The following is a 115,343-nucleotide window of genomic DNA, read 5'->3' as shown; positions in this document are numbered from 1 at the left end:
TCTGAGTCTTCAACAGATGTTTGTCGCTTCAAGACTTGGCTTTCTCGCTGGCTGGCATCTACACCTGCTGCGATCGCTTCCCGTAATCGATCTAAAGTCTCATCCCAGTTTCGCAGTGCGCTAGCAGAGAGACGATCTGCCTGAATTTGCACACTCATTGATAAATCTTCTGCCAATTCTGGGATAGCATTAGCAGATTTTTTCAAAATTTTACGCGTTTCGCGCCCTGTGCGTGGAGCCACGAGTAAACCAGTCAAAGCACCGATTGTAGCTCCCAGCATCAAACCGCCAAAAAATACTCCAGAACGGTTATTAGACATGTTATTGTTTCTCTCCTTACACCCATTTTAGGTGGGTTTTCTCTCCTTGTAAGACTCAACCGATTTTATTCAGTTAATCTATGGTGACAAAATATCAGCCAGAAATGTTGCTTTTATTCATTAATATCAAAACTATTAATTACTTATAATTTAAAACTCCACACCACTTGCGGGATGGAGTTTTTGGGCATGGGGCATGGGGAAGAGTCTTCAATGCCCAATGCCCAATGCCCCAAGCGGCGGGGCGGCTATTCCTCTCCACGCCACTTGCGGGATAGAGTTTCCCGCCGCTTTCAATAAATGTTCGTGTGAATCTGACATAACTCATTTTGCAACTGTTCTTTTCCGAGATATTAACTCTAGCTTCAGAAAATAACGCTGCCAGATTTGCCGTCCTAGCAAAAGTAGACTGATAATTTGCCGCACTTGTTGAATTTGTATTTGTAGTGCTTGATTTCTCTGCCGTAAGTTATAAATATTCTGTTGGCTGAGATAAATATTTTCGGGTGCTTTATTCAGTGCTGCATTAGTACAACTTTCATAGGCGGTTAACCTATCTGCTATATATGCTAACTGCTGCTTAAGTTGCCACACCCGCCAAGCCACATAGAGTAGTACCAGTGAAATCAGGGTGTTAATTATGACAACTAAAATTACCATTGTTTATCTTGACCAATATTAGCTTTGAGGAATTGTTCTATATACTTGATTTCGCTCTTATTTAATGATGAAGAAACTAGAGGATAAAATTGATGGCACAAAGTACATCCTGGATTCTGACAATAAAAAGTAGTTAGATAATGCTCTAAGCGATATTGAAAGACTTGACTACGTGAAAATTAGTCTAACAAAGGCTGATAGCTAAAAAATCGCCAATTTGCCAATTTTGTAACAATGATATGTCTACACCTCGCAAAACCACAGCTACAATTGCCTTAGATTCACAACTCGGTTTGCGAAATCAACCCGTATGCTCCATAAGCCCCATCATTACTACTTCCCACTCCTTAACCTGATAATCCTAGTCAATTTGCGAGCTTTGTGGGATGTAAGCACAATGGTATAGACCCTTCAACAGATGGTGAGAGAACTACACTACACTCCTTGGAGACTCCCCAGCATTGCCTTTATTATTGTGCTCCTACCTTTACCTGTTTTCCAGTCTGTCGTGTGCAGTTAACTAATATTTTGCCTGTAAAAACCTCACTAGTAGATCATCGCCAACCAAAAATTGCTGGGTGTGGACTTGGGAAACAGATAAGTGATAAAGGAGAAAGTCTATTAATTCCTCTTCCCTTAACCTTTACCCCTTTCTTTGCCGAAGGCTTTCCCCTCAGCCCTTAATCTCTTCCCCGCTGAAGACTTTCCTTTGGTATTTTACTAATACTTTACCAATAATGATTATCTTTTTTTATACATCCAGTAGGAGTTGAGGATGTCAAAAAAATCACCATTGAATAATTTCTTCCCAACTATTCTTGCTGCTTTGACAATTGGATTTGTTGGGTGTGGAAATCAAGCTGTAAGAACTACATTCACTCAGACTAACACCCAGATAAATGAGAATCTTCCCCAAGTTGTAGCGACTACAAGCGTACTGTGTGACTTAACCAGGCAGGTTGCTGGAAATACAGTTAACCTCACCTGCTTAATTTCCCCTTCTACCAACCCCCAATTTTATAAACCAAAACCGGAAGATCGTAAAGCCATTGAACAAGCTAATCTTATTCTTTATAATGGTTACAATTTGGAACCAAATCTGATCGAGTTAATTAAAGCGACTAAAAACCCTACACCAAAAATAGCCGTCGCTCAACTGGCAGTACCTAAGCCACAAAAATTTCAGGTAGATGGTAAGAATGTAACCGATCCTCATGTTTGGCACAATACCAAAAATGCTATCAGAATGGTGGAGGTAATTAATAGTAATTTGAGAAAATTACAATCTAGTGATGCAGAGGCTTATAGCAGTAATACTAAAAAAATTACCAATGAACTTACTCAACTAGATAGCTGGATTAAGTCAAGAATTGCCAGTATTCCTACCAAAGAACGTAAGTTGGTTACAACCTCTGATGCACTGAGTTATTACGCCAAAGCATACCGTATTTCATTGACAGGAGGATTGCAAAGTATTAGTACTAAAGAAAAGCTGACAACCGAACGAGTCAATAAGTTAGCTACAAACATCAAACGGGCTAAAGTATCAACAATTTTTGCTGAAGTGGAAATTAATCCTAATTTGATTCAATCTGTAGCCACAGAAGCTGAAGTGAACATTTCTGACAGAAAGCTGTACGCTGAGGGACTTGGTGAACCAGGAAGCGACGCGGACACTTATCAGAAAATGATGATTGCCAATACACGCACAATTGTGGAAGGATTAGGAGGCACGTATTTGATGTTTGAAAGAAAAGCTTCTAGGTAGCCAGAACATCAATTTAGTAATCCGAAAAACTCAGTTTATTAGTAGTAAGTTGGGTTGAACTGCCGTTCAACCCAACCTACATTGATAGATTTTATTATTTAAAATTTAAAATCGTTAGACTGAACCTTACGACAAGTCCAAAATCTAAAATCCAAAATTGACTCACCATCCCCAAGTACCAGGAGCGCCTTTAAATGGCCCAACAATATCACTGGTTATCCAACCGCCATAGAAGTTACCTGGTTGTGGTTGAACCTCTTCGTCATTAACGTAGCATTTATCCATTAAATGAGCATAAAAAGCTACATAGTCCTTGATAGATTCAAAGGCTGGTGTGGGTTTGGGGTAGAACCAAGCAGCATTATGGACTTGTTTATCACCAACTCGGATTGTGTAGTAACCAGCACTTCCTTTCCACTCACAAAAGCTAGATTGCGGAGTCATCTGTAGATATTCCATTTTGATATCCGCTGGGGGAATGTAGTAAGAAGGAGGATGACTGGTTTCTAAAACACGTTTGGCGCTGTGAGTATCTACAATTACTACTCCGTTAAAGATTATTTGGATATGTTTGGTTGTGTCCTCCAAAAGAGGAGGACGGGGATAATCCCAAACTGATTCTTGTCCGGGAGCGGGTTCGATGCGTTGAGAATTAACCATCATCAAGAGTATTGAGTGCTGAGAGAGGAAAAATTACTTAGTACATTAGTACTTAGTAAAGCAGCAACTCTCCTTGTGAAGTCACTGCGATTTTTTAACTTTACCCTCTTCATCGTACCTGTTTAAGAGCATCAACTTGCTTGGTAAACATTTCAGTGAATAAACTAAGCACAGTCCGTTCTTCGCGCACTTTTATATTGGCACTGATAGACATACCTGATTGCAAGTTAACTTTTTTATCCTTAATCACTAGGGATTGTTTGTCTAATGAGACTTTTGCCGGAAACCTGTAAAACTGATGGGTTTGGTCTGGCGGTAATGCGTCTGAAGCTATCTCAGTCACTTTTCCCTTAATATCGCCAAACTCGCTGTAAGGAAAGGAGTCAATTCTGACATCTACTTTCATACCTTTTCGCACAAATCCAATATCTTTGTTAGTGATAAAAACTTCAGCAATATAGTTTTCTTTGGGGACAATTTGCAACAGTTTTGTAGTTGGAGTTGCGACAAATCCGGGATTTTTTGCTTGCAAATCAAAAATTGTTCCAGCTACAGGTGCGCGGAGTTCTTGATATTTAACGTTTAACTGTGATTGAGATATTTTACTATTGACATCTGCCAAACGCTGCTCATTTTCCAGCACAACTTTCATGAATTGGCTATCGATTGTAGCAATCTGCTGTTTGTTCTGGGCTATCTTATCCAAAATGTTTTTATCAGAAACAGCCACCGTATTGCTTAACTCTTGTTGTCCTTTTTCTATATCAAACTGGAGGCGTTTTAGTTCTTCACCTAGTTGCGCTACTTCTGCCGTGCGGTTTTGAACTTCTTGTTGCTGATTGAGATACTGAAGTTGAGAAATTCCACCTTCTTCTGCTAATATCTTCAGCTTATTTAAAATCCCCTCTTGAATGGCTAAACTTGATTTACTATCTTCTAGCTTAATTTGATTTTGAATCAGTTGTTTTTTTGTCTTTTCTACTTCTAATCGCGCTGCGGAAGACCGAGAGTCTAATTCTTGTTTGGCAACTCGTAGAAGTTGTTGTTCATCAATCCCTACTCTAGAATCTTGACCAGAATTTTTTAATTGAGTGCGGAATAATTCATTTTCTGCTACTAATGCTGCCCGACTTTTCAACAGAAAAGCAGTTTCTTGTGGCAAGTTACTGCGCAAATATAACATTTCCGAGCCATTGGCAGTACTTGCATTCATCAATCGCCGATAAATTTGATTTTCTTTCATTAATGCAAGGCGAATTTTATTCAAAGAATTTAATTCGGCAACAGAGGCTATGGAATCAAAAGTTAGCAGTAAATCACCTGGCTTCACTTCTTGTCCATCTTTTACATTAACTGTTTTCACCACTCCACTCACAGGAGCTTGAACTTCTTTGACTGTTCCTTGGGGTTTTAATTGCCCGGTTGCTGGCACTACTTGCTCAATTTTTGCAAAATAAGTCCAACCAATACCAAAGCAGGCTAGCCCCACTAGTGTAATCATGATTGTACGCGACCAAATGGGAGATTGGCGCAAGACAATAGATTGCTCAAATTCCAGATTGTTTAAGCTAGTTAAAGACTCTTGAGCAGCTTTTTGTTGTTTTGTCAGTATCTGTGAATCGTGCTTCACTCCATTTTTGTGATTGCCGTTGAGGTGATTCCCATTAAGTTGAGTCATAACGATTTTGGGTTTTGGATTTTGAATTTTTTGTGGGTTGGGCAATGTTTCCCGATGCCAAAAACCTTTGCCCTCAAGAATGACTAATTACAAGTTTACATCTTGTTGCTGATACAGGTAATAATAATGACCCTTAGTAGCCATTAATTCTTGATGGCTACCTTGTTCTATAACTCTGCTATTATCCATCACAACAATCATATCTGCATTACTGACAGTATTCAGTCGGTGGGTAATAAAAAATACTGTATCGCCCTTGAATGCTTTGGCTAAGTTGAGACATATTTGCCGTTCTGTGGGATAATCTAATGCACTAGTTGCCTCATCTAAAACTAATAATTTTGGTCGTTGTAAAACTGAACGAGCGATCGCAATTCTTTGTCGTTGTCCACCTGAAAGTGCAGAACCCCGTTCTCCCACCCGCGTGTTGTAACCGTTTGGTAAGTTCATGATAAACTCGTGGGCGCACGCAACCTGAGCCGCTTCGATAATTTCTTCGGTTGTGGCATCGGGATTGGTTAGGGCAATATTTTCTTGAACGCTGCCGTCAAACAATAATGTTTCTTGGGGAACTACGCCAATTTGTCGTCGCAACGAATAAAGTTCCACTTTGGCGATATCATAACCATCAATCAAAATTCTGCCGGACTCCGTTTCGTAAAGTCTCAGCAGTAATTTCATCATCGTACTTTTACCAGACCCACTTTGCCCGACAATGCCGATAAATTTACCTGGCTCAAATTCGAGGTTGACATTAGAAAGTTGCAGAGGGCCGCTTGTGCCAAAACGGAAGGAAACATTTTCATATTTCACTGCTCCCTTAATCGTAGGTAAGGGTATATTGTAGCGGTCTGTTTCTCCTTCTTGTGGGGTATCGACAATATCGCTCAAACGCTCTAGAGACAAGGCAGTTTCTTGGAAGCTTTGCCAGAGTTGAGCTAAACGTAATATTGGGCTGGTGACGTAACCCGATATAATCCTAAAGGCAATTAATTCGCCTAAAGTTAATTCTTGTTGCAGTACTAAATAAGCTCCTACCCACAAAACTAGTAAGCTGCTGAGTTTGTTGAGAAAGTTGCTGGTAGAGTTAGCGAGGGTAGAAGTCACAACTGTTTTAAAACCAGCAGCGACAAATCGGGCGTAACGTTCTTGCCAGGAAAAGCGCGATCGCAATTCGATATTTTGCGCTTTTACTGTTTGAATTCCTGACATCACCTCTACTAAATAAGATTGAGTTTCGGCGTTGCGTTCGGCTTTACCACGTAACTGTCTGCTAATGGTGGGAGAAGCAACTAAAGTGATAATCACAAATATTGGAATTGTGCTTAAGCCTACTAAGGTGAGTTGCCAACTGTAAATCAGCATTACACCGATATAGACCAGCGAAAACAAAGCATCTAATCCGACTGTTAAAGCAGTACCAGTCAAGAATTGGCGGATATTTTCTAGTTCGTTAATGCGAGTGGAAAGTTCGCCCACCGGTCGGCGTTCAAAGTAGCGCAGTGGTAAACGTAGTAAGTGGTCAATAATTTGTGACCCTAAACCCATATCGATCCGGTTAGTGGTATCGACAAATAAGTAGGTTCGTAAGGTAGTCAATACTGCTTCAAATAGCCCGACTACTAATAGCAAAACCCCCAAAATATGTAGTGTACCAATACTATTTTGAGTGATAACTTTGTCGATAATTAACTGAACGACTAAAGGATTTGCCAACGCTGCCAACTGCACGAAAAAGGAAGCGATAAAGACCTCTATTAGGACTCGACGGTGCTTTGACAAGTAGGGCAGAAACCACCGTAAACTAAAACGTTCTTGGGGTGTTTGGTTCGTCGCAGTCAGCAGTAATACCCGAACTTTGGGCGGAAAGTCAGTTGGATCGACATCTAATTGTTCAATCAATTGAGCGGGTTTGCAGCGCACAATTCCTTTGGATGGAACACCCACAACCACGGTATTGGCATTTACTTCATATAAAACGGCAAAATTATCACCGTAGCGAATCAGCGCAGGTGTCGGAATGCGCGTGACTGAAGCGACTGGTAACTCTATCAACTGCGCCTTCAGTCCAATTAACTCTGCCAGGTAAGCAGTAACTTGAAACGATATAGTCCCTTGACGTTTGATTTGCTCAGTTAAGATGCGGCGAACCACCTCGCGACGAAACGGCATTTCTAGGTGCTTCGCGATCATTTGGAAGCAGGCGAAGGCTGAATTTAGTTCTCCTTTACCGCCAAAAAATGGGTATTTTTGTTTTGACGCGTTCTTTGAGTTTTGGGGGGCTGGTTGTGGAACTATTTCATCTGATGCGTAGGGAATAATATCTAGGTCGTCAGCGCTATCTCTATCTACTCTAGTTTCAGTTATTGCAAGTTCTATCTCATGACTATCTTCTAAGATCAAATCTGACGGATGTATACCAAGCAACCGTGCGGGGTTTTGACCGATGACCTGAATTTTGTCTCTGTCATCGTCTGGTTCTAGGCGATCGCTAGGTGAGAAATTCGTGACTGTACCACCGCCACTCACAAACCAAACGCTTTTGCTATCCAGTTGGTTAAATGGAGTTTTTCCTGAAGGTAGATAATGTACTTTCGCTTGGGGTAAGGCTTTTTCTGCCAATTCTCTGAAATTTAAAGTGGCGATCGCTTGCTTTTGCCAATAGGAAGCGAGAATATCGAAAACTTCTACCAAATAAATGCGGTTCTTCCGAGCTTCGGCAAAAGCTGGGTATGAAGCTAGGAAGCTAAAATATGCCGATGCACTCAAGGTTAAACATACTACTTCGGTAGAAGCGATCGCTGTTTCACAGGCGACATCGCGTAACAAACCAATTTCACCGATAATTTCCCCCGGTTGTAGTAATTTTAGGGTGATTGGCAATTGCGTCTGGGGATCGTATCCCAACAGCCGCACTTGTCCCTCATAAATGATGGTGATGTTTTCCGGGAGACTTTCTTTACCGATGATTTTCTGGCCTATGCGATAGCGCCAGGCTTGCAGTTGTTCTGATAAATTAGCGATCGCTCCATCTGGCAATTTCTCAAACCCTTCTAGGGTGGTGAGAAATTCGGGAAAAGTGTTCTTAATATAAGTCATATAAAACAAGTTAAAGTGAGGAATTAAGTCGAAAATATTAGGGAGTATCTCTTTTACTAACAGTGGCAGTGTTTGGTTTTATGCCAGCGCTGACAAGACTTCTGTGGAATTCAGGTGTTTAAATGTGTAAAAGCACAGAGGGCAAGTTCGTCTAATTGCAGACCTGTATTTATATCACACGGGGACGATTGTTATGCGTTTTTCAAAATAAAGCATACTATAAATAGATCGAGGACAAGTTATCACTTGGTTAACGCTACATAATTTATACAAATAAAATCAATCTTTATTGCAACTATGCAAGATGGATACTTATCATCAAATCAAAATACATAAACGTGGTTGTTAAATTTAGCGCTGTATATTTCACTTTATGATAGTCAACATGAAAATATCACAGATGCTTTTCTAAGTAAATACCCTAATTAAGAATTATGTAATAAAAAAAACTTTAAATTTCTGAATTATTTTTTACAAATTCTCGAATACAGGGATTGACAATATCATTTATGGCGAAAAAACAGGAGTTTTCCTTGTTAAACATCACCTATACCTAATTATGAAATAATTCTCCATCACTTTTTTGCTAGCTTAATTTAATAAAAATTAACTTGAAAAGTAAAGCGGAAGATTTTTTCACCCTAGAGGAATCAACTATTAAATTTATGAAGGAAAGACAATAACTGCCTTCAGTAAATTTACTAGTTTAATTAATAGTGAGTCCATTTAATCACCATGCATAAAACAACCTTATCCCGGTTGCGGCATGAGGTTGTTTTATTTTTCTAAGTAATTACTCGCCTTCAATACTAGGCAAGATTGGCACTCAAATTGACCTGCACAATCACATCGTTGTAATCTTTGTCACCACCATTTGGTAAATCCTCAAAACCAAAGGTGTTATTTCCCAATAGTCGAATGTGATCTACCCGATCTGAATTAGCACCTAAAAATGTGAAGTAAACATTCTTATTGCTATTGCCATTGAGAATCGCATCGGGTCTGCCATCCACAATAATAAATGGTGCAAACAAAGAATTCGGATCAAAAGTGCCAGTGTAATTTGCACTGCCTTGGTTGCCTACCGTCAAGTCAATGCCTGCAACACGCCCACGCACAGCAGCTTCGGCGTAGCCAGCCTGGCCAACGAGAATATCTGCCGTGCCATCGCCATTGGTGTCAATACCACCATTTTCATCAGCCACCTGATAGAAGCCGACAAAGTTATTGTAAGATGCCTCTCTGTTGACTTGAAACTCAGCTGTTACCGATTGTGTCACACTCCGTAAATCAATCAGTTCGCCTTGATATTCGCCTTGCAGATCAGTACCTAAAGATACCTCTTGATTGGTTGGCTGAATATCCACTACCAAATTCTGAAAATTAAGAGAAAATCCTTGAGCTTCTATGTTGTTATTTGTACCTGAGGAAAAAAGCACACTTGAGAAGAGGGTTTTTCCAGACAGTACAGCTTGAGTAGTACTGTTGGATACCAGATAAAATCTGAGCTTGGTATCAGAGTCGAATTCTAAAATGTTATTCAGGTCGGCGGGATTAAAACCATTAGGCAAATTGGCAAGAGTGGAGAAAACCACCTTTGAACGCAAAAGAGCCGCTTGTGTATAGCCTTCTGCACCAGGGGCTATGCCGTTAATCCTACCTTCTTCATCGTCAACAGTAAATACATTTAGTTCATTCACCTCTTTAGAGGTGTTGTTTTTAATCTTGACTGAGAGTTTTGCTTTATCATCTTTAATGTTCAGCTTAGTCTTGACACTAAAGATATCGCCTGTAATTGTCACTAGAGGAGTATTGTCAGCAACCGTAAGTTGAAACACATCACTGGCTTCCTCTCCAGCAATATCCTTAGCTGTGACTTTGATATTCAAACTACCTACGTCCTCATTCTCAGGAGTACCACTGAAGGTAAAGGTAGTAGGATTGAAGTTCAACCAAGTGGGTAGTAGCTCATCATTTTCCAGGGTTGCAGTGTAGGTGAGGATGTCTCCAGCATCCACATCGCTAAAGGTGTCATTTGGGACGGTAAAGTTAAAGAGTGTGTCTTCAGTGACTTGCTGATCTGCAATTTCTTTTACTAAGACTGGAGGATCGTTGACATTATTAATCGTGATTTTAAACACATCACTGGCTTGCTCTCCTGCAAAATCTTGAGCGGTAACTTTGATGTTTATACTACCTACATCTTCATTTTCAGGAGTGCCACTGAAAGTCCTGGTAGCAGCATCGAACTTCAACCCTGTCGGCAAAGGCGTATCGTCGGGCAGAGTTGCAGTGTAGGTAAGGGTATCTCCGACATTTGGGTCAGTGAAAGTGTCATCTGGTACAGTGAAGGTGAAGAGAATACCTTGAGTGGCTTGTTGGTCTACGATCGCCTTGGACAAGACTGGAGGAGTATCAACAGTGAGTTTAAACACATCACTGGCTGTTTCTCCACCAACATCCTTAGCGGTAACTTTGATGTTTAGACTACCTACGTCCCCATTATCGGGAGTACCACTGAAAGTCTTGGTAGCAGCATCGAACTTCAACCCTGTCGGCAAAGGCGTATCGTTGTCCAGAGTTGCAGTGTAGGTAAGGCTATCTCCGACATCTGGATCGGTGAAAATGTCATCTGGTACAGCGAAGCTGAAGAGAATACCTGGGGTGGCTTTTTGGTCTGCGATCGCCTTGGACAAGAGTGGAGCAGTTAGTACTGAAGCGTAAACTGCCATTACTTCTGGCTGAAATGCCAGAGTTGGAACAATTGTCCCCGTAGAAACTTCCAGTTCCCAGTCACCACCTAATGCAGTACTCCCCGTTAAGTTATCAGACGCCGCTACTACTGCACCTGTCAATTCACTCAGACGTTGTACAAATGCCTTACCTTGCTCTGTTTGCCCGACTTCGCAACCATACAACAGCAGTTGTGCATCTGCACTCAAAACATTTGCCCAGTCCATGAGTTGCCGAGCATAATGGTTAAGGGTTTGGTAGCTGAGTTGACTGTTCCCCAGATAAACTTGCCCTGGTGCACCGTGAGAAACAATGTGTAGGCTGTTGATTTCCCGATGAGTTCCCAGCACTTGGCTAATTTGTTCAATGCCATTCTGGTCAGGGTCTAAGACTACAACAGAGGTGTTCGGCAATACACCTGCTACCAGACTTTGGTAGTTCTCAACCTGTGAGTCGATGAAAACTAAGTGAGTAGCAGGTATTGGCTCATACAAGTCTTGAGTTGGCTCTTTTGCGATCGCCATCGAGATGGTGTCTGACATAATTACTCTTATTAATTAATAGTTTTTTCGTTGCAGCCGTTGTGTGCTATATCCTGGAAATCACGTAGAAGCAGGATTTTTTTGGCATAGCCAAGGAGTCAATTATTAAACTGATATAAGAATCATATTTGATATCTGAACAAGATTTTAGATAAAATCCTGATAAAATCGGCTTTTCAGTCTCAGGATGTTTTCAACAACTAAATTGGAATCCTAATATAAATATAAAAAGCTAATGGTAAACTTCAGTAAATATACTGCCTAAACTTTCGGCTCGATATTACCATATCATCAATAATAATAAATGGCGCAAACAGAAAATCAGCTTTGAAAGTCCCGGTGTAATTAACTGTCTTTTGGTTATTCACCGTCAAAAAATGCCTGTAACACGCTGATGCACAGGTTTAGGAGCAAAGGTTTTATTGGCGATCGCATTTATACATATATGAGTCCATGTAATCGCTATACAGAAAAGAACCTCACCCCGCAACCGGGATGAGGTTGTATTATTTTTCTAAGTAATTACTCGCCTTCGCTCTAGGCAAGATTGACACTCAAATTGAGCTGCACAATCATATCGTTGTAATCTTTATCACCACCATTGGCTAAATCTTCAAAACCAAAGGTGTTATTTCCCAACAGTCGAATGTGATCTAGCTTATCTGAGTTAGCACCCAAAAATGAGAAGTAAATCTTTGGATCGTTATTGGCATTATTATCGAGAAACTTATCCGCTTTACCATTGATAATAATAAAAGGTGCAAATAGCGAATCAGTTCCGAAAGTGCTGGTAGATGTTGCCGAACCTTGATTGCTTACCGTCAAGTCAACGCCTGTAACACGTTTACGCACAGCGGCTTCGGCATAACCTGCTTGTCCAACGAGAATATCTGCTTTACCATCGCTATTGGTGTCAATGCCACCATTCTCATCAGCCACCTGATAAAAACCGACAAAGTTATTCAATGCAGCTTCTCTATAAACCTTAAAGTCAGCCTTTACCGATTGTCCTACACCCCGTAAATCAATCAGTTCGCCTTCCTTTTTGCCTTGCAAATTTGTACCCAAAGATATTTCTTGATTTGTTGCCTGAACCGTTACAGCGAAATCTTGGAAGTTGAGAGAAAACCCTTCCTCTTGTGTGTTGGTATTTGTGGCTGAGGAAAAAACGACACTTGAAAAAGAGGCTTTTCCAGACAGTACAGCCTGAGTAGTACTGTTGGATACGCTATAGAATCGGAGTTTGGTATCAGAGTCAAATTCTAAGACGTTATTCACATCGTCATGCTTGAAACCCTTGGGCATATTAGCAAGGGAGAAGAAAATCACCTTGGAGCGTAAAAGAGCAGCTTTTGTATAGCCTTCTGCACCAGGAGCTATGCCATCAATCTTACCTTCATCATCATCAACATTAAATACACACAGTTCATTCACCTGTTTAAAAGTGCTGGTTTTAATTTTGATGGAGATTTTTGCTTTATTGCCTTTAGTCTTCAGCTTAGTCTTGACACTAAAGATATCGCCTGTAATTAATGTGAATAGAGTAGTAGGAGTATTTTTATCGGCAACTCCAAGTGTAAATATATCACTAGCTTCCTCTCCAGCAATATCTTTAGCAGTGACTTTGATGTTTAGATTACCTACATCCTTTTTTGTCGGAGTCCCACTGAAGGTAAGGGTAGCAGGATCGAACTTTAACCAAGTAGGCAGTAGGTCATCATTTTCTAGAGTTGCAGTGTAAGTCAGGGTATCTTCAACATCTGCATCGCTAAAGGTGTCAACTGGAAAGGTGAAATTGAAGACACTATCTTCGGTGGTTTCTTGGTCAAGAATTTCATTTGCCACCTCTGGCGCATCATTGAAAGGCGTACTAAACAGCGCCACCGCCGAGTCATCATATCCAGCAGTATAAAGGTATTTGCCATCGGAACTGAGAGTTACAGAAGCCGCACCACCAAGTCCATCGACACCATCTGTATCATCTTTTTGAACTTCAACAAAACTTAGTTTGCCTGTGGTTGTATTCCGTTCAAACACAGCTACAGCCGAGTCATCATATCCAGCAGCATAGAGGTATTTTCCATCGGGGCTGACTGTGACAGAATAGATACCACCAAGCCCATCGACACTACTGATACCATCTTTTTGAACTTCCACAAAACTCAGTTTGCCTGTGGTTGTATCCCGCTCAAACACAGCTACAGCAGAGTCATCATATCCAGCAGCATAGAGGTATTTTCCATCGGGGCTGACTGTGAGAGATTTAGCACCAGCAAGTCCATCGACGCCATTTGTATCATCTTTTTGAACTTCTACAAAACTCAGCGCGCCTGTGGTTGTATCTCGCTCAAACACAGCTACAGCCGAGTCATCATATCCAGCAGCATAGAGGAATTTTCCATCGGGGCTGACTGTGAGGGATTCAGCACCACCAAGTCCATCGACACCATTTGTATCATCTTGTTGAACTTCTACAAAACTTAGTGCGCCTGTGGTTGTATCCCGCTCAAACACAGCTACAGCCGAGTCATCATATCCAGCAGCATAGAGGAATTTTCCATCGGGACTGACGGTGAGGGATTCAGCACCAGCAAGTCCATCGACACCATTTGTATTATCTTGTTGAACTTCTACAAAACTTAGTGCGCCTGTGGTTGTATCTCGCTCAAACACAGCTACAGCCGAGTCATCATATCCAGCAGCATAGAGGAATTTTCCATCGGGGCTGACGGTGAGGGATTTAGCACCACCAAGCCCATCAACACCATTTGTATTATCTTTTTGAACTTCCACAAAACTTAGTTTGCCTGTGGTTGTATCCCGCTCAAATACCGCTACAGCCGAGCCACTATATCCAGATGCATAGAGGAATTTTCCATCGGGGCTGACGGTGAGGGATTTAGCACCACCAAGCCCATCGACACCATTTGTATTATCTTTTTGAACTTCTACAAAATTCAAGATTTTCTGCGTCATATTTCCCTTGAGATTGCAAAATAGTTTGTAAAAGTAATATTCTTTTCTAGTAAAAGAGAAGAATGTACTATATAGCTTATTGTCTGATTTTTATTCGAGCGTCAGTAGATATACTAAGTATTTTCCAGATTATGACTGATGTCAGGGCTTGAGTGGCGATTGAATTTATACATATATAGTTAAAGTTATTCCCCACAAATAAAACAACCCCATCCCGGAAGCGAGATGAGGTTGAAAGTTATAACCATTTCTGCAAATTAGATGAATTTTAGATGTCTACAATAGCTCGATCTATACAAGCCCTCATCTTTTCAGCTAGAGTTCGGGCATGGGGTTCTCTAAAAATAGAGTCGTGGTTTCCTGGGACATTTTGAATATCCAAATCTCCTAAGACCATTTCACTCCAACCCATTTTGGGGTCAACCTCCCGTTTTTCCAATGCATTGCGCTCATCTGCTCGGAATACAGTGACTCGACCTGGATAAGCTTTTAGAACGTATTCTCTGGCTGCCTGTTTATTGGCCTCTTCGATTGTTAATTTCCGGTAGTTATAAGGTACAGTCCGCCAGATTCTTAAGGAAAATTTAAAGATAAATTTTCGGAACTTCTCTTGAAGTTTATACTTCAGCCAAGAACTTTTATTCCTTATTTGCTCAAGTACGTAATTAGTCCCAAGTTTTGTCAGGTTGTCCCAATGCTGAGAAACTCGCTTTTCTAATGGCGCTTGTTTAATATAATTTGGGCCAGTGGTATCAAATAAAGCTAACAAAGCTACTTTTTGACCTTGTTTTACGAGTTGTTGAGCCATTTCCCAAGCTACTAGCCCGCCAAAGGAAGAACCACCCAAAAAATAAGGGCCTTCAGGTTGAATAGTTTGTATCTCTTTGATGTAATGAGCCGCCATTTGTGCAAGCTTGGTAAAGGGAGCTTCTTTCCCATTTAATCCTCGTGCTTGTAGCGCATAAAATGGCTGATTTTCACCTAAATGAAGTGATAAATCTCGATAGTAGAGGACACTTAAACCAATTGCATGGATACAAAAGAGAGGAGGCTTAGAACCGTTGGGCTGCATTGGTACTAGTGATGACCAAGGCATCGATTTTTCTGAGTTGTTACTAGTATTACTCTCAACCTGATTATGGCTTTCCGGCAAAAACCCTTGCTGGCGAATAAAATTAGTTAATTGCTCAATAGTTGAAGATTGTAAAAGAATAGCTAAGGGCAGATTTAAACCAAATGTCTTTTCAATCTGAGAAAACAGGTGTACTGCAAGTAGGGAGTTTCCACCCAAATCAAAAAAGTTGTCTTTTATGCCAATAGGATGAATACCTAAAAGATTTTCCCAGATTTTAGTTAACTGAAGTTGTAATGGATCTTCTGCTGTGGCAAATATTTTTTCTATTTTAGAATTAGTTGGATTTAGCTTAGATAAGGCTTGGCGATCGACTTGCCCATTAGCATTCAATGGCAGAGAATCGACGATGAAAAAGCCAGAAGGCAACAAATGTTCAGGTAACTTTTGCTGGAGAAAACTCCGCAGTTGCTCACTTCCAAAAGTCTCTCCTTGTTTGGGGACAACATAAGCAACTAAAATTTTATCCCCAAGAACATCTTCTTTAGCAATCACTACAGTTTTTTGTACACCTGGATATTGACCCAAAATTGTTTCAATTTCAGCCAACTCAATGCGAAAGCCGCGAATTTTTACCTGATTGTCTAAGCGGCCTAAAAACTCAATATTGCCGTCACTTAAGTAGCGTCCTAAATCACCAGTTCTGTAAAGGTATGCTCCAGATTCGCTGCTAAAGGGATTGGGGATAAATTTCTCAGATGTTAATTCGGGACGCTTAAAGTAGCCTTGGGTAACACCGATACTGCTGATATAGATTTCACCAGTTACACCAATAGGGAGGAGTTGCGATCGCCGATCGAGGATGTAGATTTGGGTATTGGCGATCGCTTTTCCTATGGGAATTTCTGACCGAGTGTTACTGGCTTCAGTTGCAGTTTCTGGATCGTAAACCGTGGCAGTTAAAGTTGTTTCTAGCGATCCATAAGCATTCAGCCAGCGTACTTGCTTGCCAACTTTTTCTACCCAAGTTAGATAAGCTTGCCGTGAGACTTTTTCACCACCAACTATGACTAAGCGCAAGTTGGCTGGTAAGCTTTGGGGAGACACAGATAGCTCCTTGACTAACTCATACCAAAAAGACGTGGCTAGATTAACAACAGTAATTTGTTGTTGAGCAATGAATGGGAAAAACTGCGTCGTCGATTGCATCTCCTGAGATTGGAGAATTGCAGTAGCACCAGTAATCCAAGTGGGAAAGAGTGATTCAATGAAAGTATCGCAACTGATATTAGGTATGAGTAGTAGGCGATCGCTCTGGGTCAACTCGCAAGTTTCGCTAATTGCCAAGCTGTGGCTGACAAGATTATCGTGGGTAATAGCTATACCGTTGGGTTTTCCATTGGAGCCGGACACATACATTACACACGCGAGAGTCCGATCTGTGCCATAACTTTCTGGATTTTCAGTCACGTGTACGGCAATAACTTCCCAATCACTATCCAAACAGATAGCTTGTGCCTGATGCTTAGAGAACTTCTCAACTAATGAGCTTTGGGTTAACACCAAAGATATTTGGGCATCTTCTAAAATGACAGCCAGACCATCTTGCCCAGATGTCGGAGCGATGGGTACGTAAGTTCCACCGACTTTCAAAATACCCAACAGCCCCACAATCATCTCCAGGGAAGGCTCTAGATAAAGACCGATGAGTACCCCCGATTCTACCCCTAAAGTTTGCAAATAGTAGGCTAGTTGATTTGCCCGCTGGTTAAGTTCTTGATAAGTTAATTGCTGATTTTTAAAACTGACTGCAATATTATTTGGAGTTCTTTTAGCTTGAGTTTCAAACCACTGATGTATACAAGTATGCTGGGGATAATCAACTTGTTTGCTATTCCACTCAACTAACAATTGATGTTGTTCGGGTGCTGTCAACAGGGGTAATTCAGCAATCGGGCGATCGGGATTAGCAACAATACCTTCGAGTAAAGTTTTGAAGTGTCCCAACATCCGCTCTATGGTACTGGCATCAAACATCTCGGCATTGTAATCAAATACCATGCCTAGACCATTATCCTGTTCCCGCAAGACCAACGTCAGATCGTATTTGGTTTTGCCATGATAGATGTAGCCAAATAAAGAAGTGATAGTCAAATCAGGTAGTTGCACTGATGCCATGCCACGACCATTCGACCAAGGAGGATTGAGGGAAAATTTTACCTGGAACAGGGGTGAAGTATTGCGACTTCGCTGTTCTGGTTTAAGTTCTTCAATTAGCTTTTCAAAGGGTAGGTCTTGATGGGTATAAGCTTCTAAACAATCCTTACGCACTCGGTCTAATAATTCTCGGAAAGTTGGGTTTCCTGCAAAGTTACTCCGCAGTACAAGAGTATTAGAAAAAAATCCAATCAGCCCCTCGGTTTCAACTTGTCCTCGACCTGCACTTGCAAAGTTAATTAGTAGGTCTTCTTGTCCAGAATAACGGTAGAGCAATAGCTCGAATGCTGCCAGTAGAGTCATGAACAGGGTGACACCCCATTTTTGACTCATGTCTGTTAGGGCATGGTTCAGCGCCTTTGATAGCAGGAGAGCCGCGCGATCGCCTCGATAGGTTTGCACTCCTTGAGGACGGGGGCGATCGTAAGGTAACTCAACGATCGGTAAATTGCCTTCTAGCTTTTGCTTCCAGTAGTTTACCTGTGACTCTAAAACCTCTCCTTGGAGCCATTGATATTGCCAATTGGTAAAGTCAGCATACTGTACTGGTAAAGGAGTTAAAGGAGAAACCTGACCTGCTGATAATGCTTTATAGATGGTAATGAGGTCTTGATAGAACAGATCGGATGAAGCACCATCACAAACTATGCAGTGCATATTCCAAATTAGCAGATGTTCGCGATCGCTTAATCGCAGCAGTAACACCCGCAAAATTGGCCCATTGCCTAAATCAAAAGGTTGATGAGCTTCTTTAGTTGCCAGTAGATGAGCTTCCGCTTCTCGTTGTTCATCTGGTACTTGCCGCAAGTCAATTATTGGCAATGTCAAGGAAACATCGGTGGCGATGACTTGAGTGGGCTTGCCATTCACTGCTGGAAAAGTTGTCCGCAGAACTTCATGGCGACGGACGACTTCTCTTAAACTTTCCTCTAAGACAGCAACATTAAGGTTCCCCGTAAAACGCACGACAACTGGCATATTATTTGAGGAACTATCAGGTTCAAACTGATGGAGGAACCATATCCGTTGCTGACCAAAGGAAAGCGGCAAGTTGCCATTCCGTTCACAAGCGACAATTGGGGGAATTTGTGAACTGGCGGCTGTGTTAATTTGTCGGAGAAAGTTGATGATTTCGGCTTTTTGAGTTTTTAACTCGGTTAGCAATTCTGGTGTGAGACTATCTTTGGCGGCCCGATAGCATAAGCGTTCGCCCTCTAGCCAAAGTTTGACATCGCGCTGACGTAGCTCAGATAGTAGTTCATCTAATGTTTTCATAGCTCGCCTTCCTCGTAATCATCAGCTGTTTCACTCTCAGCAGCTTGAACACCTTGGGCTGCCCACCGCAGAGTCTCCACTCGTTCAGCCAAATCTGCTACCGTTGGTAATTCAAATAAATTGGACATCAAAATTTCTGCTTGCAACGCTTGGCGCATTCGAGAAATCACTTGAATTCCTAGTAGAGAATATCCACCTAATTCAAAAAAGTTGTCGTTAATCCCAACCTGCTTGACATTAAGAACTTGTGCCCAGATATCTGCAATCTGCTGTTCAATGGGAGTGCGAGGCGCTACATAATTTGCCTCCAGTTCCGGGCGGGAAGCATCAGGCTGTGGCAATGCCTTGCGATCGACTTTGCCATTGGGGGTTAACGGCATTGCTTCTAGTGCCATAAAGATTGTTGGCACCATAAAGTCAGGAAGTTGTTGTTTCAAGAATCGACGCAATTGCGAAATCACTTCTAAGCTATCTTGACCAGTTTCGGCAACAATATAACCGACTAAACTAGTCTCATTAGGAATGTCTTCTCGAACAATTACAACAGCTTCTTTTACGCTTGGATGTTGCAGGAGTGCGGTTTCAATTTCACCCAATTCTATGCGGAAGCCACGCAATTTTACCTGATAGTCGATACGACCCAAGTATTCAATATGTCCATCTGGTAAATAGCGAGCTAAATCCCCAGTTTTGTATAAGCGCGATTCAGGGTTTGGGCTGAAGGGATTAGAAATAAATCTTTCAGCAGTCAGTTCGGGGCGATTTAGATATCCCCTTGCTAGTCCTTCGCCACCAATATACAACTCACCTGATATACCAATGGGAACGGGTTGTAAATGGGAGTCTAAGATGTAGATTTGCGTATTAGCTAGAGGGCGACCAATGCCTATTGGTTTATTTGCCGTTGTCACCTTGTAGCCTGTTGACCAAATCGTTGTTTCTGTTGGCCCGTACAGGTTCCACAGACAAGCTCCCTTCGGTAATAATTGATTGGCGAGGTCTTTAGGCAAGGCTTCACCTGTGGAAATCATCTGGAGTTGAGGACTACCTTCCCATCCGGCTGCTAGTAATAGCCGCCAAGTAACTGGTGTCGGTTGCATAAAGGTTGCCCCGGAAGTGGTTAGGGCTTTTAACAGTTGAGTACCATCAGCCGCAACTTCACGGCTTACCAATACCAACTTCGCACCTACAGACAGGGGTAGAAAAATTTCTGAAACGGCAATATCAAAGGATAGGCTAGTAACAGAGAGGAGAGTATCCTCAGCAGTTAAACCGGGTTCTTTAGCGATCGCCTGAAGGAGATTAACAGCACTTTGATGTTGAATTTGAACGCCTTTCGGTTGACCTGTCGAGCCAGATGTATAGATGACGTAGGCTAAGTTATTGGAAGTGACGTTATGTGTTGGGTTATCTAACCCGTAATCTATGGATTGCCAGTTGCTATCAAGGCAAACAATCTTTGCTTGATGATTGGGTAGCCCCGACTTTAGCTTCTCTTGCGTTAGTAGCACTGACACCTGAGCATCTTGCAGCATGAAAGCTAAACGTTCTTGAGGATAAGCATAATCTAATGGTACGTATGCTCCCCCGGCTTTGAGAATGCCTAAAACTCCTATAACCATTTCCAAGCTGCGCTCGACACACAGACCAACCAGAACTTCTGATCCGACTCCTAAGCTTTGGAGGTAATGCGCTAGCTGATTGGCTCGCTGATTCAGTTCGCGGTAGCTAATTTGTTCATTTTCAAAAACTACAGCGATCGCATCTGGAGTCTTTTTCACTTGAGTTTCAAACAGCTGGTGAATGCAGATATCTTGAGGATAAGCTGTTTGAGTATTGTTCCATGTTGCTAATAACTGTTGCTCAACTGCTGGCAAAATTGGCAATTTAGCAATAATTTGATTAGGGTTAGCAACTATACCCAATAACAAAGTTTCAAACTCTGCCATCCGGCGGCGGATAGTATCAGCGTCAAATAAATTAGTGTTGTACTGGCATTCCAGAATAAGTTCACCATGCGATTCCGTAGCATTGATAAACAGTTCAAAATTCTCGAATGCGCGGGGATTGGAGAAAAATTCTACCTCTAAATCGATAAAGGGAAGTCGAGCGCTGTCTAAGGCTTGATCGACATTAAATATAATTGGTACTAAAGGAATGCGGCTGGAATCCCGTGGCAATACTAATTTTTTGACCAGACTGCCAAAGGTAAATTGTTGATGGTCATAAGCATCTAAAACAGCCGAACGCCGCGTTTGCAAGTAGTTGCTGAACGATTTTTCGCCATTAATCTGGCTACGCAAGGGTAATAAATTTACACAGTGACCTACGAGATTATATTGCCCTAAAGCAGCTTGTCCGGCGGCTGGAATACCTACAACTAAATCGTTTTGTCCTGTTAGACGGTGCAGCCAGACCTCGAATCCTCCCAGGATTGTAGTCATAAAGCTACAACCGAGTTTTGTTCCTAGTTGTTTCAGGTTGGCAACTAGTTCGGGACTTAAATGCCAATCTTCGCGGGCGGCGTTAAAGGTTCTGAGTGGGGAACGGGGGCGATCGCTAGGGAAATCCAGTACAGGTACAGAGTCAGCGAATTGTTGTAACCAGTATTGTTCTGTGGCGATCGCTTCTGGACTATCCGCCTCTTCTTCCTGCAAAATCGCATATTCACTTAAGTAGTCTGGTTCTTCTAATTCAGGAACAATACCCTGTTGCAAGCCAGAATAAAATTTACCCAAATCTGGCATCAGCACAGCCCAAGACCAACCATCACAAATAATATGATGGGCTGTCAAAATAGCTAGATGCTCCTGCGGCTGCAATTTGACAATTTTTGCCCGAAAGAGAGGCCCATGTTCCAAATCAAAAGGTTGCTCTACCTCTTGTCGCAAGATACTAGCTAATTTTTCCTGTTTTTCCTGTGCTTCTAGGTTAGACAGTTCAATAATAGGGATTTCAATTTGCCGAGAAGCAACAATGCAGAGTGTATTGCCATCGGTACTAAAAGTTGTCCGTAGTGCTTCATGACGTTGCACTAACTTTTCCACCGCAGATTGGAAAAGTTTGACATCAAGGTTGCCTTTGAGTCGCAGAGATTGAGACTCATTATAAGCACAATTAGCAGCATCGCCCATTTGCACAGAAGCCCAAATTTCTTTTTGTGATTCTGTGGCAGGGGCAGTTAGAAGTAATTCTCCATCTGCAAATGGATCAAAATCAACGGCAGTTAATGTCGATTGGTAATCTACAGGTGATAAGGTCATAAAACTCTATTATTTTCTCAGTTTATTGAATGTGGATAAATCTCAATCTTTTTTAAATTACTGACTTTAAATACATTGTTTAGTCAAGATTGTAGACTTTAAATAATTACGTGCTGGGACTTCTACAAATCTATATGTCAATGATGCAGCCAATAAGACAATCATAAGAAATACTCCTAAAGATGTCAACGATTGATATTCTGTGAATTCTTTGCCAAAGACATCGTGAAATTTATAAAACCAGAAAAGTTTTAATAATTCCTGAACAAACCAATGAACCATATAAGTTGAGTAAGAAATAGTCCCAATATATATCATTAACTGTGAATTGAGAAACTTCGATATAACACTTTTATTGTTGATAGATACAGATAAAATCAGTAGAGAAAAAGCTGGTAAAATTAGCCAATCATGAATGTTACGAAAATTATGCCAGTAGTAATGCATAATCAAAATTATCCAAGTTATAGCTATAATTGCCAGGAAATTAAGATTAAAATGCTTTTTATAATTACCTCTATGATAAATTTTGTAAGTTATAATACCAAGGATGCATTCTAGCCCACATCTAGCTATTGAAGGTATGCCAATAATAGTATCTAAATTTCCACGGGTAAAGGTGATTAGTAGTAATATGCAAAAGAGAGTGGAACTATAAATTATCAAATCAGTTTTGAATTTATTTTTTAATAAAATTAATAATAAAATTGGAAATATGCAGTAAATAAAAAACTCTACACTTATTGACCAAGCTGGCTCATTCCAATAAGTATTACACCATAATAAAGGTGGGCACTTTATATCAAATGCTTGGAGAAGAAAAATATTGGAAAAAAGAGCCGTTAAGTTAAATTTACCAGTAAAAGCAGAAGTGTTTAGGAAAAATAATTTTACAACCTCTAATCCAACAAATAGAAAAATAATAAATATATGCAGAGGATAAATTCTCGCAAAACGCGAGAATAAATATGAACGATAGTTCTTTAAACTGACTTTTAAACAAAAAGTTTCTGCATAAACGTGGGTCATGATAAAACCACTCAAAATAAAGAAAAAGTCAACCCATAAATATCCATTTTTAAAAAAATTAGTATAGGCTGACAAAGTTGAACCTGTTTTCGGTAAACCGTAGTAAGAAAAATGGTGTATAACAATAACCAAGGCTGCAATACCACGTAAAGAAGTGAGCGATTTGATGTGTTTATACATTGAGATTTTTGGTTTTAGTTTCTATCTATAGCAATTCTATTTAAATTGTAAATTCTTTTTTCAAAACTAGACGCTTAGTTGATTTATTTCGGCTACATAGAGGATGTAAAAAGCGCTGATATGGTATAAAAATGAGATACGCAAAGCATCTAAAAGAGAAGATTTCACAAATTATTTAGAATTGCTATAAAACCCCAATTCAGTATTCAGGCTAATTAATAATTAGTCATTTGAGAAAATTAGATTTTTCCCCAATCTTTTTGATAAATTGCTTTAACTTTCCCTCAATAGATTTTAGTTTTAATACACCAGAGCGTAGGATCATAAATTTACTTTTCGGTTGGCGATCGGATAGAAGACCGAGAGCAAAAATTTTGAGCCGATCTTTCAAAGCAGATTGATCTGGTGGAGTGGGTTTTAATCCCAGTCTACGTAAGTAGCTGTTGACTTGATATATTCTGGCTTTGAGATCGTAAGGTCGCAGATAAAAGAGGATACTCAAAGCTACAGAGACATTATTACCATTTTTAGCCCAATGGGGTGCCAATATCGGATGATGGAGTCCCTTGCCTGGTTGCAAGTGGTAAACTCTTGCTTTACTCTGATTCTCCTCTTTATAATTTGCTACGTTCAGGTCGCCTACATAAAATTTTTCAATTTCCTCTTCGCTCAGTACAGAACGATCGCTTTGATTGAAGAGGCTCATATCTTTCTTGCCCTGAATTTGAAACAGGAAATTCAACTCACTATCGATATGATAAGGTGTAATAGAATTTGGGGAACCAATAAAGATGTAAGCACCTAGCCATGTCATCTGCTGCCGAAGGGGTTTACCTGTAAGAGTTTCGAGTTCAGTTATAATCTGGTTGACCAAGGCAGCATATTCTGGATCTACTTGAACATCTTCAAGCATGACCCAAGAATCCGATTCTTCAATATGTGCGATCGCCTCGTTAATTTGCTTGATTCCAGGTCGCTGATTCCACTTTTGCTCAACAGGAACTTTGCTGATATAAGACTGGATTTTATTTGTTCTACCCTGACTGAGCATGGTATTTGCAAGCTCAACTAAGCGGGGGATCTCAAATAAAGGATGTCCTGCAAGGTTGTGCGAAAACATGAAGTGAGAAGAGTTGAAGTTTTCCCGGAAGTTTGAAACATCAGTTTCAATGATTTGTTCGGGAATTTTCAGATCGGACTTAATAGAACTCGGTTCAAGTAGATTATCAACTGACATACAAAACCTGGATGGATGAGTATTTACTATTTGCAAAAATTACTGACGCTTACTACACTTTCTACACACTTGATTTTTTAAAGCACTTCAGAAAACACTTGCGACTTGTAAATATTTCCCAGGACGCTCGGTATCGGGGATATACCAAGCGGGGTTTCCTTGGGGATCTCGTCCTAATTTGGCATCAGGTTGCGGAGGACGATTACGTAAACTGTTATTGGTTTCGCGGTTTGTTACTTCTATAGGCGGTGCAGACAAGAAGCCAGCAGACTGCATTTCGGCAATACTTTCTTTAAAGGCTGCCATTACGAAAGCCAGATCGGCTTCGGAATGTGCTGTTGTCAAGAAGCAAGGACGGTGATCCCAAGTATGCACTCCCTTATCCCGCAGCAAGTAAAACAGTAAATCTCCGTAGGGAAACTCTGGTAAAGACTTCACCATGAACAAGGAGCCGAAATTATAAGCTGTAAATGGAGCCTGAACTTGCTGGAAATAGCCCATGAGTTCCGCTACAAACTTATCGGTTCTAGCATTGAGATTTTGCTGCAAGCTGGGGCCACTCTGTTTTAAATGTTGAAGTACTGCTTTGGCGGCTGCTAGTGCTAAAGGATGGCGAACAAAAGTACCCGCAAAGTAAGTCACACCTACCTCTGGAACAGAGTCATCGCCAAACTGCCAAAACCCTCCATCCAAAGCATCCATATATTGTGATTTACCAGCAATGACTCCAATTGGTAGCCCACCACCCACAATCTTACCGTAGGTTGCTATGTCCGCCTTGATACCGAAATGCGCTTGAGCGCCACCTGGATGAATTCTAAATCCGGTAACGATTTCATCAAAAATCAGGGCAATACCAGCTTCTTGTGTGAAATCACGCAATTGCTGGAGGAATTCTTTAGGCTGGTATTCAGGGCGACGACTTTGCACAGATTCAACCATTACTGCTGCTAACTCATCAGCCCGACTTCTGAGGATTTCTAGAGACTCAGGCGAATCATAGTCCACCACCAAAATGTTCTCTACCATTTCGGGTGGGATACCAGGAGCAGCAGGAATTGACCGGAGTTTTTTTATACCCCGAACAATTACTTCATCCAAAATACCGTGATAAGCTCCAGAAAATATAGCGATTAAGTTACGTCCTGTAATGGTGCGTGCCATCCGCATCGCTCCCAGAACCGCTTCCGAACCAGTGTTGCAAAAGGCTGCTCGGTCAAAGTTGGTCAACTCACACATCAGCTTTGCCACTTCTCCAACTAAGGGAGTTTGCGGCCCAATTTCCATACCGAGTTTGAGTTGTGCTTCAATTGCTTCGGTAATGAAAGGTGGCGACCAACCAAACAAATTCAAGCCAAAGCCATTGCTTAAATCGACATATTCATTACCATCAACATCCCAAAGTTTAGAACCTGAAGAACGAGACGCCACGATGGGGTAAACCATCTCTTTCATCATCGGGTTAAACCCGGAAACAGTTCTGGGATCTGCTAAGTAAGGGCGATGAGTTTGAGTATATTCTTTTGATTTTTGAGTCCGTTTTGTATATCTTTGGATAATTTTGTCTAGATGAGTGCGTTGTTGGGCTGTCAGAGTTTTAGTTTGGGTCTTTTCAATTCGAGCAGCCGCACCAAATGTCTTTTTCGTACCATTTGACTCTGTTTCTACTGATGCTGATTCTTTGCTGGTTGGGGTGATAGATACAGCGTTTTGTGGCTTGACACCATTATTTTGAGATGTCGCCGCAGGTACAACTGGGACTGTTAAAGATTGACTGCTATTACCCAATAGCGCCAATTGCTGGCTCATAATTTGTAGCTGCTGATTAATCACACTTTCTAGGACGTTACTAGATGCAGCAGGTTGTAGGGAAATCTTAGGTGCAAATCCATTTGATCCATTTGTATGAACTTCATGCACTACCAAAGTGGGTGATGTGGTTGCAGGCGGAGGTTCTGGCAATGGGGCTTCTGGAATTGGGTCTGTAACGGTTTCTATTAATCCTAGTGCAGATAAAGTTTCGGGAGACAAGGCTTGATTGATCGAGTCAGCCAACGTTACTAAGTTCGGGCAAATTTCTAGTAACTGCCTAAGTGTCACCTTGACTTTAAATTTTTTCTTCAAAGCTAACCCGACTTGCGTTAGAGATAAGGAATCTAATCCCATTTCTAAAAATGTTGTCGAGTCGTCAACACTAGCAATTTCCAATCCTGATGTCTCTTCGATAACTTCTTTGAGCAGAGGAATAAGCTTTTGCTGAGGGTATGTTGTCATAGTTTGGGTCTTTTCTAATAACTGGGGATTTAAAAGTTTGGAAGTTGTTGCGCGATTGGGATGAGGTGGAGGATCAATCCAGAAGCGTTGGCGTTCAAAGGGATAGGTAGGCAGAGGAATTCGTTGTCGCGTTTCCCTTTGATAAAAGTTGCTCCAGTCAATAGATACTCCTGCTAGCCACAGTTGTCCTACTGCCTTGAGTAATGCCGTCCATTCGGCTTCGTTCTCAGCGTTATCACCCAGAGAAGGAATCGCTATCTGTTGTTTAATATCTTTTGCTTGTTGGCGGGCTAAGGTCGTAGTTGTGATTCGCGGCCCTATCTCTAACAGTAGGCGTTCTGGCTGCTGCCATAAGGTTTGTACGCCCTCCGCAAATCGCACAGTCTGACGCAGATGTGTAGCCCAATACATCGGATCGGTTGCTTGCTGGGCTGTAATCCAGTCGGCGGTAACTGTGGATACAAAGGGAATTTGGGGTGGCGACAATTTAACTTTCCCAACTACCTCAGCAAAGGGGGCAATGATGCTATCCATCATTGGGGAGTGGAAAGCGTGGGAAGTGTGTAAATGGCGACAGACAATTTCTTCGCTTTCTAGTTGTTTTTGCAGAGCCGCGATCGCCTCTGTGGGCCCAGAAACTACACACAGGGAAGGGCCGTTAATTGCAGCGATCGCTAATTCTGCACTCAATCGCGGCTCTACCTCTTTAGCTGGTAGGCGGACTGAGAGCATAGCCCCTTCGGGTAATTCCCACATTAAGCTACCGCGAGTTGCAACCAACATCAGCGCATCTTCTAAACTGAATACACCCGCAATACAGGCGGCGACAAATTCGCCAATACTGTGACCAATCATGGCTTGGGGCTTGACTCCCCAACTTTGCCACAGTTGCGCTAAAGCGTATTCAATGACAAATAACGCTGGTTGGGTAAAGCAAGTTTGCCGTAAGGAGATAGCCGCAGTTTCGCGTAGGCGTAGCCCGCCGTAGGCATCGCTCGGTGCAGGATAGATGATTTCTCGTAAATCCCTGCCCAACAAAGGTTTAAGGATTTCAGCACATTCATCTACTGCTTCCTGAAATACAGGTTCGCAGTTGTAGAGATTCAGTCCCATGTTCACATATTGCGATCCTTGTCCGGGGAACATGAAAACAACGGCTGGATTGCGGATTTCTGTATGACGGGTGTTTACTTGATTTGGATCTAAAGATTGTAGGGCTGCGATCGCATCTGTTATATCGTGACAAACTATACTGCGTCGGTAGTTAAAAGCTTTGCGCCCTCGCTGTAGGGTATAAGCTACATCAGCTAAGTTAATTTCGGCATTATACTGTAAATGCTGCTGTAAATTTGCGGTTGCAGCGTCTAAAGCGTGACTAGTTTTTGCCGAGAGTAACAATAACTGCTGTGGGCGAGAAAATGCTGAACTTTGGGTTTGTGGCGCTTCTTCCAGCACAATATGAGCATTAGTCCCGCCGACACCAAAAGAACTCACACCTGCTCGTCGCGGAGTTTCACCCTCCGACCATTCAGCTAGTTTGGTATTTACATAGAAGGGGCTGTTGGCAAAGTCAATCTTGGGATTGGGAGCCTCAAAATTTAAACTAGGTGGAATCTTTTTATAATGCAGGGCGAGAGCAGTTTTAATTAACCCTGCTACTCCGGCCGCCGCAACTAAATGTCCGACATTGCTTTTAAGAGAGCCGATCGCACAAAATTGTTTAGCATCTGTATGTACCCGAAATGCTTGCGTCAGCGCTTCAATTTCAATCGGGTCGCCTAAAGGTGTAGCTGTACCGTGAGCTTCAATATAAGAGATGGTTTCTGGATGGAAGTTGGCATAAGCTTGCGCCATTGCAATCGCCTCTGCTTGTCCGTCTACGCTGGGAGCGGTAAAGCTCACCTTATCAGCGCCGTCATTATTGATACCAGAACCTCGAATTACGGCATAGATGCGATCGCCATCATTGAGTGCATCTTCTAAACGCTTGAGGACAACTACTCCTGCGCCATTGTTGAACATTGTGCCCTGAGCGCTGGCATCAAAGGGACGACAATGCCCATCTCCAGAGAGCATACTGCCTTCTTGTGCCACATAACCGCTGTTTTGGGGTGTAGTCATAGATACACCACCAGACAAAGCCAAATCGCACTGATAGCTGGTTAAGGCTTGACAAGCCTGAATGACTGCTACCAAAGAAGTGGAACAGGCTGTATTGACGCTGACGGCTGGGCCTTTAAGGTTGAGTTTGTAAGCCGCACGGGTTGTCAAAAAGTCTTTTTCATTGGCTAGCATCGTCTGGAACTCACCGATGCGATCGACAATTTCCATACGGCCAGCAATATGGTTAGCAAAATAAGTATTTTGACCACAACCAGCGTATAAACCAATCAAACCCTCAAAAGACTCTGATTCATAACCAGCATTTTCTAGGGCTTCATAAACCAACTCTAGGAATACTCTAGCCTGTGGGTCCATAACCACAGCTTCAAGTGGATTAATGCCAAAGAAAGCGGCATCAAAGGTTTCTCCCCCAGGAATTATCCCTCTAGCTTTTACATAGCTAGGATCTTTGCAAAGGTTCGGATCGATACTAGGATCTAGCTCCTCATCTTCAAAGAAAGTCGTTGATTCTAATCCCTCACACAGATTGCGCCAAAATTCATCGACATTTCCAGCGCCAGGAAATCTTCCTACCATGCCAATAATGGCAACACCATCACTAGAATCTTGATTATCGGATGCTTGCATATTTACCATTGCTTAAACACCTTGTTGATGATTACGGCGACGAGCACGAGCTGCTTGTTGGCGTTGGGCGCGATTTTGCAGCTTGTCAGAAGACGGTTGGCTGTTCTGGTTTGAATCCAAATAGTTTGCTAAAGAGCCAATTGTTGAATACTGAAATAGCTTCACAGCAGGTAGCTCAATACCAAGTTCCTGTTTTATTCGCGCAGCAACTTGGAGAATTGAGATTGAAGTTGCTCCCAAATCAAAGAAATTATCATCAATCCCGACGCGATCGATTTTCAGCAGTTCGGATAAAATACCTGCAAGCAGACGTTCTAAATCGGTTTGCGCAGCAATGTACGCTTGTTCCAGTTGCGGACGTTCTCTACTTGGTGCTGGCAATTTATGTCTATCTACTTTGCCATTTGCAGTCAAAGGCAGTGATTCTAACATCACAAATGCTGATGGCACCATATAATTAGGTAGTCGCTGTTGTAAGAAACTACGTAATTTATTGTGCGTATATCCACTGTTATAGTGAGGAACAATATAAGCCGTTAACTGTTTTTCACCTGCTTCATCTTGACGAGCTAAGACGACAATTTCCCGAACGTCAGGATGTTGTGCAATTTCTCGCTCAATTTCCCCTAGTTCAATTCGGAAACCGCGAATTTTTACCTGATTGTCAATACGACCTAAAAACTCGATATTGCCATCTGGAAGATAACGAGCCAAATCTCCAGTTTTATAAAGGCGCGTTGCCAAATTGCAATCAAATGAGTGAGAAATGAATTTTTCGGCAGTTAGGTCTGGGCGGTTTAAATAGCCTCTAGCTAATCCATCACCACCAATGTACAATTCACCAGCTTCTCCAATTGATACTGATTGGAGGTTTTTATCTAATATATAAACTTGGGTGTTAGCAATTGGACGACCAATAGAAATCGAAACATCTGGTTGTAGTGGCGCTGTTATCGGATGGCAGCAGGTAAAAGTTGTATTCTCAGTTGGCCCGTAACCATTAATTAGTTGACAGTTCTCTACTGTTTGCAGAAACTTCTGCACATGGGGAACAGATAAGACATCACCACCTGCTAAAAGTTGGCGCAAAGATTTTAAAGCATCAATTTTTTCATCTACTATCAGGTGAAATAAGCCGGCTGTCAGCCAAAGAGTAGTAACTTGGTATTGCTGAATAATCTGCCCTAATTCTTCTAAAGATGGTGTATTAGGAGGGTAAATTACTAATCGCCCACCATTAAGTAAACAACCCCAAATTTCAAAAGTAGAAGCATCGAAGGAAATAGGAGCAAGTTGCAGAATTACTTCTTCAGGTGTGAGTTGAGCATAATTAGTTTCTTTGACTAACCTAACTACACCACGATGGATAACGCTAACACCTTTGGGTGTACCTGTAGAACCTGATGTATACATGACATAAGCCAAGTTATCAGCAGTGACAATAGTGCTTAAGTTATCTTTGCTATTCTGGGCGATTGTGTTCCAATCTGCATCTAGGCAAATTACAAATGCTGTGTGAGTAGGTAATTTGGTAACTAGTTCTTTTTGAGTTAATAGTACAGATACCTGGGTATCTGACAGCATGAAAGCTAAACGTTCTTGTGGGTACCCTGGATCTAATGGTACATAAGCTCCACCTGCTTTAAGGATAGCTAAGAGTGCTACAACCATTTCTAAGGAGCGCTCTATGCAGATTCCTACAAGAATTTCTGTTCCTACCCCTAGCGATCGTAGATGTTTTGCTAGTTGATTAGCACGATTATTCAAATCTCTATAAGTAAGATACTGATTATTAAAAATTAGTGCTACAGCATCAGGTGTTTTCTCAACTTGTGCTTCAAACAACTGATGAATAGACGCTTGTTGAGGATAATCAGTTTGAGTATGATTCCACTCTATTAGTAAGTTATATTCAGATTCTTTCAAAATAGGTAATGTTAAATTATCTCGTTCTAAGTTGTTTTCTGATGATGAAGCTTGACCATTATTCATCAGTAATTCATTTGTATTTTGAGCCAATGAATTAGTTATTAGTTTCATTTCTAACTTAAAGCAAAAATATTTATATCAATGAGTAACAAGGAATTGTGTGTATTTAAATTTAAAATGAGATGTTTATTTTCCGTATTTACATAAACAGATAAAATAAATAGTGTGAAAGCGTTTTTATATGTTTGAACATTAGTGTTTTCACGTAGGACTTATGGTTAGATTGTTAGCTTTAAATTTATATCAGAAGACTAATTTGACAAAAAATTATGCCGCAATCCTACAATATTTGTGTGAAAGGGCACTGACTCTAAGATTTAGTTCTCTCATTCTGACCTATTTACTCCAAATCGCAGTTATTTCCAGTACATCTTCATTGAAAATTAAAACTTTAGGGATGTTTGCAATGGGAATATTAACTGTACGCAGGCTTCTTTTGAGATAACAAGAAGAATTAATACCTTGAAGAACAAGAAATACTGCGATTTTAGCAACTGATAAGTAATGTAAACTCTTCGAGGTAGGTTGGACTCCAGCGAAACGAAAATAGGGTGAGCATTACAATACCCACCCCACAATAACCAATTATTTGCTGTAGTTTACGTCATTGAAAACCGCTGTTTCAACTGATAGTTATTTCTGCCGTGCTGCATTAGGTCAACAGACTAAGCCACAACACTAGCAGAGAAAACGAAGTCATTTGCTGTCAGGTTAGTTGAGGTAATTTGTAGTAATGAAGCCAACTCTGTATTTCCGAGTTTTACGATAGTGTCAGCACCCTGTTGCAATAGGGTTAGAGCACTAAATTGAGTGACACCAATCCCGCCCAGCCCGATTTTATCAATACCGATCGCAAAATCAGCCACAATATTCTTACTAGATGGCAGACTGGCATTAGCAATCCAGAACTGGTCAGCACCAGCACTACCAGCAAGGCTATTACCACCCTGCTGACCAGCAAATAGCACATCATCACCATCACCACCAAATAGTGAATCATTTACACTGGAGAATAATTTGTCATCTCCAGAGCCACCATAGAGACGGTTATTGCTACCATTACTGGTGAGAGTGTCGTTACCTGAGCCACCGAAGGATAATTGACGAGTACCTTCAACTACCGTCAAAGTGTCAGCACCTGCGCCTCCAAACAAATTATTATTACCACTAGCTTCGACTACGGTAACTTCATCATTACCATTGCCACCATCAGCACTAGTATTGTTAGCAGGGCTATTTGCGCCAATTGAGACTCGATCGTTACCATCCCCAGTGGACACAGAGGAGTTACTACCAACTACTACCGTGTCATCACCCTTTCCAGTCAGAATTTTGTTACCTTTAATACCCTCTACAAAGTCTACACCGTCACCTGTAAATAAGGTTTGATTTGGCTTAAGGGTGACATCATCGCTACTGGTAGAACCAAATTGAAGGTCTAGTGTTGTTAGTCCAACAGTACGACCATCAAACCCTGCGGCTGTAAAGTACTGAGTATTTCCTATACTTTGAGAATCAAGAATTGTTGCTTGACCATTAGTTGTTTTTTCTGAAGTCAATACTTCTTTGGTGGAGGGAACTACATCCGGGCCTCCCACCAATGCTTCTGTAATAGCACGACCTTTTAAATCGCCGTTACTGGGAATGTTTAACCCCAGAATCCGAGCAAGGGTAGGCGTTACATCAGCATTACTGACGGGCGCATAGTCCACATAGCCTTGTTTAAAGTCAGGGCCAATAGCCTCCATGTTATTGAAGGTATCACCTCGACCAAAGCTGCCATGCATCCCCTGCCCTTGCTGCAAAGTTGTGTCAGCAATTTCTACCTGAGCTTGAGGGTTGTTTGGGTTATTTGGGTCGGTGCTAAAGGTTTTGAAGTTGATAACTATAGATGGAACCGGTGTTTTAGCATCACCTTTTAGCCCGATCGCACTCAGAGGTAAAGCACCTGGAATAGTTCCATAGGCATCGTCTACAAAAATACCACTGATGTAGTCCTTTTGCGAGAGCAAATTCACTACCTGTTTAGCTAAGTCAGCATTGCCATTGGGCAGATAAATCAAGTCTGAACCACCGTTAGCAGCTACAACTATCTTTGTACCTGGGTCAAGTTGGCCATTAATTACTTCACCTGTTCCACCAATTACACCATTCCCAGAAATAGGACGTTGACCTTGTGTAGCATCAACAGTCGTGTATTGGATGTGGTTGAGGTCTGGGGGGAGAGTTGTAGGGTTAGGATCGTATAAGGGTAGACCGAGATCGTGAGCCAAATCAATAGCCACAAAGCCTGCTGGTAAAAATCCCGGATTTACGCCTGCATAAGTTTGGGTGGCAGCATAACTTGTAGTTTTTGTGCCTTGGCTATCAATAGCTTGTTTGCTGATGGTAGAAAAACCGTGGTCGGAAGTAACAAAGACATCAGTAGTCTTGTCCAAGCCTGTACTCTTGAGATAGTCAAGAAGCTGCTTTAAATTATCATCAGCATTTTTGACCCCAGCTTTTGAAGTAGGGCCATTGATACCTGGTATCAAGGTGTTTAAACTATCACCCTGATTGTGTTGACTACCATCAGGATCTCTTGACCAGTAAACTAATGCGAATGGTTTACCATCTTCTTGAAACTTGGGTAAAACTACTTTGGTAGTGGCATCTGCAAAGTATTGTTGTTGAGCAACATTGGCATTTAAGGTTCCAGGAGTTGTGTTGGTACCAGCTGGCTGGACTCGCGTTGTCGGTTTTACATCTAAACCAGCAGCTTGTAAGCGATTGACAATATCTGGATCGAGCGGAACAGCAGAAGGCGAATCGGCGGCTGTAGGCGGCGGGGTTGCACCATTTGTAGTGTCATCAATAATAATTGTATCGGGAGTAGGAATAGTACCTGTAGTATCACCTTCTCGGTTAACTTGGGTAACATCTTGGATTGCAACAGGCCCTAATTTACCAACTGCTGCGGTGTTGAAACCCTGCGATCGCGCGTAAGCTAAGAGTGACTCTTCATCTAAAAAGTTGTTACCGGGGAATTTTTCATCAATATCCCCCAAAACCGCATCATTTTCGATGAATGGCGTCACACTACCATTGGCATTAGGACTAGGAAAACCAGTGTAGATAGTGTTGCTAAAATCACCTGTATCACCAAGATAATGCCCCGTGGCGATCGCAGAAGCATTCGGTGTAGTAAATGTTGGAAACAGCGAATGACTATTGGCGAAACTAACTCCCTGCTGACGGATACTATATAAAGTTGGGGTATCAATTGGGTTTACAGAACCGTTACGCAATCCATCTGCAACAAAAATGATGACATTTCTACTGTTGCCATTTGTATCAGTCATGCCGACTACTCCTTAAGTATTGTGACCTACTATTAATCGCAGCAATTGTGTGTCTATAGATTGAGTGATGAATTACACTCAACTCAAGCAAAAATTCTTGGCTACAAAAACCTAAGTAGTATTTGGCTACAAAATGCTTGGTGTCTACACAAATTAGCGCAGACAATTAAATGAACTTAACTTTGATTACTTACTGTTTCAAAAGATAGTTGTTCAATGTTTAAGGAAAGTTATAAACAAGTTAAGGTTTTGCACAAAAAGGAATAAAAAGATCCCCGACTTCTCAAGAAATCGGGGATCTGAGCAAATGACAGAATGTTGAATCTAAGCTGTAATTATCTTTTGGTTAAACGACACTAGCAGAAAAAACGAAATCATTTGCTGTGAGGCTAGTTGCTGCAATTCCCAGCAATGAAACCAACTCTGTATTTCCGGTTTTCACGATAGTGTCACTACCCTGTTGCAACAGTGTTAAAGCACTAAATTGAGTGATACCAACACCGCCAAGCCCGATTTTATCAATGGCGATCGCAAAATCAGTCACAATATTTTTGCTAGTTGGCAGACTGGCGTTAGCAATCCAGAATTGATCGACACCAGTACCACCACTGAGGCGATTACCGCCCTGTTGACCAGCAAATAGCACATCATCGCCAGCGCCACCAGACAGGGAATCATTGAAATTGGAGAAGAGTTTATCATCGCCAGAACCACCGTTGAGACGGTTATTGCTACCGCTACTGCTAAGGGTATCGTTACCTGAGCCACCAAATAATGATTGACGAGAACCTTCAACTACAGAGAGAGTATCATCACCTGCCGCCCCAAGTAAATTATTACTTCCACTGGCTTCCACTACGGTAATAACATCATTACCATTGCCACCATCAGCAGTAATATTTTGAACCGGGCCGTTTTGACCAATTAATATCCGATCGTTACCCTCTCCTGTGGATACTGAAGAGTCACTGCCGACTAACACCGTATCTTCACCGTTTCCAGTCTGAATTGTGTTACCTTTAGTACCCTCTACAAAGTCTGCTCCGTCACCTGTGAATAAGGTTTGATTTGGCTCAACGGTAATATCATCGCTGGTAGTGGAGCCAAAATTAATTTCTTCAGCTTGAGGTTGACCTAAGCCAGGAGCAAGATTAAGGGGCTTCTCCAGTTTCAGTTGTAGAATCTCATTGTTGTCTATAACTGGATTTTGAGGATCGTTTCCAGGACGACCTGTAGAGAAGGGATAATTGTTATCATTAGCTACCAAAATGGTATTTTTGTCAACAACTAGAACATTTTCAATGGTTTGGAATGGGAAGTCGAAGCTGGTCTTACCATCCCCATTCAGGTCTTTGGGGTCTTGGATATTTAACAAGTCTGCAACTTCTTCTTTAGCGACATAGCCATTAGAATCTGTTTTAGACAAGTCTATTTTGTAGATCCTCTTAAATTTAGCCGCAGCCCCTTGATTGTTATCCCGTTCAATGACTAGGTATTCATTATCATTAATGACTGCTAAATCCCCAATGGAATTTGATGGATTATCCAATCTGTAGTAGCGTGGTTGGTCGCTGTATTTGTGGCTGGCTAAATCAAATTCGTTAATCCGCAAAGCACCAGGGGTATCGCCCTGAACTGTACCTTCTAAGAGGAAATAAAGCTTGGTTTTGCTGGCGTTAATTGCTCCACCTTCAAAACCTTTAGAACTAGCCAAGTTAGCAAAGGCATCACCTGAAAGCACGTCGGGGTTTTGTGGCGATCGCACTACATTATACTGAGGATCGTCTCTAAGTTTATCCCGTACTTTATCGGCAATATCTGGGAAATCTGAGAAGAGTGCATCTACCCCTAATTGATAGAACTGCTGAATTTCAGACTCTAGCTTGCCTTTATAATCTGCTGCTAAGAATTGATCTTCGGCACGGAAGGTGTAAGGATGAACCTGCAACCCAGCGTTGTGAGCATCTTGAATTAAGGTAGAAGGAGGCAATGTTGTCTTATCAGCATCATTGACTGTGCCATCCCCATTCACATCATCAGCTTTGCCATCACCATTAGCATCAGTACCTTTGACACTAACAATCATCCGTTTCCAAGGGCCAATGCCATCAGCATAAGTGGCAACTTCAGCCAAGCCTTCTGGAGTTCGCAAGTCCCCGTAGGTGCGAGTGTCACCACTTACCTTCAGATCATAAGGCTGACTTTCAATAATTTTACCGTTGATGTCAATATCACTGGCATCTAGAAGTTGGATCAGTGGAATATCTACGCCTGCCGCAGGCATAATGCGATCGTGCAGTTCTTTTAGGTTACTTACTTCAAAGGACTGGATGAAAATCCGACTGGGGTCAGTAAAGTTATTTGCTTTGAGCGTATCGATTAATAACTGACTGATGTTTCTGTGTATTTTGTCGGTGGTGCCGACATAAGTGGCTTCATCAGATAAATAGGTTGGATGCTTAGTTTCAGGGTAGATGCCAATCTTTTTACCTGTTGTCGCTTCTACATCCTTAACTAAATTGATGATTTCCGTGAAGGTAGGAATCTCAAATTTATCGTCAAAGGAGTGATCTCGGAAAGGTAAACGTTCTTCTGCGCGTAAAGTCTTGATTTCAGCTAAAGTGAAGTCTTCAGCAAACCAACCTGTGATTGTGTTTCCATCTAAACTTACTGTTTTTTTGCGATCGGCAAACTCTGGATGCTTGTAAACATCTGTGGTTGTATTGTTAAAATTGACAGTACCATCAGCATTCAAAACTGCTAAAGCTGGCTCATGGCGAGCAATTAGCACACCATCTTTTGTCACGACCAAATCAGGCTCAATAAAGTCAGCGCCGCGCTCAATTGCTTGCTTATAAGACTCTAAGGTGTGTTCTGGACGGTAGCCACTTGCACCTCTGTGACCAATAACTTTAGGTGCTTCTCCATTTAAAGTTTTGAATTGGTCGGGTGTAGCAATGGGAGCCTCTAATAACTTACCAGTGGCATCAAAATGCAGCAGGTAAGGGCCAAACTCGTCTCCAACCCAGATTGTCCCATCTTTATCAAAGACGAATGACTCTACATCAAAGTCTGCACCAGTCAGTAATCTTCCAGTAGTTCCCTCATTAACTATTTCAAAAGGAACTTTATTGTTAGGGTCAGACAATTGAATGTAGTCTAAAACTTTAACCCTGCCATCTCCATTTTCTGTTCCCTTAAAATTTGGGTCTAGACGATTGATTCGCAGTAGGAAATCTGCACTATTGTCTTTGCTACCGTAACCATTGTCTGACAGGAAGTAGAAAGAGTTGGTGTTAGCAAATTGAACACCGCTAAAGCCTTGAATTGGCTGTCCTGGGAAAGGCCCGGTTCTACCATTGGCTGAAATTTCTGCACCAGAAGCTGGCCCATCACTAAAGGTATCAGCAGGTAATGAAGCAAAACCCACTAACTCAACTTTTGGCACTATTGAAGCAAACATCGTTTGGTAGATGTGGGTTTGATCGTTTAAACCCGCAATTCCTGGAATCTCAGAACCGTAGGCGTTATAACCTTTACCTACTAAGCTATTTAACACTTCAGAACCAGCACCTTGGTAGTAAACAGGTACGGGACGGTTGGTGTGAGTTCCCCAACCATACTTGACATTGGGATCTGACCCCCAGTAATGTCCAACTTCTGCTGGAGTATCCAAATTGGTTAATGCTTCAGCACCTTGATTTTTTACTAAAGTCGGAAAATTACCGTCGAGAGTCAGGTAGTGATCGTGGTCAGCAGTAACGATTAGTAAGTTTTCATCCCAACCACCATTGTTATCGATCCAGTTAATCGTAGATCCAACTGCTTTATCGAAGTCCAAGGTGGTGCCGATCAAGTTGTCTATATTGTTATCATGGGCAGACCAATCGATATCGCCACCTTCAACCATTAACCAGAAACCATCAGGATCTTTACCCAATACATCTAATGCAGCACTTGTCAAGTCTTTGAGAGTTGGGTTTTCGTTAACCTCTTTGGCGATGAAAGATGCATCCGTCTCTCCGGGAAGCAGTGGACGTGTGGTGTCCACTTTGGTGTTATCACCTTGGTTAGTGAAAACGCTGAACATATCTAAACCAGTGGTGCTGTAGTCGCCGTTGGCAGAGCTTACAGGTAAGTTACCATTTTGACCGCGCGCACCGTATAAACCGAAGAGGCGATCGCCTTTTTCTGGATCGATTGTCGCCGCAGTTTCAGCCAGTTTCTGGGCAGCATTTTCACCCCGCTCTAAAAAGGTGTAATCGTAAATGTTATTAGTTGGTTTAGTGCTAAGTTCTGTGTAGGTTGATTGACGAATGAATTCATTGCTCGTATTCGGCTCAACCCCGTTTGGTAGTAAATCTCCAGGAGCAGAGAGTGGGTGTCCACCACCAAGTAATACTGTTGGTTGATAGACACGGAGTTGCTGTTGCAGGATGTTGTCTAATGCTGGATAGTCAGCATCATACTTGCTGCGACGGTTAACGTTGGCAGCAGCAGCAGCAGGTGTGGCGTGGTCAATGGGAACTGAAGTTACCAAACCAGTAGATTTACCAACTTCGTTTGCAGTTTTGAGAATTGTTTCTAGAGGATTCTCGAAAATATCAACGCCAACAGCGTTGTTGTAGCTTTTAACGCCAGTGTACAGAGTTGTAGCGGTGTTTGCAGAGTCAGGATAGCTGTACTTAATATATTCAGGATCGTTACCGGGAGTCCAAGGATTAACACCACCTTTGGTAGGGTCATAACCTACTAGGTTTCCAACAGCACCATCACTGACTTTTGCACCACCTGTTGGGGTATTACCTGGGTTAAAAGTTGGATCGAAGGTGAAACCAGGGCGAACCTGGCTCTCTCCTGTGATCGGATTAGTCCCGTCAAGGGCGGAATTACCAGTACTAAAAACTCCATCACTATCAGCGATCGTTGTCCCATAGGTGGTTGCCAAACCGTAGCCTTGGAGTGTTTGAAAGTTGAGTCCTTGCCCCTTACCTTGTGTATAAAAATCACTGAGATTAGCACCTGTCTTACCATTTTGAATCTCTTTGTAGATGGACGCAGCACGAGCCATTTGCCAGCCCATACCATCCCCAATCATAATGATGACGTTCTTAGCCATGAAAGAGAATCTCCCTGTGTTTAATTGTTGAGATGGTCTTGGCTCTAGTGGAATCAAAAAAGTAATATGGTGAGTAAAAACTAATAGTTTTAGGCTTCAAAAATGTAATTAACTTGTCAGCTTTTTGAGTCTGAACTATTAAATGTCAACCACTACTACAATTGTCATTTCCCTAGAAGCTTTTAGTATCTTAATTAACAATGTAAATTGCATATTAATTAAGATACATAGCAAAAGTTGTGAATAAATTGTGGACTGGTTAAGAAACCTTGTATTGCAATCTTGTACCTAATATGCAATTAACAATTTTTTGCATATTTTTGGTGATGTTAAAAATTATTTTTTATACATTGAGATGATATCTCTTTTGTAACTTTCGTCAGATAATAAGTTCTTTATAATCCAATACGGTTCGGGCTACTTGTACAAAATCGTGGGTTTTGAGACGCGATAAATCGCCGTCTCTACAAGTGTTTTGGTCTTATCTGAACTGTATTGCTTTATAACCCTTCCCTTTAATTGCTTTTGCAATAATGATTGAGTACAGCTTCATTAACTTTTGCTGTGTAATGAAGCTGTAACAATCACAGTAGGCGAACAAATTAACCTACAACACTGACAGAGAAAACAAAGTCATTTGCTGTGAGCTTAGTTGATGTAATTTCTAGCAATGAAGCTAACTCAGTATTTCCGATTTTCACGATGGTATCATTACCGTGTTGCAATAGTGTTAGGGCATTAAATTGAGTAACACCAATACCGCCCAGCCCGATTTTATCAATGCCAACTGTAAAATCAGTGACAATGTTCTTGCTAGTTGGCAGACTGGCGTTAGTCATCCAGAATTGGTCAGCACCAGTACCACCAGTGATGCTATTACTACCCCCTTGACCAGCAAATAGTACATCATCACCATCGCCACCAAACAGGGAGTCATTGACATTAGAGAAGAGTTTGTCATCTCCAGAACCACCGTAGAGACGGTTATTGCTACCGTTACTCGTCAGGGTGTCGTTACCTGAGCCACCGAATAATGATTGACGAGAACCTTCAATTACTGTGAGATTATCATCACCTGTCGCCCCAAATAAATTATTACTACCACTGGCTTCTACCACAGTAATAACATCATCACCACTGCCACCATCGGCACTAGTATTTTGAGTCGGGCCATTTTGACCAATAAATATGCGATCGCTACCATCTTCCCCGGAAACTGAAGAGTTATTCCCTGCAAGCACTGTATCATCACCCTTTCCAGCCAGAATTGTGTTACCTTCAGCACCTTCTACAAAGTCTGCTCCGTCACCTGCATTAAAGAATTGTCCTGGCTCAAGATTGACAGTATCGCTGTTGCTAGAACCAAAACCGTTGGGAAAAGTAGGTTGTACAGTTGTCAGATTATTGGGTAATTCGAGAATACCAAGTTTTTCAGCAGCCGTATTACCTGTAATGTTAAAGTCGTTATCGTTAATCAAGGCTAGAGTATTGGGTGCTACCAATGCTAGACCTTCTAATTTTTCCACCCCGGTGTAACCCAACTGAGCAGCATTAGCAATCAAACTCTTGCTGACAGGGATAATATTGGCAGTAGCTAACTCCGCAGAGGTCAGTTGTTCAATAGTTTTATCAACTGGCAAGGTAAAGTTAGCAGGGTTGTTGATGTTAGTTGTCCCAGCTAAATCAATTTGGTAAATTAGTTTATTGCCAGCAGATGTACCATTATCATCTCGTTCAACTACTGCAAATTTGCCGTTACCCAAAGAAACTGCATCGCCAATCTTATCGGTTCCCGGTAAACCTTGTAGGCGATATAAATACTCTCCTGTTACCTGCTTGCTGACAATATCAAACTCTAGAATTCGTAGGTTGAGAGAAGCTTTGGAAGTCGCATCATTGGCGACATCTGGATTATCGATCGCACTCTGAATAAAAGCATATAATTTATTACCTTCTATTGCGACAGCTTCAAATCCTCGATTATTGCGGCGTTGGGCATAAACTGCTGGCAATACCTCAGTGCCAAAAGTTCCCGCCGATCGATCTGGGTTGGGTGCTGTGGCAGTTCCTTGAGGGATAAAGCGGTCAATCAGCTTTCCATTAGTGTCAAAGTGGTAAATTGCCGGACGGTACTCATCCACCAACCAGTAATCTCCATTTTCTGCAACTACAATGCCTTCTAAATCAGCACCCAAAGGATCGTTAGCTAGAACATTGTTGTTTAAGTCAACGGCAATTTCATCTGTGTAGGCTAAACCGTTTCCTACAGCTTGCAAGTTAGGTAGTCCCGTTAATGGGGTCGTTCCATCTTGGCGAAATAGTTCTGTTCTGTTGGTAATGCTGATTTCACCTGTGGTGCGGTTGAGTTCAAAGCTGACTATTTCTGGTTGGAAGTCGGGTAATAAAAATGGTCTTTTGACACCATCAGGTTCTCCATTGGGGCCACGATCTGTGTTGGTAACAAATTTCAGGTTGCCATTTGCTGCAAACCCTTGGAAATACAACCCAGAAAAACCACCCAAGAAAATATCTTGATTTTCAGAGGTTGTTCCTAACTTGGGTAAGTTTTCAAATTCATAGATAGTCAGTTTGGGTTGGGCAACAGGATTGCGAGGATCGTAACTAGTGGTATCGATATTTAGAGAATTGGGGAAGGCATTGGCTATATTTTCCCAAGGCACCAGTTTAAAGTTAGAACTGACGTTTTCGCCATCGATTGTCTTGGCAGGTTCATTAGAGCCGTCTTGGGTGACAAATAAACCAAATGGGAAGTTAGGCCCCAGTGGCAGATTAATTACATCAGCGCCATCTGACTCTTGCACGCTGTCAATTGACCCATTGTTACCAATGGCAAAGTTACCCACGTATTCGTTGTTACCTTCACGTGTGTAAGCAACAAAGGTGCTATCGCCTTGGCTGGATGCTAACAAGTAGCCTGTGCCGTTTTTGCCGTAATAAATAGTCAACCCTTCGGCATCATCGGTAAGGTGAGAACCACCCTCAAAACGGACGCGATCGATCAGCTTGCCTGTTGTGCCACCGTCCGGTTCTGCCTGAAATTTCCAGATGCCCACATCTTCTTGGGCTATGTAGAGAAAGCCGGTTTCTTGGTCAACCACCATCCCCTCTGTTTGGGGAGAACGCCCTTCTGTGGTAGGCGAGGGGATGGTAAACTCCCGCACCAGTTCAGCGCCAATTTTGCCATTCCCTTTGTCAATCAATTTGAACTGAGCTATATCTCCAGTTTCTCGCCGACTGGTAAAGACATAGTAATCATTAGTTATGGGGCTACGGTATAAGGTAACTCCGTAAGAACTGCGAGTTGATGCAGAATAGGGAGGTTCAAAAGGTGATGCTTGGAAGATAGTACCAATATTGCTATCGGTGATATCTTCCAAGTATTCTCCGGGGGTGGTGGGGTTGGGGTTGATTTTGAAGATTGCTAGTTTATCATTTTGGCGATCGCTAGCTACGGCAATATCAATAGATTGATTGCCTAATTTAAAACCGTATTGCAGGTCAATGTTGTTGTAGCGAATGCCACCGGGATTAACTGTTTGCAATAAATTACCAGACAAGTCATAAACCCGCAGTCCAGCATTTTTGACTGAGGTTAATACTAGGCTCTCGGAAGCATTTGTGGCATTAACATAGATGGCAGGGTCATCAGCATCAGCATTTTGATCTACAGCAGGCAGTGCTGGATCTTCATCATCAAATAAATCGGGACGAGTTTCTAATCTGGGTGCAGCAGTGGGAACTAAGTCTGCATTCAAAGTGAGGATCTGGGTAAATTGGCTTTGGTTAAAGTTGTTATCACTTACCAGCACAATGGACTGACGACCATCTGCTAGTTTGGGGCCGAAGGCAAGACCTTCTATATTATCCACTCCTGTAATCGGGTGGTTTGCATCAGTAGGCAGATTCAGGTCAGTTAAATTCAACAGCAGTCGTTTTTGGGCGGGTTGGATAGCTGCTAGTTGTTCAGTACTCAGATTGTTGAGAGAATCGTAGAAGCTAATGTCAGTTGCACCTTGCAAAGAAACTTCGTAGATTTTGATTGTGTTACCTACACCTTGGGCAAAGGAACGTTCTAACGCTAGTAATGTGCCACGATTATCTATTGCTAATAAATCCGCTAAACCATTGTCAGCAGAACCTGTGCTGGGATTGGGTGGTTCGGGAATTGCATCAGTAATATAGAGGTATTCTTTTTCTGGCTGTCCAGTAACCAGATTGTATTGCAGAATTCGGGAACGGCTGCCACTGGTGAGTGAAGCTTTTAATCCATCTTGGGACAGCGCGTTTTCAGTGGCGGTGAATAAGGTTTTCTGGTCGGGTGTAATGGTGAGGCTTTCAAAGGCTAAGTTATTGTAAACACCTGATGTCTGCGTATCATCTGCATCGATAATACCGTTACTGTTGGTATCTTCAACTACTGGTAGGAATTTCCTGGGGACAAATAGCGAGCCTATTTCTTGCCCTGTAGTTAGCGAAAACTCTTTAATAAAGGGATTGCTAACGCGACCAGCACCAGGATTAACTTCGCCCTCGGAAGAGATAAAGACTGTACCATTGTTAGTTAAAGCGATACCTTCTGGGTCAAGGCTGTTGGTTGCAAAAAAGTTGCCATTTGTATCTTTCAGGGTGGTGACATTGGTAAAATTCACCCCGGAATCAGCGGCAGTAAAGGTATAAAAGCGGGCAGGGGCAACTTGGGAGCGATCGTCTGAGATTGCATAGTAGCGGTTATTCACAGCATCGTAGGTGACACCAGAAAGTCCGCCTAGTGGAGTTTGTACCCCATTCACCGTTCCCGCTACACCAGCAGGAATAAACCCTGTGGCAAAAGTACTCTGCCCCACAAATCCAACATTGGGAATGGTTTTACCTGGTTCGGTTGCTCCGGTTTGCACATCTGCGAACACCAAGCGATGGTCAGAACTGGGAAAGGGAAAAGTACCTACCAAAGGAAACGTTGAATCAGTATTTAGAGGCCAAAATGCTCCCGAGTTGGCAATTGTCAGGTTAGCTGAGGGCAGCACATAGTCAGTCCGCAGGTTTCCGGGAGTGTTATCAGCAAAGTCTGCGGTGTCAAAGCTAGGATTACCTTTTTGGCTAGCGTTTGCACCAGCTTGTAAATCTGCTTGTTGGCGCGCACCCAGACTGGTAGGGATGACATTAGTATTGATATTGGGATTTTGCAACAGTTGGCGAATAGCGTTGTCAAAACTATCACCATCTAACGGATCTGCATTTTGATCGCCCACAATCACAAAGCTCGATCCAGCAGCAATACCGCCAGTTTTACCCTCATCATCGTAAATGTAATTACCATTACCAGGGGTAATATAGTCTGCCCAAAAGCGGATCTCGTCGTGGTTGCGCTTACCGTTGCGGTCTTCCGCGCCATCAAAAGTTGGCGGTGTGGGGTGGCTGGCGAGGATGTGAATTGTCTCACCGTTTACCTGGATGGGTATATCCCAGTGACTTTTAGAAGAAAGGCGTAGAACTGCCAATTCCTCCTGAGAATACCAATCATTGGGCTGTGGTGTTGTCGGATCTTCAGGAAGCAAAGCATTGGGCATATCCTTCCATAGAAAATTTTGAAAGGTGCGGATGTTGGCAGTGTCGATGGGATATTTGGATAGCAGCAATATCCCGTATTGACCAAAGAAATTCCCAAATCCGAAAGCATCATCGCCATATCCTGATTCGCCTGGGGTTGTAACTGCTGTGCCATTGTTGTTCAAGTCAAACCCAGAGGCAATACCCGTATTGGAAGGAGCGATGTAGAAGTAAGGGTAATCAACGGGTGTTGTACCATTCTGGCTGACGGCTAGGTAATTTTGCCGGAATAGTTGAACTGCCTCCGGGGAGTAGTCAAACTCGTTAATTAGCAACACATCCGGGTTATTACGCTGGATGATTTCTGCAACTGCCTTTGCTTGAGCGTTGTCAGGGGTAGACAAATCGCTGACTAACTGACCTTTGGCATTACGATTTAAAGAAGCGTTGAATTGAGAAAAACGAATTGTATTAGTAGTTACCATGTTTAATTCTGAGATATATTCTAGACATGAGACTGCTTTGAAAATTGGGAGTGGGGAACCGCAGAGGCGCAGAGTACACAGAGAAATCGGAGTTCGATTAAATCTGCGTTAAATAAAGACGAAACGAGTATCTGTTGCCAAATTGGTATTGCGGTTTAACCCGTTTTCCACAACAGCAATTAATTCCGTTCCGTTGTTGGTGAAAATACCTACAGCCGATCTAACTGACCCTAGTGAGTAATTGTTAGCAACTCCCTTAAGCTGAATTAGATCGCTTGCTTGAAAGTTGAGAATATCGGCATAATCATTGTTGCGAGAACTGGTATAGAAAGCTGAAGTGGCATCACCTAAAATGTAAGTATCTGCACCTTGTTCGCCGTTGAGGAGGTCAATTTCGTTTGTGCCACCGCCCCAACCAATCAGGCGGTCATTGCCATTACCCCCAGAAAGTCCGTCGCTGCCAAGTCCACCTAAGATGGTGTCATTGCCATCGCCACCAAGGAGTACATCTATGCCTCCCTTGCCATCCAGGTAATCATTGCCTGCTCCACCGTCGATTAATTCACTGGTATTAGTGCCGATGACGCGATCGCTCCCAGCCAGAGCATTGACTATGTATTTGTTCAAACCAGTAAGTTCGCTGACAAAGATGATGTCGTTGCCAGATGTCGCCTTGTTATTGGCAACAGTCAAGTCAAAGCTATCGCTAACATTACCGCCTTTACGATCGGTAGCGGTAACTGTGACTGCGAAAATGCCGATTTGGGAGATAGTGCCGGATATCACGCCTGTGTTGGCAACGATACTAGAACCAGTGGGTAAACCTGTTGCACTGTAAATCAGGGTGTCACCTGGATCTAGATCAGCAAATTTGTTACTGATATTGAAAGAAAAAGCTTTATTAGTAGAAATGATTTGGTCTTCAATTGGTTGTACTACCGTGGGAGCATTGTTTTTAGGGAGATTAAACCGAGCCACACTAGGGTCATGATCGCTATCCTGATCGGCAAACTCTGAGTTGATGTGAACTACATCATATCCATCCAGGTTGTTGAGCAAGTTGTTACTAACTAAAACGTGGTCAAGGGTTTGGGCGTTACCTTCAAAGTTGTAGGTGTAACGCTCATTTTGCGGCAGAGTTTCAATTAAGGAAGTCAGTCCAGCGCTTTCTAGGGTGTTGACGGGGTTGGAAAATTCAAAGTCATTTAAGTCACCCGCCACTACTACATTGGCATTGGGGGCGATCGCTAAAATATTGCTGACAAAGTTCTTCACCAAAGTAGCTTGTTGCTGGCGTTGGATTTCACTACTGAGAGTTGGTGGTTGATTCGGCCCAAATAATGGCTGGTCGCCACCTTTAGAATTAAAGTGGTTGCCAATTACATAAACAGTTTCACCGTTGAAAGTAAATTCACCAACTAACGGCTTACGACTACTACTAAAGGCGGAGTTGGTGGGGTCGATTAAACCAGGACTATTAGAAACTGTAGGAACACCAGAAACATTGGTAACTGTGGTGCTGGTGGTGGAACTACCACCGGGGCGATCTATAAAGTTGACACGATTGGGATTAAACAAGAATCCTACCCGGATATTTCCACCAGGTTCACCGCCGTTCGTATCGTCTACTGGGTTAATTTGGCGATATTGATACGTCGGGCCACCAGCAGCAGTAACTGCATCAATTAACTTTTGGAAGGTAGTGCTGGCATCAACGACGCTATCATTTGTTGCACCGTTATTGTCCTGAATTTCTTCGAGACTAATGATATCTGGTGATTTGAGATTATTAACAATGCGATTAGCCAGGTTGTTAAATTTGGTTAGATCGTCGCCTGGATCGAGGTTTTCGACGTTGTAGGTAGCGATCGTCAGTTGGTTGGTGGTAGAAGTTAGGCTAGTGATTTCTTTTTGAATGTTACTGTTCTGTACTACTGTGGGAGCAGCCGATACTAAAACTTCATAGTTGTTAAAGCTGTAGTCAACGACACCGACAATATTACTAAGTTGCGTACCAACATTAACTTCAGGCAGTGTTAAGCCATTGTTGAGATCGTCGATCTGAATCCGCTCAGGATTGAAGTCTGAAGCACTAATCAGGCTACCACCGCGAACCGTTCTACCTGTGGCATTTGCGCCATTGTCTGCTAATACCCAAATTTCCTCTGATGTGCCAAAGTTTGCAGTGGGTGAAGTAGTAATTGGGTTATTCACCTGTACCAGCATTCCTTCTAAGCTTTCATAGAAGTCGATGCCATCCTGGGCAGGATCGAAGGTGGTTGTTCCAGTTTCGATATTAGCGATCGTGTCGTTATCGATTACCGTTGTCGGGATAGTTCTGCCACCATTACCAAGGATTGTAGCAGTGGGTAGATCGTTGCCACTAGAAACGGTAACAATTGTAGGAGTGGTGATTTGTGTTTTGGTTAAATTATTAGCATCGTTGCCGGGACGAAACTCTGTAACTGTTCCACTGACTAATACCGAATCGCCGACGGATACGGTTGGTGCTGATGAGGTGAAGACGAAAATACCTTCAGAAGTGCGATTGTCGCTGTCTGGAGTGGGGTCTTGCAAGTAAAAACCGTTACTTGCTTTAACCGTAACAATTCCCGCTACATTGCTGACAGTCTGATTTCTAAAGGATGAGATATGCCCCGTTCCCTGAATGTCGCTAATCCGAACGGATGGAGTTACTTCAAATACCGCAACCGTCTTGCTGACTTCGGCTGTAGTAACTAACAAAGGCTTCCCAGTAGGACTATCAGCCGCCGAGACAAAGGTTAGCCCTTCGATCGCAGTATCTTCAGGAGTATTGATATATTGAACAAAGCTTGGCTTGTTGGGATTGGTCACTTCGTAAACGATGACATCGCCAGTGCGTTCTAAACCAATAAAAGCATAAGTGCGGTTGTTGATGACTCCGATCGCCACGCCTTCGGGTTCAGGCCCTTTGTTATCGCTGCGGGTGTCAAAGGTATCAGCCGCGCCATCTGAGTTAAACAGAGTTGGTACTTTGGTTGCAGTAATTTGTTCAAATTGGTCGCCACTGTCGAATATCTGATTGCCGCTAGCATTCCAAATTGAAAAGGAACGCCCCCCAAATGCTTCGATGCGATCGAAATCTCCGTCTTTGTCGGTGTCTCCTGTGGCATTTGTAACGGTTAACCGTCCCAGGTTGGTATTTTGCTTTAGGGTAGCCGCATTGGGAAAAACTGTTGGATCTAAAACATATCCATTTGCGCCAACCCGGATTTCCTCGCTAAAACCAGTGTAGTCGCGGGAATCTCCTTCATTGGCGGTGATGTAGTAAGTCTGTCCGTTGGCTGTGAAGCTAGCGATCGCATCGGGTTGATATAACCCAACCACCGGCCAATTCTGAATATTAATTTTACCATCGCGATCGCTAGCATCTAATCCGTTACCTGGAAGATTGTAATTCTTCGCACCAAGGGGCAAAATGTTGGTGATGGTGGCGCTGGCAATATCCAGAATGGCGATCGCATTATTTTCTTGCAAGGTAATTCGTGCAGTTTGATTGTCTGGAGATACAGCAATATACTCTGGTTCTAAGTCTTGTGCCACCGTCGAACCGGGGCCAGTAATCCGTACACCTGCGGCTTTGAGTGTGGCGATCTGGCTATTGAAGCTTGTAAACGAGGCTTGGGTAACGGTTGCATTCGCCACGCCATCAGCAATATTAATAATGCTAACTGAACCTTCAGGATCTACCGAATTTGGTTGCCCGTAGCTGTTGGGTTCTCCCTCATTTGCTACTAATACCTTCGTGCCATCGGGCGTAAAGGTGAGCATATCCGGTAATGCGCCCACCGCCACCGAGTTCAAAAAGTTGCCATTGGCGGCATTGTAAAAACTCACCTGTCCTGTCTGCTGGGCGTTTGTGCTGGTGTTTTGAATGGCGTAGGCGACTGCGACAATACCATTTTTCACCGCAACACTGTTGGGAATGGCTTGTGTCCCGACGGCAGGCGTAAATCCTGTTACCAAAGAACCAGTCGAGGTTAGCGTGCCTGTATTGCTGACATGATAAATTTCAACTATGCTGCCAGCAACCACAAATAAGCGATCGCTTCCAGAATCAAAGGCGGATATTTCGGCTCCATTAGTACTGGTGAAGCTGCCAATTTTCTGCAAAATACTGGGGTTATTGTTGGTTGCAATATCGTTATCAGCATTGAAAGAGATAAAAGCAATATCGCCTTGTGTCAAAGCCATTAATAACGTCTCCTTCAATTTATTTTGTATTGTTTGAAAATTACCTGAAAAGCTGATGTTCAGTAATAATTCGCCACCATAATCAAGTCACATTGACAATCGCAATATCACTATTTAAAAAAATTGTTTTGCAGTCAAAAAAACTACAGGCTTTACTAGTATTAATTCATATTCAGCAACCTCAAGTTATCTCAGCAACGTTAAGAAACTGCTAGCAAAAGGTTAAAAGAATAAATAATATACAGCTGGATTTAGATCCTCGACATCTCGAAGAAGTCCAGGAGACAGCAATTTTATGCCCATAAAAAAAGGCGGACAAGATGTCCGCCCCACAATAAGTAGTTGGATATTTTTTATTTGAAAGTCATTTTGTATTAAAAGCCACTCTTGCTTACCGGAATTTACCAGGGCTTAAACGAACACCGTTAGGTTGAGACTGACGACGAATTGCTACTCCACTCCGCAAATTGTTTCCAGTACCACCATCTTGACGATCGAGGAAAGGTTTCAGATTAATCCCACTTCTAGATGAACTAACCCGATTATTGCCACCGCCTAGAAGTGTGCGTCCTAAATTATATAATTCGTTACCTCCACTAGTGCGATCGCCATAAGTGTTAACGGCTATAGTTTGTTGTCCACTGTCAGCAGTAGTCAAGTTCTGAAAAATGCTATTGCGGATAACAACAGGATCTTTTCCACGGGGGACTGTCAGCACAATTCTACAGGTTGGATTAGCTTCAGTTGTGACGCAGACAGTATTTTCGTTATTTTCTACGGATGTCTGAAGTTCTTGTAAACCATCTGGGCGATAAAGTTCCAAGCGACTGGCAATTGCTGTACAACGCCTTTGTGCGTCCCAACCACCACCTAAAGCCGCAGGTGCTGCCCAAGCAAAGAATTGTCCTGGTTGACTTTGTGGCTGGTACATGACAGTATACTGTCCATTATAAGTCTGACAGGTAAACCGAGTTGTACCATCAGCAGAAGGTGAAGGTGGTACACCTGTCGATGTGTCTATTGGAACTGGTGCTGATGTGCCACCTGATGGTACTGTTGGTACTACTACACCATCGCCATTAGAATCATATTGCGCCATTGCTGCCGAATTGCCCAGACACAAAGATAAGCCAAGACTGCCCAAAGATATCAACCGCAGCATTTGTGATGACATAAATCATCCTCCAGGAGAAATAAGTAGGGAATTGATAGTTTAAGTGACGAATAATTCTGGCTTTTGATTCAGCAAAAACCTATTTTTTTCCTCTTGTGCCTTTTTTCCGGCGATTAGCTTTTTCAGCTGTACTTGAATTTCTGTATGATGCCCCACTCCTTAATAGACGTAACGCTTGTAGCACTTATTTGCTTAAACTGAGTCACTCAAATACTTGAAAATTTTATTTGTATAGCACAAGCCTTGGTGGTTAGGACATCAACAGACGATAAAACTTAGACACAAAAAGGCTTTTCACCCAGTCCCCAGTCCCCAGTCCCCAGTCCCCAGTCCCTTGCTATATATGCTAAGGCAAATTATTTGGATCGATACCTTGAGATTGTAGATAGGCAATTAGCCGTTCTTTTTGCTGGCGTTCCTGTTCAATTTGTTCTACTGCCCAAAGTAACAAATTACCTGCTTCATCCCACCAGCGCAACCAGTAACCAGTTCTGGCTTCTTTTGTTCCTTGCCAGGTTCCCAGAAATAAACCCATTGAATCAATCCAATGACGACCATTTTCATCAGGTTGCTTTAACTCGTAGCGCCTGTTTTCGAGTTGGTAAAATTCTAATAAACCACCATTTGGGTCAAAAATTATGTAAATTGGGACTTGAAGAATCTGCTCGTAAAAAAACCATTTTCCTGGTGGATAGGTTCGTTTAAAAGAGTATTCTCCACCTTCAGTGTCAGATAGAAATTCCATCACAATTACTGGAATATCTCCATCTAAATTGGGTGTATAGCTTTTGCGTTCTCCTAAAACCTGATTTACCGATGGCACATAAACCCAGTCGGGTGCTTTAGCTATAAATTGCCCGTTTATCGTCGCACAAAGTCCAAAATTTGAGGCTATTAACATCTGCGGTTGGATGAAACCACTTATCTCAAGGCTTTCGCGCAAAGCACCGGCCAATAGTGGCTGACCTGTATTCTCCACTGGTTCATCCTCTAAGTGAAAATCTGCGGGCAATGCTTCCCAAGATATTACCAGTTCTGTTGAAGATTTAGCTTCACCGAGTTGGGTTGCCATAAACACCCCTTTATTATTGATTTGTCTTTATTTTATGGCTGACCAGTGGTTTGTTGCTGATGGGGCGACAAAATGGGATGGATAAGACACAAAAAACCCCGACTAAATTAGCCGAGGTAAAGTCGAGAAGTGAGATTGACGATGAGATACAGCGATATCGAAATCAAAAAATCTTAGCTAACGCTAAAACCAACCAAAACTAAAGCGGTGACGATTAAAGTTGCAAAAAGACCCTGTAAAACGTATTTACGTTGTTCCCAAATTGCTGGGTACTCAGAGTAGTACATCTTGGGTTCTGCTGCGTAGTTGTTGAGAATGCCGTCTTCGTTGGTGGTGGTGTACATAGTTTTTTCTTTTCTTTCTTTTGTTATCTTATGTAAATAAATATAACAATTTCGTTACAAATAGTCAACATGACTTGACAAAAAAAGACTGATAGTAAACATAAAAATGACTTATCAGCACACCACTACCGTTTGGGATACGTAAAACACAAAAAACCCCGGCGAAACTAACCGGGGTTATAGAGAGAAGTCTGAATGACGATGAGATACAGCGATACTGAAATCAAAAAATCTTAGCTAACGCTAAAACCAACCAAAACTAAAGCGGTGACGATTAAAGTTGCAAAAAGACCCTGTAAAACGTATTTACGTTGTTCCCAAATTGCTGGGTACTCAGAGTAGTACATCTTGGGTTCTGCTGCGTAGTTGTTGAGAATGCCGTCTTCGTTAGTAGTGGTATACATGGTTTTTCTTTTCTTTGTTTTGTTATCTTATGTAACTAAATATAACAATTCCGTTACAAAGCGTCAATAAGACTTGACAAAAAAAGACTGATGGTAGAGATAAAGCTAACTTATCTGCGATCGCGGATTCTGGCGAAGCGGTTCGAGTATGCCAAAGCCGGATGCCTCTCAGTACTTGTCGGTTAAACTGCCGCAATACATGTCTCGTAAATTCACGCCTCTAGTAACTAGCGCTCGCTGATTTTTTTTGTGTTTTTTTAATTACTTTTTGTCTTGCTTGTCAATGCGTAAATTCTAAACCAATGTAATTTTTATTACAATATATTTCTTGCTTAAAAATAAGCGTTATTGTTTATTTAAGTTGAGTTTAAATTTCAATTAAATAGTGACATACAATCATCAATCTCTTTCTTAAGATGTAAGCAATTCATGTTTGAAACAGATTAAATTTATAATAGTTGTTTATTAGAAAGTTATACTATTAGTTAGTAATTAAACATAAGTAATAATATCTAAATAAAATTACTACTATTGAGCAAGTTTCAATCAGTTTTTAATTTGTTTAAATAGGAAGTCAGCGTTTATTTTGGGACATAGTGAGAATTAAATTAATAGTAATGCTTAAACTTTTTTGACAATTAAATTAATAGTAATACATTAAAATAAAATTTTTGAGGGAGTATTGTATTATGTTGTTATCCAAAAGCCTAAAAAGAGTATTGAACAGTTTAATATTGATTATTATAGTTTCAGTTTTGGTAGTTACTCCTTCTATATTAGGAAATAATTTTTATTGGTTTGATGCACCAAGTGTAGAGATTAGCGTTAATGCTCAGACTCCTACTGGAGTAGAAGAAACACAACAGAAAAACAGCGATTTATCTCAGAATACTAAGGAAAAAAATAAAAATAGTCAGGATAAAAGTGCTGAGTCTAAAGGAGAAGAACAGGGAAAATTAGATATTTTTAAAATAGTCACGGGTGCGCTGGCGGGACTGGTACTATTTTTGTATGGTGTGACACGAATGGCCGAGGGACTGGAAGCGATCGCAGGCGATCGTGCCAAAGAACTAATTAGCAAGTTCACTACCAATCGCTACGCTGGAATAGCAACTGGCACGGTAGCGACAACAATATTAGATTCGTCCTCAGTAACAATCATCATTGTGATTGCAATGGTTAGTGCTGGTTTATTGTCATTTGTAGAATCTCTGGGCGTGGTTTTGGGTTCCAATATTGGTACAACTATCGGCGCTCAAATAGTTGCTTTTAACATTAGTGATTATGCCCCCATAGCAATGTTCGTTGGCTTACTATTAATTTTGTTGGGTAAAAAAGAACGTTGGAAGCAAATCGGTTTAATTATTCTTGGCATAGGCTTATTGTTTTTCGGACTTGACACAATTGAAAACGCAATGGAACCTTTCAAGGACTACCAGCCATTTCTCAAATTAATGGAAACCTTGGGTAACAACGCGCTTTTAGGTGCTGGAGTTGGGGCACTATTTACAGTCTTAGTTCAATCTTCCTCTGCCACAGTTGCGATTATTGTGACTTTGGCTAGTCAAGGATTAATTTCATTATCAGCAGGCGTGGCGTTAATGCTGGGTGCTGAAGTTGGCACTTGTGCTGACACATTAGTAGCTACCTTTGGACGCGAACGTCCAGCAGTGCGGACAGGTATCTTTCATTTACTTTTCAATCTGACTACTGCTGCGGTAGGAATTATATTTGTCACTCAATTGGCAGGATTCGCGCAATGGATTTCTCAGTTAATGGGAGCAGGGGATGATGTTGCTCGCCAAATTGCCAATGCACAGTTAATATTCAACTTGCTAGGCGTGGCATTAATTATTGGATTTCTACCCTTAATAGCCCGTGGATTGGAACGGTTACTTCCAGATAAAAAGAATCAAAATCGGCAGGCTGAAGCGGTTAAGAATTAAATCCAGCAAAAAGGCTTTATATTTGGGATTTCCAAAAATTAAATTACTCAATTCCTGCATCCAATACGACCATCAAAATTCTTCTTTCCCTGCTCCCTCTGCTCACCAAAGTAATTGATTATTTTTTTATTTGGAATTCCTTTAATGTATCTATAATCTAAATATCTAACCCAACTACCATTAAGTCGGGCGGATGTTCAACATTAAACTGGTAATATATCTCTCGTCGCTCTTGGGCTGGAAGAGTTAACAGCCATTCTAAAATCCCCATTTCACCAAGTTGAATTTGTGGATTGCTGCGACTGAGGCGTACTTTAATTTGCTCGTTGCGGCTAACTGGCAATTGTTCAGTTAATTTTAGATTTACTTCTTTCTCTAGTAAGTTAGTAACAATCAACCGATAACTATAAGTAATCCGGCGCTGGTTGCTAATTAATCTTTTATCTACCAGGCGCTCAACTAAATCGCGCTCAATTTTTAAACCTTCGTCAATTCCTAAGTTCAGTTTGAATTCTTGCCCTGGTGCAATATTCCCTAATCCAGTAGTACCGACAAAAACGTTGTTGCGGAAAATATTCGCTTTGCCTGGTAACAAAGTCGCACCATTGGGACTATTTTTCACATTCGCTTGTAGATAAGCAAAACTTACCAAGCGCGGCATTGCTACATAATCGAAGCTACAAGGATAATCATCGTTGAAAATCGTAGTTTTATGGGGTGCGCCATCGCTGGGAATATTACCACCGCCATTCAATTTAAAGGTAACTACACTCCCTTCTTTGGATACTTCTGCTGTAACGGTTTCTGCTAAAATCAGACTATCCTCTGCAACTTCGTCTTGTTCTTGCCAATCCACCCTGGCAGCAGAAGCAGGTGGCTCTGGTATGCTAGGCAGTAGTGGTGGCTGGGCAGCAAATCGAGCTCGTCGTTGTCGCGCTATTCGTGGAAGTGGCGCATCAATATACCAGGGTTCAAGTTTGGGTGGAAGCGTACCTAATCCTGGTTTAGCGGTAGAAAGAGTGAGATTTGCACCAATCCAATCTTCGCCAGTGCTTTGAGTGATTTCTGCAAGGTAACTCAAATGTACAATATCGCTAGTAGTGCTAAAGCGTAAGTCATAAAGCGGATTCCAACTAGCGCGATTTACTATGTAAGACACCTCTAATTCAAATTCGCCTTCACCCGCGACTTCAACGGCTACAACTAAGCTAAAACTCTCTTTAGGATGGGGTGTTTGGATTATTTGCAATGAGGTGTGGAGTGCTTGCAGTTGTTTGTCTAATTCCTGCTGTTGGGTTTTGCACTCTCCAGATGCGATCGCATATTCACTATACTGGCTGCCAAGAAAGTTGAGAAAATCTAAAGTTTCGCTGAGGCTGAGATTTTTCCGAGACAAACTTTGTGCAAAGGGTTCTTCTGTTTTTTCGCGTAAGCCAGCGATAAAACTAGATTGCAATGCTAAAGCGTCTACTTGGGCTTGTAGGTGGCGTTTTTCTGCTTCTAATTGCTGAATTTGCCTTGTCAAATGTGCTACTCGTTCTGCTACAGGTTCAGTAGTGTAGAGGCGATCGCTACTAACTCCCATCAAGCGCACCCCTACCGTACCTGTACCGCTAACCCGAACGGACTCACTTTCTAGAGTCATTGGCACTGGGGTAATTACTAATTCCTGTTCAATTCCTGTTAAATCAACTACACCTCGCCGTGTAACCAATGCTCTGTCAGAATACACGGTAACAGCTACAATCTCGCTTTGTACTGTTTTGCGCCAAGATGGTATTTCCGGGTTAACCACTGCCAGTTTTCCCCCATTTTTAATGATTCTGCTGGTTAATTGTCAATGTTTACCGATCTAACAGTCAACCCCTTTCGGGAATTCGTAATTACGAATTACGAATTACGAATTACGAATTCCCGTGAATTGGTTCAAAGGTACTATAAGCAGTATCAGCTTTTTGTTTAACAATATTTTTTGCCGCTGCTAGTAGATACTCATAATAGGCACGAGCGACGATAGATAGCTGCTTGCCAGATGGATAAACCATGTACCAATGCCGCTGAATGGGGAAGTGTTGCACATCTAAAATGCTGAACTCTGAAGCGTCTGATAGTAAGGTATGACGGGATAAAACAGAAATTCCTAAACCACCTGCGATCGCTTGTTTAATAGCTTCGTTACTTCCCAATTCTAGCTTGACTTTTACTACTATCCCTTGTTCTTCAAAGAGCTTTTGAACGGCGCGACGAGTTCCTGAACCTGGTTCCCGCATAATAAAAGGTTCGTTAGACAGGCGTTGTATAGGAATATTTTTTTCTTTAGATAAAGGATGATTAGTCGGTGCAAAGACTATCAAAGGATTTTCCAGAAATGGTTCACAAGTCACATCTATATTGTCTGGAATTTGACTCATAATATATAAGTCATCCAAATTTTGACTCATCCGTTCCAAAATTTGTTCGTGATTTGTTACTTGCAGCGAGATATCAATCCCTGGATAAAGTTCGCAAAATGGCCCTAACAAACGTGGGATAAAATATTTTGCTGTTGTAATCACTGCCAAACGTAATTGTCCCTGTTTTAGCCCTTTTAAATCTGCTACCTTCATTTCATACTGGGCGATATTGTGAAAAATCTGCCGACAAGTAGCAAACAATTCCCGTCCTGCCTCTGTCAGATACAATCGCTTCCCCACTTGCTCAAATAATGGCAAACCTACTGATTTTGTGAGTTGCTTGATCTGCATAGAAACGGTAGGTTGGGTGAGAAACAATTCCTCAGCAGCACGAGTAAAGCTACTGTGCCGTGCCGCCGCCTCGAACACCTTTAACTGGTGCAGCGTCGCTTGGTTCAAGAGTGATTCTCCTATATATAGCGATTAATAGATATAAAACTAGTATTGCTGAACACTGGCAAATGATATTGTGATGCTCACAGAAAGTTACGAGTTTCATCATAGACAAAACTCTATTATTTATATTAAAACAAAAGTATTTACTTATGGATGGAAAAAGCTATTATTCAGAATAGCTAAAGCGTAAGATGCCTTCTATCTAAACGATGAATGCTGAATGGATGATTTGACAAAATTCATCTATCATCATTCATCATTCCATAATTCTTCTTGAACTTTTGTCGGTAGCTTGGTTAAGTCTGGTAATCTTAGTACTTCGATTTCTGCAACTTGTTCTTTAATATTCACTGGCAAGTTTAACGGTTCGCGTTCTTCTATCCAGCAGCTTGCTAATGGCAAAGTTAACTCCATTTCGTCCAGCGGCCGAGGAATTACCATCACTGCATTCAATTCCCCAATGCGTTCTGCTTCAAACATTCCTGCTTCCACTGCTACCGCCACATTTGCTACAGAACCACGAATAATTGCCGTACACAAACCCCCACCAATTTTTTCATAAGCTGCTAAATGAACATCAGCAGCTTTGAGCATCGCATCACACGCTCCTACCATCGCGGGAAATCCTCGGGTTTCTACCAAACCAATTGCTTGGTTACTCAGACGGCTGGAATTGCCCTCTTCCATCAATTTAGTGAAACGGGTTGTGATGGGAAGTACTATATCTAGGTTGGGATAAGGTCGGGGAATCACCAAACTAGAAACTAACTGACCAAACTGTTCAGCCGTTTGCACGCCAGATTCTACCGCCAGACGCACGTCAGCAATTCCACCACGGACGATCGCAGTACAATAACCGCCACCAATTTTTTCATACCCAACCAGGTGAACTCCCGCTGATTTCAGCATCATATCGGCCGTCCCAACGATTGCCGGAAAGCTACGGCAAGAAACTAAACCCAAAGCAGTATCCTGAAAGGTTTCTTGACTACTCGCTCCCTGGATAGTACGAATCGACCGTTGATTATATGTTTCCATGATGAATTCTCCAAAATACGGAAAAAGCCGACAACTTACAATTAACACTTACTCTGACTAATCGTCAGGGTTTGGGTCGTTCAAGGATTGTCTGTGAGGAAACAATGTAGTCAACAGTCTGCTTATGCTCCCTTGTCCATAAATTTGAGTCCCAAAACCATTAGGGGATTCTACAGCAGGCTGACTGGGATCTGAATGATGTTCTGTTGACTCTTGGGATTCCCCCAAGGTGGAGTCAGTATCATTGGTCGGTTCCTCCACAGGAGGAGACTGACTTTCGGGAGTGGCGGGAGATTTAAAATAAGAAATTGACTTGTTTTGTTTGAAATCTACAAAAGCCGAAGCTGAGAAGTTAGTTGAGGAAATTACCTTTTCCTGACCTCCACCTGAGCTATTTTCTTCTTTCGGTGGTGTATTTGTAGTAGAAGTTGGGTTATTTGTAGATGCTTCTAGCTGTTTTGTTGGCTCAATCTGCCGACTGGTGTCTCCTAAAATTGAACCAGGCGGTACTACTTGTTCGGGTTCAACCGAATAGTTAAAAACTGTAGTCGCTGAACCAATACAAGCATTTGCGCCAATTTTGCCTTTGCCAATCATCAAAAAGCCGGCTCCCAGGTTTGCACCTGCTTCTACTTCTAGAGTGCCTTCATGGACTTGGAGAATTGCTCCCATACCAATACAGACCCCTGGCCCAATGACGATCTTGCTGTTTACAGCCGCTTGGAGGATCACCCCAGGTGCAAGTACCGCGCTTGGATGAATAGTCACCTCACCACTAATGTAAGTATCAAAGTTATTGCTGAGGCGCAGTAGCGGCACAGACATGGAAATTTTAACCTCGGAAGCCCTAAGAAGATAGGAGTTAAAAGTGAGGAGTTAGGAGTTAGTTAAAAGTGGGGGAGTTATAAATTTTAAGTTTAGAGTTATCAATTAACAATCTTTTTTAACTCCTAACTTCTAACTCCCAACTCTTGTACAGACGCGATTAATCGCGTCTCTACTCCTAACTCCTTAAGGTCGTTGAATAATCGTTTCTAATACGCGACGCTTGGCTTTGGGGTCAACACCAATTAAGCGTACATATTCCCCTTGGTATTCGCCGAGTTGTCTTTCTACGGCGGCGATCGCTTCTCTTTCTGAGGAGGCTTGAATTTGACCAGTACTAGTCCAGGAACCTGTACGGAACCGTCGTTGATCTACGTGTTCAATGCTAATTTTTGAGCCGCTAGCCAATAATTGCCGGAGTTGGTCTACTACTTCACTACTCAAGCGGGTAGCTGTTGCTGTTGCTGTTGCTGTTGCAGAGGGCGCACTGCTAGTAAATGATTTCTGACCGTCAGAGGAGGCTACTTGACCATTTGGACGTTGGATAATGGTTTCTAATACCCGCCGTTTGGCTTTGGGGTCAACACCAATTAAGCGTACATATTCCCCTTCGTATTCGCCGAGTTGTCCTTCTATGGCGGCGATCGCTTCTCTTTCTGAGGAGGCTTGAATTTGACCGGTACTAGTCCAGGAACCTGTACGGAATCGCCGTTGATCTACGTGTTCAAGGCTAATTTTTGAGCCGCTAGCCAATAAATGCCGGAGTTGGTCTACTACTTCAGAACTTAAACGGTTACTGCTAGCTGTTCCCCTATCATAGGATGCTGCACTACTGCTAGTACTAGTAAATGATTTGTGACTACCAGAGGAAACTGCTTGACCATTTGGACGTTGGATAATGGCTTCTAACACCCGCCGTTTTGCTTTGGTGTCAATACCGATTAAACGTACATACTCACCTTGATGGCTTGCGATACATTCTTCCAAAGCGGAGATGACTTGATTTGTGGAAGTTGCATCAATTGGCGTGCAACTAGTCCAGGAACCAGTACGGAAACGCCGCTCATCTACGTGTTCCATACCAATTTTGTAACCACCTGCCAAGAGTTGGCGAATTTGCTCTAGAGTTTCGCTACTGACTTTGCCACTGCTAGAACCGTTACTATTACCATTATCATAGCTGTTGCTGTAGCTTCTGTAACTGCTATTACCATGACTAGCTGGAGCTTTAAAGCTGCTAGCTGGTTTTGCATCATCATCAGGACGTTGGATGATGGCTTCTAGCACGCGTCGTCTATCTTTGTCAATGCCAAACAGTCGGACATACTCGCCGCTATGCTCTTGTAGACAGCCTTCTAATGCTGCGATCGCTTCACCGAGAGATCTCGGTTCGATTGGTTGGCAACTAGTCCAAGAACCCGTGCGGAAACGTCTTTGGTCTACATGTTCTGTACCAATTTTATACCCTTGCCCCAATAGATACCGCAACTGATCTATTGTTTCTCCACCCAAGCTATTGCTCGACACTTCACTACTCCTTTCCAACTCTAAAACAGTAATACCATTACCTGTATAAGATTTAGCGTTCTCATCCCGAATGGGTGCTATACATTTAGTATCCGCAGCACAGAGATAACCAGCTCGTAATGCCTGATTAATTCCAACCACATGATGAGCAAATTCTTTATCTTGATCTTGCACATCTGGCAAGCGATCGGCTTGCTGCTGGCTGGTAATTATCGCTCCCGAAGGTACATACTTCCCAGAGGGAATCTCTACGTCTTGAATCAAAGCGTGCATCATTACGATGCAACCTGCACCCACCCTGGCATTAAATATCGTAGAGCGAAAGCCAATGAAGGAATTATCACCTACATAAGCTGGCCCGTGAATTAGAGCCATGTGGGTAATGCAAGCGTTTTTACCAATCCATACTGAGTATTTATTTTGGTCATCGCCAATTACTCGGCCTTGCTCCAACCCATGAATGACAACACCATCTTGAATATTGGTGTTTTCACCCAGATAAAAAGGTGTGCCTTCATCCGCTCTAATCGTAGTCCCCGGAGCAACGATTACATTTGCACCTATTCGTACATCCCCAATCAGATTGGAGAATGAATGTACAAAAGCAGTTTCATGGATTTTGGGTTCAGCTAAATTCCTTGACCACGGGGTTGGGGGTGCCGCCGTGCTGCGGACTGCCATCGCGAGATTCCTCCTCTATTATCATTTGTCAGTTGTCATTTGTCAGTTGTCATTTGTCGACAGCTAATGACTAATGACTAATGACCAATGACTATCAATATTGATCTTTTTTGCTGTAAATGAGGCGATCTTCAACGTAAATAGTATCTATGATCGCCACCACTGCTGCATCCAATGGACGCTGTTCATTGCCAACAACTTGACGAGCGGCACTACCACGAGTGATGAGTACCCACTCATCTACTCCTGCTCCCACAATATCTGCTGCTACTTCATACTCTGGTAAGATATTGCCGTTTTCATCTACTAATTGTAACAACAGTAGTTTCACACCTCTAAGAGTTGGCTCTTTTTGGGTGCTAACTACTGTGCCGCGAACTTTGGCAATTTGCATTACAAATTACGGTCTTCTACCGAAAGGACGAATTGCATTCACATTTTCCCGGAACTGCTCTACATCTTCGGTATAACGAATTGGGAGGACGTATTCCAAGTTTTCGTGAGGACGAGCAATGATATGAGTAGACAACACTTGTCCGCCGTTGACCCGCTTTACAGATTCAACCCCAGCAGCTACGGAAGCTTGCACTTCCGAAACGTCACCCCGAACAATTACCGTCACCCGACCACTACCGATTTTTTCATAACCTACTAAAGTGACGCGGGCAGCTTTCACCATTGCATCAGCAGCTTCCACTACTGCTGGAAAGCCCAGCGTTTCAACCATTCCCACTGCAATTGACATTAGTTTTAATCCCTATTTCAAAGTTTTTAGTCTTGGACAAAAGTGATACTCTTTTCAGGCAAAAAGCGTTAATTACTTTGTTTAAACAGCTTTTAAGTACGGAATTGTTCCACCGCTTCTGTGTAACGTATCGGCAAGACGTATTCCAGGTTTTCGTGAGGACGAGCAATGATGTGAGTGGATAACACTTCACCACCAAAGACTCTTTTTGCCGCTTCAACCCCAGCAGCTACAGAAGCTTGCACTTCCGATACATCTCCCCGAACTATCACGGTGACGCGAGCGCTACCAATTTTTTCATACCCTACTAAGGTGACACGGGCGGCTTTCACCATCGCATCAGCAGCTTCCACCACTGCTGGAAAGCCCTTCGTTTCAATCATTCCAACTGCAATTGGCATCGCAGAACTCCTACAAAATTAATGCAATCTGTACTGTCGTTTGAATTTTTTGACGGGGAGAGCCTGATCTTATAGCTAAGAAAACACTTCCAAATTAAGCATAGGAAAGCTTGGCGTTCCTGGCAATATAAATTACTATAATAGTTTATGATAAGAAAGTTTTAAAAAACTTAACAAAAAGTTATCTAGGCTTCTGAGCAATTAAAGTTTACAGATTCCTTGAGCAGGCACTTATGCTTTATAATTTCTTTATCACATTTACAAAACGACATTCATAACCAGGGCTAATCCTATCTGACAAAAGGTAAGCAGCGGCTGTATGTTTTGCTGTATCTATCTTTTATCAAATATTTCTAAGTGCACAAGGACTAAGTGAAATATATATAAGTTTTTCAAATATATTGTATAAATTACTTTGGTTAAAGTAGAAATACAAATGTAAAAAGGTCAGCCATCTTAAGGCAAGTAAATGCTTTTGCTTATGTAAAGTTATATTTTACTTATATTTAATAGGGTAGCGTTAAGTAAAAGTACTTCTGGAAGTTCAGTTAAAATAATAGTAAAAAAACATTGGTAATTTTGGTAAATTAATTTTATTAAATAACATAATTGGTTGAAATTTTTTTAAAATCAAGGCTGAGTCATCAAGGGAAATTTAAATGGAGCAATTTCTATTTTCAACAAGTTGGTTTGTGCCTTTGTATAGCTTATTGGGCGCAATTTTGACATTGCCGTGGGGAATAGGAATAATTCGGCGAACAGGGCCCAGACCTGCGGCATACTTCAACTTGTTGACGACCGTTTTAGCTTTTGTTCATAGCCTGTTTGTATTTAAAAATGTCTGGGATAGAGAACCAGAAACCTTACTAATCAATTGGTTCAAAGCAGCAGATTTAGACTTATCTTTTTCCTTGGAACTATCCCCAGTCAGCATTGGGGCAACAGTTTTAATTACAGGGTTAAGCTTACTGGCACAAGTTTACGCTCTGGGTTATATGGAAAAGGACTGGTCGTTAGCGCGTTTTTTTGGGCTACTGGGATTTTTTGAAGCAGCGCTATGTGGTCTAGCAATCAGTGATTCTTTGTTTCTCAGCTATGCGCTTTTGGAAGTCTTGACGCTTTCAACTTACTTGCTGGTGGGGTTCTGGTACGCTCAACCACTAGTAGTGACGGCGGCGCGGGATGCATTTTGGACTAAACGGGTAGGAGACTTGTTGTTGCTGATGGCTGTAGTGACACTTTCTACCTTAGCTGGGAGTTTGAACATTTCGGATTTATATGAGTGGGCGCAAACAGCTAATTTAAGTCCAATGACATCGACGTTGCTAGGGTTGGCGTTAATTGCTGGGCCTGCTGGTAAATGTGCCCAATTTCCACTGCATCTGTGGTTAGATGAGGCAATGGAAGGGCCCAATCCTGCCTCGGTAATGCGGAACTCTCTAGTCGTAGCTGGTGGTGCTTATTTACTGTATAAACTTCAACCATTATTAGCCCTGTCGCCAGTTGCCTTGAATGCCTTGGTAATCATGGGTACAGTAACGGCGATTGGAGCGACATTAGTATCCATAGCTCAAATTGACATTAAGCGATCGCTATCTCATTCCACCAGTGCATACATGGGGTTAGTGTTTTTGGCAGTGGGGTTGCAGCAAGGAGGTGTAGCCTTGATGTTGCTGTTAGCTCATGCGATCGCCAAAGCATTATTATTTATGAGTTCTGGTTCAGTCATCTTAACTACCCAAAGCCAAGACTTAACAGAAATGGGCGGTTTGTGGTCGCGGATGCCAGCCACCACCACAGCCTTTGTAGTTGGTTCAGCCGGGATGGTGACACTGCTACCCTTGGGAAGCTTCTGGGCAATGCTATCATGGGCTGACGGTTTCGTGAATATTAGCCCTTGGGTAATTGGGGTTTTAATATTAGTCAATGGTTTGACAGCATTGAATTTGACAAGAGTATTTAGATTAGTCTTTTGGGGTAAACCGCAACAAAAAACCCGTCGCACCCCAGAAGTTGGTTGGCAGATGGCCTTCCCAATGGTGTTTCTAACAGTGCTGACTCTGCTTTTACCTCTAATGTTACAGCAATGGTACTTACTACCCGATTGGGAAAGTATTAATTGGTATGTGGTGTTAGCCTTGTTTAGTTCTACCGTAGTGGGGGTAGGTGTAGGGTGTACAGTTTACCTGCACAAAGCTTGGTCAAGATCCAGAATCCTAGCGTGGAGATTTCTGCAAGACCTGTTAGGTTATGATTTTTATATTGACCGAGTTTATTATGTCACCGTGGTAAGTATAGTAGGACTGCTATCTAAAATTTCTGCTTGGAGCGATCGCTACTTGGTTGACGGTTTAGTAAACTTGGTTGGGTTTGCGACCATTTTCGGCGGACAAACCTTAAAGTACAGCATTTCTGGGCAATCTCAGGGCTATATGTTGACCATCCTAGCAGTTGTCAGCGTCTTGGGGTTTTTCATCAGTTGGTCATTGGGTTTACTAGATAAATTGCCTTTTTAGAGAGACGCGATAAATCGCGTCTGTACAAAACGTAGAGACGCGATTTATCGCGGCTGTTATTCATGCCTCATCTCCCCTTACCCGAAGTCTATGCTTAGTGTTTTAATTCTAGTACCGTTGATTGGCGCGGCTTTAATTGGTTTCTCGCCCTCTAGCATCAGTGGAAAATTTGCCCGTAAGGTGGCTTTAGTCTTTGCCATTATCGCTTTCTTGTGGACAATCGTATTAGTAAGTCAGTTCCATCCAGGAGAAATTACTCAACAGTTTGCTGAGTCTCTCCCTTGGGTAGATGCTATAGGGCTGAACTATAACCTTGGAATAGATGGTTTATCTTTGCCGTTGCTGGTTTTAAATGGATTGTTAACTGCCATTGCCATCTACAGCAGTGATGAATCGCTACAGCGCCCTAAATTTTATTACTCTTTGGTACTATTATTAAGCGCTGGGGTGACAGGAGCCTTTCTAGCACAGGATTTACTATTATTTTTCCTGTTTTACGAATTGGAACTAATTCCGCTGTATTTGTTGATCGCCATTTGGGGTGGCGCCAAACGGGGTTATGCTGCGACTAAATTTCTTATTTATACAGCCGTTTCGGGAATCTTGCTTTTAGCAAGTTTCCTCGGTATGGTTTGGCTGAGTGGTTCCTCTAATTTTGCACTAGCAACCTTGAACGCGACAACTCTACCTCTAGCCACACAGCTTTTATTGCTAGCGGGAATTTTGATCGGTTTTGGAATAAAAATTCCCTTGGTTCCCTTCCATACTTGGTTGCCAGATGCTCACGTTGAAGCTTCGACACCGATTTCCGTGCTATTGGCTGGGGTGCTTTTGAAGTTGGGAACTTACGGCTTACTGCGATTTGGCATGAACTTGTTACCAGAAGCTTGGGCTTATGTAGCTCCTTGGTTGGCGACTTGGGCAGTAGTGAGTGTACTCTATGGTTCATCCTGTGCGATCGCCCAAAGCGATATGAAAAAAATGGTAGCATACAGCTCCATTGGACACATGGGTTACGTGCTTTTAGCAGCGGCGGCGGGCACACCTTTAAGTGTATTGGGTGCTGTGATGCAAATGATTAGCCACGGCTTGATTTCGGCAATGCTGTTTTTGCTAGTAGGGGTTGTGTATAAAAAAGCCGGAAGCCGTGATTTAGCAATCATCCAAGGATTACTGAACCCAGAACGGGGTATGCCAGTAATTGGTAGTTTGATGATTGTCGGAGTCATGGCCAGCGCTGGTATACCGGGAATGCTAGGGTTTATTTCCGAATTCGTAGTTTATCGGGGAAGTTTTGCAGTTTTTCCAGTGCAAACTTTGTTATGTATGCTTGGTACTGGTTTAACAGCAGTTTACTTCCTATTACTTGTTAACCGCGCCTTTTTTGGACGTTTATCTTCACCTGTTGTTAATTTACCACGTGTGTATTGGAGCGATCGCATCCCAGCTGCAATTTTAGCTGTGCTGATTGTGATTTTTGGCATTCAACCTAGTTGGTTAGTGCGTTGGACTGAACCAACAATTACAGCAATGATAAATACCCAAAACGTAGTAGCAGTGTCTTTGGATAAAGCAATGGGGAATGGGGACTAGGGACTGGGGACTGGGGACTGGGGAAAAGTTTTCCTAATGCCCAATGCCCAATGCCCAATGCCCAATGCCCAATGCCCAATGCCCAATGCCCAATACCCCAATTCCTAAACTTTTTGGAGAGATGCCAATGGTAACTATTAAAAAAAAAGCTCCTCACAATCCCTTAGCTGAGTATATTGAACGCCTACAAAAAGGAGATGCATTACTCCCTGATAGTCCAGAGAATGTATTAGAAGTTGTTGGTATTCTTAAAAGCTATGGGGTAGTTTTAGATGCTTACTCAATAAATCTTAACTATATTGCCGAGCATCAGTTTTTAGTATTTTTCCCATTTTTTAAATATTTTAATGGAGAGGTTTCTTTTCAGAAATTACTCCGTCACTGGTGGCATGACCGAATCAATTTTGAATATGCCGAATATTGCATGAAAGGCATGATGTGGCATGGTGGCGGCGGACTAGATACGTATTTAGATACACAAGAATTTCAAGAAAGAGCGCAAGCCGTTATTGCCGCAAAATTTAAAAATAATCCCTTGATTCTGGGTATTAACCAACTGTTTCCAGATTTCTTAACAGAACAGTTGCGCGTCTCTGCTTACTACACCGGTTTAGGTCAATTCTGGCGAGTCATGGCTGATATGTTCCTCAACTTATCAGACCGCTATGACCGAGGCGAAATCAAATCGATTTCCCAAGTTGTAGACCACATTAAATCAGGATTAGTGGCAAATGCATCAAACCCAATTACCTACGCTGTCAAAATTCGAGGTAAGGTCTATGAAATCATTCCCAAAAGCGTTGGTTTGACTTTCTTAGCAGATACAGCAATACCTTATGTAGAGGCAGTATTTTTCCGGGGAACTCCTTTCCACGGTACTGTTTCATACAACGCCCAAGCTTATCAAATCTCTCCCGATCAAAGTCGATTTCAATATGGTGCATTGTATGCCGATCCTTTACCCATCGGTGGCGCAGGTATTCCTCCTACCTTGTTGATGCAAGATATGCGTCATTATCTTCCAGAATATTTGCACGAAATTTATCGTCGCAGTCTTCGGGGTGAAGATGATTTGCGAGTTCAAATTTGTATGAGTTTCCAAAAATCGATGTTTTGCGTGACGACAGCAACGATTTTGGGACTGATGCCTCATCCTTTAGATACTAAAGATCCAAATGAGCAAAAAGTTAATCGAGTTTATTTAGAAAAGTGGATGAGTCGGTTACAAACTTCGCGGTTGCTGGATGTGAATAAATGACGGATAATTCCATCATTACTCACGAGGTATTCAAGCAATTTGAGCGCGACAAATTTTCTCTTATAGCTCAAGAATACGATCGCGCGATCGCTGTTGTGACTTCTCAGGTAGATGAAGCCATATTGGATGCTGTGGGAGCTAAGTCTGGTATTCAATTGCTAGATGTGGCTTGCGGCACTGGCTGGCTTAGTGCCGCAGCACTAAAGCGGCAAGCTATAGTCACAGGATTAGACTTTGCAGAGAATATGGTGGCCATTGCCAAAGTGCGATGTCCTCAAGGGTCATTCTATCAAGGGGACGCTGAAAACCTAACTTTCGAGTCGGGCCAGTTTGAAGCGGTGGTTTGTAACTTGGGTATTCTCCATTTTCCAAACCCCGAAAAAGCGATCGCTGAATCCTTTCGCGTACTCAAACCGGGAGGACGCTACGCTTTCACCTGCTGGACACCGCCAACACGCAATCCATTTATGGCTCTGATACTGGGTTCGGTGCAGACTTATGGCAGCATGAATGTGAACATACCTTCTGGGCCACCTTTGTTTCGCTTTGGCGATCGCACTGAATGCGAAATGGTTTTAAGCGCCGAGGGATTCACTCAAGTATCCGTCACCGAACTGCCTATCAAGTGGACTTTCTCTACACCTGAAGACGTGATGCCAAAGATTATTGTAAGTTCGGTGCGTCTGGGGTCGATATTGGCAATGCAAACCGATGAGCAACGGCGCAATATTGAAAACGCAATTATCGAGGGAGCCTCAAAGTATATCACAGAAAATGGTGTGGAAATTCCCGCTTCTGTGATGCTGACTCTCGCTTACAAAGCATAAGCTAGAACAACCTTTGAATTTAGTAATTTTTTAAGTATTTTTCCATGACAAAATTTATCAGCTTTTGCCCTCTACGCTCTACTTCTTGCTTTTTGATAACAATAAATCCCTGACTCTCAAAAAAAGGTTTAGCTGTAATACTAGCTTCGGTAAATAACTTTTCCAATCCTAAAGAATTTGCTTTTAATTCAATCTGTTCTAAGATTTTCTTACCAACACCTTTCCTTTGAAAATCTTTATGGCAATAGAAACGGTCGATATGACCATTAGCCTCTAATTCTCCAAAACCAATAATTTTGTCTTCTTCTGCTACATAAGTAAACTTACTTCCTAAACTTTTAATCCAAACTTCAACATCCATATTTGCTGGTGCCCAAGCATCTACTTGTTCTTGTGTGTAATCGTGAATATTCACTTCATGAATAGTGTCGTAGAACAATTTCATAATTTCTTCGGTATCAGCTATTTCGTATATTCTTAATTTCATAAAGAAAGTAATTAATCACAAATAATCTCTCTTCTAAGAAACAAGGCAGGAGGCAGAAGGGAAGAGGATTTGACTTGTTTCTTCCATCCATAACGGAATGGATGTAAATAAGTAGTTGATTTTTGATCGATATTATGCTTCTGGCTCAATGCCGAGCGATCGCAATTGAGCAATCAGAATCTCATTTCGTTGGCGTTCAAGTTCTGCGCGTTGGCGTTCAAGTTCTGCGCGTTGGCGTTCTTGTTGTGCGCGTTGGCGTTCAAGTTCTGCTCTTTCATCGCCAGTCAACAATAAATTACCTTGCAAATCCCACCAACGTAACCAGGGCAATTCCACGTTTTGATAAACTCCAAGCCTTATGCCTAACTCCACTCCTAAACCAGGTATAGGATAATGTCCTCGTTCATTTGCTGCTAATAACTGGTATTGTCCACCAATCAATTCATACACTTCTATACTGGCTTTATTCACTTCATAAATGCCATAAAACGGAGGACGAATTACTTGCTCATAAATCCAAAATTTGCCCTTCCAAGGGGTTGTATCTCGTTCTTCACTCCCATCACCAGAGACGAATTCTAAGACAATTAATGGAGCGATGTGTTCTCGCCAAAATACATAAGAACGGCGCGTCAATCCATCTAGTAAGGGCGGGACATTTCCTACATAAAACCAATCCGGTGCTGCTGCTCCTTTCTCTGGAGGATCTGTCAACCGCCAGTAAATACCTAAGTCCTGACCTATACAATATTGACCTTCTGGATGTAATTGCTGGAGAATGGGTGTAATTGAATCCGTTAGTAAGATACTTTGGGGATGCTCTTGCCAATTTTTCACAAAGGTGCCGTCAGAGTCTGGTAGCTGCGTGTGGTCAGGAAATGGGGTGAGATCGGTATCGAGGTTGATTGCAGAGGTCATAAGTTACCTTTGCACTAGCTAAAGGTTGTTTTTAGTTTAGCAATAGAGAGAGAAAAAAGCGTAGGCGTAGCCCGCACTTCGGCTCATTTCGGCTACGCTCAATGACCAACGCTCAGTGACCGTTGTAGACATCACACCTGTTCTGCCAAACTAGGCTCAAGTTATTAAGGCTCTCTTGTGTGAGAATTAATCTAAGCATTTTGGGAGTTGCAAAGATGGCTTGGGTAGCTGGCGATCGCTTGCAAGGTGGAAAATACACCATTGAAAGAGAGTTGGGAAGAGGACGCTTTGGCATTACTTATTTGGTGAAAAATCAGAATGGCGATCGCCAAGTCATTAAAACCTTAAATGACGATTTACTAAATTCCCTAAACCAGTTGGAACGCGGACGACTGGAAACAATGTTTTGGCAAGAGGCGGTAAAACTTACTCAATGTAAACACAAACATATTGTGCAGGTTGCAGAACCGTTCAAAGAAGGAGAACACTGGTGTTTAGTAATGGAATATGTGGATGGTGTCAGTTTAGCTGACCGTCGCCAACAAATACTTTCTGAATCAGAGGCTTTACGCTACATTCAACAAATTGGAGAAGCACTGATTAAAGTACATGAAAATCGGTTGATTCATCGAGATGTACATCCAGGAAATATCTTTTTGCGAGTGCGAGAAGGACAGCCGGAAGCGGTGCTAATTGATTTCGGTTTAGCTCTCGATTTCGACCATATCTTAACCACAAGTAGAACAAAGGAAACTTCTGAGGGATTTACACCGCCTGAACTTTATGCTCAACATACTAAACCAACTGGAGCATATAGCGATATTTATTCTCTGGCGGCAACTCTTTATGTGCTTCTGACTGGAAAAACACCAGTCAGTGCGCTCAAACGTAAGGTGGATAACGCTCCTTTAGTGGAACCAAAAAAACATAATCCTCAGATTAGCGATCGCACCAACCGAGCAATTTTAACAGGTATGAAGCTAGATCCGAAACAGCGATCGCAGTCAATGCGAGAATGGCTCGATTCTTTAGGCTTGACTGGGGAAAACTTGCAGCCTTCAGTAATCGAACCATCTAAAACTAACTCAAATTGGGAGCGAAACATCCAGTTTTGGGGAGTGGTGATAGCTGCGATCGCAGCTTTAGGAGGCTTACTTGCAGGGGTGGGTGCTGTGATGGATAAATTAAAACCCCCTGCACCTAATAGTCCACCATCAGTATCTCCTAGTCCGTCATCTAGCAAAACACAGTAGAATTAGCTAAACTCTCATTAAAACGCTGGCATTGAAGTAATTTTTTACTTAGAGGTATTCATGCCCTGGATAGCAGGACAACAATTGCAAAGTGGCAAATATGTAATTGAGCAAGTCTTGGGACAGGGAGGATTCGGGATTACCTACAAGGCTTTGCATGTTGAACTAAACCAGATAGTTGTAATTAAGACACCTAATGAATATCTCAGCCACGATCCGGAATATGAAAAGTATATAGAGAGATTTATCCAAGAAGGGCGGACACTTGCACGCTTATCAGAAGACCCTCATCCTCACATTGTGGGAGTGATTGACTTGTTTCAAGAAGGTGCTACCCACTGTTTAGTGATGGACTTTGTTGAGGGAGAAAATTTATTTGAGGCAGTGAAGCGTAGGGGGGCTTTACCAGAAGCAGAGATTCTACCGTGCATCTGCCAGATTGGGGAAGCTTTGAGCGTAGTGCATCAAGCAGGTTTAGTACATAGAGATGCCCATCCTGGAAACATCATGGTGCGGAGAAATGGCAAAGCCGTTTTAATTGACTTTGGAATCGCCAAAGAACTTTTACCTAAAACTTTGAGTTCAAAGGGTATTGCAGGTAATGAAGGGTTTGCGCCTTACGAGCAGATGAGCAGAGGCAGTCGAGAGCCAACAGTGGATGTTTATTGTTTGGCTGCTACACTTTATTATGCAGTGACAGGTCAACGCCCTACAACTTCTCTAGCTCGCAAGCTTGATAATGCTTCTCTGAAATCACCTAAACAAATTAGTCCAAGCATCAGCGATCAATTAAATAAAGCAATTCTCAAGGGTATGGCGCTGGAGGCAAAAGACCGCCCTCAGTTGATGCAGGCATGGTTGGCAATGCTGGAAGCACCAAAAGCAACGCCTCCACCATCTGTTGCTCCAGTCCATAAAAAAGAAGTTGTTCGTTCCAAAGCCAAGTTATTAGAGCCAATTCCAAGTAAACCAAGTACTAAATCATCTAGAATTATTCTCTGGGGCTGGTTGATTGGTGTATTATTAAGCTACCTATTGATAGGCTACTGGTTAGCAGTATCTAACGCTCCATACATAATTTGGGTTGTCGCTGGGGCTTGGGCTGTAGCTGGGGCTGTGGCTGTGGCTGTGGCTGTGGCTTGGGCTTGGGCTGGGGCTGGGGCTGTGGCTTGGGCTGTGGCTGTGGCTGTGGCTTGGGCTGTGGTTGTAGGTATGCCTCTGGATCTGGTTGTGTTTGTGGCTGTGGCTGTAGCTGTGACTGCGGCTTGGGCTGTGGCTATGGTTCTGGCTGGAAATGAATTACAAAAGTCTTTTAGCAAATTTCATACTTTTCTAATTTTAGCTAGCACTTCTAGTCTAGGCTTGGGTTTGGGATGGTTAGCACATAGAATTTTTGGTACAGGTTCATAGCTTACTCAAGCTCTAGAAGCTAATTAACAAAAGATTTTGTAGCTGTTGTATCGAGTGGAGAAGCGATGTCTAAGTACAAGCCGCTGCGCGTCTACGCACCTTTAACCTCATACCAAAATATTAAATTTCCAGCTCAATACCAAGCGCTGGTTTTAAGAGTGTTGTTATAGAAGATAAGCTAGGTAAATAAACTGATATCTACATTAAAATAGTCCGCCAACGCTTCTGCTTGAGTTTTACTAATGGTGCCGCCATTAACAATTTGCAAGGCAATTTCCAATGAACCAATTACCTCAGCTAATGCTTCGGTTGTAGTATCGCGTGCGTCCATCAGATGCACTAACATCGAATTGGGCGTACCTTGGGGAATTGGGTAATGGGTTTCTTCAAACTGCTCAATTAAAGTCACCAACAGTTGCAACAGCATTTCTTCTTCTGGTGTACGATTGGGACGATGTTCTAAGGTTAATGCGAGTGCGATCGCTTGTTCGTTTTCTGCCTCCGTGGTAATGATTTTTGGCTGATACTCGGCTAGCAATTTACCATAAGATTCTGGATTAAAAGTACGGGTCATTTTTCCATTTATAGCTTCCAGTTCAACGCCGAGCGATGTCTGACGACAACCTGCTATGCGTCTACGCCATATTTCTCTAAAACTCAAGCGATCGCTATTTAAATGTTATCTTTTTTCTATTGGTTCGCCACCTAACCAAGAATCTCCCGAATTCAATTCGGGAGAGTGTCAAAAAACCCAAATGTATTGTCTTTATAAAGCAACAACCTCTTGCTTAGGCTTCCGCACTGGACGCTTGCGTTCGCTGCGACGAACGCCCCCTGCCATTTTGTATTCATCACTATTCTTGCCATACTTTGCAGCTACACTGACTAACACATGTTCTGTTAGTTCCATCAGCAACTTTTCCTCTAATTCAAAGGCTCCCTGAGTTATATCCACAGTGGAGAGGCTGGAGTTATAAACTTCCAATTTGTCCTGTGTTTTTTTGATGGCGGCGGCAAAGGTGTCAATAGTAACTCCATTACCTAAATCTAAGGTGGGACTAATCGATTTCAAAGCCGCAATTCGACGCTGTGCCCTATCAAGTACTTTAGACCCACGTGTTCGACGTGACATAAATAACTTTCCTTCTATCGATCGTGTACTAAGATAAAAACTGACTTCTATCCTGTCTTTACACCATTAGGATAAACAAAATCGTGGCGATCGACACCAGCAATATTCAGTATATGTAAACTATTTAATACAAAAATTAGTATATTTGTTGCGTGAATTTATTGAAACTTATCCGAATTCAATAAACGCTTGCCCGAATTCAATAAACGCTTGCCCGAATTCAATAAACGCTCGAACGAATTCAACAAACGATTGCCCGAATTCAACAAACGATCGCCCGAATTCAACAAACGATCGCCCGAATTCAACAAACGACCGCCCGAATTCAACAAATGACTGCCCGAATTCAATATCGCGCTTCTCGCTTGATTGCAATATCGAACTGCTATTTAACGCTGTGTGCAACTTAATTTTGTTAAACCTTGATTCATTGTGGGGTAGGCATCTTGCCTGCCCAGAAAGGACGGACAAGATGTGCATCCCACAAGAATAAAAAAAGTCGCACATCGCGTTATTTAATTTTTGTGAAGCTCGGTGCGCCTTTATCTCGCTTCGCTAATGAAGATTCCCTGCGATCGCTATGAAAGGGAATTGGAAAGGGGGACGGTTTGGTATTACTTATTTCGTAAAAAACAGGAATAGCGATCGCCAAGTCATTAAAACCTTAAATGATGATTTACTTTTACGCCCCTTGAGCTTTACGCTCAACATACTCTTTACCCCACCCCCAACCCCTCCCCTTACCAAGGGGAGAGGCAGTTTTGGCTTTAGACAAAACCAGGGTGGGGTAATATTATAGTACAAATTTACTAATTAGCTGCTAAAATGCTTTAAAAGTCAGCTAGCCTTGCTTGAGGTAGTATGAAAAAAATTCCAGACACGGACAAAAAGCCTATTTTGCTATTCCAGCCTACATTTGTAACTACTGCTATAGTGCCACTGCAACCCCAAGAAAAAAAAATCATCAGTGAACGGGAGCGTTTTATAATACAAGTCGAACGCATCAATCAGATGGCACAAGAGTTAGAAGCAGCGATATTAGAGTTGAAAGCGATCGCTAACAAAATGAATACTCAAAAACGTTACCCACTCTTGATAAAGGAGATATGCAAAAATATTTGTCAGTATTTTGCAGTTAGCATCCCTTGGGTGAAACAAAAGTCTGACGAATCATTTATTTTGACAACGCGAAAAGTTGATTTATTCCGAGCCGAAAGGGAAGCTGCACTGCTAGCACAGCAACTTCGTCAGCAAACCAAAAAAAGATTAGCATCACAGCGACACAGAAAAAACAAGAATGGGCCTGAAGTTGACACAAAACGCTTCTTCAAAAAGGTATTAGTCAACAAATCTTAAAATTATAGCAAGGTACTGGGGACTGGTGACACTTCGACAAGCTCAGTGCATCGCTGGGGATTGGGTGAAAAGTCTTGTTGTGTCTAAGTTTTATCATCTGTTAATCTCCTAACCACCAAGGCTTGTGCTATATCAACATTCAACGGCAGATCGCCTCTGAGGTTGTAACAGTTATGCTGATTGAAGTGGCAGAAGGAACTCGTTTCTCAAAATTGCTAGATACTACACTGCCATTATTTCTTTGCAATCATAGTTGGTGACAAAGAAACAAAGCCGCCCTAATATTTGCACTTCCGTAAAAACAGAGTGTAACATCAGGGACAATCAATCAGCGCACAGAAGAGGTAAAAAGAAGGTGTTAAAAACACTTTTAGTGATTGCCGTTGGTTTTTTACCGTCCCTGTTTTCCTTGTGGATGATCCGTAGAACCCAGCGATCGCGCTTGCGGATGAGGCAAGCAGCCATGAATTTTCCAGTGGTACAGGGACGGCAAAACCTTAGACCTGTGGAAGGCGATCGCTATTATTTAGAAGGGGTGGGTTATTTAATTGGCGATATCAGCTGCAAGTTTAATGCCCGATCTGGCTATATCCGTTGTGCTATTAATCCTGAAGGCCCGTGTAACGGTTGCCGTCACTACGAACCTAGAGAATTAACTGGTAATGAAAAAAGTACTTAAGATTCTCATTTAATACTTAACCTACCTAAAATTACCTGGTTAACCCAGACGCTATGACGTAGATAGTTTTCTGGCGACTTCATAGCACTAGAACCAGGGAATGATAAAATCATTACTAATTATAATAATTTGTATTTACAAGCACTTTGAATATTTCTCTTTGCATGGTGAAATAAGAATGATTTAATAGAATTCGTGCAAAAGTGTAAATCTGCATCATTTTGTTTGCAGATTATGAACTTTACTATTAACTCTTGCCGAATATCTCATAACTAGATGATTATCCAACGATGAACAACGCGATCGCTCGGACAACAGCATTATTATCAACTTGCGCTTTGCTACTAACAGGCTGTGGTGGTGGCACTAGCACAGTGACAAATTCTTCCACTAATAGTCCAAATACTAGTCCAAATAGTATTCCAAATAGTACCCAAAATAATACTGTAACCAATACCCCAGCAACAACGGGTACATTATCAAGTGCTATTCCTATTGGTATTGGTGTTGCCCAAACTAGCAATGTGGCATTACTTGGTCAAGAGCAAGTCGCTGGAGCCAAACTTGCCCAGAAGTATTTTAATAGTAAAGGTGGTGTTAATGGTACACCAATTAAATTAGTTTTTCAAGATACTAGCGGTGATGAAGCAGGAGCAATTAACGCTTTTCAAACTCTAATTAATAGAGATAAAGTTATTGGAATTGTCGGCCCAACTTTGTCACAGCAAGCCTTTAGTGCCGATCCCATTGGCGAACGGGCAAAAGTACCAATTATTGGCCCATCAAATACTGCTAAAAATATTCCCGAAATTGGTGATTACGTTGCTCGTGTTTCTGCACCAGTTTCCATTGTTGCACCTAATTCGGTGAAAGCGGCACTTAAGCAAAATCCCCAGCTGAAAAAAGTTGCAGTTTTCTATGCTCAAAATGATGCATTTAGCAAGTCAGAAACGGAAATTTTTCAGCAAACAGTTAAGGATCAAGGGCTAGAATTGGTAACAGTGCAAAAATTCCAAACTAGTGACACAGATTTTCAAAGTCAAGCAACCAATGCGATTAATCTCAAACCAGATTTGGTAATTATTTCTGGCTTGGCTGCTGATGGTGGTAATTTAGTTAGGCAATTGCGGGAACTGGGTTATAAAGGCTTAATTGTCGGTGGAAATGGTCTAAATACATCGAATTTATTGCCAGTTTGTAAAGCACTTTGTGATGGGGTATTGATTGCTCAAGCCTACAGTCCAGAACATCCAGGTGAAATTAACGCAGCATTTCGTAAAGCCTATATTGAAGAATATAAAAAAGAACCACCCCAATTTAGCGCCCAAGCTTTTGCAGCAGTGCAGGTTTATGTCGAAGCACTCCAATCTTTAGATAAAAAGAGCAAAGTCAATAAACTACAGCTACCAGAATTACGGACGCAGTTAAATAAACAAATACTTGAAGGAACATACAATACACCATTGGGTGAAATTGGTTTTACTCCTACAGGTGAAGTTGTGCAAAAAGATTTCTATGTTGCCCAAATCAAAATGGAAAAAGATGGAAGTCAAGGTAAATTTACATTTCTAAAATAGTTGCTAAATGAATATTAATATCTTTTTGCAGCAATTATTAAATGGGTTATCCATTGGTAGCGTCTATGCAATTTTCGCCTTGGGATATACCTTGGTTTATTCGATTTTGGGCATTATTAATTTAGCTCATGGCGCGATTTTTACCTTGGGTGCATATTTCACTTATGCACTTATGGGTGGGAACTTTGGATTTAATGGCTTGTTGGCTAATGCAGCCTTGCCAATAAAATTACCATTTGCTATATCCTTAATTTTAGGAAGCACCTTGGCAGGATTGGTAGGGGTAGTGATGGAACGTGTTGCTTTTCAACCTTTGCGCCGTCAAGGCTCCGATCCTTTGCTAACTGTTGTTTCCAGTTTGGGGGTAGCAGTAGTAATTGTGAATTTAATCCAGTATTTAATAGGTGCGGAAAGTTATACATACCCGGCAAATACTTACGGTAGTTTGCCACCTGCGATTAACTTTGGTAGTTCAGAAAACCCAATTCCGATTCGCAGTGTTCAGGTGGTAATTTTTACTGTGTCAGTAGCGATTGTGGCAATTCTTACCTATTTTATCAATCGGACTAAATATGGTAAGGCAATGCAAGCGATCGCAGAAGATCCAACTACAGCTAGTTTGTTAGGAATTAATAGCGATCGCTTTATCATCCTAACCTTTTTCATTAGCAGTTTTTTAGCAGGATTAGCAGGAACTTTAGTTGCCTCTAGTGTTAGTATTGCAGGGCCATATTTTGGCATTGCTTTTGGTTTGCGGGGTTTAGCAGTAATTGTCTTAGGTGGTTTAGGTAGTATTCCTGGTGCAGTGTTGGGAGGTTTGTTAATTGGATTAGTAGAGGCGTTTGTTCCTGCTGATTATTCTGGATATAAAGACGCAGTAGCTTTTGCAATTTTGTTTATCATGCTATTAGTTAGACCCCAAGGTTTGTTAGGGCGGCGGTTTATTCAGAAAGTTTAAAGAGAGTAGCGCTATGAAAACATACACCAAACAAAAATTAACTTTTGACCAATTTTTAGAACAGTCTTCAGAGTCAGGTTTATATGAACTTGTAGATGGAGAAATTGTAGAAGTGCGTGCAACCAGAAATCATGATGATGTCGCTGACTTTACGGCTGACTCTTTCAAAGATGAAATTAAACGTTTAAATCTTAATTACGTAGTAAAAAATACAACAGTCTTTAAAACTATAACTGCTAATGGCATAGAGCAAGGGCGCAAGCCTGATGTAAGTGTCATAGATAAAGATAAATGGCGCTCAAATCGTTCTGCTTATGCTGCACTTGAAGAACCCATTCAATTAGCTGTGGAGGTGACATCAACTAATTGGGAAGATGACTACATTGATAAATTAGATGAATATCAACGCTTAGGTATTACAGAATATTGGATTATAGATTATTTGGCAATTGGGTTAAGAGAATATTTAGGAAATCCAAAAGTTCCGGCTGTATTTGTTTTTCTATTAAATGATGATAGCAAATACCAATGTACACATTTTAGAGGTTCAGAACAAATTGTGTCACGAACTTTTCCTAAACTGACGCTGACAGCAGAAGAAATCTTAACAGCTTAAAAGTTGATAAAAGCGATAGTTTGATTAAACTTAATCAAAATATATTAAATACAATGGCTGATTTTTTCGCTACTTACGCTTCTTTGATTGTCTCTATGGTATTGGGAGCACTATTAGGATTATCGCTTTACTTACCCTTAATGACAGGACAATTGTCTTTAGCTAGTCCAGGATTTTATGCTTTAGGTGGGTATATTGCAGCAATTTTATCCACCAAAGTTTTTATATCTAGCAGTAGTTTATTTTCAATTCCATTGTTGTTATTGGAGATGTTAATTGCGGGTGTAATTTCTGGTTTTTTGGGTATCTTAGTGGGAATTCCAGCATTACGGTTGCGAGGAATTTATTTAGCGATCGCAACTATCGCTTTTGTGGAAGTTCTGCGCGTCATCTCCCTGAATTTAGACATTACAGGCGGTGCTGTTGGAATTTTTGGCATTCCTCAACCTTTCCAAACACAACTCGAATATTTATGGATTGCTCTGCCTTTACTATTAATTAGTATGGTGTTACTTTATCGTTTAGAACGTATCCGCGTCGGCAGGGCTTTTATCGCGATCCGCGAAGATGAATTAGCTGCGGGTGCAATGGGAATCGATCCGACTTATTACAAAGTTTTGGCATTTACATTGGGGGCTATGCTTGCAGGGGTTGTAGGTGCAATTAGCGCTCACTTCCTCAATACCTGGAATGCTCGTCAAGGTACTTTTGATGCCAGCATTATATATTTAACTTTTGTTTTAATTGGTGGTTCGAGAACTTTTTTAGGCCCGGTAATTGGAGGTATGGTATTTACAGCTTTACCAGAGATTCTGCGAAGCCTTGCTGATACTGGTGGTTTACCTAATTGGTTAGCACAGTTTTTGCGAGATGGTAGATTAATTATTTTTGGCTTTTTAATAGTAATAGGTACAATATTTTTCCCTCAAGGGCTAATTACTCCAGATGTTTTTCAAAGAAAAAAAGGAACCGCCTTTCCTCCGGAACGCTAGGTGAACGCGAAGCATCTCGAAGACAAGCGCGCAAAGGGCGCAAAGGAATAAGAGTTTTAAAGAGTTATTGCGTAAGTCTTATTATTCATAATAATATGCAAAAATGGCAAATAGTATTCCAGCAGCTAACAGCAATATTGTCTTAGAAGCAAGAGCATTAACTCGCCGCTTTGGTGGTTTAGTGGCGGTAAATAATGTATCTTTTAGTGTAAATAAACATGAGATTTTTGGACTGATTGGCCCTAATGGTGCTGGTAAAACAACACTGTTTAATTTAATTACTGCTTTTATTCCACCTTCTAGCGGTAAATTAATTTATCAAGATGCAGAAGTTTCTCAACTGCGTCCTCATCAAATTGCGGCTTTAGGTATCGCCCGTACCTTCCAAAATATCCGCTTGTTCGGAGAATTATCGGCATTAGAAAATGTGATAATTGCCCGACATTTACACACCAAAAGTAATATGATTACAGGTGTTTTAGGATTACCACCAGCGCCTCGCGAAGAATTGAAGACTAAGCAAAAAGCTTTCGATTTATTAGATTTGGTGGGATTAAGCGATCGCGCTGACGAAAAAGCCAAAAACTTTGCTTACGGCGATCAGCGTCGGCTAGAAATTGCCCGTGCTTTAGCATTACAACCGCAAATTTTACTTCTCGATGAACCAGCGGCGGGAATGAACCCAAATGAAAAGCAGCAACTCAGTGCATTTATTCGCAGCCTGCGCAATGATTTCAATTTGACGATCGTTCTGATTGAACACCATGTACCATTGGTTATGGGTTTGTGCGATCGCATTGCTGTGCTAGATTTTGGGCAATTGATTGCTTTGAGTGAACCATCTGTAGTCAGAAACGATCCGGCTGTAATTGAAGCTTATTTGGGAAATGATTGATATAGCAAGGGACTGGGGACTGGGGACTGGGGACTGGGTGAAAAGCCTTTTTGTGTCTAAGTTTTATCGTCTGTTGATGTCCTAACCACCAAAGCTTGTGCTATAACTAACTTGAGAATTACAAAATCTGTTGCAATTCCTCAATAGTATTTGCAGTGACAATATTCCGTAAAATTGTCTTTAAACGCTCTAAATCCTGAATCTGGTTAATTTCTGGCATCAATTGTAAGCCGCGATCGCCAAATTTCAACTCTAAATTAATTTCAATCGCAGAAAGTATTCCTTGCAGTTCCCCGCGTGCTTCTCCGCGTGCTTCTCCGCGTGCTTCTCCGCGTGCTTCTCCTTCGCGTAAAATTTCTTGATACCAAGGTGACTCACGTAATACGGTCATATCCCACCTCATGATTTCTTGAACGAGTGTATTCTCTAAAACAAACGTAGCAAAAAAAGCTAGAACTGTTTCTAGTTGGTTGAGTTGTTCATCAGCACGAAGAATTTGCAATGCTTCTCTAATAATAAATTCATTTTCACCACCTTTGAGAATGGGTACAAATGGCAGTAAGGATGGTAAGGGTTGTTGAAAAGCAATATTGACATCAATTTCCCACAGATTAATTACTCGATAATCTTGGATTGCCCGTAATCCGGCAATATTTGATGTAAAGCTTGTGGGTATTTCATTGTTACCAGTTTTAAGAATGTTGATAAGAACGGGGTATGTTGGTAAGTTATATTTTTCTTCTGCAAGCGCAGTATAAGCACGCATCCGACGCGGCATTTGGGATTTATAGCGTAATTGCAATTCGTTAAGAAGCAAAAATTCTCCATGTTGGGGACTACTGACACGGATTAAAACATCACTTTCCCGGCTAATCCACTGAAATTCACTATTTAGAATTTCCCCAGCAACAATATCAGGAATTTGTGTTACCCATCTTGCCCAATTATTGGGTGCGAGGCTGATTAATTTTTTGGTACTGACATCAGCAGGCTTTGTCATCAGGGTGTAGATGCTCTCAATAAGTCAGATTTATCGTAACTTGAAGTGTGGCATTACATTTCACTAATTTCCAACATATTGAGAGATGGTGGGAGATTATTTTTAGTGTTTATACAATGATTAGTTTAAATTCTCCGTGCGTTCGCAAGCCATTAAGAACGGAATTGCGCAAGCATACACAACAAACTTTGCTGCCAATTTTCTAAGCTCGTCCTGCTAGGTTTGCAACGAACAACGCTAATTGATTTGGCTCAACAGGTTTAGTAACGTGCATTTGATGAAACCCAGCCTCAATGCTCAGTTGTTGTTCTGAATCACTTACATAGCCACTCAGCACAATGGCTGGAATTTACCCTCCGGCTTCTGCACTGAGCGATCGCTAAAAAACTCTAATAGGCAAATAGCAATCGTATAAACTTCTTCACCCGTTGAACATCCCGCTACCCAAATCCGAACCGGATTGTCTGCTGATTTGTTTTGACTAATGCTAGGAAAAATTTGGGTTTTCAAGTATTCAATTGAATTCGGGCAGTCGTTGATTGAATTCGGGTTGCCACAAAGGGCTTACGCACCCTTAAACGTGGAATTGTGAAAAATCTAAAGGCGATCGCACCTGTGAAATTTATATAAACAAAATACTCACAAATTCGTCTAAAGAATTCACTGCGATCGCACTATCCATTAAATTTTCTAATTTTTCCACACTTTCACCCTCAAGCCTTGCTTCCACTTCATGAGGAATTTCACCAAAGCGTCGTCGCAATACTCGGATTAACTGCCGTTGTACACCCTGCTGAAGACCTAGCTGAATACCTCTTTGCTCAATTTCTTGATACCAAGGCGATTCTCGCAATACTGCCATATCCCACCTCATGATTTGTTGTACTAAAGGCGTGTCTAAGACAAAGCTAGCAAAAAATGCCAGCAATGATTCTAATTGGTTCAACTGTGCGTCTGCTCGTAGCGCCTGTAATGCGCGTTGCACAACTGATACCTCTCCCCCTCCTCGCAGGATTGGCACAAAGGGTAACAACGATGGTAGTGGTTGCTCAAAGACTATTTCAGCATCGATTTCCCACAAATTGATCGTGCGATAATCTTGGATAGCACGTAATCCTAAAAATTCCTGCTCGTAACTACTGACAATAGTTAAGCTGGATGAAGGCGGTAAAATGTTGATCAGTACTGGGTAAGTTGGCAATCGATAGCGTTCTTGTGCCAAGGCAGCATAAGCTCTCATCCGTAGAGGCATCTGTGTTGTGTAACGCAGTTGTAGTTCATTGAGTACAAGAAAATCTCCGTCAGTGACACTGTATGCTTTCACTAACACATCTGTTTCGCGGCTAATCCAGTGAAACTCAGAGCCGAGAATTTCTCTCGCCACAACTTCAGGACGTTGTGTTACCCACTTTACCCATGCATCGGGAGCTAAATTAATTAGTCCTTTGCTGCCAATATCTGCTACTTTTGCCACTGGACGCTTGATATATTTATCAGTAATTAATGGTACATCATAAAGATTACGGTATTATGGCGTTAGTTTGAAGTTGAAGCAATGTCTTGGCACTGTTTTAAGAAATGTATGATTGATGTATCTTAGATTTTGAATCAACATTTCTGGATGTAAACCGCCCATGAAAGCCGATAGTAAGCCAAACTATACAATTTTAGAAGTTCAAGAACTTGATGTAAATTATGGCGGTATCCAAGCTTTAAAAAAGATTAATTTAATTATTCAAAAAGGCGAGGTAGTTACTCTAATTGGAGCTAATGGTGCTGGAAAAACAACTACACTCCGTGCCATATCTAAAGTAGTTAATCCTAAGAGTGGCGTAATTATCTATAATGGACATAATATTACTCGTCGCCAAACTCACGAAGTTGTACAACTTGGTATTGCCCATTGTCCTGAAGGACGTAGAGTATTAGCGCGGCAAACTGTATTTGATAATTTACTTTTAGGTGCTTATATTCGTTCCAATCAAGCCGAGATCAAAGCAGATATTGGGCGCCAATTTGAGCTATTTCCACGCTTGTCACAAAGACGCAATCAACTAGCAGGAACACTCAGTGGTGGCGAACAACAAATGTTAGCGATCGCTCGCGCTGTCATGAGTAAACCACAACTGTTGCTTTTAGACGAGCCTAGCTTAGGTTTAGCACCTGCGATCGTCCGGGAAATCTTTTCTATTATTGAAAATCTCCGGGCTACAGGCGTGACTATTTTGTTAGTTGAACAAAACGCGAATTTGGCGCTGCAAATTGCCGATCGCGGTTATGTTTTAGAAGCTGGTTCTATTACCTTAACAGGAGCAGCATCAGAATTGATTAGTGATGAACGAGTTAAAAAAGCTTATTTAGGGTAAATATTATTCTAACTTCTGAATTCTTTTTCAATTCCCGACAACTCTATTGTTGTAACACCGAGAGAGTACCTTCTAGAATTACACTGAGCGGTGCAGTTAGTTCGCGAAGTAGACGTTCATCATTGGCATCAAAGGGGCTACCTCCTAATTTGTTAGTCAACACAACCACTGCAAATACTTGGTTTTTGCTATTGAACATGGGTAAGCAAAGGATATTACAAGTATGATATCCAGTTGCTCGATCGATTTCTCTATAGAACTGAGGATTTTGCTGAACATCAGTTATATTTACACTCTCACCAGTTGTGGCAACATAACCACTAATACTATCATTCATCGGCAGGAAAATTTCTACCGCTTCTTCATTTTCACTCCGGGAAACCTTAGACCAAAGCTGGTTTTTTTCCCGATCGACCACAAAGATAGTTGCTCTATCCGCACCCATAATTTGGGCAATTTTCCAGGCTAAAGCCCTAATCACTTCCTCAATATTTGCTTTTAGCATTTGCTCGCTGAGAATATTCATTGCTTGCAAAACTTGTTCAAATTCTTCTTTGAGCTTCTGAAGCAAACTCAAAAACTGAGGGATTGTTAATTCTTCGAGCGTGCGGCTCAATTCCTCTTTTTTCGCTTTAACTAATGAGGTTGTGGTACTCTCAATGTCTAAAATTGCTTGCTCTGTCGGCGAGGCTAAACGACCATCTTCTAAATGAACGATGCGATCCGCAATATCTAAAATTCGGTTGTCATGGGTTACTAGCAAAATGGTACAATTTTGCTGCTTTGCCAGTTTTTGCATTAGTTCCACCACATCTCGACCGCTGGCTTTGTCTAGCGCTGCTGTTGGTTCATCTGCCAAAATCAGTTGGGGTCGGTTTACCAAAGCCCGCGCGATCGCCACTCGTTGTTTTTGTCCGCCCGATAACTGGTGTGGATAAGAATGAATCCGCTTTTGCAGTCCCACTTGCTCTAATATTGCTTGCGATCGCTCTTGCGCTTCTTCCATTGCGATCGCATCATTCAACACCAAAGACATTTGCACGTTTTGGTTTGCGGTTAGGGAACCTAACAAATTATGAGCTTGGAAAATGAACCCTATCTGCTTGCGGACATTTTCCAGCAACCGATTGCTGGCTTTGCTTAACTCGTGTCCTAGTATCTGAAGGCTACCTTCTTGAACAGAACGCAATCCCCCAATTAAAGTCAGCAGTGTTGTCTTTCCAGACCCAGAGGGGCCGGACATAATCACAATTTCTCCAGGATAAATTTTCAGGGAAATATCAAATAATATTTGTTTGCGTAATTGACCCTTGCCATAATAATGGTTGAGGTTTTTGATGACAATAATTGGTTCGTTAGACATCGGTTTATATCAATATCTATTCAAAATCTTTGTTAATAAATATCAGCAGGATCTATTTTTTTAAGTTTTCTGCTGGCAATCAGTCCGGAAATCACACACATTAAAATTGTCAAAAATAGCACGAGGCTGATAACGTTAAAATCCATTTCTAATTGCAGCCCTGTAGCCGTAGAAATTAATTTATAAAAAATAGAACTTAAGCAAAAGCCCGGAAAAAAACCAAAAAATGAAAGAATTATAGATTGGAGAAAAACAATACTGACAAGATAAAAATTAGAATGGCCAATGGCTTTCAAAGTACCATATTGAGGTAGATTATCTGTAACATTACTATAGATAATGTTGTAAACTACGACAATACCAACCACAAAACCGATGATTGTTCCTAATCCAAAAATAGCCCCAATTCCAGATGATTGCATCCAATAATCTAGTTCTTTGGCAATAAAATGTTGTTTGGTGTAAACAACTATATCAGATGGTAAAGCTTGATTTAAAAACTTTTCTAGGCGATCGCTATTCGTTCCTGGAGTCACTTTGATTAGACCAATATCAACATCGTTGAGCGATGGACGAAGCTTGGAATCAATGCCAGAAGGTCTAGTTGCAAAGATTCTCAGAAAATTAAGATCGCTGACAATTAAATTGCCATCAGTTACAAAGTCAGCACCCAGTTCAAACGTGCCAATTATTTTGATGTTGACACCAGAAAGCTCAGTCGTCACACCCGGTTGCATAGAACCATAATCTTTGCGGGATCTGCTATCGGTCAATACAGTGTTAGGCATTTTGAGAACAGATTCAGCGGCTTGAATCTCAGGCAAAAGAAAAACAGGATCGTCTAAGTTAAATCCCAGTACTCGGATAGACCTTTCCTCAGCAGTTCCAGAACGTCTCCAACTACCGAGAGTGATATAAAGAGGATAAGCGGCGGCAACGCCCTCAAATTGTCTAGCTTGATATAATCGAGTTCGATTAAAGGTTTCGTCAATAACGGTAACATAGCGTCGCTGACTGAGCATGATTAAATCAGCATTTAATACCTGAATAAATGCAACGTTACTATTCAACATTGCATTCTGAAATCCGAGTTGGGAAAACATCAGAAAAACCGCAAAGGCGATCGCGGCTAATGCTGTGAAAAACTGCGATCGGCGCTGGAGCAGGTTGCGCCAAGCAAGGGAAAACTTAAAAAGGACAACTCGAACCTTTTTTCTAGAAAACATCAGCGGGATCTGCAACTAATACTTTGCGAGCAACAATAAGTCCAGATGCACTACATGTCAGAATCGTCAAGCCAAATACTAATAACATCCGACTAACAGTCATGGCGACTGGTAGTCTTGTGGCAATAAAAATGGCATGGTACATGCCCAAAGCCAGAAGACAACCGGGAATAAACCCCAGCGCCGCCAGCACAACCGCTTCTTGGACAACGACTGTCAGCAAACGCAGATTAGTATATCCAATGGCTTTTAAAGTTGCGTATTCGTGCAAGCGTTCAGTGACATCAGAACTCAGGACTTGATAGACAATGACAGTGCCAACTAAAAAAGCCATGACAACCGCAACACCAATGATATAACCGAGCGAAGAAGATTTAACCCAAAATTCCTGCTCTCTGGCCATGGCTTCCTGGCGATCGAACACCTTAATCGTTGCCGGCATGATTTGGCGTAAGCGTTGTACGACTTCATCAACGTTTACACCCGGCTCAACTTTCAGCAGCCCCAGACTCACATCATTTAGCGATCGCCCCGGATTGAGACGAATAAAATTTCCATCGCTAACAATCACAGTGCCATCAGCACGGATAGTGTTATTTAAGCTAAACAACCCCACAATTTCAACTTGTCGCCTGCTCAGTTCAGTTTTCAGACCTACTTCTCTCGGGCCAAATTCGGAGCGTGAAAAGCGATTCATTAGCAAGGTATCTTGGCGTTGCAGGTCTTGTAAATACGGATAAACTTCTGGCACGCGCAACACAGGATCTCGATAATTAAACCCCAAAACCAAAAGCGCTCGTATTCGCGTCGTTTCTACATTGCGCCACGAGCCAAATGACAGGTATAGCGGTCTAGCAGCAGCAACGCCATTCATCCCTCCCGCCTGATACAAATAACGTCGAGGAAAGGGTGGAACATTGGTAGACTCTGGCGACTTGGATGAAATCAATACAATGTCAAAATCGAGGCTGTCATAGAGGAGCGTCGCTCCCTTCATCACTCCGCCAAAGAGTCCAAGTTGCATAAATATTAAGGAAACCGCAAAGCTGATGGCTGAAACTCCCACGCTTAAGCGAGCTTTACTCTGCATTAAGTTGCGCCATGCCAACGGGGGCCCTTTCCAGTGTTTGCGGTGCTGACGTTTAGTCACATTCTCTGACTCCTAATGATTTAGACATCTGCAAAAATTGTTAAAGTCTAAGTTTCCTATTCCCTGTTCCCTTTTGAAAAACCTTTAGCGAATTAATTTAAATCAATCTCGGTATCTACTTGCAGATTACTGAGATCGGAGACAAGTTTGCTTCGATCTAAGCGGATTTTCACTTCTACCACTCGGACATCTGATTTTGCTGTCGGATCGTCCCCAATAATGTCGTTTTTGAACACCAGTTGACCAATTTTGGCGACAGTGCCAGTCATTTTTTCTTCAAAAACCGGACTGGTAATCGTTGCTCGCTGTCCGACTTTAATCAACTTAACGTCTGTTTCAAAAACCTCTGCCACTACATACATATTACGTGTGTTGCCTAGAGCCAGAAGCCCGCGATCGGAAATCACTTCTCCAGCCTGGGTGTAAATCTTCAGGACTTGGCCGTTTTTGGGCGCACGGATAATAGTTTGCTCTAACTGTGCCTGGGCCAGTTTTAAATTTTGGATGGCTGAAATCAACCCACTATGGCTAGCGACTCGTTTTAAATTCATCTCTGAGCGTTTGAGGTTCTCTTGAGCTACTTTGATATCCTCTGTGCGGGTCGTGGTTAATTGATCTAACTTGGCTCTGGCTTGACTTAAATTCTCCTGGGTTTGTACAACCAGTAACTTCCTAATCTCATAATCTTCTTTAGGAACTGCACCTTCAGCATAAAGTTTTGCATAGCGATCGCGTATGATAATTGCTTGATCCAACTCTGCTTGCGATCGGCGAACAGCAGCCTGTTGAGAGCTAATTTCTTGCAAACGAGGAGTAGAAATCTGACTAATCTGTGCTTGTGCCTGACCAATCTCAATTTTATTGAGGGAGCTATCTGTTTGTATCTGTTTTTGCACCTCCTCTAACTGGCTAGCAACCAAATTTCGTTTAGCCAGCATTTCTTGGTGACTTTTGAGATCAGCCAAAACTTGTCCGGCTTTAACCCAATCACCCTCAGAAACTTTTAATTTATCAATCTGCGCCCCCACTGGAACTGCAACTTTGGTAATCTCCCCTTCTGGTTCCAACCGCCCCAATGCCAGGACTTTTGTTTTTTTAGGCGGCAACGATAACGAAGATGACGAGGCGTTGTTGGCGGGTGACGGGCTAGATACTTTAAACAGGAAAACGTATCCAGCCCCGATACTTAAGGCAAGTAGACCAGCAAAGATACTAAGATTGCGAGCAGTAACAGTAGGGGTCACGTCGATTTTGGATTTTGGATTTACGATAGCGTAGCGTTAGCGACGTAGGAGCGTCTTTTGGATTAATGATTTTTTGAAATATTCTCCATAAATGGAGAGGCTTGAAACCTTTTTTAGATTTCAGATTTTGAGTTTAATCCTTGCATCCTTGCATCTAAAATTGTCTCGATCATCAGTAGTGAAAGTTACCAGTTCTTATTCGTTCTTCAAGTTCAGCCCCGATCGCTGAATTTCGCTTTTAAGTTCGTCTAGAGATTGCTTGAGATTCCGAATTTCTTCAGATGTCTGTTCTTGAACTCCCCGTATTTGTTCTTCGGTGGTCATCACAATCCCAGCTTCTTGTTCTTGGAGCATTTCTTGTAAAAAGATGCTGAGAATTCCTCTAATCGGTTGCCACAACTGATGCCACCGTTTTTTGTCTTCTTGCAGCAGTTGAATGTAGGTATCGAAGCTGTGAGGGAAAGGAACACCTCCCATAAATTCTGCCGCTCCCCCAAAATTCAGAGAGACACCGTGATTTCCCAGTCCGATTACGTGATGAACTTCTCCCACATGTTCGTAATTGCCTAAGTAAAGTTCCCCCAATCTCAAGCCATTGCCAGCAACCATACTTAAAGGGAAAGGAAGGCTAAAGGGTACTAGAGTAAACGGATCGAGTTGATTTTCGACGCGGTAACTAAATCCTTCTCCTAATTGTTCGTTGTAGTAATTGGCAAAATGCCGATTGCCAACTTTCACAGATCCAAAGGTGTATACTTTGACTCGTAAAGCTAACTCTCCTAAAGAACTAAAGCGGCGTTTTAAGAACAGAGCGCCGAGTTGAGCTAAACCACCGCCCAAACTATGACCGCCCACGAAAACCTCAAGGCGGCTGGTATTTTTAGGTATCTTAGATATAGAATTTAAGCTAGCGCCAGCCCTGCGACTATTCGAGAATTCACTCATTTCTCTAGAGATATCTTCAAAGTTCAACAGTTCATCGCGGGCAAAACTCCAGGCTCGATTCAGGTTGCCGATCGCATCATAAGAGAAGACTTCCGAAATTAGTTTTTTTAATCGGCGCTCAAAGGCCAGTCCGAATCGGATTCCTCCAGCCGCAGCAATGGCATGGGCAATAGCAATTTGTTTGCCAGAATTCAAGGTTTGAAATGTCTCAAAATCTTGAGCATTAATTTGACCTAAGAGAACCTGGAAAAAAACAGCAAGTTCGTCTTTGACCGCTTCAAATCCTTCAAAAAATCCCCGTGCAACTTTGACTCGCGTATCTGGTAGAGAACCATAGTTAATTAATGACCAATTGAGATCGGTCAAAATATCCGTTAATTCAATTTGACCGCGATCGGTAACAATCGAGCCTCGAAAAATCACCGCAAATTGATTACTTTCTTCTCGTTTAAAAATGAAACCTCGGATATTATTTTCATTATTTTGCAAGCTATGAACTAATTTCCAGCCCTCATTCTTATACAGAGAGTTATAGATATCTTGGACTTCGGCATCTTCAACAGAGCCTCCTCCGACTTGAAATATTTCATAACTTCGTTTGGAGAACTTAGCCATTAAAATCGCTTCATCAAAGCTAAAACCACTGCGAAGCTTTAAAGGTATACTCATAAGAAGTAGGTTGCTGTGAATATTGATTAGTGGAATCGGGCAGAATATAAAAGGGTTTCAGCCTATTTTATTTTTCTTTACATAGTTTGGTTTTTTGAAGCCGTTCTACTTATTGCTTGATTTTTATCCTCTGAATATAGATGGAGACTTGATAGGATAATATCAGTTAGTGCTGTTTTATAACTATCAGTAATCAAAGCGAACATTTTGGTTATTATTTATTTTTATAAATCTCCTGATAGTATTATCAAGCTAATACAAGCCTCTTAGAAAAGGGAAAATCTACAACACCTCCATCTTTTGAATCTGCGCGCGATCGAGACAAGCTTTTAGCTTTTCGGCAAGTACCTCTACATGGGGCGGGAGAACTAAATTCAGATGGTTTCCCGGAATTTGGTGAATCTCAATTCCTCCCATTGCTAGATCGCCCCAGCCAAGGGTTGCATCTTGGGGATTTTTTCCAGTTTGTTTGCTCGTCCGAAATAGGGTAACTTTACCTGGATAAGGCTGCGGCTTGTATTTGAGGAGGGCTGAGTTGTTAGCTTGTATGACTTGAAATAGCCGTCGCGCAGCTGGTTGGAAAAGCTTACTCAGCCTGGACTGGTGGGCGACAACCTTAGCTATACTTCCTGGCTCAACCAAAAAATCCAATGGCTTCGAGGTCTTAGTTGCAATCTGTTGGGTGAGTTGTCGTTCTTCGACAGCAGTCAGAAAATGGTCTACTGTTTCATCCAGATAAGGGCCAAGATTGCGAAGCACGGAATTCAGGAGAAATTTAGCCATCTGGAAGAAATTCTGAGTGCGATTGTCGCAAAAGGCGGGAGTATCAATCAGTGCAAGTAAAGCAATGGTCTGCCCTGCTTGCTGTAGCTGTTGGGCCATTTCAAATGCCACCAGCGCGCCAAAAGACCAACCTCCTAGACAATAGGGGCCTTCTGACTGCACCTGTTGGATACCGTGGATGTACTCAGCAGCAATGTCTTCTATACAATCTTTTGATTTGCTTTCGCCAGTAATCCCCGCAGATTGTAGCCCATAGAAAGGTTGTTCTTGACCCAATAACTCTGCCAGGTCGGAATAAACGGAAGCGACACCCATCACCGGATGAATGCAGAAAAAGGGTAGCTTTTCGCCTTGCTGCTGAGAATTTACTCCAGTCAATTGTCTGAGAATTTGAGCAGCGAGATTTGCAATGGTCACACCTTCTAGAAACTTGACCACAGGAACATTGACTTCTAAATCGACTTCGATTTGATGTTTAATCTCGATCGCAGTCAAGGAATCGAGGCCTAGCTGATGCAAGGGTTGTTGGGGATGGAGTTTTGCCAAGTCAACTTTTAGTCCCCTGGCTAGTTTTGCTTGAATGTAAGACTCTAAGTGCTGTTGTCTTTCTGGGGGAGCGATCGCTAACAGTTCTGCTGCTGTAAGTTTATATTCGCTATCTGTGCCATCCCATTCGGGCAAGATGTCAGCAGCAATGATGTCTAAACTACCTGTTTGAAATCCATTGCGGCAAGCAGTGCGGGAAATCTTACCACTTGAAGTTTTGGGAATGCTGGCAGTCTTGAGCAGCAACACTGCATAAACTGATAACTCATGAACCTGTGACACCGCTTGCCGAATTGCCGCGATCGCTTCATCTGCATTCAGCTTTCTTAAGTAGGTGCGCTCGATTTCTTGAGCAACGACGATTCTTTCTTCTCCTTCTACCTCGATGGCAAACACTGCTCCACAACCATGTCGGAGAGCTGAATGACTTTCCTGCACCGTCAGTTCAATGTCTTGAGGATAGTAGTTGCGACCTCGAATCACAATTAAATCCTTGAGTCGCCCGGTAACAAATAATTCACCATTATGCAGAAATCCCAGGTCGCCCGTTCGCAGAAACGAACCCTCATCTGTATCGTTTAAACAGGCATAGAATGTTTCTTGCGTCTCTTGGGGTTTCTGCCAGTATCCTTGAGCAATACTCGCTCCTGTAACCCAAATTTCTCCAACTGTACCATCTGGACATCTCTGGAAAGATTGCGGATTGGCGATCGCAATTGTTTGACCTAACCCCGTCTTACCTTGCCCAACAATCTTGATAGTATGCTGCTGTTGCTCTGCACACAGCACAACTTGGTTTTGTTCGAGAGCAGCACTTTCTACATTACACACCGTTGGGTAGCACTCTTTTACCCCTCCAGAAATCAACAATGTGCCTTCAGCCATCCCATAGCAAGGATAAAAAGCTTCCGGGCGAAAGCCGTAAGGCTGAAACTTGGTAGCAAATCGCTCTAGGGTCTGGGCACGAACTGGTTCGGCACCATTGAAAGCAACTTTCCAACTGCTCAGATCAAGACCCACTAATTGTTCTGGCTGAATCTTCTGCACGCACAAGTCATAGGCAAAATTCGGCCCGCCGCTAATCGTCGCTTGATAGCAAGAAATTGCTTCTAACCAACGGTATGGCTTCTGCAAAAACGCAACAGGCGACATCAAAATTATTGAGGAGCCGACGTAAAGGGGTTGGAGGATGCCGCCGATTAAGCCCATATCATGATAAGGGGGCAGCCAGGATACGCCTAATTCGTTAGGAGTGGTTTGGAAAAACTGGTGAATCAGTTCTAAATTGTGCAGTAAGTTGCCATGACTGACCATAACCCCCTTGGGCATCCCGGTTGAGCCAGAGGTGTATTGCAGAAATGCGATCGCGTTTGGATCGAGTACAGGTTCGTGCCAAAACTCTGCTTGCTGATTAGCGATGGTGTCGGTAGTTAAAATCTGTTTTGTGGTCAGGTCTGGATGGTGGTTAAATTGAGTAGCAATGGTTGTGAGCAGGGAAGTTGTAGTCAGGGCAACCCTAGCTTGGGCATCTGCCATAATTGCCATCAGCCTGGAGATCGACTGATTTTGTCGAGGCGGATAAGCAGGAACGGCGATCGTACCAGCGTATAAGCAGCCAAAGAAGGCGGTAATGAAATCAAGACCAGGCGGGTAGAGAAGCAGGACGCGCTCATGCTTGGCACTGACAGTTTGCAGTTGCACCGCGATCGCTCGTGCCGATAGATCCAGTTCTCGATATGTGAGACTAATTACTTCCTTTTCTCCATCCAGCAAAAAGGTGTAGGCGAGGCGATCGGGCTGTTGTTCGGCGCGATAACGCGTCAGTTCTACTAAATTTTTGACTGACAAACTAGATGTTAACAATTCATTCAATACCATATTTAGCCCTCTCCAAAACCCGATCTGCTTTTGCTTGTACTCGTCTCAATACCAAACTGAGGCTAAAGTGTTAACTCCTCTATTTCCTCAACAAAATTAGCAATCTGAATAGTTGGTATCAAATTTTTCAAAATTAATTGTTCGTGGCAAGCTTGAGCTAATTCCGCAATGCTAGGACTAGCAATAAACTGTTCGATTGGCAGTTCAATCTTTAAATTGGTGACAATGTGATTTCTCAGACTCACAGCCATCAGAGAATCGATGCCCATACTATTAAGTGGCTTTTGGACATCAACTTGAACAGGCTCACACTCTAAGGCTTGGACAATTTGTGCTTGAATGTAAGTGCTTAATAAATCGGTGCGTTGGCTATTTATCGCTACTGACCATTGCTTTATAATATCAATCTGTTCGGCAATCTTAGAATCAACCACACTAGAGGCTTGGGCTGTATTAGATTCTCCTAATCTATCTTGCCGTGAGGCTTCTGATTCGTGCCAGTAACGCTGTCGTTGCCACGGATAGGACGGCAAACGTACAAAACAACCACCATGAGGATAAAGAGCATTCCAATCAATTGAATCTTCTAGGGTATAGCGCTCTGCTAAGGAATTCAATATCTGAGCGCGTTCAGTAGCAAAATTTAGAATTTTGAATTGAGGACTTCTCCCCTGCCCCTCTGCTCCCCTGCCCCTCTGCTCCCCCTGTTGCTCTACATAGCCGGAAAACATCGAGGGGCGGCTTTCTTGTGCGAGAAAAGCCATTAAATGCTCGGCGAGTTGTTTTTTGGAATCAACCACCATTGCCAAACGGTAGGAATGATGGCTGCGGCGCAGACTAGTTGTATAGCAAATGTCTGCCAATGAAATTGTCGGGTTATCCTGGGCAGTAAAAAACTCAATATAAGCTTTAGCAAAGGCTTTCAAAGCCTCTGGACTACGAGCTGACATTAAAAACAGTTGTGGTTGGTTAGCGATCGCAGTATCAATTGGCAAGGATTCTACACCTTGCAGAATCACATGAACATTCGTGCCCCCCAGACCAAACCCATTCACACTGACGATTGGTGGTTGATTATCCTTATTTATTAATGGTTCCAGAGATTGTGCCACGCGCAACCGCAGTTCTTGCCAAGGAATTTTGGGATTGGGGGTTTGAAAATGCAGATTGGCTGGAATCTGACGATGGCTAACTGCTAGCGCTGCTTTAATCAGTCCGCCAATGCCGGCAGCCGCTTCCATGTGTCCAATATTTGTTTTCACAGATCCGATGGCGCATTCATTGCCCAAAGCGCGATCGCTGCCGATGACAGCCCCGATCGCTTTGGCTTCAATCTCATCCCCCATCGGCGAACTGGAGCCTTGAGTTTCTACATACTGCACCTGCTGAGGGAGAATTCCTGCCCGCTGATAGGCTTTTTGCATGACTGCCTGCTGCGCCAAAGCTTCGGGGGCTGTAAAACTGCTGCCGCGACCATTCTGGCTGATAGCACTGCTGCGGATCGTTGCATAAATAGCATCACCGTCAGCGAGGGCATGAGATAGCGGCTTTAGAACAACAACCCCCACCCCTTCAGCCCGCACAAAACCATCTGCTGCGGCATCAAAACTCTTGCAACGACCATCCGCAGACAGTAAAAATGCCTTACTCATGGCGATGCTGACTTCTGGTTTGAAGATGACATTGACCCCACCTGCTAGGGCAAGGCTACATTCCCCATTCCAGAGACTAGAGCAAGCAAAGTGAACGGCGACTAATGATGAGGCACAGCCAGCGTCAATCGGTAGACTGGGGCCTGTGAAGTCAAAGCAGTAAGAAATGCGATTTGGTACCAAGTTAAGGTTTGAGCTAACTATGGTATGGGCATTAATCGCATCGCGATCGCGCTCCCCCAATTGAATGTAATTGTAATCCCGGTTAAGTACCCCAATAAAAACCCCAGTATTGCTGCCAGCTAGATGTTCTGGCACAAGTCCCGCATCTTCTAGCGCCTCCCACGTTGTTTCTAACAAGAGTCGTTGTTGGGGGTCAATCCGAGCCGCTTCCGCACCAGAAATCCCAAAGAATTTGGCATCAAACTGGTCTATTTGGTCGAGAAACCCACCCCAACGGCTGTACATTTTACCTGGTTCTACCGGATCGGGATGATAAAATTTGTTGGCGTTCCAGCGATCGCCAGGTATTTCGGTAATTGCATCCCTGCCATTTTGCAACAGGTTCCAGAAGCTAGCTGGGCTTTGGACACCTCCAGGAAAGCGACAACCAATACCAACGATCGCGATCGGTTCTTGATTCATATCCCACTCACTCGCCGATGAATTTCAGGCAAAAGCTGAACGCCAGATTCAAAATCAATCGCTCTAGCACCCAAGTAAAACACGTACATTGTCGTCAGCCAGTTGGTAAATTCTTGCTTAGAACCTAAGTGTCGCTCCATATTCAGCATAATCCAGCCCATTTGCGACCAGGTTTGGTAACAGGTTGAGCAATCGGGATGTTCGCTGGTGCAGCATGTCCTGGTTGATTTGCCATCAGGATTGTAAGCACGAAAGTGAAGATTATAGGGTTTACCATTTTGGAATCGAGCTGCATTCTCTGGGCGATTTTCACTAATGCAAGGACAGACATCATAGCCCCAGGTTTCATCGTACATTTGCCCTGTAGTAAATACTTGATTCATGTACGAGGTCATCAAGATGCGATCGGGATAGCGGGCAATCATCCGGTCGATTTCATGACGCACATCTGCAAACCCTTGTTGATTATCATAAACACCTCCTAACCCTGCCTTATCTCCGTAAAAGTTAAACATTACGCAATTACCGTTTTCGACACATTGTTCAACAACCCGTTCAATTTCATGGGCGTTACCAGCGGTCGTTGTGTAGTACCAAAAGGCTCGACGATCGTCTTTGTAATTTTTGAGAGCCTTGCTGAAAACATCTAACTTGCCTTTTCCCCGCAGCTTTTTATCGGTTTCGCTATCTCCCCAAAGCGAAACACTAATAGCTGTATTTTCAAATCCCTCATAAGGAATTTTGATCATCCCGTTTGTGACAACAATCATCCAAAAATTTTGCGCCAGCTTTCGCAATCGATCCAGCATTAAGGTAGGCTCACCCCCAACTGCCGTAATGTAGTTAGTGCCTCTAGCTTTTTCTTGTGCAATTAAAGCCTCAAACTCAGCATCGTCTTTGGGTGCTGCATTTTGATCTAAGTCATCGGTGAAAAAACAACAACCCTCACACCGCAGATTACATAGATGAGTTAAGTCTACAGAGATTCCTTTAATAGCGCCCGCTTTTCTAATCTGTGCGAACAGGTTATACAGAAAGGGGTCTTCTAAATACTCCATTAAAGGATCTTGTACCTCGGTTTCTATTACTTGAGTAGCCATAGCAATTTATTTCCTTTGCGAAAAACCGAGCAATATAGAAACGAATAGATCCTGAATTACTAGCAATTTACTTTCCTCTGTGCTGAGTCTTGAGTAAGGAAAATTACTCAATATTGATGTACACAGGTATTAGCTTTGATTCTTCCGGGCAGTTTTTTACTCAGCACAGGCTAAACCTTAGCTATCCGCTAACAAAACTCAGCACTCTTGATTCGTTGATGAATTTCAGGTAAAAGTTGCACGCCGGATTCAAAGTCAACCATGCGGCACATCAGGTAAAACAGGTATGTCGTAGTCAGCCAGTTAGTAAATTCTTGTTTGGAACCGAGATGTCGTTCTAGATTGATCATGATCCAACCAACCTGCGCCCAAGTTTGGTAACAAGTTGAGCAATCTTGATTATCACCTGTGCAACAACGCCGAGTTGATTTCAGATCGGGATTGTAAGCGCGATAATGGGGATTATAACGTTTACCATTTTTAATCCGGTTTTGATTAATTTCATGATCTACAGTGAGACTGGTGCAAACTTCATAACCCCAAGTTTCATCGTAAAGTTGCTGTGTGGTAAACACGCTGCTCATGTACGAAGTCATTAAAATTTTGTCAGGGTAGCGGGCGATCGCTTTATCAATCTCACGCCGCACATCTGCAAATCCCAGATTATGATCGTAAACTCCTCCTAAGTCAATGCGATCGCTGTAAAAGTTAAACAAGACACGATTACCGTTAGCTACGCACTGCTCGACAACGCTAGCGATTTCATGGGCGTTACCTGGTGTAGTAGTGTAATGCCAAATAGCACGCGGATCGTCTTTGTAATTTTTTAAAGCTTTGCTGAAAACATCAAGTTTACCACCTCCTCGGAGTGTCTTGTCAGTTTCACGATCGCCCCAAAGAGAGATAGCGATCGGCATTGTTTCAAATCCCTCATAAGGGATTTTGATCAGGGCATTGGTAACAACCATTAACCGAAAATTATGGTAAAGCTTTTGCAATCGCTCTAGCATCAGGCTGGGTTCTCCCCCAACCACTGTAATAAAATTTGTTCCTCTGCTCTTTTCGTCGGCAATAAATGTATCAAATTCGGCTTCATCTTTGGGTGCTTTGAACTGATCCAATTCATCTAAAAAGAAATAACATCCCTGACACCGAAGATTGCACGCATGGGTTAAATCAACTGATATCCCTCTAATTTGTTCAGCTTTTCTGATTTGTTTAAAAAGGTGATTTAAAAACGGATCTTCCAAGTATTCCATTAATGAATCTTGGACATCGGACTCGACAGTTTGAGTAACCATTTTCACCTGCTTTTGGAAAAAGAACGGGGACTGCAATACCGTTTGGTTAACGTGAGTTCGACAGACTTCTTTCTCCCAGCCGCTCTCGCCTTTTAGGAGAGGGAAGAGTAACGAGAAAAGAAAAGTTTTTGCTTTCCTCTCCTGGTAGGAGAGGGGCTGGGGGAGAGGTCAAAATAGCACTTGTCGAACTCACTAGTTAAGGTTTTTTGATGAAAGTTATAGATTACAAAGACGCGATTGATCGCCGTCTATACGAAGGAGCGATCGTTGTTGTAGAGACAGCAATTTATCGCTTCTTGTACCTTAAAACAATATTGACTGGGGAATTTTTATTGCGTAACTTTAACTTCTTGAGAAGCTTCGTCTTTAAACTTGGCGAATAGTTCCACCAAGTCATCGATTGTCTTAAAGCTAGAAACTTCTGTTCTGGGAATTTTTATTTTGAGTTCTCGCATACAAGCAGAAACAATTTCTACGCCGTCAAGACTACTAGCTCCATATTCTCCAATTGTTTTATGTGGATCTATTTCAACATTTTCCAGTCCATCTATGTTGAGCTTGATATGTTTAATTACGACATTTAATACTTGCTCTCGATCCATGATGTCTTGTCTCCTATATTGAAAATCAAAAAACAAAATTTAGGCTAAATAGGCCGCTTCGATGTGTGCTAATGTCCCTGGAACCCCAAAACAGATTTTGTGCATTAGGTGTTCGCGGGACAATGCTGCTTGGAGAGCTTGACGCCGGGGTAGACACAGGGTGTCTTTTACCATCTCCAAAACATGTCTGGGTTTTTCGGCAATTCTCCGTGCCATATCCAAAGCTAAAGTCATAACTTCCTCAGCTGGAACTATGTAGTTAAATAAACCTCGTCCCTTGAGTTCTTTGCCTTTGTAGAGCTTGGCACTGAGGAGCATCTCGCTAGCAAAGTGATGTCCAACCATTGCTGGTAAGACAGACAAGATACCCATTCCGGGGGTAAATCCCAAATCTGTAAAATTAACTCCGTACCGACTGTTTTCGGATGCGATCGCCATATCGCAGTAGAGTGCTAACGCTATGCCACCTCCCACAGCATGACCTTGCAAAGCTGCAATAATTGGTACGGGAAAGCTGAGTAGTTGGTTGGGAAGTGATAAATCTTTGACATCTGCATTGCCACTCACAACTTGTTTGATGGTGTCCAAGCTGGCTCCCGCGCAGAAGACATCCGATCGCCCACTCAAAATCAAGACTTTCAAGCTCGGTTCTGTCGCTAGATGAGCGAGGGCTGTCATTAATTGATCGCACAGTTCTTCGCTCAAACGATTTTCGTTTTCAGGGTCATCGATTTGCAGTTGGAAGATACCGTCTTCTAGATTGGCCAGCAAAATTTTAGACATGGGTTTTTCCCCTGTACTTTTGAAACCAAGGTGGCGAGAATCCCTCGGTGAAACTTTGAATTCCTTCTAAGACCTCCGGTTGTGCTAACCATGAAACAAGTTGATTCAGGGCAATATTAATTTGTCGCTGTAAATCTGACCCATAGAGTTGTTCAAAATATTGTTTACTGGCAGCGATCGCTTCGGGAGAAGAACGAAATAGCCGTTGTAATTGTCGGTTCAAGGTGGTAGCCATACCTTCAGTTGCAACTTCATCCACTAACCCAAATGCTTTGGCTTCTAGGCTGTCAATACCCCGACTGCTGAGGGTTAAATAATTGAGCTGTGCTATGGTCAGACGACGCAGCAAGAAGGGTGCAATTAGAGCCGGAATCATACCAATGATGACTTCTGGCAACATAAATATTGCGTTCTCGTTGGCAATAACCAGATCGCAAGCCGCAACTAAACCTAGTCCTCCACCTGTAACATTACCTTCAACGCAGGCGATTACGGGTAAGTGAGAATGGCAAATTAATTGCAGACAATTTATAAAGGCTTGAAAGAGTTCTATTTGAGGTCTTCCTCCCTGCTGTAATATCCATTCCAAGTCAAGTCCTTTGCAGAAGTCAGTTCCCTCAGCCCGAAGCACGATCGCCCGACAAGATGAATCAGCGATCGCAGCTTGTAACGCTTGACTAAGTCGATCGATTAAAGATGGATTGAGTGTATTACCTGTTTGGGGCTGCACCAAGGCAATCTGGGCAACTCCTGAATCGATTTTATATCGGACGGCCTCTACTATTAACTCCATTGATATTGCCTATAGTAATTTTCAACATTGCTTAACACAAGTAAACCTTGGCCTCGATAGCGTTTTTCATAGCGTTCATCTAAATAGTTTTCTAAGTTAAAGTCCCGGCGATCGCTATATTTTTCACGCGTCAATTCACTAGCTTCATAATCTGCAACGGATAAACGAAGTCGCTGATTGAGGTGTTCGTCAATGTTGAGCGATCGGACAATTTCAGTTGCAGCCTTTCCAATAGTGGCACTGTAGAATTCTGCTTGACAGCCACCACCATAGGCAAACAAAGAAATGCGATCGCCCGGATTAAGATCCTTGGCATAATTCAAAAGACTTAACAAACAAATAAAATTGGAACCTCCATAGGAACTACCAATTTGTTGAGCAAAATGTATACTTTCTGCAACTTTTGATTGAAAACTTAACTTAGCAGCCGCTTTGCCTACCGCCTCAAATCGGTTGAGGATGGTGCGATGTGCCTGAAATGTCATTGCTGGAAAGGGCGCATGATAAATGTGTTTTTGGAAATCAGCATCATAGTCTACAGAACCCACGATTTGCTCGTAGTGACTGAATGCTCCCTCCAAAGCATCTAAATAAGAGTAAAGACTCGTTTCACTTTTGATAACTTCGGTGTTAAAAGTGGGGCGCAGATAGTCAGAAATCTCCTTTGTCCAGTAACCCGCCTTATCCAGTTCAATTTCGAGAATTTGGGGATTGGCGCTAACGAGCATCGCTACTGCACCACCTCCGCAGATAAACTCCTGGTCAGTATTGAGCGTGACGCTGCTGAAGTCCGTGTTAATTACCAATGCCTTTTTTCCAGGTCTAGCCCCTGAAGCTACCCAGGAAGCGGCCATTTTGAATGCCGCAGTGCCACCGTAACAAGCATGTTTCACCTCGAAGTTACGGCAATTAGGAGACAAATTACAAAACCGATGTACCCAAGTGGATAGGGATTTACCACAATCAACCGCAGATTCTGTACCCACGATTAGTAGTTCGATATCTTCCAGGTCTTGAGGTGATAAGAGTTGTTTGGCTGCATTCACCGCCAGAGTAATAGCATCTTCATAGACCGGATAAACCGATCGCGTTTTGCACATTAAGCTATCGGCAATGTGCTGGAAGTTTTTACCACGCGCTTCGGCAAGATCGGCAATATCTAGATAGAACTGCCCTGAGTACAGATTGAGTTTTTCGATTCCTATAGGCATAAAATGTTGGCTAATTGCTGACTGGGAACAGTGGGGTATTTTTTATTTGGGAGTCCCTCAAAGAGAGTCAATCAATTTTGGATTTGGGATTTTGGATTTTGAATTGAGGAATTTTTAATCTAAAATCGGCAATCTAAAATCTAAAATTTAAGCGGGGCATGAACCAAAAAATCTAAAATCTAAAATCTAAAATCTAAAATTCATTGTCAATCCAACAGCGTTGGCGCTGGAAAGGATAAGTGGGCAGAGCAACTCGTTGTCTGGGAGAATCTCGATGAAATTCTGACCAATTAATGTTTATACCCTTCTCGTATAAAGTAGCTAAGGTGTCGAGGAGCGATCGCCAGTCATCATGCCCTTGTCTTAAAGAAGACAACCAAGTAGCAGTGTTTTTAGGTAGACAGCGCTTCCCCATACTTGCTAGGGTATCTGTTGGGCCAATTTCCAAGAAAATATTATACCCTACTTCTGCTAAAGTCTGGATACCTCGATCGAAACGCACGGGCGATCGCAGTTGGGAGCGCCAGTAGTTAGCATCTAGTACCCCTGCCTCGAATTCTCCCGAAAGATGAGAGATAAACGGTAGACAAGGGGGATGAAACTGCATTTGCCTCAAAGTCTGCTCAAAGGCATTTTGGATGGGGTCTACTAAGGGTGAGTGAAACGCGTGGGCAACATTCAACTCGCGAGTCATAATAAAATCGGATTCCAGACGGGCGATCGCTGCTGAAACCGCTTGTCTATCGCCCGCAATCACAGTTTGGCTAGGGCCGTTAAAGGCGGCAATGGCAACAGTATCCTGGTACGATGCGATCGCCTCTTCTACAATCTCCTTAGCTGCAAACACCGCCACCATTTGCCCTTCTCTAGCTTGTGTTGCCATCAGTCGTCCCGGTTCCGCACTCAAGTACAGTCCTTCCTCCAAGCTGAATACACCTGTCACACAAGCTGCTACATACTCTCCGACGCTATGACCCATCACCGCATCGGGTTCAATGCCCCATGACTGCCACAATTTCACTAAGGCATACTCTACAGCAAATAGAGCAGGTTGGGCGTAGGCAGTTTCATCTAGAAGATGAGGCGCTGAGTTTCTTTCCCTTTCCCCTAATGGATACAGTACTTCCAGCAGTGGCCGATCCAAATAAGAGCGTAAGATGCGATCGCAATCGTCTAAGGCAGCACGGAAAATAGGTTGGCTGTTGTAAAGTTCCCATCCCATACCAACGTATTGCGAACCCTGTCCAGCGAACAGAAATGCAATCTTCGGGCGATTATCTGGCTGTAGCTGTCCTGTCGTCTGTTTGCTAGTGGCGAATGTCCTCAGTTGGGAGATTAAATGAGGTAAATCGCCTGATGAAATGATGGCATAACGATGGTTAAAATGCGATCGACCGATATTAGTTGTGAAACAGATATCAGGAATTGATTGAGCAGCATAGTTTTCTAAACTATCTGCATAACAACTTGCAAGTTCCCTCAACGCTGTCTCAGTTTTTGCCGAAAGCGTCAACAGCGATTTAACCTGCTCCCCTGCCCCCCCTGCTTCCCCTGCTCCCCTGCTCTCCTCTGGAGCTGCTTTCAGTACTACATGAGCATTAGTACCGCCAAAGCCAAAGGAATTAACACCAGCAAACCAAGGCTTGATATTTATCGGGCGATCGATTGTGGGAATCAAAAATGGTGTTGACTTGATGTCAATATGGGGATTGATGGTTTTGAAATGTGGATGAGGGGGAATTTCTCCGTGTTGCAAACAGAGAACAGTTTTGATGAATGCGGCAATCCCACCAGCAGCTTCTAGATTGCCAATATTAGTTTTCACAGAACCGAGTCCGCAGGGTTGGTCGAGGTTTCGCCCCTGTCCTAGCACCCCGAAGATTGCTTGTAGCTCGATGGCATCACCCATTGGAGTACCCGTACCATGTGCCTCAACATAATCAATTTCATGGGATGCCACCTTCGCATTTGCCAATGCTTGCCGAATCACTGCTTGTTGAGCCAACCCATTTGGTGCAGTTAGGCCAACACTGCGACCGTTATGATTTACGGCAGTTCCCCGCAGTAAGGCTAAAATGCGATCGCCATCTTTGACTGCATCTGAAAGACGCTTCAGGATAACTACCCCACATCCTTCTCCTCGGACGTAGCCATCGGCTGTAGCGTCAAAGCTTTTGCAACGTCCATCAGATGACATCATGCCAGCCTGAGAAAAGGTAATATTCACCTCCGGTAACAACATAATATTCACACCGCCCACCAATGCCAGATTTGACTCTTGATGCCGCAGACTTTGGCAAGCGGTATGAATGGCAACCAGGGACGACGAACAAGCAGTGTCAATTGTCACGCTAGGGCCTCGCACATCCAAAAAGTAAGACAGCCGATTTGCCGCCATACTGTTAGCAATTCCGGTGCCGGCTCTCGTGGGAATTGCGGTCATGGCTTTGTAATAATCACAAGTGGCAATTCCCACAAATACGCCAGTCTGAGAACCAGCCAGTTGTAAGGGGTCGTAGCCAGCGTTTTCTAATGCCTCCCAACTTACTTCTAATAGCAGTCGTTGCTGGGGGTCAATGGTAGCTGCTTCGCTCGTGGAAATTCCGAAAAAGCCGGGATCGAATTGATTGATGTTTGTTAAAAAGCCACCCCAACGGGTGTTAGTTTTGTCATAACTACTTAGATCGGGATCGTAGTAAGCATCTACATCCCAGCGATCGCTAGGGACTTCGGCGATCGCATCACCACCATTTTTGCATAACAGCCATAACTCCTCTGGAGAGTTAACTCCTCCAGGAAAGCGGCAACCAATACCGATGACTGCAATCGGTTCAGTTGCAGCATGTTCGAGGGTATCGAGCTTTGCTTGTAAGGCTGATAGCTCCAGCAATGCGTTCTGCATCAATTGCCCATAATCTCTGGTTTCTGAAGGACGACTCATAGCAGTTTTCCCTCTCTGATTGATGCTAGTTTTGCAGCCAGCAAATCTGCAATTTCGTCAAGCGATTGGTCGGGCGATGACAATTTCACTCTCTTTTCTAATGATTCTTGCAGTGAGGCTTGTTGTTCTAAACTCTCTGAGTTAGAGGCTGATTCTTGTGGTTCTAAGAGCGACAACACTTGCGTTTCTAGATAATTCGCCAACGCTGCTACCGTAGGATAATCAAATAGTGTGGTTGGGGAAAGAGAACAGCCTAAACTATTTTGCAATTGGTCTTTCAACTCCGTAGCAGTTAATGAATCCATCCCTAATTCAAAGAACCCTTGCTGCAAACCGATGGACTGGGGTTGCTTTAAGCCTAAAACTTTGGCTACTAATAAGCGGACATGAGTGACTAATTCCTCCTGTCGCACTCGTGGAGGCTTTGATACTAGCGATTGGATAAATGTTGATTGTGGGGTGTTGATGGTGGTAGCAATGGGCGATGGAAGATGATTGTGGTTAACTGGGTTATCGGTGCTGATGCTCTGAGCCAGAATAACAACCTGTTGGAATGAATCGCCGATCGCCTCGCAATCAGGCGCAAGATGCACAGCCCCTTGAAACCCACAATCAGACAACAATTCCAGCCAGTCGGTCACTGCTAACAAAGGGTAGAATGGTCGCAGCTCGTAGTCTGAGAATTTCCACCACCCTGGCGTTAATCCAAAGACCAAATCTAACCAGCGTCGGGGACTTGTTCCCTCCAGCAACACTAACAATCCTCCTGGTGCTAACAGGCTGCGAACGTGACGTAAGGTTTGCTGTAAATCCTCAGTTGCGTGCAGGACGTTTGCTGCCACAATGATGTCGTATTGATGGTTAGTAAATCCCTGAGATTGGGGGTCTTGTTCGATGTCTAATGACTGATAGCGGATAAATGGGTAATCCCGAAATTTCTCTTGAGCCTTGGCAGTGAACCACGTTCCTAAGTCTGTGAAGACATATTCCGTTCGCTCTGCTGGAAGATGAGGTAGGAGGTAAGCAGTTGTTCCGCCGGTTCCGGCTCCAATTTCCAAAATGCTGACTGTAGCAGTGGAAATCGCGGTTGAAATTGCCTTTTGGACTAGGGCGTTCATCACCTTTGCGCCGGGGGAATCTTGGTAAAGCTGGGTTAATGCTGTCAAATCGCCTTGGGGAAATAGTAACTCCAGGGGGCGAGTTTCACCTCGGAGTACTTGAGCCAGGTGCGAACCGCAACGCTCTAGCAGTGTTAGTTCTGCATTTGCTTGGGGATATTGCGATCGCAAATTATCCAGTTGCGCTTCTGGTGTCGGTAACTCTAGTATTCGAGTTACTTCCCACTGATTACCAATTCGCTGAAGAATTCCTTCTTCAACCAGCATTTCCAACAGGCGCAGTGCGAGTTTCTGATGTTGCTCGATGACTCCTAGTTTGGTGAGTTGGGGGATGGAATAGCGATCGCCTAGCTGCAAATTCCACCCCATCTGCCGGAATGCCGCCACTACATAAAGGATACTCAGTGATTCCAAAGTACTTAGAGCTTCCCCATAGTTTTTTAGACTAAGTTGGGCTGTCAATTCAGCCAACTGGGGCACGAGCAAACGCTTGATTTCTGCTGGCGAACAGAGCGATTCTCTAGCAGTCACGCTACTAGATGCAGTTTCCATCCAGAAACGCGATCGCTCAAAGGGATAATTGGGCAACACTACCCGACGATGTTGAGAGTCATGATGGAAGCCTACCCAATCGACTGATATTCCACATTCATACAAAGTTGCCAAACTGGACAACATCTGCTGTGAATTTGATTCCTTTTTGAGGCTGGGAAGCCAGACATAATCGTTACTCGGTAAGCACTGGCGACCCATTCCCAATAAAATCGGTTGCGGCCCTACTTCCAAATACGCTAAGGCTCCTAGTTCTGCTAAAGTTGTCATTCCATCAGCAAACCGGACTGGCTGCATCACATGTTGCACCCAATATTCAGGCGTGGCGATCTCTGCTTTTGCCAGTTGACCTGTGAGATTAGAAATAAAGCGAATATCGGGGTTTGGCGGATAGTAGTTTACTTGCCGGACAATTTGTTCAAACTCCGCCAGGATTGGTTGCATCAATGGTGAATGAAAAGCATGGGAAACCTCAAGTGCTTTTGTCTTCACTCCCTTTGCTTCTAACCTAGCCACAGCCGATGTCATAGATTGAGACCCACCTGAGATTATCAGATGTGCGCCGTTCATTGCCGCGATCGCCAAATCTGAATACTCATCGATGATGCTCGATACTTCTTGCGACTGGGCAAAAACCGCTACCATTGCTCCCACAGACGGTAACGCTTGCATCAATCTCCCTCGTGCGGCAATCAACTTTAGTCCATCTTCCAGACTAAACACTCCTGCTACACAGGCAGCAACATACTCGCCGATACTGTGTCCCATCACCACACTCGGTTTGATTCCCCAGGATTGCCATAGCTTAGACAATGCATATTCCAGAGCAAATAAAGCAGGTTGGGTATAAGCAGTTTCATTAATAGAGGCTTGAGTTGGGTTGTCTAACTCACTACTTGGATATAGAACCTCTAACAAAGGCTGGTTTAAGTATGGCTGTAAGATTTCAGCGCAGCGTTCTATAGCTTGCCGAAAAACGGGTTGCGTGTTGTAAAGTTCCCGTCCCATACCAATATATTGCGAACCTTGGCCAGTGAACAGGAAAGCAACCCCCTGACAACGATCGCCTATTCTGGAAGGTGGTGAATTATAAATGAACCCTGCTAGTTGCTCGCAAAATTCCTCGGAGGATTCTGCAACCAAAGCTAGCCGATGGTGAAAATGCGATCGCCCGACATTGCTCGTATAACAAATATCCCCTAGAGATACTTCTGAATTAAACTTCAAAAACGCCACATACCGCCGAGCTAATTCCCGTAACGATATTTCACTTTTTGCCGAAATTGTCAATAGGGATTTTGGATTGTCATCAGCATCATCCAATCTAAAATCTAAAATCGGCAATCTAAAATCGGAGGGTGCTTCCTCCAGAACAACATGGGCATTCGTACCGCCGAAGCCAAAGGAACTTACTCCTGCAAAACGTTGCTCGCCAAAATCAGACCACTTCTGAGTTTCGCGGGGAATTGAAAAAGGCGTGTCTTGGATGGTAATCTTCGGATTTAACTGCTGGAGATGAAGCGTACCGGGAATCTCTTGATGTTGCAAAGCTAGTACAACTTTAATTAAGCCTGCAATTCCGGCTGCTGATTCTAAATGACCGATATTAGTCTTCACCGAACCGATCGCACAAGATTGTTTTGGAGAACGACCTGACATCAGCACTGATTGCAAGGAATTAACTTCAATCGGGTCGCCCAAAGCTGTACCCGTCCCGTGAGCTTCCACATAGCTAATGGCTGCGGGTGCGACTCCAGCATTCACAAGCGCCTGATGGATAACGCCTTGTTGGGCGATTCCTCTAGGAGCAGTCAGTCCATTGCTGTGACCATCCTGATTTACTGCCGAGCCGCGAATCAGCGCCAGGATATTATCTCCATCTTCGATCGCATCAGTCAAACGCTTCAGCACTACGATTCCACAACCTTCTCCCCGGACATAACCATCTGCATCCGCATCAAAGGTTTTACAGCGACCATCCCCCGACATGAATCTTGCTTGGGAGAGGGCGATTGTCATTTGGGGGGTGAGAATCAAATTAACACCACCTGCCAAAGCCAAGTCACATTCCCCTAACCGTAAACTTTGACAAGCCTGGTGAACTGCAACCAGAGATGAAGAACAGGCAGTATCGACAGCCCAACTGGGCCCGTGCCAATCGAACTGATAGGATAGGCGGTTAGCGGCAATGCTCAGAGCGTTGCCTGTGCTGGCATAAACATCAATATCAGACAATCGCTCGAACTGAAAACGAGCATAGTCATTGGTACTGATGCCGATAAATACACCACTGTTGCTGCCTGTCAAGCGATCGCTTGCTAATCCAGCATTTTCTAAAGCCTGCCAGCTCACTTCTAGTAACAGCCTTTGCTGCGGGTCCATCCGCTCGGCTTCACGAGGAGAAATGCCAAAAAACTGGGGGTCGAATTGGTCAACTTGCTCGATAAATCCACCCCAACGAGTACTCATTTTCCCTGGTTGGGCGGGGATGGGGTTATAGAAAAGATGAGAATCCCAACGATTGACGGGAATTTGGTCGATGGCAGTTTTACCATTTCGTAGTAATTGCCAAAAGGCTTCTGGGTTATTAGCTCCGGGAAAGCGGCAATCAAGACCAATAATCGCGATCGCCTCCACAGATTTAAGATTGCGTCTGGGTTCTGGAGATTCTCGCCGTTGGGATAAAGTTTCTGTGAGATAGGCTGATAGAGTTGCGATCGTTGGGTAATCGTAAGCCAAAGTAGGCAACAACTGACAACCTAACCAATCCTCTAAATCTGCCGAGAGGCTGACTGCGGCAATAGAATCTAACCCGTAGTAAGCAAACGATTCACGCGGATCTATAGATTGGGGTGCAATGTTTTGTCGCTGAGAAATCTTATTTACCAACCAATCTTGAATTTCCGCCGCTCCCTTGTTTCCTGACTTGCGACTTCTCCCTGCTCCCTGCTCCCTGCTCCCTGCTCCCTGCTCCCCTGCCTTCCTCCACTGTCCCACCACTTCCAAAGTCTCCGCCAAAAATCCTGCACGGGTGGCGTAGCGCTGAATCTTCCCACTGGAAGTCTTAGGGATACTGGCTGGTTTCAACAGCAAGACGGCATGAACTTCTAACTCGTGCTGTGTTGTGACTGCTTGTCGGATGCAGCCAATTACCTCACTTGCATCAAGCTTCCGCACAGCAGTTCGCTCGACTTCACAGGCCACAACGAGTTGTTCTTCACCGTCTACCTCGATAGTAAATGCGGCTACTCCCTGCGTTCCTAAAGCCGAATGACTATTTGTAACCGTGAGTTCAATGTCTTGAGGATAATGATTGTGTCCTCGAATAATAATTAAATCCTTGAGTCTTCCGGTGATAAATAGTTCGCCGTCTTGTAAAAAGCCTAAATCTCCTGTACGCAGAAACGGGCCTTCCCCTGTATCTGCTAAATAAGCTGCAAATGTATGTTTTGTTTCCTCATATCGCTGCCAATAGCCTTGGGTGATACTTGCTCCTGCGACCCAAATTTCGCCGACTTCATCCGGTAAACATCGCGTCAACAATTCAGGATGAGCGATCGCAATTTGGGTATCGCCCTGCTGGCTATTGCCACATCCAACTAAAAGCCGCGTCTTGGAATCCTCTGCTGTTGCCAGCATTACCCGATTTTGTGCCAGTGCGGTTGTCTCTACCTCGATCGTTATTGGCTGAGTTTGTGCCTCTACGGTAGTCACTTTCAGCGTCGCCTCAGCTAGCCCGTATGCTGGACAAAAAGCTGTTTCTTGAAACCCACAGGAGGCAAATGCTTTGGCAAACCGTTGGAGTGTTTCCGCTTTGACTGGCTCGGCACCATTAGAAGCAACCTGCCAAGAACTCAGATTTAGGCTAGCACGTTGTTCTGGGGTAATCTTCCTAACGCATAATTCATAAGCAAAGTTGGGTGCGCTGCTATGGGTTGCCTGGTAGCGGGAAATAGCTTGCAGCCAGCGAATCGGACGCCCAATAAAGGACACCGGCGCCATGATATAGCAAGGAAAGCCGTAGTACAAAGGTTGGAGTACTCCATAAATTAGCCCCATGTCGTGAAAGAAGGGAATCCACGTCACCATCAGGCTATTGGGTGTGTGATTCCAACCTTGGTCGATGTAGGCTAAATTGTGCAGCAGATTGCTGTGGCTGACCATCACTCCTTTAGGCATTCCCGTAGAACCGGAGGTGTATTGCAGGAACGCTAAAGTATTTCCATTGATATTAGGTGGTTGCCATTCCTGTGCGATTGCCTCAGAAATCCCATCGCTGGCCAAGACTTTTAGAGATGCTAGTTCTGGATTGTCTGCAAAGTAGTTCTTTACGATCGGCAATAGTGCTGTTGTTGTCAGGATGGCAGTTGCTTGGGCGTCGGAAACGATCGCACTCAACCTAGCAATCGACTGATTTTGCCGAGGGGGATAAGCAGGAATCGCGATCGTACCAGCATATAAGCAGCCGAAAAAGGCAGTAATAAATTCTAAACCAGGTGGGTAGAGCAGGAGTACGCGATCGCCTGACTTTGCAAATGTTTGCAAGTAGGTAGCGATCGCCCTTGCCTCTCGATCCAATGCTCCATACGTGAGTCTACTTCCCTCAGATTCACCATCTACCAAAAAGGTATAGCCTAGCGTCTGAGGTTGCCCAATAGCTCTGTAGCGCAATACGTCTACTAGCGTCTGACTAGTATGTTGTTTTTCCATGCACGGCTACTCCTAAAACCTGGAAATTGTTCAGAACGCTAATCTCTGGCAAATTGACAAGCAAAGCCAACATCTGCGAGTAAATAGGCCTCTTCTCTTGCAAAAGTCTCTAACACCCCACCCCCAACCCCTCCCCGCAAGCGGGGAGGGGAGACAAAGCGTAGCTTTGGCGGGGTGGGGTTCTTTCTTATTTTTGATTTATGCAAGAGGTCTAATGAAGGTATTAAAAATTTATCAGACTGATGAAGCCATCAGTTTTGACAAATTTTGGTGTTCTCCGAGAAAATCTTGGTTTGGTGTTCTCCAAAAAATCTTAGTGTTCTCCGAGAAAATCTTGGTATTGTTTAGAATACCAAGATTTCACTCTTTATGCACAAATCTTATAAATTCTCAACTATTTAAGGGATGACTTTTATATCAAAATAACTTAAGAGTTATCGCAGGAGAATTGTGGAATTTCTATTTAAATTAGCAGATGCATTCAATTTAGTGAAGCGATCGCCGTCCTGAATCTTACCCCAATAATAAAGCGACAGGTCTATTTATGATCCAACAATCTTATGAAGAGAATGGCATAGCAGAGAATCAACAGCTAATTGAGGAACTGAAGGCCCTGCGGCGAGAGGTAGCTGAATTAAAAACAGAAAAAGCTGCTTTCCAAGCTCAAAAAAAGCTGCTGGAGCATTCAGTAGCAACAATCATCCGCGCTTCACCCGAAGAAGAGATGTTGAAAGCTACTTTACAAGACACGTTAGATGTTTGTAGTCAGCTTACTGGTGCCCAAAAAGGCAGTCTATTTTTACTCGATCGCCAGGGTGCTGTCACCGATAGTATCCTCACGCAAAGGGAGACAGCACTAGCGGAGCGCGATCGCCTGATTGGTTGCGTTTTAGCACAGGGGCTTGCTGGTTGGGTATACAGACAGCGCCAGATCGGATTGATCGTAGACACTGAAACCGACGATCGTTGGTTGCAGTTGCCCAATCAGCCTTACACTGTACGTTCAGCATTAGCTGTTCCCATTCTCAGGAATGAAGAGGTGTTAGGTATTCTTACCTTACTACACCCAGAACCGGGGCACTTTAGCCCAGAAATTGCCCATCTGATGCAGCTCACTGCTGACCAAATCGCTATAGTTTTAGAAAATGCCCAGCTCTATGGGAAAATTGAAACTTATTCCAAAGCGCTCAACTACGAATTAGAAAAAGGGCGGCAAATCCAGAGAGATTTTCTACCCAATGAAATCCCACAGCTACCTAATTTAGAGATTGCCACGTTTTTCTCTCCTGCGCGTCAAGTTGCTGGCGACTTCTACGACGTTTTTATGCTACCTGGCGACTACTTGGGACTAGTTATTGCTGATGTCGCCGACAAAGGTGTAGGCGCTGCCTTATTTATGGCTTTGTTCCGAAGCTTAATCCGTATTTTTTCGGGACAAATTAGTTTGGGCGGACTCTCTATTATTGCCAATGAGGCGGAATTATCGATTTTGCTGGAGTCAGAGATGGCAACCAATTTATACCAAATTAACCCCCTGAAAGCAGTAGCGCTCACGAATAATTACATCGCCCAGCAGCACGCCCAGATGAGTATGTTTGCTACGCTGTTTTTTGGCGTGCTAGATCCGGCAACTGGCATTCTCACCTACATCAATGGTGGACACGAAACTCTGTTTGTTGTTGGTGAGACTGGTATCAAAGCCAGTCTCAACTCAACCGGGCCAGCAGTAGGGATGATGCCTAATATGAAATTTAAAATTCAACAAGTACAGTTGGAACCAGGCGATATCTTAATTGGCTATACCGATGGAGTAACTGAGGCACGTAGCCCCAGCGGTAAGTTTTTTACTGAAAAGCGACTGCGATCGCTCCTAGATCGATCTGCACTTTTGCCATCTCCCCTGCTAGAGCGCATTACAACTGATTTGTTCGCTCACATCAGCAACGCACCTCAGTATGATGACATCACAATGCTGATTGTGCAGAGAAAGGCATCAGACTAAAGTTTCATCCTTTCACTTACCCCCAATCTGTAAAATATGGAACCTTTAACTGTGCCTGGAACACTGGACTCTTTAAAGGCGATCGCAGAATATGTGATGGCAGCAGCAATGGTAGCAGGTTTGAATAAAAAAACCTCCTATAGACTGCGTTTGGCGGTTGATGAAATCGCTACAAACATCATTAATTACGGCTATCAGGCAGCAAATCGCCAAGGCATTTTGATTTTAAAAGCCGATCTTGACGATCGCTCCTTGACCATTACGATTAAAGATACTGGTGTTCCCTTCAATCCTACTCAAAAGTTAACTCCAAATGATTTGAACAAGTCGCTACAGCAACGACAGATTGGCGGTTTGGGAGTTTATCTAGCTCTGAAGAGCGTAGATCGGTTTATTTACCAACAAGACGGAAACCAAAATTGTAATATTTTAATTGTAAATCGTGACGACGGATTAGGAATCAGTTAAGTCAATTCGCAGGAATTTAAATTATAAAAAAACAATGAATTTAACTAGATACAACAAGATTTACAAGTTAATTGATTTTTATTTACATAGTTTTGTTTTTCGACACCGTTGCACTTAAAACTGAATGATTTTTGGACAAAAATCTTCCTAAAACTTGCTAGCAAATATTTACAAACCTTTAAGTCCAATTTTTTCAGATTCTCTTTTCAGGTTACTTGTTACAAATGGTCACGAAGTTAGTAACTACAAAAAAATTTCATGTATTCTCAATATTCACAAGGTAGCGACCTTAAACAGCAAATATGTCAAAAACGGCCAAAAAAAGCATATATAGCAGTTGCCTTGGTAGG

Annotated in this window: 70 protein-coding genes and 3 pseudogenes (1 of these 73 cut by a window edge); 19 read left to right on the top strand and 54 right to left on the bottom strand. The window is 42.7% G+C overall.

Going from position 1 to position 115,343, the window contains the following annotated elements; genetic code table 11:
* Together RMX89_RS00815 and RMX89_RS00810 are read right to left on the bottom strand one after the other, a co-directional pair.
* On the bottom strand, positions 1-320 hold the 5' portion of the coding sequence (locus RMX89_RS00815) for a YtxH domain-containing protein (RefSeq protein WP_099101749.1). 31 nt of this gene lie to the left of the window's left edge; only the first 320 of its 351 coding nucleotides appear in the window; its start codon is at positions 318-320; the stop codon falls past the left edge of the window.
* Between the two features lie 324 nt (positions 321-644).
* The gene (locus RMX89_RS00810) at positions 645-980 is read right to left on the bottom strand and encodes a hypothetical protein (RefSeq protein WP_322673525.1); all 336 of its coding nucleotides are present in this window, start codon (positions 978-980) and stop codon (positions 645-647) included.
* Positions 981-1,755: 775 nt separating this feature from the next.
* Here RMX89_RS00810 and RMX89_RS00805 point away from each other — a divergent pair.
* Positions 1,756-2,748: a metal ABC transporter solute-binding protein, Zn/Mn family gene (locus RMX89_RS00805; protein WP_322683115.1), complete on the top strand. Its 993-nt coding sequence runs from the start codon at positions 1,756-1,758 to the stop codon at positions 2,746-2,748.
* Positions 2,749-2,910: 162 nt separating this feature from the next.
* Here RMX89_RS00805 and RMX89_RS00800 read toward each other — a convergent pair whose 3' ends face one another.
* From RMX89_RS00800 to psb34 (RMX89_RS00710), 19 genes and pseudogenes are all read right to left on the bottom strand, one after another.
* Positions 2,911-3,408, bottom strand: coding sequence for a DUF427 domain-containing protein (locus RMX89_RS00800; RefSeq protein ID WP_322687611.1), 498 nt, complete (start codon positions 3,406-3,408; stop codon positions 2,911-2,913).
* 109 nt (positions 3,409-3,517) lie between these two features.
* A complete protein-coding gene (locus RMX89_RS00795) occupies positions 3,518-5,086 on the bottom strand; it encodes an HlyD family efflux transporter periplasmic adaptor subunit (RefSeq protein WP_322687585.1) in 1,569 nt (522 codons plus the stop codon).
* Between the two features lie 87 nt (positions 5,087-5,173).
* Positions 5,174-8,185 (bottom strand): peptidase domain-containing ABC transporter, encoded by a 3,012-nt coding sequence (locus tag RMX89_RS00790; RefSeq protein WP_322687584.1) that lies wholly within the window; start codon positions 8,183-8,185, stop codon positions 5,174-5,176.
* A gap of 809 nt (positions 8,186-8,994) precedes the next feature.
* Positions 8,995-11,460, bottom strand: a complete 2,466-nt coding sequence (locus tag RMX89_RS00785) for a putative Ig domain-containing protein (RefSeq protein WP_322687583.1) — start codon at positions 11,458-11,460, stop codon at positions 8,995-8,997.
* A 537-nt stretch (positions 11,461-11,997) separates the two neighbouring features.
* On the bottom strand, positions 11,998-14,436 hold the full coding sequence (locus RMX89_RS00780; protein ID WP_322687582.1) for a beta-propeller fold lactonase family protein: 2,439 nt from the start codon (positions 14,434-14,436) through the stop codon (positions 11,998-12,000).
* Between the two features lie 268 nt (positions 14,437-14,704).
* On the bottom strand, positions 14,705-19,000 hold the full coding sequence (locus RMX89_RS00775; RefSeq protein WP_322687581.1) for an amino acid adenylation domain-containing protein: 4,296 nt from the start codon (positions 18,998-19,000) through the stop codon (positions 14,705-14,707).
* Positions 19,000-22,263, bottom strand: a pseudogene (locus RMX89_RS00770) (non-ribosomal peptide synthetase); the annotation flags it as partial. The pseudogene RMX89_RS00770 and the gene RMX89_RS00775, both read right to left, overlap by 1 nt.
* Before the next feature lie 66 nt (positions 22,264-22,329).
* Entirely contained in the window at positions 22,330-23,472 is a 1,143-nt protein-coding gene (locus tag RMX89_RS00765) for an acyltransferase (RefSeq protein ID WP_322687579.1), read from the bottom strand.
* A gap of 226 nt (positions 23,473-23,698) precedes the next feature.
* Positions 23,699-24,709: a cupin-like domain-containing protein gene (locus tag RMX89_RS00760; RefSeq protein ID WP_322687578.1), complete on the bottom strand. Its 1,011-nt coding sequence runs from the start codon at positions 24,707-24,709 to the stop codon at positions 23,699-23,701.
* A gap of 87 nt (positions 24,710-24,796) precedes the next feature.
* Positions 24,797-29,743, bottom strand: a complete 4,947-nt coding sequence (locus tag RMX89_RS00755; RefSeq protein WP_322687577.1) for an aminotransferase class III-fold pyridoxal phosphate-dependent enzyme — start codon at positions 29,741-29,743, stop codon at positions 24,797-24,799.
* A 3-nt stretch (positions 29,744-29,746) separates the two neighbouring features.
* Positions 29,747-31,774, bottom strand: coding sequence for a non-ribosomal peptide synthetase (locus tag RMX89_RS00750; protein WP_322687576.1), 2,028 nt, complete (start codon positions 31,772-31,774; stop codon positions 29,747-29,749).
* A 614-nt stretch (positions 31,775-32,388) separates the two neighbouring features.
* Positions 32,389-35,064: an alkaline phosphatase family protein gene (locus RMX89_RS00745; protein ID WP_322687575.1), complete on the bottom strand. Its 2,676-nt coding sequence runs from the start codon at positions 35,062-35,064 to the stop codon at positions 32,389-32,391.
* A 346-nt stretch (positions 35,065-35,410) separates the two neighbouring features.
* Positions 35,411-40,183 (bottom strand): esterase-like activity of phytase family protein, encoded by a 4,773-nt coding sequence (locus tag RMX89_RS00740; protein WP_322687574.1) that lies wholly within the window; start codon positions 40,181-40,183, stop codon positions 35,411-35,413.
* A gap of 602 nt (positions 40,184-40,785) precedes the next feature.
* Entirely contained in the window at positions 40,786-46,236 is a 5,451-nt protein-coding gene (locus RMX89_RS00735) for a phytase (RefSeq protein ID WP_322687573.1), read from the bottom strand.
* Between the two features lie 108 nt (positions 46,237-46,344).
* Positions 46,345-50,472: a choice-of-anchor I family protein gene (locus RMX89_RS00730; protein ID WP_322687572.1), complete on the bottom strand. Its 4,128-nt coding sequence runs from the start codon at positions 50,470-50,472 to the stop codon at positions 46,345-46,347.
* A gap of 391 nt (positions 50,473-50,863) precedes the next feature.
* Complete coding sequence (locus tag RMX89_RS00725; protein ID WP_322673541.1) at positions 50,864-51,646, bottom strand: COP23 domain-containing protein; 783 nt, start codon at positions 51,644-51,646, stop codon at positions 50,864-50,866.
* Between the two features lie 346 nt (positions 51,647-51,992).
* Entirely contained in the window at positions 51,993-52,718 is a 726-nt protein-coding gene (locus RMX89_RS00720) for a Uma2 family endonuclease (RefSeq protein WP_322687571.1), read from the bottom strand.
* A gap of 173 nt (positions 52,719-52,891) precedes the next feature.
* Positions 52,892-53,062 carry a photosystem II assembly protein Psb34 gene (psb34, locus tag RMX89_RS00715; RefSeq protein WP_322673543.1) on the bottom strand — a complete coding sequence of 57 codons (171 nt, stop codon included), beginning with the start codon at positions 53,060-53,062 and terminating at the stop codon, positions 52,892-52,894.
* 233 nt (positions 53,063-53,295) lie between these two features.
* Complete coding sequence (psb34, locus tag RMX89_RS00710) at positions 53,296-53,466, bottom strand: photosystem II assembly protein Psb34 (protein ID WP_322673543.1); 171 nt, start codon at positions 53,464-53,466, stop codon at positions 53,296-53,298.
* Between the two features lie 689 nt (positions 53,467-54,155).
* On the opposite strand from psb34 (RMX89_RS00710), the gene RMX89_RS00705 reads away from it, so the two are divergent.
* Positions 54,156-55,412 carry a Na/Pi symporter gene (locus RMX89_RS00705; protein ID WP_322687570.1) on the top strand — a complete coding sequence of 419 codons (1,257 nt, stop codon included), beginning with the start codon at positions 54,156-54,158 and terminating at the stop codon, positions 55,410-55,412.
* A gap of 157 nt (positions 55,413-55,569) precedes the next feature.
* On the opposite strand, the gene RMX89_RS00700 is transcribed toward RMX89_RS00705, so the two are convergent.
* From RMX89_RS00700 to RMX89_RS00665, 9 genes and pseudogenes are all read right to left on the bottom strand, one after another.
* Positions 55,570-57,207 (bottom strand): mucoidy inhibitor MuiA family protein, encoded by a 1,638-nt coding sequence (locus RMX89_RS00700; protein WP_322687569.1) that lies wholly within the window; start codon positions 57,205-57,207, stop codon positions 55,570-55,572.
* 109 nt (positions 57,208-57,316) lie between these two features.
* Positions 57,317-58,264 (bottom strand): LysR family transcriptional regulator, encoded by a 948-nt coding sequence (locus RMX89_RS00695; protein ID WP_322687568.1) that lies wholly within the window; start codon positions 58,262-58,264, stop codon positions 57,317-57,319.
* A 246-nt stretch (positions 58,265-58,510) separates the two neighbouring features.
* A complete protein-coding gene (locus tag RMX89_RS00690) occupies positions 58,511-59,299 on the bottom strand; it encodes a BMC domain-containing protein (RefSeq protein WP_322673547.1) in 789 nt (262 codons plus the stop codon).
* Positions 59,300-59,356: 57 nt separating this feature from the next.
* Complete coding sequence (locus RMX89_RS00685) at positions 59,357-60,124, bottom strand: transferase (RefSeq protein WP_322686963.1); 768 nt, start codon at positions 60,122-60,124, stop codon at positions 59,357-59,359.
* A gap of 186 nt (positions 60,125-60,310) precedes the next feature.
* Positions 60,311-60,556: pseudogene (locus RMX89_RS34415) on the bottom strand (ribulose bisphosphate carboxylase small subunit); the annotation flags it as partial.
* Between the two features lie 102 nt (positions 60,557-60,658).
* Positions 60,659-62,332: pseudogene (locus RMX89_RS00680) on the bottom strand (ribulose bisphosphate carboxylase small subunit); the annotation flags it as partial.
* Positions 62,333-62,426: 94 nt separating this feature from the next.
* Entirely contained in the window at positions 62,427-62,726 is a 300-nt protein-coding gene (locus RMX89_RS00675) for a EutN/CcmL family microcompartment protein (RefSeq protein WP_322673550.1), read from the bottom strand.
* 6 nt (positions 62,727-62,732) lie between these two features.
* A complete protein-coding gene (locus RMX89_RS00670; RefSeq protein WP_010995041.1) occupies positions 62,733-63,077 on the bottom strand; it encodes a carbon dioxide-concentrating mechanism protein CcmK in 345 nt (114 codons plus the stop codon).
* 92 nt (positions 63,078-63,169) lie between these two features.
* Complete coding sequence (locus RMX89_RS00665; RefSeq protein WP_012410633.1) at positions 63,170-63,478, bottom strand: carbon dioxide-concentrating mechanism protein CcmK; 309 nt, start codon at positions 63,476-63,478, stop codon at positions 63,170-63,172.
* A 659-nt stretch (positions 63,479-64,137) separates the two neighbouring features.
* Here RMX89_RS00665 and RMX89_RS00660 point away from each other — a divergent pair.
* The 4 genes from RMX89_RS00660 (at position 64,138) to RMX89_RS00645 (ending at position 69,672) form a co-directional block, all read left to right on the top strand.
* Positions 64,138-65,994: an NAD(P)H-quinone oxidoreductase subunit F gene (locus RMX89_RS00660; RefSeq protein WP_322687567.1), complete on the top strand. Its 1,857-nt coding sequence runs from the start codon at positions 64,138-64,140 to the stop codon at positions 65,992-65,994.
* Positions 65,995-66,084: 90 nt separating this feature from the next.
* Positions 66,085-67,587 (top strand): NADH-quinone oxidoreductase subunit M, encoded by a 1,503-nt coding sequence (locus RMX89_RS00655; RefSeq protein WP_322687566.1) that lies wholly within the window; start codon positions 66,085-66,087, stop codon positions 67,585-67,587.
* 127 nt (positions 67,588-67,714) lie between these two features.
* The gene (locus RMX89_RS00650; protein WP_322672843.1) at positions 67,715-68,845 is read left to right on the top strand and encodes a CO2 hydration protein; all 1,131 of its coding nucleotides are present in this window, start codon (positions 67,715-67,717) and stop codon (positions 68,843-68,845) included.
* Positions 68,842-69,672: a class I SAM-dependent methyltransferase gene (locus tag RMX89_RS00645; RefSeq protein ID WP_322687565.1), complete on the top strand. Its 831-nt coding sequence runs from the start codon at positions 68,842-68,844 to the stop codon at positions 69,670-69,672. Before RMX89_RS00650 ends, RMX89_RS00645 begins: the two co-directional genes overlap by 4 nt.
* A 19-nt stretch (positions 69,673-69,691) precedes the next feature.
* Here RMX89_RS00645 and RMX89_RS00640 read toward each other — a convergent pair whose 3' ends face one another.
* Together RMX89_RS00640 and RMX89_RS00635 are read right to left on the bottom strand one after the other, a co-directional pair.
* A complete protein-coding gene (locus tag RMX89_RS00640) occupies positions 69,692-70,159 on the bottom strand; it encodes a GNAT family N-acetyltransferase (protein WP_322687564.1) in 468 nt (155 codons plus the stop codon).
* Positions 70,160-70,291: 132 nt separating this feature from the next.
* Positions 70,292-71,077, bottom strand: a complete 786-nt coding sequence (locus RMX89_RS00635) for a Uma2 family endonuclease (RefSeq protein ID WP_322687563.1) — start codon at positions 71,075-71,077, stop codon at positions 70,292-70,294.
* A gap of 215 nt (positions 71,078-71,292) precedes the next feature.
* On the opposite strand from RMX89_RS00635, the gene RMX89_RS00630 reads away from it, so the two are divergent.
* Both RMX89_RS00630 and RMX89_RS00625 read left to right on the top strand, forming a co-directional pair.
* Entirely contained in the window at positions 71,293-72,330 is a 1,038-nt protein-coding gene (locus RMX89_RS00630; RefSeq protein WP_322687562.1) for a serine/threonine-protein kinase, read from the top strand.
* Between the two features lie 60 nt (positions 72,331-72,390).
* Positions 72,391-73,740, top strand: coding sequence for a serine/threonine-protein kinase (locus RMX89_RS00625; RefSeq protein WP_322687561.1), 1,350 nt, complete (start codon positions 72,391-72,393; stop codon positions 73,738-73,740).
* 178 nt (positions 73,741-73,918) lie between these two features.
* On the opposite strand, the gene RMX89_RS00620 is transcribed toward RMX89_RS00625, so the two are convergent.
* The 3 genes from RMX89_RS00620 to RMX89_RS00610 form a co-directional block, all read right to left on the bottom strand.
* A complete protein-coding gene (locus RMX89_RS00620; protein WP_322687560.1) occupies positions 73,919-74,314 on the bottom strand; it encodes a transcriptional regulator in 396 nt (131 codons plus the stop codon).
* Positions 74,315-74,506: 192 nt separating this feature from the next.
* Positions 74,507-74,872, bottom strand: coding sequence for a hypothetical protein (locus RMX89_RS00615; protein ID WP_322672833.1), 366 nt, complete (start codon positions 74,870-74,872; stop codon positions 74,507-74,509).
* 168 nt (positions 74,873-75,040) lie between these two features.
* Positions 75,041-75,247, bottom strand: coding sequence for a hypothetical protein (locus RMX89_RS00610; RefSeq protein WP_322687559.1), 207 nt, complete (start codon positions 75,245-75,247; stop codon positions 75,041-75,043).
* 71 nt (positions 75,248-75,318) lie between these two features.
* Between RMX89_RS00610 and RMX89_RS00605 the strand changes: the two genes are divergently transcribed.
* The 8 genes from RMX89_RS00605 to RMX89_RS00570 all read left to right on the top strand — a co-directional run bounded on the left by RMX89_RS00605 (position 75,319) and on the right by RMX89_RS00570 (position 81,945).
* A complete protein-coding gene (locus RMX89_RS00605; protein WP_322672831.1) occupies positions 75,319-75,456 on the top strand; it encodes a hypothetical protein in 138 nt (45 codons plus the stop codon).
* Between the two features lie 277 nt (positions 75,457-75,733).
* Positions 75,734-76,228: a hypothetical protein gene (locus RMX89_RS00600; RefSeq protein ID WP_322687558.1), complete on the top strand. Its 495-nt coding sequence runs from the start codon at positions 75,734-75,736 to the stop codon at positions 76,226-76,228.
* Positions 76,229-76,583: 355 nt separating this feature from the next.
* Entirely contained in the window at positions 76,584-76,907 is a 324-nt protein-coding gene (locus tag RMX89_RS00595) for a DUF6464 family protein (RefSeq protein WP_322672829.1), read from the top strand.
* 290 nt (positions 76,908-77,197) lie between these two features.
* The gene (locus RMX89_RS00590) at positions 77,198-78,484 is read left to right on the top strand and encodes an ABC transporter substrate-binding protein (RefSeq protein WP_322687557.1); all 1,287 of its coding nucleotides are present in this window, start codon (positions 77,198-77,200) and stop codon (positions 78,482-78,484) included.
* A gap of 7 nt (positions 78,485-78,491) precedes the next feature.
* A complete protein-coding gene (locus tag RMX89_RS00585) occupies positions 78,492-79,442 on the top strand; it encodes a branched-chain amino acid ABC transporter permease (RefSeq protein ID WP_322687556.1) in 951 nt (316 codons plus the stop codon).
* A gap of 13 nt (positions 79,443-79,455) precedes the next feature.
* Positions 79,456-80,058 (top strand): Uma2 family endonuclease, encoded by a 603-nt coding sequence (locus RMX89_RS00580; protein WP_322687555.1) that lies wholly within the window; start codon positions 79,456-79,458, stop codon positions 80,056-80,058.
* Between the two features lie 53 nt (positions 80,059-80,111).
* Positions 80,112-81,050, top strand: coding sequence for a branched-chain amino acid ABC transporter permease (locus RMX89_RS00575; RefSeq protein WP_322687554.1), 939 nt, complete (start codon positions 80,112-80,114; stop codon positions 81,048-81,050).
* Between the two features lie 103 nt (positions 81,051-81,153).
* Positions 81,154-81,945, top strand: a complete 792-nt coding sequence (locus RMX89_RS00570; protein WP_322687553.1) for an ABC transporter ATP-binding protein — start codon at positions 81,154-81,156, stop codon at positions 81,943-81,945.
* Positions 81,946-82,063: 118 nt separating this feature from the next.
* On the opposite strand, the gene RMX89_RS00565 is transcribed toward RMX89_RS00570, so the two are convergent.
* The 4 genes from RMX89_RS00565 to RMX89_RS00550 form a co-directional block, all read right to left on the bottom strand.
* The gene (locus RMX89_RS00565) at positions 82,064-82,945 is read right to left on the bottom strand and encodes an Rpn family recombination-promoting nuclease/putative transposase (RefSeq protein ID WP_322687552.1); all 882 of its coding nucleotides are present in this window, start codon (positions 82,943-82,945) and stop codon (positions 82,064-82,066) included.
* A 202-nt stretch (positions 82,946-83,147) separates the two neighbouring features.
* A complete protein-coding gene (locus tag RMX89_RS00560; RefSeq protein WP_322687551.1) occupies positions 83,148-83,282 on the bottom strand; it encodes a hypothetical protein in 135 nt (44 codons plus the stop codon).
* On the bottom strand, positions 83,276-83,464 hold the full coding sequence (locus tag RMX89_RS00555) for a CheR family methyltransferase (protein ID WP_416211955.1): 189 nt from the start codon (positions 83,462-83,464) through the stop codon (positions 83,276-83,278). The genes RMX89_RS00560 and RMX89_RS00555 overlap by 7 nt, the downstream gene beginning before the upstream one ends.
* A gap of 103 nt (positions 83,465-83,567) precedes the next feature.
* Positions 83,568-84,419 (bottom strand): Rpn family recombination-promoting nuclease/putative transposase, encoded by an 852-nt coding sequence (locus RMX89_RS00550; RefSeq protein WP_322687549.1) that lies wholly within the window; start codon positions 84,417-84,419, stop codon positions 83,568-83,570.
* 160 nt (positions 84,420-84,579) lie between these two features.
* Here RMX89_RS00550 and RMX89_RS00545 point away from each other — a divergent pair, with 160 nt between their 5' ends.
* Positions 84,580-85,311, top strand: coding sequence for an ABC transporter ATP-binding protein (locus RMX89_RS00545; RefSeq protein WP_322672822.1), 732 nt, complete (start codon positions 84,580-84,582; stop codon positions 85,309-85,311).
* A gap of 43 nt (positions 85,312-85,354) precedes the next feature.
* Here RMX89_RS00545 and RMX89_RS00540 read toward each other — a convergent pair whose 3' ends face one another.
* The 15 genes from RMX89_RS00540 to RMX89_RS00470 all read right to left on the bottom strand — a co-directional run bounded on the left by RMX89_RS00540 (position 85,355) and on the right by RMX89_RS00470 (position 112,523).
* Positions 85,355-86,674, bottom strand: a complete 1,320-nt coding sequence (locus RMX89_RS00540; protein WP_322687548.1) for an ATP-binding cassette domain-containing protein — start codon at positions 86,672-86,674, stop codon at positions 85,355-85,357.
* A 32-nt stretch (positions 86,675-86,706) separates the two neighbouring features.
* Entirely contained in the window at positions 86,707-87,900 is a 1,194-nt protein-coding gene (gene devC / locus RMX89_RS00535) for an ABC transporter permease DevC (protein ID WP_322686945.1), read from the bottom strand.
* Positions 87,890-89,050 (bottom strand): ABC transporter permease DevC, encoded by a 1,161-nt coding sequence (gene devC, locus RMX89_RS00530; protein ID WP_322672819.1) that lies wholly within the window; start codon positions 89,048-89,050, stop codon positions 87,890-87,892. Before devC (RMX89_RS00530) ends, devC (RMX89_RS00535) begins: the two co-directional genes overlap by 11 nt.
* 92 nt (positions 89,051-89,142) lie before the next feature.
* A complete protein-coding gene (locus RMX89_RS00525; RefSeq protein ID WP_322687547.1) occupies positions 89,143-90,294 on the bottom strand; it encodes an efflux RND transporter periplasmic adaptor subunit in 1,152 nt (383 codons plus the stop codon).
* Positions 90,295-90,489: 195 nt separating this feature from the next.
* Positions 90,490-91,908, bottom strand: coding sequence for a lipase family protein (locus tag RMX89_RS00520; protein WP_322687546.1), 1,419 nt, complete (start codon positions 91,906-91,908; stop codon positions 90,490-90,492).
* A gap of 282 nt (positions 91,909-92,190) precedes the next feature.
* Positions 92,191-95,115 carry an AMP-binding protein gene (locus tag RMX89_RS00515; protein WP_322687545.1) on the bottom strand — a complete coding sequence of 975 codons (2,925 nt, stop codon included), beginning with the start codon at positions 95,113-95,115 and terminating at the stop codon, positions 92,191-92,193.
* 62 nt (positions 95,116-95,177) lie between these two features.
* Positions 95,178-97,412, bottom strand: a complete 2,235-nt coding sequence (locus tag RMX89_RS00510; protein WP_322687544.1) for a type I polyketide synthase — start codon at positions 97,410-97,412, stop codon at positions 95,178-95,180.
* Positions 97,409-98,512 carry a hypothetical protein gene (locus tag RMX89_RS00505; protein ID WP_322672814.1) on the bottom strand — a complete coding sequence of 368 codons (1,104 nt, stop codon included), beginning with the start codon at positions 98,510-98,512 and terminating at the stop codon, positions 97,409-97,411. The genes RMX89_RS00510 and RMX89_RS00505 overlap by 4 nt, the downstream gene beginning before the upstream one ends.
* Before the next feature lie 188 nt (positions 98,513-98,700).
* Positions 98,701-99,813 carry a radical SAM protein gene (locus tag RMX89_RS00500; protein ID WP_322687543.1) on the bottom strand — a complete coding sequence of 371 codons (1,113 nt, stop codon included), beginning with the start codon at positions 99,811-99,813 and terminating at the stop codon, positions 98,701-98,703.
* Between the two features lie 329 nt (positions 99,814-100,142).
* Complete coding sequence (locus RMX89_RS00495; RefSeq protein WP_322686938.1) at positions 100,143-100,415, bottom strand: phosphopantetheine-binding protein; 273 nt, start codon at positions 100,413-100,415, stop codon at positions 100,143-100,145.
* Positions 100,416-100,454: 39 nt separating this feature from the next.
* Positions 100,455-101,198 (bottom strand): polyketide synthase, encoded by a 744-nt coding sequence (locus RMX89_RS00490; RefSeq protein WP_322687542.1) that lies wholly within the window; start codon positions 101,196-101,198, stop codon positions 100,455-100,457.
* Positions 101,191-101,991, bottom strand: a complete 801-nt coding sequence (locus RMX89_RS00485; protein ID WP_322687541.1) for an enoyl-CoA hydratase/isomerase family protein — start codon at positions 101,989-101,991, stop codon at positions 101,191-101,193. The genes RMX89_RS00490 and RMX89_RS00485 overlap by 8 nt, the downstream gene beginning before the upstream one ends.
* The gene (locus RMX89_RS00480) at positions 101,982-103,202 is read right to left on the bottom strand and encodes a hydroxymethylglutaryl-CoA synthase family protein (protein ID WP_322687540.1); all 1,221 of its coding nucleotides are present in this window, start codon (positions 103,200-103,202) and stop codon (positions 101,982-101,984) included. The genes RMX89_RS00485 and RMX89_RS00480 overlap by 10 nt, the downstream gene beginning before the upstream one ends.
* A gap of 193 nt (positions 103,203-103,395) precedes the next feature.
* Positions 103,396-106,143 (bottom strand): type I polyketide synthase, encoded by a 2,748-nt coding sequence (locus tag RMX89_RS00475; protein ID WP_322687539.1) that lies wholly within the window; start codon positions 106,141-106,143, stop codon positions 103,396-103,398.
* The gene (locus tag RMX89_RS00470) at positions 106,140-112,523 is read right to left on the bottom strand and encodes a polyketide synthase (RefSeq protein WP_322687538.1); all 6,384 of its coding nucleotides are present in this window, start codon (positions 112,521-112,523) and stop codon (positions 106,140-106,142) included. Before RMX89_RS00470 ends, RMX89_RS00475 begins: the two co-directional genes overlap by 4 nt.
* A gap of 544 nt (positions 112,524-113,067) precedes the next feature.
* Here RMX89_RS00470 and RMX89_RS00465 point away from each other — a divergent pair.
* Both RMX89_RS00465 and RMX89_RS00460 read left to right on the top strand, forming a co-directional pair.
* Positions 113,068-114,525: a GAF domain-containing SpoIIE family protein phosphatase gene (locus RMX89_RS00465; protein WP_322672806.1), complete on the top strand. Its 1,458-nt coding sequence runs from the start codon at positions 113,068-113,070 to the stop codon at positions 114,523-114,525.
* Positions 114,526-114,561: 36 nt separating this feature from the next.
* Positions 114,562-114,993, top strand: coding sequence for an ATP-binding protein (locus RMX89_RS00460; RefSeq protein ID WP_289796034.1), 432 nt, complete (start codon positions 114,562-114,564; stop codon positions 114,991-114,993).
* Positions 114,994-115,343: the final 350 nt, after the last annotated feature.

Source organism: Nostoc sp. DedSLP04, from assembly GCF_034530775.1.
In the GTDB taxonomy this organism is placed as follows: Bacteria; Cyanobacteriota; Cyanobacteriia; order Cyanobacteriales; family Nostocaceae; genus Nostoc.
Note: the sequence above shows the minus strand (reverse complement) of the source record. Positions and strands in the feature narration are given on the sequence as shown.

Bases quoted from the DNA above. Each gene is read 5' to 3' on its own strand.
- RMX89_RS00810 (WP_322673525.1), bottom strand. From the start codon at position 980: ATGGTAATTTTAGTTGTCATAATTAACACCCTGATTTCACTGGTACTA.
- RMX89_RS00805 (WP_322683115.1), top strand. From the start codon at position 1,756: ATGTCAAAAAAATCACCATTGAATAATTTCTTCCCAACTATTCTTGCT.
- RMX89_RS00800 (WP_322687611.1), bottom strand. From the start codon at position 3,408: ATGGTTAATTCTCAACGCATCGAACCCGCTCCCGGACAAGAATCAGTT.
- RMX89_RS00795 (WP_322687585.1), bottom strand. From the start codon at position 5,086: ATGACTCAACTTAATGGGAATCACCTCAACGGCAATCACAAAAATGGA.
- RMX89_RS00790 (WP_322687584.1), bottom strand. From the start codon at position 8,185: ATGACTTATATTAAGAACACTTTTCCCGAATTTCTCACCACCCTAGAA.
- RMX89_RS00785 (WP_322687583.1), bottom strand. From the start codon at position 11,460: ATGTCAGACACCATCTCGATGGCGATCGCAAAAGAGCCAACTCAAGAC.
- RMX89_RS00780 (WP_322687582.1), bottom strand. From the start codon at position 14,436: ATGACGCAGAAAATCTTGAATTTTGTAGAAGTTCAAAAAGATAATACA.
- RMX89_RS00775 (WP_322687581.1), bottom strand. From the start codon at position 19,000: ATGAAAACATTAGATGAACTACTATCTGAGCTACGTCAGCGCGATGTC.
- RMX89_RS00765 (WP_322687579.1), bottom strand. From the start codon at position 23,472: ATGTATAAACACATCAAATCGCTCACTTCTTTACGTGGTATTGCAGCC.
- RMX89_RS00760 (WP_322687578.1), bottom strand. From the start codon at position 24,709: ATGTCAGTTGATAATCTACTTGAACCGAGTTCTATTAAGTCCGATCTG.
- RMX89_RS00755 (WP_322687577.1), bottom strand. From the start codon at position 29,743: ATGGTAAATATGCAAGCATCCGATAATCAAGATTCTAGTGATGGTGTT.
- RMX89_RS00750 (WP_322687576.1), bottom strand. From the start codon at position 31,774: ATGAAACTAATAACTAATTCATTGGCTCAAAATACAAATGAATTACTG.
- RMX89_RS00745 (WP_322687575.1), bottom strand. From the start codon at position 35,064: ATGACTGATACAAATGGCAACAGTAGAAATGTCATCATTTTTGTTGCA.
- RMX89_RS00740 (WP_322687574.1), bottom strand. From the start codon at position 40,183: ATGGCTAAGAACGTCATCATTATGATTGGGGATGGTATGGGCTGGCAA.
- RMX89_RS00735 (WP_322687573.1), bottom strand. From the start codon at position 46,236: ATGGTAACTACTAATACAATTCGTTTTTCTCAATTCAACGCTTCTTTA.
- RMX89_RS00730 (WP_322687572.1), bottom strand. From the start codon at position 50,472: ATGGCTTTGACACAAGGCGATATTGCTTTTATCTCTTTCAATGCTGAT.
- RMX89_RS00725 (WP_322673541.1), bottom strand. From the start codon at position 51,646: ATGTCATCACAAATGCTGCGGTTGATATCTTTGGGCAGTCTTGGCTTA.
- RMX89_RS00720 (WP_322687571.1), bottom strand. From the start codon at position 52,718: ATGGCAACCCAACTCGGTGAAGCTAAATCTTCAACAGAACTGGTAATA.
- psb34 (WP_322673543.1), bottom strand. From the start codon at position 53,062: ATGTACACCACCACCAACGAAGACGGCATTCTCAACAACTACGCAGCA.
- psb34 (WP_322673543.1), bottom strand. From the start codon at position 53,466: ATGTATACCACTACTAACGAAGACGGCATTCTCAACAACTACGCAGCA.
- RMX89_RS00705 (WP_322687570.1), top strand. From the start codon at position 54,156: ATGTTGTTATCCAAAAGCCTAAAAAGAGTATTGAACAGTTTAATATTG.
- RMX89_RS00690 (WP_322673547.1), bottom strand. From the start codon at position 59,299: ATGGAAACATATAATCAACGGTCGATTCGTACTATCCAGGGAGCGAGT.
- RMX89_RS00685 (WP_322686963.1), bottom strand. From the start codon at position 60,124: ATGTCTGTGCCGCTACTGCGCCTCAGCAATAACTTTGATACTTACATT.
- RMX89_RS00675 (WP_322673550.1), bottom strand. From the start codon at position 62,726: ATGCAAATTGCCAAAGTTCGCGGCACAGTAGTTAGCACCCAAAAAGAG.
- RMX89_RS00670 (WP_010995041.1), bottom strand. From the start codon at position 63,077: ATGTCAATTGCAGTGGGAATGGTTGAAACGCTGGGCTTTCCAGCAGTA.
- RMX89_RS00665 (WP_012410633.1), bottom strand. From the start codon at position 63,478: ATGCCAATTGCAGTTGGAATGATTGAAACGAAGGGCTTTCCAGCAGTG.
- RMX89_RS00660 (WP_322687567.1), top strand. From the start codon at position 64,138: ATGGAGCAATTTCTATTTTCAACAAGTTGGTTTGTGCCTTTGTATAGC.
- RMX89_RS00655 (WP_322687566.1), top strand. From the start codon at position 66,085: ATGCTTAGTGTTTTAATTCTAGTACCGTTGATTGGCGCGGCTTTAATT.
- RMX89_RS00650 (WP_322672843.1), top strand. From the start codon at position 67,715: ATGGTAACTATTAAAAAAAAAGCTCCTCACAATCCCTTAGCTGAGTAT.
- RMX89_RS00645 (WP_322687565.1), top strand. From the start codon at position 68,842: ATGACGGATAATTCCATCATTACTCACGAGGTATTCAAGCAATTTGAG.
- RMX89_RS00640 (WP_322687564.1), bottom strand. From the start codon at position 70,159: ATGAAATTAAGAATATACGAAATAGCTGATACCGAAGAAATTATGAAA.
- RMX89_RS00635 (WP_322687563.1), bottom strand. From the start codon at position 71,077: ATGACCTCTGCAATCAACCTCGATACCGATCTCACCCCATTTCCTGAC.
- RMX89_RS00630 (WP_322687562.1), top strand. From the start codon at position 71,293: ATGGCTTGGGTAGCTGGCGATCGCTTGCAAGGTGGAAAATACACCATT.
- RMX89_RS00625 (WP_322687561.1), top strand. From the start codon at position 72,391: ATGCCCTGGATAGCAGGACAACAATTGCAAAGTGGCAAATATGTAATT.
- RMX89_RS00620 (WP_322687560.1), bottom strand. From the start codon at position 74,314: ATGACCCGTACTTTTAATCCAGAATCTTATGGTAAATTGCTAGCCGAG.
- RMX89_RS00615 (WP_322672833.1), bottom strand. From the start codon at position 74,872: ATGTCACGTCGAACACGTGGGTCTAAAGTACTTGATAGGGCACAGCGT.
- RMX89_RS00600 (WP_322687558.1), top strand. From the start codon at position 75,734: ATGAAAAAAATTCCAGACACGGACAAAAAGCCTATTTTGCTATTCCAG.
- RMX89_RS00590 (WP_322687557.1), top strand. From the start codon at position 77,198: ATGAACAACGCGATCGCTCGGACAACAGCATTATTATCAACTTGCGCT.
- RMX89_RS00585 (WP_322687556.1), top strand. From the start codon at position 78,492: ATGAATATTAATATCTTTTTGCAGCAATTATTAAATGGGTTATCCATT.
- RMX89_RS00580 (WP_322687555.1), top strand. From the start codon at position 79,456: ATGAAAACATACACCAAACAAAAATTAACTTTTGACCAATTTTTAGAA.
- RMX89_RS00575 (WP_322687554.1), top strand. From the start codon at position 80,112: ATGGCTGATTTTTTCGCTACTTACGCTTCTTTGATTGTCTCTATGGTA.
- RMX89_RS00570 (WP_322687553.1), top strand. From the start codon at position 81,154: ATGGCAAATAGTATTCCAGCAGCTAACAGCAATATTGTCTTAGAAGCA.
- RMX89_RS00565 (WP_322687552.1), bottom strand. From the start codon at position 82,945: ATGACAAAGCCTGCTGATGTCAGTACCAAAAAATTAATCAGCCTCGCA.
- RMX89_RS00545 (WP_322672822.1), top strand. From the start codon at position 84,580: ATGAAAGCCGATAGTAAGCCAAACTATACAATTTTAGAAGTTCAAGAA.
- RMX89_RS00540 (WP_322687548.1), bottom strand. From the start codon at position 86,674: ATGTCTAACGAACCAATTATTGTCATCAAAAACCTCAACCATTATTAT.
- devC (WP_322686945.1), bottom strand. From the start codon at position 87,900: ATGTTTTCTAGAAAAAAGGTTCGAGTTGTCCTTTTTAAGTTTTCCCTT.
- RMX89_RS00520 (WP_322687546.1), bottom strand. From the start codon at position 91,908: ATGAGTATACCTTTAAAGCTTCGCAGTGGTTTTAGCTTTGATGAAGCG.
- RMX89_RS00515 (WP_322687545.1), bottom strand. From the start codon at position 95,115: ATGGTATTGAATGAATTGTTAACATCTAGTTTGTCAGTCAAAAATTTA.
- RMX89_RS00510 (WP_322687544.1), bottom strand. From the start codon at position 97,412: ATGAATCAAGAACCGATCGCGATCGTTGGTATTGGTTGTCGCTTTCCT.
- RMX89_RS00505 (WP_322672814.1), bottom strand. From the start codon at position 98,512: ATGGCTACTCAAGTAATAGAAACCGAGGTACAAGATCCTTTAATGGAG.
- RMX89_RS00500 (WP_322687543.1), bottom strand. From the start codon at position 99,813: ATGGTTACTCAAACTGTCGAGTCCGATGTCCAAGATTCATTAATGGAA.
- RMX89_RS00495 (WP_322686938.1), bottom strand. From the start codon at position 100,415: ATGGATCGAGAGCAAGTATTAAATGTCGTAATTAAACATATCAAGCTC.
- RMX89_RS00490 (WP_322687542.1), bottom strand. From the start codon at position 101,198: ATGTCTAAAATTTTGCTGGCCAATCTAGAAGACGGTATCTTCCAACTG.
- RMX89_RS00485 (WP_322687541.1), bottom strand. From the start codon at position 101,991: ATGGAGTTAATAGTAGAGGCCGTCCGATATAAAATCGATTCAGGAGTT.
- RMX89_RS00480 (WP_322687540.1), bottom strand. From the start codon at position 103,202: ATGCCTATAGGAATCGAAAAACTCAATCTGTACTCAGGGCAGTTCTAT.
- RMX89_RS00475 (WP_322687539.1), bottom strand. From the start codon at position 106,143: ATGAGTCGTCCTTCAGAAACCAGAGATTATGGGCAATTGATGCAGAAC.
- RMX89_RS00470 (WP_322687538.1), bottom strand. From the start codon at position 112,523: ATGGAAAAACAACATACTAGTCAGACGCTAGTAGACGTATTGCGCTAC.
- RMX89_RS00465 (WP_322672806.1), top strand. From the start codon at position 113,068: ATGATCCAACAATCTTATGAAGAGAATGGCATAGCAGAGAATCAACAG.
- RMX89_RS00460 (WP_289796034.1), top strand. From the start codon at position 114,562: ATGGAACCTTTAACTGTGCCTGGAACACTGGACTCTTTAAAGGCGATC.